Raw genomic sequence first — 109,244 nt, 5'->3', positions numbered from 1 at the left:
GCGCAGCAGGTCGGCGTGCCCGTTGTGGCGCGCGTACTCCTCGATCATGTGGGTGTACACCCAGCGCAGGCTGAACGCCTCGCCCCGGTGGTGGCTCTCGCGCCGCGACATCAGCTCCAGCGGCCGGCCCTCCGCGGCCTGCCGGGCCAGCTCGACCTCGGTCCGCCACACCCCCGCCGCCTCGGCGAAGGTGTCCCCGGCGGTGAAGTCGAAGTCGCCGTCCCGGTTCTCGCGCGTGGAGTACAGCTCGGGCAGCTCCTCGCCCAGCATGATCTCCCGGAACCAGTACCGCTCCACCTCCGCCATGTGCCGTACGAGGCCCAGCAGGCTCAGCCGGGACGGCGCGAGCGGCAGCCGGCGCAGCTCCTCCTCGCTCAGCCCCTCGCACTTCCAGGCGAGGGTCTGGCGGTGGTAGTCCAGCCAGCCCTCCAGCATCTCCCGCTCGCCGGCGGAGGTGGAGGGCTCGGTGCGATGTGATCCGGAAGTCGTCGTCATGAGCGACATCCTCGGCCAACCGGGGCCGCCCCACCAGGGATTAAGCTGCGGACGTCCCCGAGGATCAACCAGGAGGTATGCGGTGAAGGTCGGCGTCATCGGACTGGGCGACATCGCCCGGAAGGCGTACCTGCCCGTCCTGACCGCCCGTCCGGGCCTGGAGCTGCACCTGCAGACCCGCACCCCCGCCACGCTGGAGCGCATCGGGGAGATCCACCACATCCCCGCGGAGCGCCGCCACACCGGCCTCGACGGGCTGCTCGCCGAGGGCCTCGACGCGGCGTTCGTGCACGCACCGACCACCGTGCACCCCGAGATCGTCACGCGGCTGCTCGAGGCGGGCGTGCCGACCTACGTGGACAAGCCGCTCGCCTACGAGCTCGCCGACTCGCGGCGGCTGGTCGAGCTCGCCGAGGAGCGCGGCGTCCCGCTGGCCGTGGGCTTCAACCGCCGCCACGCGCCCGGCTACGTCCAGTGCGCCGACCACCCGCGCGAGCTGATCATCATGCAGAAGAACCGGGTCGGGCTGCCCGAGGACCCCCGCACCCTCGTCCTCGACGACTTCATCCACGTCGTCGACACCCTGCGCTTCCTGCTGCCCGGCGAGGCCGACCACATCGACGTCCGGGCCGTGGTGCAGGGCGGCCTGATGCACCAGGTCGTGCTCACGCTGTCCGGCGCCGGTTTCACCGCGCTGGGCATCATGAACCGGCTGTCGGGCTCCACCGAGGAGATCCTGGAGGTCGCGGGCCAGGACACCAAGCGGCAGGTCGTCAACCTCGCGGAGATCATCGACCACCGAGGCCAGCCGACCGTGCGGCGCCGCGGGGACTGGGTGCCGGTGGCCCGCCAGCGCGGCATCGAGCAGGTCGTGGACGCCTTCCTGGAAGCCGTCGACGCGGGCAGGCCGCTCAGCGCCCGGGACGCGCTGCTCACCCACGAACTGTGCGAGCGGGTGGTGCTGTCGGCTTTGGAGCAGGCTTCCTGAGCCCGAGGGAGCGGGTCCCCTCGACCGCGCAGTACGCCGCCAGCAGCACCAGGGCCAGGCCCGCGGGCCAGTTGCCGAAACGGACGTAGAGCGTCGTCCCGCCGGCGAGCGGGACCTCGTACACCTGCGCCTCGCGCGCGGAGCCGGTCAGCCACGGGCCGATCCGTCCGCCGCCCGGGGCGTGGACGGCGCTGATGCCGGTGAGGGTGGCGTGCACGACGGGGCGGCCGGTTTCCGCGGCGCGCAGGGCGGCCAGCGAGGCGTGCTGGGCCGGCGCCCAGCTGTCCTGGAAGCTGGAGGTGGCCGACTGGGCGACGAGCAGGGAGGCCCCGTCGCCGGCCAGGCGGCGGCTCATGTCGGGGAAGGCCGACTCGAAGCACACCAGCGGGCCGATCCGGACGCCGGGCCGGCCGGGGAGATCCATGAGCACGGGGGCGGCGCCGCGCCGGCGGTCCTCGCCCGCGGCCTTGCCGACGGAGGTGGCCCAGCCGAGCAGGGACCGGGCCGGTATGTACTCGCCGAACGGCACCAGGCGCATCTTGTCGTACCGGTCGCCGGTCGGTCCGCCGGGGCCGACGAGCACGGAGCTCTTGTAGATCCCGGTGCCGGTGCCGGTGCCGGTCCCGTTGCCCGTGCTGGCCGCCGCCGGACGGCGGGCGTCCACGTTGACCAGGAGCGGGGCGCCGACCTCAGCCGACAGGGCGGCCAGCCTGCGCGACAGGTCCGGGCGCGCCGCCAGGTCCGCGCCGACGCTGCTCTCGCCCCACACCACCAGATCCACCGACTGCCCGGCCAGCGCACGGGTCAGCCGCTCCTCCAGCGCGAAGCGCCGCTCCGCGCTGTCCGGCCCGTCGGCGACCGGGCCCGGCTGGACGACGGCCACCCGCAGCGAGCCCGAACCGTCCGACTGCCCCGCCTGGGGCACCCACAGCCACACCGCCCCCGTCAGCACCGCGCACCCCGTCACCCCGGCCAACGCCGGGACCCGGGCCCCGGGAGCCGCGACCAGCAGCACCACGGCGCAGTTCACCGCAACCACCAGCAGGCTCACCAGCCACACCCCGCCCACCGAGGCCACCCGCAGCGCCGGCGGCACCTGCCACTGGCTCGCCCCCAGCAGCCCCCACGGCCCGCCCAGCCCCTGCCACGACCGGGCCAGCTCCGACAGCAGCCAGGCCGCCGGTACGAGCCCCAGCGCGGCCCCGGCGCGCCCCGGCCGCGGGCTCCCCGCGAGCAGCTCGCGCACCAGGACCGCCCACGGGACCCACAGCAGGCCGAGCAGCGCCGCCAGCGGCAGCAGGAACACGTGCAGGCTGGGGAGCAGCCAGTGGTGCACGGCCACGATGAACCCGGCGCCGCCGAGCCAGCCCTCCAGCGCCGCCCGCCGCCCGGTGGGAGCCGTCCTCAGCAGCAGCATCCAGGGGACGAGGGCCACGTACGCGAACCACCACAGCGCGGGGGCGGGGAAGGCCAGGCACGGCAGCGCCCCGGCGGCGGCCGCGGCCGCCGCACGCCAGCACCGGGTCCGCCTCGTGAGCATGACGCGCCTCCGCTCTCAGTGTGGGACAGGGCAGCAGCTGCGGCCCCTCAGGAAGAGAGGTGCCGCCACTTCTCGTGCACGGTGACGCGGGTGAGCCGCCAGCCGTCGCGGGCGGTGCGGGCCAGGGCGAAGGTGTAGCGGCCGGCGGCGGTGAAGTTCGGCGTGGTGGCCTCCGCAGCGGCCCCGCCCGGGTCGAGCCGCATCGGATTGACGAAGTCCGCCCCCACCTCGGCGTGGTCGGCCGGCCAGCCGACCCGGCTCTCCAGGCGGACGAGCCGGTTGACGACGAGGTGCTGGCGCACCGGGAACAGCTTCATGGTCTCCGCGAGCCACTCGGCGACCTCGCCGGCCGGCCCCTCGATCCCGCCCGCCGAGGTGTAGTCGGCCCGCCCGCCGGGCGCGAAGAGCGCGCGGTACGCCACCCAGTCGCCGTCGTCCACGGCCCTCGCGTACCCCGTGACCACCTCGTCGATCGCCATCCGGTCCATGACCGTGGCGAGGTCCACACGCTGCGTCATCGGGTCAGTGTGGGGGCGCCGGCCCGCGAGGCCAAGGGGTGTGCGCGGACCGGCGGCCCCGGGGCGGGATCAGTGGCCTGAATGCGCCTCCCGCTGCCGGACGACGACCAGGAACGCGTCGCTGGCCAGGTCCATCACCACCTCGGCCGGCACGCCCTCGCGCAGCCGCTGCGCGGCGTACTCCTCGGCGGGCCAGCTTCCCCGCGGACTCCCGGCCGGGAATCGCTCCAACACCACGCGGCCCATGGGACACCCCCTGCTGCTTGCCATCGAGTCAATTGCGGTCTCACCGGGCACAACGACGCAAAGGCCGCCCGGGAACGTTCCCGGGCGGCCTGGCCGTTCACGCGAGCGGGTGAGGACCGGCGCGCGCTATCCGGCGGACTCGCCCGCGTGGGGGCTGAGGACGTCCGTGCCGACCAGCACGAACAGGGCGATGCCCAGGGCGATCCGGTAGATCACGAACGGCATGAAGCTCTTGCTGGAGATGAACTTCATGAACCACGCGATGACGGCGTAGCCGACGACGAAGGCGATGACCGTGGCGAAGATCGTCGGCCCCCAGACGATGTGGCCGGGGCTCTCGACCACGTCCTTCACCTCGAACGCCCCCGAGGCCAGGACGGCGGGAATGGCGAGGAGGAAGGAGTAGCGGGCCGCGGCCTCGCGGGTGAAGCCCAGCAGCAGGCCGCCGGAGATCGTGGCACCCGACCGGGAGACGCCCGGGATCAGCGCCATCGCCTGGCAGACGCCGAAGATCAGGCCGTCCTTGACGCTCAGCTCCCGCAGCGTCTTGCGCTCGCGCACCGCGCGGTGGCGTCCGCCCTCCTCGTCGCGGGCGGCGAGCCGGTCGGCGATGCCGAGGACGATGCCCATCACGACGAGGGTGGTGGCGGTGACCCGCAGATCACGGAACGGGCCTTCGATCTGGTCCTTGAGCGTCAGGCCCAGCACACCGATCGGGATCGAGCCGACGATCACCAGCCAGCCCATCTTGGCGTCCTGCTCCGACCGCAGCGAAGCGGTGTAGAGCGAGCGGAACCAGGTGGAGACGATCTTCGCGATGTCCTTGCGGAAGTAGATCAGCACGGCGGCCTCGGTGCCGATCTGCGTGATCGCGGTGAAGGCGGCGCCCGGGTCCTCCCAGCCGGCGAATGCCGCGGTCAGCCGGAGGTGGGCGCTGGAGGAGATGGGGAGGAACTCCGTAAGACCCTGGACGAGACCGAGGATTAGGGATTCGAACCAGCTCATGTCGGGGTGCGTTCGTCCTTGTGATGGTCGGACAGTTCAGGTCCGATGCTAGGGCCCGTGGGAGGCGGCTCCGACCACAGGGGGGTGCTGCGGCACGTGCCCCGCGGCCCGGGCCGGCTTCGCGGGTGCCAACCGGTGCCGCTTGCGCCAGCCGACGACCGCCGCCGCCACCGCCGAGACGGCGATGAAGCCGGCCGAGAGGAGGAACGCGGGCGAGCCCGGGGAGGAGGCGCTGGCCCCGGCGACGACGTAGGCGGCGGTGTTCGGGACCACGCCGATCGCGGTGGCCGTCAGGAAGGGCAGCCAGCCGCAGCGGGAGATCGCGGCGCAGTAGTTGGCCACCGCGAAGGGCAGGCCCGGGAAGACCCGCACGGCCAGCATCGAGCGGAAGCCGTGCCGGGCCAGCTGCTCGTCGGCCGCCAGCAGCCAGCGCCCGCGCAGCAGGGGCCGCAGGGCGTCGCGGCCCAGGGCCCGGCCGAGGCCGAAGGAGATGCCGGCGCCGAGCACCGAGCCGGCCACCGCGGCGGCCAGGCCGAGCGGGGCGCCGAACAGGGCCCCCGCGGCCAGGTTGAGCAGGGGGCGCGGGACCAGGGCCGCCGTGCCCGCCCCGTACGCGGCCGCGAAGACGAGCGCCGCGGGGCCGCTGGGCAGACCCGGGGGAAGGCCCTCCGCGAGGAGGCGCTGGGGCTCGTACAGCAGCACGCCCGCGCCGGCCGCGGCCAGCAGCACGACGAGCAGCGACAGCCGGATCCACGGCGCCAGGAGGAGGGACATCCCGGGAGGGTAACCGACGCACATGACGGGCCGCCGTAATCCAGGCCTCATGCGGAGGAACGGCGGACGGCCGGCGGGCGCCGCGTCCGGGGGCGGCCGTTCGCACCCGCCGTTCGCGGCCGGGACGCCCAAGCCCCGCGGGGCGCACGGAAATTCATTCGACCGGCCGCCGCCGGTCCGGCAGGATCGGGCCCATGTCCCGGTATGCCTTCCCCGCAGCGCCGTCCGCAGTCGCGGACGCGCCGAAGGCTGCCGTCCTGCACTTCGAGACCCGGGCACAGGCGCCGGCACTGGCACTGGCGCTCGCCGCCGTCGACGGCGCACGAAGCTGACCCTTCCCGGACAGTCCGGCGGGCCCCACAGGGGGAGGGTCGGCTCGCTCCAGGGGTCCCCTCCGGCTCCGGCCGGTCGTGAGAGCACCGAAGAACGGGAAGAGACACCATGGCCAAGACGGCCTTCGTGCGCACCAAGCCGCACCTGAACATCGGCACCATGGGTCACGTCGACCACGGCAAGACCACCCTCACCGCCGCCATCACCAAGGTCCTCGCCGAGCGCGGCGGCGCCTCCTTCGTGCCGTTCGAGCGCATCGACCGGGCCCCGGAGGAGTCCCGGCGCGGCATCACCATCAACCTCACGCACGTCGAGTACGAGACCGACACCCGGCACTACGCCCACGTGGACATGCCCGGGCACGCCGACTACGTCAAGAACATGGTCACCGGCGCCGCCCAGCTGGACGGGGCGATCCTCGTCGTCTCCGCGCTCGACGGGGTCATGCCGCAAACCGCGGAGCACGTGCTCCTCGCCCGGCAGGTCGGCGTCGACCACGTCGTCGTCGCCCTGAACAAGGCCGACGCCGCGGACCCCGAGCTCACCGACCTGGTCGAGCTGGAGGTCCGCGAGCTGCTCACCGCCCACGGCTACGGCGGCGACGGCGCGCCGGTCGTACGGGTCTCGGGCCTCGGCGCGCTCGGGGGCGACCCGCGGTGGACCGGGGCGATCGAGGCGCTGCTCGACGCCGTGGACACCTACGTCCCCGTGCCGGTGCGCTACACGCAGGCGCCGTTCCTGCTGCCGGTGGAGAACGTGCTGACCATCACCGGCCGCGGGACCGTCGTCACCGGCGCCGTCGAGCGCGGCACCGTCCGCGTCGGCGACCGCGTCGCCGTGCTCGGCGGCGACGGCGAGCCCGTCGAGACGGTGGTGACCGGCCTGGAGACCTTCGGCAAGCCGATGGAGTGCGCCGAGGCCGGGGACAACGTGGCGCTCCTCCTGCGCGGGGTGCCGCGCGACGGGGTGCGCCGCGGCCACGTGGCGGCCGCGCCCGGCAGCGTGGTGCCCAGGCGCCGCTTCACCGCGCAGGTGTACGTCCTCTCCGGCCGCGAAGGCGGGCGCACGACGCCGCTGTCCACCGGCTACAGGCCGCAGTTCTACATCCGCACCGCCGACGTGGTGGGCGACGTGGACCTGGGCGCGGCGGCGGTGGCCCGGCCGGGCGAGACGGTCACGATGACCGTGGAGCTCGGGCGGGACGTGCCGCTGGAGGCGGGGCTCGGCTTCGCGATCCGCGAGGGCGGCCGGACCGTGGGCGCGGGGACGGTGACGACCGTCCTCGGCTGAGACCGGCACGGCGGGGCGCCCGGCTGCGGCCCGGGCGCCCCGCTGCGGCCGCCGCACGCGCCCGGCCGCAGCGGTAGCGGTCCACCCCGCCCTGGAAGCCGGGCGCGCGGTGGGCGAGACTGCCGTCGACACGGATCGAGGCGGCGTCGAAGGGCGGGCGGGATGGGCGGCGGTACGGCACTGGTGCTGGGCGGCGGCGGACTGACCGGCGTCGGCTGGGAGTCCGGGATCCTGTACGGGCTCGCGCGGGCGGGCGTGGACCTGGCCGGAGCCGACCTCGTCGTCGGCACCTCGGCCGGCTCCCTGGTCGGCGCCCAGCTGGCCTCGGGGCTGCTGACGCCCCGGGAGCTGTACGAAAGGCAGCTCGGCGACGCGTCCGGCGAGCCGGTGGCCCGGTTCGGGCCGGGCCTGATCGCCCGGTACGGCGCCGCAATGCTGCGCTCGCGCAACGCGCTGGCCTACCGCAAGCGCGTCGGCGCCCTCGCCCTGGCCGCCGACACCGGCGGGGAGGAGGAGCGCCGCACGGTGCTGCGCGCCCGGCTCGGCTCGCCGGACTGGCCCGAGCGCAGGCTCGTGGTCACCGCGGTCGACGCACTGACCGGTGAGCTGACCGCTTTCGACAAGGACAGCGGGGCCTCCGTGCTCGATGCCGTCTCGGCGAGCTGCGCCGTGCCCGGCGTGTGGCCCCCGGTGACGGTCGGCGGGCGGCGCTTCATCGACGGCGGGATCCGCTCGGCGACCAACGCGGACCTGGCAGCCGGATACTCCCGCGTGGTGATCGTCGCGCCGATCACCCTCGGCTCCGCGCTCGTCCCCTCGCCGGCCGCCCAGGCGGCGAAGCTGCGGGAGGCGGGTGCCCGGGTGCTGCTGATCACGCCGTCCGCGCAGGCCCGCAAGGCCTTCGGGCGCAACGTCCTGGACCCCGCCCGGCGGGACCCGGCCGCGCGCGCCGGGCTGGCGCAGGCCGCGCAGCACGCCGCCGAGGCGGCCGCCGTCTGGGCGGGTGCGCGGGGCTGAGGGCCCCGGCGGGCGGCGGGGGCCGCTGCCGGACAATGGTGCCGTGAGCGACGAACAGATCCCGGTGATCCGGGACGTGGGCCAGGGCACCGCCAAGCTGATGCCGGACGTGGACCGGGACCGGGCCTGGCTGCTGACCGTGGACGGCGCCCCGCAGTCGTACGTGGACCTCGACGACCCGCTGCACCTGGAGTTCGAGTACGCGCGCCGCCTCGCGCACGTCCTGGACTGCGTCGCGGAGCCGGGCGCCGCGCTGGACCTGCTGCACCTGGGCGGCGGCGCACTGACACTGCCCCGGTACGCGGCTGCCACCCGGCCGGGCTCGCGCCAGGAGGTCGTCGAGTTCGACCGCGGGCTGGTGGAGCTGGTCGCCGAACACCTGCCGCTGCCGGCCGGATCCGGGATCGCGGTGCACACGGCCGAGGCCCGCGCCTGGCTGGCGGACGCCCCCTCCGGCAGCGCGGACGTGCTCGTCGCCGACGTGTTCGGCGGCTCACGGGTCCCGGCGCAGCTGACCTCCGTGGAGTACGCGCGGGAGGCGGCGCGGGTCCTGCGGCCGGGCGGGGTCTACGCGGCGAACCTGGCCGACGGGGCGCCGTTCGACTTCCTGCGGGCCCAGCTGGCGACCTTCCGGGCGGTGTTCGGGGAGCTGGCCCTGATCGCGGAGCCGGGGGTGCTGCGCGGGCGCCGGTTCGGCAACGCGGTGGTGCTCGCCTCGGACCGGGAGCTGCCGGTGGCCGCGCTGGCACGGCGGTGCGCGGCGGACGCCTTCCCCGCGCGGGTGGAGGCGGGGGCGGAGCTGGCCCGGTTCGTGCGCGGCGCCGTTGCGGTGGCCGACGCCGACGCGGTGCCCTCCCCGCAGCCCCCGCACGGGGCGTTCGGCATCGGGTGAGGGGGCTCACACGCCGGCGGCGGCTCCGGCCGGCGCGGCGGAGCCCGGTGCTTCGCCCGCTGCCGGGCCGGGGTCCGCGTCCGCCGGGCGGGAGCCCGCGTCCGCCGGGCGGGCGGGCGAGCCGGCCTTCGGGGGCGAGGGCCTGCGGGTGAGCCGCCGGACGTCCGGGACGAGCAGGACGGCGGCGGTGACGACCACGACCAGCGCGGCGCAGCCCCACAGGGCGGCGGTGCGGCCGACCGCCGACTCGACGGGGCCGGCCACGGCGGTGGCCAGCGGCAGCATCGACACGGACCCGAACCAGTCGTAGGCGGAGACCCGGGAGAACTTCTCCTCCGGGATCTCCTGGTGCATGGTCGTCATCCAGTTCACGCCGAAGACCTCGATGGCCGTCCCGCTGACGAACATCACCGCGCACAGGCCCCACACGGGCAGCGGCACGGCCAGGCCGGCCGACGGCAGCGCCAGCGGGAACACGCAGACGGTGCCCACCAGAAGCAGCCGTCGCGGCTTCCACACCATCATCAGCACCGCACCGGCGATGGTGCCGGCGCCGAAGCAGGCCAGGGCCAGGCCCCAGGGCGCCGGCCCGCCCAGCCGGTCCCGGGCGACGAGGGGCCCGTACACCGCCTCGGCGGCGCCGACGACGGCGACCACCACGGAGAACTGGAGCACGATGCTCCACAGCCAGGGCCTGGTCCGGAACTCCACCCAGCCCTCGCGCAGGTCGGCCAGCAGCCCGCCCCCGGGCGGCCGCCCGGCGGTGCGGCCGACGTCCAGGGCGGCCCGCAGCGCTCCGGCCAGGGCGAACGCGGCGGCGTCCACGGCCAGCACCCATCCGGGGCCGATCGCGGCGATCAGCGCTCCGCCGAGGGCCGCGCCGCCGATCCCCGCGCCGTTCATGGCCATCCGGAAGAGGGCGAAGGCGCGGTTGGCGTGCTCGCCCCCGACGCTGGAGAGCAGCATGCCCTCGGCGGCCGGGTTGAAGAAGGCGGTGCCGGTGCCGCAGAGCGCGGTGAGCAGCATCATCTGCCACAGCTGCGGGTCCCCGGCGAGGACGAGCACGGCGAAGGCGGCCTGCGAGACGCAGTTGAGGGCGTTGGCCGCGACCATGACGCGGTGGCGCGGCATCCGGTCGGCCAGGGCTCCGCCGATCAGCAGGAACAGCACCAGCGGCAGGGTACGGGCGGCGGCCACGAGGCCGACGTCCGCACCCGACCCGCCGGCTTCGAGGACGGCGAACGCCGAGGCGATGAGCGCTCCGTGGCTGCCGAGGTTGGTGATGACGGCGGCGCCGGTCAGCAGGCTGTAGTTGCGGCCGGCCCAGGCGGGCCGCAGGCGGCGTGCGGACGGGCGGTGCGGCGGGGCGGCGGGAGGCTTCACCCTCGGACTATCCACGCCCCGGGCCGCGAATCCAAACGGATATCGGGCCCGGGGCGCGGATCGGGACGTGCTGCGGTCAGCCCGTGCCGACGCCGTTGAGGCGGACCGAGCTGAGGATCTTGTCCATCGTCTCCTGGGGGACCTCACCCTCGACGCCGGCGGCGCTGAAGAGGATCCAGCTGGAGAAGTCGCCGTTGGCGGTCTTGAAGCTGAACGCGATGGTCTTGCCGTCGCGCGAGCACTTGTTCTCCTTGGGCACGCCGAGCGCGGTCGCGGTCGCCATGTGGCCCTTCAGACCGGAGGAGGTGGTGTACTCCTTCGGCTCGGAGACCTTCACGGTGCCCTTCGGCGCCTTCTGCGCGAACGCGGCGAAGGCCCAGTTGCCGGCCTCGTTCTTCACGGCCTCGGCGGTGTCCTTGGCGCCCTGGCCGCCCTTGGTCCCGGTGCCCGCGAGCTCCGTCTTCTCCTCGCGCCCGTCCTTGTTGGAGTCGATCTTGCACCAGTCCTCCTTGAGGAAGGCGGGTGCGGAGAAGCCGACGAGGGGCTTGCCGTCGTTCTTCACGTCGTCGGTGAAGCTGGCGATGACGCCGGGGTTGGCGACGTTCCACTCCGGCGGCACGTCGAAGGCCGTGCCGTACTTCGGGTTGACGACCACCTTCCAGCCCGGGATCACCGGCTGGACGTCGCCGCCGGCGCGCGGGTTGGCGCCCGTGGCGGAGGGCGCGGCGGTCTCGGGGGTCGAGGCCGAGGCCGAGGCGGCCGGCTGGTTGTCCGCCACGTCGTTCTTCTTGTCGTCCCGCGTCAGGACGAACGCCCCGGTGGCGGCCGCCGCGACGACGACCGCGGCCGCGGCGACGATGGCCACGGTCTTGGTGGAGAGCCCGCCGCCCCCGCCGCCTCCGTTCGGCGGGGCCGGTACGGCCTGCTGGGGCTGGGTCCACTGCTGGGCAGCGGGCTGGGGCTGCGTCGGGTAGCCCGCCTGCGGATATCCGTAGCCGGGCTGCTGCTGGTACGGGTTCGGCTGACCCGGCGGCTGCTGGTACGGGTTCTGATGCGCGTCCTGAGGGTTCTGCTGTCCCCCGGGCGGCTGCTGTTGTCCTGGCCACATGGCCGGTAACGATAGTGGGAGGGGCCTACACGGGCCACGGCCACCCCCGCAAGAGGTCTGGTCAAGGACATCTACTCGTGGGTAACATCCGGTTCCATGAGCGCAGACCAGATGAACGTGGGCGAACTGCTCGCCGCGACCGTGCCCATGGCCCGGACCCTGAACCTCGAGTTCCTGGAGACCACCCCCGAGCGCGCGGTCGTCCGGCTGCCCGACCAGCCCGACTACCACAACCACGTGGGCGGCCCGCACGCCGGCGCCATGTTCACCCTCGCCGAGTCCGCCAGCGGCGCCATCGTCCTGGCCGCCTTCGGCGACCAGCTCTCGCGCGCCGTGCCGCTCGCGGTGAGGGCCGAGATCGGCTACAAGAAGCTCGCCAAGGGCGTCGTGACCGCCACCGCCACCCTCGGCCGCCCGGCCGCCGAGGTCGTCGCCGAGCTCGACGCGGGCGGCCGCCCCGAGTTCCCGGTCACCATCGCCATCCAGCGCGAGGACGAGGCCGTGACCGGCGAGATGACCGTCGTCTGGACCCTGCGCCCGAACGCGTAGCGGCGCAGCGGGAGATGGGATGGCGGGGCCGCGCCCGACGGGCGCGGCCCCGCTGCGGTTACAGTCCCTGTGACGCCGCACGGAGGAGGCCCCATGGCCGGTCGCACCAAGGTCGACATCAGTCTGGACGCCGAGCTGGTGGTGGAGGTGATGGTCCTCGCCGGGATCGGCTCGCCGCAGGACGCGGTGGAGGCCGTCGTACGGGACTACATCGCCCGCGGACACCGCACCGAGGCGCGCGTGCAGGTGCAGGACGAACCGCGCCGCACCGCCGACACCGCCGAGCAGCCGCCGCAGGGCTGAGGGCGCCGGTACGACCGCACTGCGCCCAGGCCGTCGAGCACCGTCGGGCGCCGCTGGGCGGTGTTCGCGGGCCGCTCCGCCGCCCCCGGAGCCCGGTAAGGGGCGAGGGCCGCGGCCGGGAGCGGATAGGCTGCCCGTTCGGCGTGTCACAGGGGACGCGCCGGGACGAATCGGGAGGACGTACCGGTGCACATCCAGGAATGGCTGGAGACGATTCCGGCGGTCAGCATCTATCTCCTGGTGGGTCTGGTCATCGGGCTGGAGAGCCTCGGCATCCCGCTGCCGGGAGAGATCATCCTGGTCAGCTCCGCGCTGCTCGCCTCCCAGCACGGGCACATCGACCCCGTGGTGCTGGGCCTCTGCGCGACCGCCGGCGCGATCGTGGGCGACTCCATCGGCTACGCGATCGGGCGCCGCGGCGGCAAGCCGCTGCTCGAGCGGCTCGGCCGGCGCTTCCCCAAGCACTTCGGCCCGGACCAGGTGGCCCAGGCGGAGCGCTCCTTCGACAAGTGGGGCATGTGGGCCGTCTTCTTCGGGCGGTTCGTGGCGCTGCTGCGGATCTTCGCCGGGCCGCTCGCGGGCGTGCTGCACATGCCGTACTGGCGCTTCCTGGTCGCCAACGTCCTCGGGGGCATCCTCTGGGCCAGCGGCACGACGGCCGTCATCTACTCCATCGGGATCGTCGCGGAGCCCTGGCTCAAGGGCTTCTCCTGGGTGGCGCTCGTCGTCGCCCTGCTGATCGGGCTCACGGCGATGCTGGTGATGCGCAGCCGCATGAAGAAGGCCGCGACCGCAGCGGCGGCAGCGTCGGCCGCGGACGCCACGGCCGCCACGGCAGCGGAGCCGGAGCCGGCCGAGCACTGAGCCCCGGCCGGCCGCGGCCTGCCCGCCCGCCCCTGCGCCCCGTGGTCGGGGACCGGGCGGCGGCCGTCAGCCGCAGTGGGGACGGCTACGCGCCCGGCGCCACCGAGGCGCGGTGCTGCGCGGCCAGATCCACGTACATCGCCGCGTTGACCTTGATGCCCTCGCGCTCCTCGTCGGTCAGCTCGCGCCGCACCTTGGCCGGAACGCCCGCGACCAGCGAACCGGGCGGGACCACCATGCCCTGGGGGACCAGCGCCTGCGCGGCCACCAGCGAACCGGCGCCGATCACCGCACCGTTGAGGACGGTGGCGCCCATGCCGATGAGGCAGTCGTCCTCGACGGTGCAGCCGTGCACCACCGCGTTGTGGCCGATCGAGACGCGCTCGCCGATGGAGACCGGGAAGCCGGGGTCCACGTGGAGCGTGCAGTTGTCCTGCACGTTGCTGTCGGCGCCGAGCACGATCGGGCCGCAGTCGGCGCGGAGCACCGCCGAGTACCAGATGCTCGACCCCGCGCCCAGGGTGACGTCGCCCACGACCACGGAGGTGGGCGCGGTGAAGGCGGTGGGGTCGACCTGCGGGCTCTTGCCGGCCACCCCCGCGACGAGTGCCTGGCGTCCGTCCGCGTGTTGCGTCATGTTCTCTTCCTCAGTCCGGTGCCCGCCGCTGCCGGCGTGCCTGGTGTGCCTCGTGTGGTGCCTGACCTGTCGCGCTACCGGCACCGTAGGGCACGCGCCCGCGCCGGCGGTGATGGGGTGAAGATCACGGCGCGGGCGGGGCGCCGCGCACGCTACGGTGGCCCGGTGCCGAAGAACCAGAACACGTTCTCATCCCTGACCGCGCTGCGCCGCAAGGTGGCCAGCCGTGCGGCCCACGCCGGCTGGCGCTGGATGCAGCGGGCCGGAGCCGTCACGGCCCAGACGCCGGGTAGGCTCCGCTTCGGCGCGATCGGGCACGGCACCCGGCTCGCCTTCCCCCAGGGCACGGTCTTCGGCGAACCCTGGATCCACCTCGGCGAGCACTGCATCATCGCGGAGCAGGTCACCCTGACCGCCGGCATGATGCCCGACCTGGACCTCGGCGCGGAGCCGGTGCTCGTCATCGGCAACGGCGTGGTGCTCGGCCGGGACACGCACGTCATCGCCGACACGCGGATCACCATCGGCAACGACACCTTCTGCGGGCCCGGGGTGTACATCACCTCCACCAACCACAGCTACGACGACCCGCACGAGCCGGTCGGCCGTCAGTGGCCCCGCAGCGCGCCGGTGGAGATAGGCCCCGGCTGCTGGCTCGGGACGGGCGCGGTGATCCTCCCGGGAGCCCGGCTGGGCCGCAACGTGGTGGTGGCCGCCGGGTCCGTGGTCCGCGGCGAGGTCCCCGACCACGCCGTGGTGGCGGGGGCCCCGGCCCGGGTCGTGCGCCGGTGGCTCCCGGAGACCGGCTGGCAGCCGCCGCTGCGCACCCCGGCCCCGACCCCGATTCCCGACGGGGTCACCCCGGACCAGCTGCGCGCCCTGGCGCAACTGGCGGAGGAGGAGGCGGAACAGGCCGCGGTGGCGAGCGGGCCGGCGTCCGAGTCGCTGTCCGAGCCGGCGTCGGAGCCGGCATCCGAGCCCGCCTGAGCCGGATGCAGGCCCGGCGGCCGGCTAGCCGTCGGCTAACCGGCCGCGAGGAGGACCGTGCCGGCCAGGGCCAGGCCGGCGCCGGCGGCCTGGACCGGGCGGAGGCGTTCCTTCAGCGCGGCGAAGGCGGCGAAGGCCGTGATCACCGGGTAGAGCGAGGACAGCACGGCGGCCACGGTGACCGGGCCGCTCTGGGCGGCGACGGAGTACGTGCCGTTCGCCGCGACGTCCGCGAGGCCGACGAAGGCCAGCGCGGGCACCAGCCGCCACAGCATCCGCGGGCCCGTGCCTTCCGGCAGCGCCGGGGTGCCGCGCCGGGTGCGGGCCCACAGGACGGCGCCGCCCGCGGCCACATTGGTGACCCGCTGGACGAACAGCGCCAGGAAGAGCCCGGTGACGGTGGTGGAGGCGTGCGAGATCAGGGCCATCACCGCACCGAACCCGAAGGCGGCGGTCAGCGTCAGCACCACGGCCTGCCGCTGGACGGGCGCGCCGCGCAGCTCGGGGCCGCCCGCCAGGACGATGCCGACGACGGCGATCGCGATCCCGGTGTACTGGCCGGCGCCGGGCTGCTCGCCCAGGGCCAGTCCGACGCCGACGGGCACGACCACGCCAAGCGAGCCCAGGGGCGAGACCACGCCCATCGGCCCCAGGGCGAGCGCCTTGTAGAAGCTGAGCATCGCGACGGGCCCGACCAGGCCCGCGGCGACCGCGAACCACAGCTGCGGCCCGGCCTCCCTCCACGCGCCGGTGGCCAGGACCACCGAGCCGAGGGCGACGACGGCGAGGACCTGCGAGACGACCACCACCGTCAGCGCCGGCAGGCGGCGGGTCAGCAGTCCGCCCCCGAAGTCGGCGAGGCCCCACAGCACGGCTGTGGCCAGGGCGAACAGGGTGGTCATGCGGGGCCTCGCAGTACAGTGCAGTGAACGGTGGAGTGCAGTGTCCAGTACACCGCACGATAGTTCAGTCTATTGGACTTTTGAATCCAGGATTTTGGACGGAATGGTGTCGGACCTCGAACAGCTCACCCAGGCGCTCGCCCGCAACCTCAGGCACTGGCGCGGTGAGCGCGGCTTCACCCTGGACGCGCTGGCCGCCCGGGCGGGGGTCAGCCGCGGGATGATCATCCAGATCGAGCAGGCCCGTACGAACCCCAGCGTCGGCACGACGGTCAAGCTCGCCGACGCGCTCGGTGTGAGCATCACCACGCTCCTGGACCACGAGCGCGCCCCGCGCGTGCACGTGGTGCTGCCGGGGCAGGGCGTGCGGATGTGGTCCACCGGCGGGGGCAGCGCCGCCAGCATGCTCCTCGGCGACGACCGGCGCGGGCCGGTGGAGATGTGGAGCTACCGCCTGGAGCCGGGCGAGGGCACCGAATCCGACCCCCACCCGACCGGCACCTTCGAGATGCTGCACGTCACCGCCGGGGAGCTGACCCTGCACATCGCCGAGGAGCAGTACGCAGTGCCGGCGGGCGGGGCCGTCTCCTTCGAGGCGGACGTGCCGCACGCCTACCGCAACGAGGGCGGGGAGCCGATGGAGATGACCCTGGCGGTCTCGATCCCACCGGTGGCCCGCGCCTGACGGGCCGGGGGAGCCGTGGGGGCAGGGGCTACAGGGCGGGAATCTCGATGGCCGGGCACCGGTCCATGACCATCTCGAGCCCGGCCCCCCGGGTCCGGGCGAACGCGGCCTCGTCGACCACGCCCAACTGGAACCACACGGCCTCCGCGCCCGCGGCCACCGCTTCGTCGGCGACCTGCCCCGCGAGCGCACTGTTGACGAACACGTCGACCACGTCGACCTTGAACGGGATCTCCCCGAGCGAGGCGTACCCCTTCTCCCCGTGCACCGTCTCGGCCCTGGGATGCACCGGGACGATCCGCTTCCCGAACCGCTGCAGCACGCGCGCCACCCCGTAGGCCGCCCGGTCCTGGTTGCCGGACAGGCCGACCACGGCCCAGGTGTCGCCGAGCTCGGTGAGAATCCTGCGAATGGCTGCCGGGTCCCCGTACACGGGCGCCACCTCCTGATGCGTACCGAATGCGCCCGGTACTCCGGGCCGCCCCCGGATCAACAGAAGGGACGCATGCCCGATTCCCCTTCCCCCGTGGACACCTCAGGCGGTTGGCTCTTCAATCCGGCTGCGTTGCGCATGTGCGAGTCGAACATGGCCGGTTTTGCGGTCCTGGCTTGCGCACGGGTTCTCTGTCGCACGAGAGTGCGCCTGACGGGAGCAGGACGCTTGTGGCGCAAGGACGGGGCAGTCAGATGTGCAAGGTGGATTTGGCCGCCAAGGAGGCGGCGATCGCAAGGGTCCTCGAGCAGCACCCGCGGGCGGCTGATGCCGGTCGTGAGCATCCCGCGCTCCAGGGGTGCGAGGATGTCCGCTGGTCCGACTTCCCGGCGTGTCCCGCCGGGATCCCCGTACTGTTGCACGCTCTTCTCGACAAGGGAGCGGCATCCGAAGCCGCCCGGGTGCTCCATCACTCCCTCTTCAACGACATCGCGTCGATGAACGCGGCCATGCCGACCGCCCTGCCGTTCTTGTTGCGTCTGGCTCGTGACCCCCAGGTTTCCGTGCGGTCCGACCTGCTGGCTTTGCTGGTCGGAGTCGCTGGATACTCCGAGCCGGTCGATGCGGGGCACGAGGCCATGGTGCTCTGGTTCGGCAGTGACAGCGAGCACCCTGAGCGTGAACAGTGCCGGGCGGTGTTCGCGGAGCACGCGCGCGTGGTGCTGGCGCTGGCGGAGGAATTGGCCAACTCTGACGAGCGGGCCATACTCCGGCAGGCTGCGGGCCTCCCATGAGGCTTCCTGTTCAGGCCCCGCCTGTGGGAGACCCAAGCCCGGATGGAGCCAGATGTCGCGGCCCTGGAGTTCTCGAACGGCCCGCCCCCTCACGTTCGGCGAATCCGTCCATACGTACGGATTAGGGTGGAGCGGTGAAGTCAGACCAGTACGCGACGGTGGCCCGCGAGGGCGTGCACGAGTCGGAGATCAACCGCTCGCGCTTCCTGTGCTCGCTCGCGCCGGCCGCGACCGAGCAGGAGGCGCAGGCTTTCATCGCGCGGATCCGGCGCGAGCACCCCACCGCCACGCACAACTGCTTCGCCTACGTCATCGGTGCCGACGCGGCCGTGCAGAAAGCCAGCGACGACGGGGAGCCGGGGGGCACCGCCGGGGTGCCCATGCTGCAGATGCTGATGCGCCGCGACATCCGGTACGCCGTCGCCGTCGTCACCCGGTACTACGGTGGCGTGAAGCTCGGCGCCGGCGGGCTGATCCGGGCCTACGGAGGGGTCGTCGGCGAGGCCCTCGACGCGCTCGGCACGGTCACCCGCCACCGCTACCGGCTGGCCACCGTCACCGTCGACCACCAGCGCGCCGGCAAGACCCAGAACGACCTGCGCTCCACCGGCCGGACGGTGGTCGACCTGCGCTACGGGGCCGCCGTCGAGATCGAGGTCGCCGTCCCCGAGGCCGACCTGCCCGCCTTCGAGGCCTGGCTCGCCGACAGCACCGCCGGCACCGCCACCCTCACGCTCGGCGGGGAGACGTACGCGTCCTGAGGGTGCCGGCCGAGGCGTTAGCGTAGAGGGACTCCTCCACACCGGTGACTCCGAGGCACCGGGAAGAAGAGAAGAAGAACGAGAAGACGGCGACCAGGGGGCGGACGGGGATGTGCGGCGACACGGCCTGCGCGGCGGCCGGCGGGGCGGGCGGCGGGGCGGGCGAGTGAGGCTCCTGCACACCTCGGACTGGCACCTCGGCCGGTCCTTCCACCGCGTCAACCTGCTCGATGCCCAGGCCGTCTTCATCGACCACCTCGTCGAGACCGTCCGCACGCACGAGGTCGACGCCGTCCTCGTCGCCGGCGACGTCTACGACCGCGCCGTCCCCCCGCTGCCCGCCGTCGAGCTGTACGACCGGGCCCTGCACCGGCTCGCCGAGCTCGGCGTGCCCACCGTGATGATCTCCGGCAACCACGACTCCGCCCGCCGGCTCGGCGTCGGGGCCGGGCTCATCGGCCGGGCCGGGATCCACCTGCGCACCGATCCGGCCGGCTGCGCCGAGCCGGTCGTGCTGGCCGACGCACACGGGGACGTGGCCCTGTACGGGCTGCCGTACCTGGAGCCGGCCCTGGTCAAGGACACCCTCGGTGCGGCGAAGGTCAGCCACGAGGCCGTCCTCGGCGCGGCCATGGACCGCGTCCGCGCCGACCTCGCCGCCCGCCCGGCCGGCACCCGCTCCGTCGTCCTCGCCCACGCCTTCGTCACCGGCGGGCAGGCCAGCGACAGCGAGCGCGACATCGCCGTCGGCGGTGTCGAGGCCGTCCCCGCCGAGGTCTTCGACGGGGTCGACTACGCCGCGCTCGGCCACCTCCACGGCTGCCAGACGATCAACGAGCGGGTCCGCTACTCCGGTTCCCCGCTCGCCTACTCCTTCTCCGAGGCCGCTCACCGCAAGAGCATGTGGCTGGTCGAACTGGGCGCAGCCGGCGAGATCACCGCCGAGCGCATCGACACCCCCGTGCCGCGGCCCCTCGCCCGCCTGCGCGGACGGCTCGACGCCCTGCTCGCGGACGCCGCCCACGCCGCGCACGAGGACTCCTGGATCGAGGCCACCCTCACCGACCCGGTACGCCCCGACGACCCCATGGCCCGCCTCGCCGCCCGCTTCCCGCACGTCCTGAGCCTCGCCTTCGACCCCGAGGGCCGCGAGGAGGACGGCGCGGCCACGTACGCCCAGCGCCTCAAGGGCCGCACCGACCAGGAGATCGCCGAGGACTTCGTCGCGCACGTACGCGGCGGCGGCAGGGCCGACGAGGCCGAGCGGGCCGTGCTCCGGGCCGCCTTCGAGGACGTCCGCACGGCCGCGGCCGCCGCCGACAGCGGGCAGGAGGCCCGCCGATGAGGCTGCACCGGCTGCGGATCACCGCCTTCGGCCCCTTCGCCGAACCCCAGGAAATCGACTTCGACGCCCTCTCCGGCGCCGGGATCTTCCTCCTCCACGGACCCACCGGCGCCGGCAAGACCTCCGTCCTCGACGCCGTCTGCTACGCCCTGTACGGATCGGTGCCCGGCGCCCGCCAGGCCCCCGGCACCAGCCTGCGCAGCGACCACGCCGACCCCGGCACCCCGACCGAGGTGACCCTCGAACTCACCGCCGGCGGCCGCCGCCTGGAGCTCACCCGCCGCCCCGAACAGGACCGGCCCAAGAAGCGCGGCACCGGCACCACCAAGGACAAGGCCCAGAGCCTGCTGCGCGAGTACGACGGCGGGCAGTGGGCGGCGCTCAGCCGCTCCCACCAGGAGATCGGCGAGGAGATCGAGCAGCTCCTCGGCATGAGCCGCGAGCAGTTCTGCCAGGTCGTGCTGCTGCCGCAGGGCGAGTTCGCCCGCTTCCTGCGCGCCGACGAGACCGCCCGCGGCCGCCTCCTGGGCCGACTCTTCGACACCCGCCGCTTCGCCGCCGTCGAGACCCTCCTCGCCGAGCGCCGCCGGGCCGCCGAGGCCAAGGTCCGCGCCGGCGACGAGAAGGTCCTCGCCGTCGCCCACCGCCTGGCCCAGGCCGCCGGGGACAGCGCCGACCTGCGGGCCTGGCCGCTGCCCGGGCACCAGCCGGGCGACCCGGGCCTGGCCGAGGCCGTCCGCGCCTGGGCGGCCGTCGCCCGGTGCGCGGCCCGGGAGCGGCTGACCGTCGCCGAGTACGCCCTGGCCGCCGCCGAGGGCCGGGCGGCCGCCGCCCGCCGGGCCGCCGAGGAGGCCCGCGAGCTCGACCGGCTCCAGCGGCGGCACGCCGAGACCGTCCGCCGCGCCGCGCTCCTCGCCGAGGCCGAGCCCGAGCGGCGGCGCGTCCGCGAGCTGCTCGACCGGGCCGGCCGCGCCGCCCTCGTGGCCCCCGCCCTGGAACTGCGCGGAGCCGCCCACTCCGCCCACCTGTCCGCCGCCCGCGCCGAGGCCGTCGCCCGCGCCGAACTCCCGCCCCCGCTCGCCGACGCGGGCACCGAACAGCTCGCCGCCGTCGAGCAGCGGCTGCGCGAGGACCTCGGCGCCCTCGGCGCGGCCCGGCGAGCCGAGCAGCGCAGCGCCGAGATCGGCCGCGAGCGCGCCGGCCTGGAACGGGAGGCCCGCGACGCGGAGGAGCAGCTGCGGGAGTCCGCCGAGTGGCTGGCCCGCTGGGAGGAGACCCGCACCGCACTGGCCGAGCGGGTCGACGCCGCCCAGCAGGCCGCGACCCTGGCCGAGCAGCTCGCCGGGAAGCTGGAGCCCGCCCGCCTGCACCTCAACGCCGCCCGGCGCCGCGACGCGCTGGACGCCGACGCGCAGCGCGCCGAGGGCGAACTGCTCCGCGTACGCGAGGAGTCGGCCGCGGCCCGGGAACGCTGGCTGGAGCTGAAGGAGGCCCGGCTGCGCGGGATCGCCGCCGAGCTCGCCGCAGCCCTGGCGCCCGGGGAGCCGTGCACGGTGTGCGGCTCGGCAGAGCACCCGGACCCGGCACGCCCCGCCGCCGGGCACGTGGACCGCGCCGGCGAGGACGCCGCCCGCGCCCGGTACGAGCAGGCCGAGGACCGCCGCGCCGCCGTCGAGCGCAGGCTCGCCGCCGTCCGGGAGGCCCGCGCCGAGGCCGCGGCGGCCGCCGGCGACGCCACCACCGCCGAACTCCTCGCCCTCACCTCGGACCTGAGTTCCCGGCACGCCGCCGCCCACGCCGCGGCCGCCGGACTGCACACCGCCCGCGAGCAGCTGGCCCGCGCCGAGCGGGAGCACGCCGTCCGCGGCTCCGACCGGCTCGACGCCGAGCGCCGGGCCGCGGCCCGCGTCTCCCGGCGCGAGGCCCTGGACCGGGAGCAGGCCTCGTTGGAGGCCGAGCTCGCGCTCGTACGGGGGGACGCGCCGACCGTCGCGGCCCGCGCCCGGACCCTGGAGGACCGGGTCCGCGTGGTCACCGAGGCCTCCGCCGCACTGCGCCGGGCCGAGTCCGCCGCCGCCCGGCTCAAGGAGGCCGACGGCCAGCTCGCCGACGCCGCCTTCAAGGCCGGCTTCGACACCGTCGGCGCCGCGGCCGCCGCCGTGCTCCCGGACTACGAGCGCACCGCCCTGCAGCACCGGCTCGACGCCTGGCAGGCCGAGGAGGCGATGCTGGCCGACCGGCGCCGCGAGGAGGACACCGCCGCGGCCGCCGCCCTGCCCCCGGCCGACCCGGAAGCCGCCGAGGCCGCCGCGGCGCGCGCCGCGTCCCGGCTGCGCGAGGCGGGCTCCGCCTGCGACGCGGCCGCGGTGCGCTGCACCGAACTCGACCGGCTGTCCCGCCAGGCCGACCAGGAGCTGCGCGCCCTCGGCCCGCTGCGCGAGGCGTACGAACGGGTGGCCCGGCTCGCCGCGCTGACCGCCGGCACCTCCGCCGACAACGAGCGCAAGATGCGCCTGGAGGCGTACGTCCTGGCCGCCCGGCTGGAACAGGTGGCGGCCGCGGCGACGGTGCGCCTGCTGAAGATGTCCGGCGGCCGCTACACGCTGGTCCACTCCGATGCGAAGGCGACCGGACGCGGCCGCTCCGGTCTCGGCCTGCACGTGGTCGACGCCTGGACCGGCAACGAGCGCGACACCGCCACCCTCTCGGGCGGCGAGACCTTCTTCGCCTCCCTCGCCCTCGCCCTCGGACTGGCCGACGTGGTGACGGACGAGGCGGGCGGCGTCCGCCTGGACACCCTCTTCATCGACGAGGGCTTCGGCAGCCTCGACGAGCAGGCGCTCGACGAGGTCCTCGACGTGCTGGACTCGCTGCGGGAACGCGACCGCAGCGTGGGCATCGTGAGCCACGTCGCGGATCTGCGCTCCCGGGTGCAGGCACAGCTGGAGATCGTCAAACAGCGCGGCGGCTCGGTGGTCCGCCACCGCACCGCGGGCCTCACGGACTGAGCGGGCGGCGGGGCAGCGGCGAGGAGTAGACGATGCTCGTCGTGACCGCGCCGAGCCCGGCGATCCGGCCCGCGACCTCTTCCAGGTGCCGCATCGACCGGGCGGCGACCTTCAGCACGAAGCAGTCGTCCCCGGTGACGTGGTGGGCCTCCAGGATCTCGGGGGTGGCCTCCAACAGGTCGTGGAACGGCTTGTAGTTGCCGTGCGGATAGCGCAGCCGGACCAGCGCCAGGATCGACTTGCCCAGTTTCTCGGGATCGACCACGGCGGTGTAGCCGGTGATCACGCCGGCCTCCTCCAGCCGGCGCACCCGCTCGGTGACGGCGCTCGCGGACATGGAGACGGCGCGGGCGAGCTCGGCGAAGCTGGCCCGCCCGTCCGCCTGGAGCGCCGCCAGGATGCGCCAGTCGGTTGCGTCAGGGGAATACTCGGTCATGGGGCAGGAGTAGCAGGGGAATCCCCGGTGCATCAAGGGCAAGGCCGGGGAAAGTCCCTTCCGAAGATGATCAGCAGAACCGTAGATTCGGAGCCATGACGACCAACCGGAACCCCAGCGCCGCGACCCCCGCCCCGAAGAGCCCCGCCACCGACAACCCCGTCCTGCGGGTGCCCCCGGCCGCCCCGGCCGCGGCCGCCGCCTACTTCGCCGCGAGCCTCGCCTTCCACGCGGACGTGTCCGACGTCGCCGCCGCCTTCAAGGCCCACCGGGAGCAGGGCACCCCGCTCGGCTTCCAGCTGATCGACTCCCGCTCCACCCCCGCCTGGGACCAGGCCCACGTCCCCGGCGCGATCCACCTGCCGACGGCCCTGATCCCCGAGCAGGCCGAGCAGCTCCTCGACACGTCGCTGCCCGTGGTGACGTACTGCTGGGGCCCCGGCTGCAACGGCGGCGCCCGGTCCGCGCTGGCCCTGGCCCGGCTCGGCTTCCAGGTCAAGGAGATGCTCGGGGGCATCGAGTACTGGATCCGCGAGGGCTTCGAGGTCGAGACCTGGCAGGGCCGCGTCCAGCGCACCGAGGCCGACCCGCTGACCGCGCCGACCGACTCCGACGACTGCGGCTGCTGAGGCGGCCGACGAGCCGCGCCGCCGGGCCGCCGCTCCCCTCCAAGCCGTACGGGCCGCCCCCTCCCCGGGAGGGGGCGGCCCGCGGGCTGCGCCTGCGGCCGGGTCAGAGCGCCGACAGCTCGTCCACCAGGTCGTCCAGGCCCAGCGAGCCCTGCGACAGCGCCGCCATGTGCCACGCCTTCAGATCGAAGGAATCGCCGTGGGCGGCACGGGCGTTGTCACGGCCCAGCAGCCAGGCCCGCTCGCCCAGCTTGTAGCCGATCGCCTGGCCCGGCATCGACAGGTAGCGGGTCACCTCGCTCTCGATGAAGTCCGCCGGCCGGCTGTTGTGCAGGGAGAAGAACTCCTGCGCCAGGTCCACCGTCCAGCGCTCGCCCGGATGGAACGGCGAGTCCGCCGGGATCTCCAGGCCCAGGTGCATGCCGATGTCCACGATGACCCGCGCGGCGCGCATCATCTGGCAGTCCAGGTAGCCCAGGCGCTGCTCGGCGTCCTTGAGGTAGCCCAGTTCGTCCATCAGGCGCTCGGCGTACAGCGCCCAGCCCTCGACGTTGGCGCTGACGACGCCGACGCTCGCCTGGTAGCGCGAGAGCCGGTCGGCGACGTGCGCCCACTGCGCCAGCTGCAGGTGGTGGCCGGGGACGCCCTCGTGGTACCAGGTGGAGACCAGGTCGTAGACCGGGAAGCGGGTCTGGCCCATCGTCGGCAGCCAGGTGCGGCCCGGACGGGAGAAGTCCTCCGAGGGGTTGGTGTAGTACGGGGCGGCCGCGCCGCCCTCGGGGGCGATCATCGACTCCACCCGCTTGACGCGTTCGGCGAGTTCGAAGTGGGTGCCGTCCAGGTTCTCGATCGCTTCGTCCATCAGGCCCTGGAGCCAGGCGCGGACCTCGTCGACGCCCTCGATGTGGGTGCCGTGCGCGTCCAGGTGCCTCAGCGCCTCCCAGGGGCCCGCGCCCGGGAGGATCCTGGCGGCCTCCGTCTTCATCTCGGCGAGCAGCCGGTGGTATTCCGACCAGCCGTAGGCGTACGCCTCGTCCAGGTCCAGGTCCGTGCCGTTGTAGTAGCGCGACCAGCGGGCGTAGCGCTCGCGGCCCACCGCGTCCGGGGCCCCGGCGACGGCCGGGGCGTACACCGCGCGCATCCAGTCGCGCAGTTCGGCGACGGCCGCGGTCGCGAGGGCGGCCGCCTCGTGGAGCTCGGAGTGCAGGGACTGCGGGCCGCGGGCCGCGAAGCCTCCGAAGAAGCCGCGGGGGCTGCTGCCGTCGCCGTCGTCGCCGCCGTCCTCGCCCGCCCAGGTGGTGAGCTGGTCGATGAAGGTGGCGGTGGCGCGGGGGCCGCCGTACAGGCCGCGGTCCAGGCCGAGCCGGAGGCTTTCGCGGTAGCCGGCGAGGGCGGCGGGCACCGCCCGCATGCGGGCGGCGATCGCCGCCCAGTCCTCGTCGGTGTCGGCCGGGGTCAGCGGGAAGACCTCGCGGATGCTGTGCGCGGGGGAGTGGATGTTGCTGACCGCCCGCAGGTCCTCGTCCGCCTCGTACACGGCGAGTTCCGCGGTCAGGCGCTCGCGCAGCAGGCGGGCGCACCGGCGCTCCGCGTCGGTGTCCGCACCGGGCAGCCGCTCCGCCGCGTCGAGGCGGGCGAGGGTGGTGCGGGCCAGGTCGGCCACGGCGGCCCGGCCGGCCGGGGAGAAGTCCGGGAGCCGGCCGGAGCTCGCGGCGACACCGAGGTAGGTGCCCGTGATCGGGTCGAGGGCGATGAGGTCGTCGACGTACGCGTCGGCGACCTGGCGGGGCAGCCGGGCGGCGCTGTCGCTGCGAAGGGTGTCTGACATGCGGACATCTTCGTACGCGGAACGGCTTCGCGTCATCACCGTTCGCTGTCGGCCTGCTGACGTGCGCCGGGGCGGCCGGGGCGGCCGGGCGCCGGCGGCCGCGCGCCGGCCCCGGTGCCGGGCGGCCGCGCTACCCCTGCGGGCGGGGGGCGCGGGGGAGCTCGTACGGGAGCCGCTTCGAGACCGCAGGGGCGGCCTCCAGCCGGGCCGTGATCACCAAGGTGCCCTCCTCGATCTGGTAGTCGAGGGGCAGGCCGAGGCCGCGCATGGCCGCGACCATGCCGGTGTTGGCGGCCTGGGTGACGGCGTAGACGCTGTCGCAGCCGGCCTCGCCGGCCATCGCGACCAGGCGGCGCAGCAGCTCCGAGCCGATCCCGCGGCGCTGCCAGTCGTCCTCGATGAGCAGCGCGACCTCGGTCTCGTCCCCGTCCCACAGCAGGTGACCGAGGGCGACCAGCCTGCCGGACGCGGTGGTCGCGGCCAGCGTGCGGCCGAAGCGCGGGCTCAGCAGGTGGCCCAGGTAGCGGTCGGCGTCGGCGACGGGCCCGTGGTAGCGCAGGCCGAGGGTGCGCTCGGAGCAGCGGTCGTGCATCGCGCGGGCGGCAGCCAGGTCGGAGACGTCGGCGCGGCGCACCGTGATCTCGTTGCCCTCGGGCAGGGTGAGCACGTCCTGGCTGCGCGGGATCCGCGGGCCGAGGCGGGCGTCGAGCTCGACGAGGGCGCGGGCCCGGGCGAACTCCGTCGGGGTGAAGGGCAGATAGGGGCGCTCCACGGTGATGGCGCCGCCGGACGGGTCGCGCAGCCGCATCACGGTGGCCTCCAGGACCCCTTCGACGGGGGCGTCGGCGGCGGCGTTGGGGCGGCCGGAGAGGGTGGTGGCCGGGATGGAGTGGATGGTGCAGCGGCCCAGCAGCTGGCGCAGGGCGAGCGGCAGTTCGGCGGCGTCCAGGGCGGTGCGGGTGGCCAGGCCCAGGACGCGGGTCGGCGTGTCCACCAGGTCGTGGGCGTCGGCGCGCTCGATCCAGGTGCTGCGGCCGCCGGCCCGCGCGACGGCCCGGGTGAGCTCGGCCAGGGGCAGCCGCTGAGGGGCCCGCAGCAGGAACTCGTCCACGGTGCCCCCCTCGGGCAGCGGGTGCGTCTGGAGGGTCAGGATGTCCACGTCGGCCCGGGCGAGGGCCGTGCACAGCGCGGCCAGGCTGCCGGGCTCGTCCCGCACGGTCGTCCGCATCCGCCACAGGGCGGTCGACGCGGGGGCAGGTGCCGCAGCGGGCGCGGGCTCGGCTGCCGGCGCCTGCGGATCGGAGGGCGCCGTACTCCCGGGCGGCGGAGCATGGCTGTGGCGGCGTGCCCACCAGGTGTGGAACGCCGCCGTCACCAGGAGTGCCACGGCCGAGGCGACGAGCAGGACGGGGCCGTCCGGACCGTGCGCGACGAGGTTGGCGAGGCCGTCGGCGACCGCGACGGCGCAGAAGAGCGCGGCCAGTTCGACCAGGTCGCGGCGCCAGTGGTGGCGGTGGGGACGGTGGGAGGCGACGGCAATGCGTTCAGTCATGCATGCCACTGTGGCGCAGAGGTGTTGCGTGATCACGAACGATCTGTGACCGATGGGTTAAGTGTCCATCTGGCCGATTTCGCCCGCTTTTCCGATGGGTTTCCGCCGCCCCCGCCGCCCGCCCGGTGGGCCGGCGCCAGGTCCGGGACCGGCTACTGGCCCACCCGCCCGGGCTGGAGCGTCGTGGAGAACAGTACGCCTCCGCCCTGGCGGCGCAAGCGGACGGTGAGCTCCCCGCTCCCGCCGTCGATCTCCACCTCGCCGTAGTACGGAGGGTTCTCGGACGGGGCCATGTTGGGCAGCGGGGCCGACTGCACGAACGCCGTCCGGGGGCCGAAGGTGGCGTCGAGCTTCCCGGCCGGGAACCCTCCGGCCCCCACGGGACCGGAGACGAACTCCCAGAACGGTGCGAAGTCGCCGAACGCGGCGCGCTCGGGGGCGTAGTGGTTCGCCGCCGTGTAGTGCACGTCGGCGGTGAGCCAGAGGGTGCCCGTGATGCGCTGGTGCTTGATGTGGCGCAGCAGTTCGGCGATCTGCAGCTCGCGGCCGAGCGGCACTCCCGGATCGCCCTGCGCGACGGCCTCGAAGTTGGCGGCGCCGTCGGGGACGACGATGCCGAGCGGCATGTCGGAGGCGATGACCTTCCACGTGGCGCGCGAACGCAGCAGCTCGCGCTTGAGCCATGCCAGTTGCTCGGCGCCGAGGATGCCGACGGGGTCGTCGCTCTGGCGGCCGGGCGAGTTGGCGTTGCGGTGTGTGCGCATGTCGAGCACGAACACGTCCAGCAGCGGCCCGTACCGCATCACCCGGTACATGCGGCCTTCGGTGCGGCCGCCCCGCAGGTCGGTGACGGGGAAGTACTCGCCGAACGCCCGGCGGGCGCGCCCCGCCAGGGTGTCGACGTCCTTGACCGTGTAGCGGGGGTCTTCGAGCAGCTGGCCGGGGTACCAGTTGTTGCGCACCTCGTGGTCGTCCCACTGCGCGAGCACCGGCACCTGGGCGTTGAACGCGCGCAGGTTGTGGTCGAGCAGGTTGTAGCGGAAGTTCCCGCGGAACTCGTCGAGGGTCTCGGCGACCTTCGCCTTCTCCTCGGTGGTGACGTTGTGCCAGAGGGTGCCGTCGCGCAGCGGCACCGAGGCCTGGATCGGCCCGTCCGCGTAGACCGTGTCCCCGCTGAAGAGGAAGAAGTCGGGGTCGTGCAGCCGCATCTCCTCGAAGACGCGGTAGCCGCCCAGGCGGGGGTTGATCCCCCAGCCCTGGCCCGCCAGGTCCCCCGACCACAGGAAGCGGACGTCGCGGCGGCGCGAGACGGGCGTGGTGCGGAAGGTGCCGGCGACGGGCCGGCCTGCACGGCGCGGGTCGTCGGGGTCGGCCAGGACGACGCGGTAGTGGACCTGTCGGCCGGGCGGCAGGTCCCGCAGGGTGACGGTGCCGGTGTAGTCGGTCCCGGGGCCGAGGTACGGGCCGCCGTGGCGGCGCACGCCGTAGCGGAAGGACTCGCTTGGGGAGGTCTCCACGTACATCCGGGCCGGCCGGTCGGAGCGGGTCCAGACGGTGGCCGAGTGGGCGGTGATCTCACCGGACTGGACGCCCCACGGTGCCCCGGGGCGGCCGGAGCGCGCGAACGCCGGGGCGGCGGGTGCGGCGAGGGCCGGTGCGGCGAACGCGGGGGCGGCGATGGTGCTGGACAGCGCGAGGCCCACCGGAACGGCGATCGAGCCGCCGAGCAGGGACCGCCGGGTGTGCGGCAGGGATGCCATCGGTGTGTCTCCAGGGCAGGGCGGGAAGGGGTCGGACCAGTGTGCCGAGGCGCACCGGCCCGCCCGCGTCGCCCACGCGAACCGCGGATGAACAGCCGTCGGCAGCTCATCCCACCTGGCTGTTCGTCGCCCTCGCCGTGTCCAGAACCACCCGGGCGACCAGGGCCGGGTCGTCGTTCATGGGCACGTGGCCGCATCCGCGCAGCCGCACCAGCCGGGCCCCGGGGACGACGTGCTTGGCCCGCACGCCCTGACGGGGCAGCAGCAGCCGGTCCCGGGAGCCCCAGGCGATGGTGACCGGCAGGCCGGGGACGTCCTCGGTGAACCGTACGGAGCGGCCGGCGCTCAGGGTCTCCTCGAAGCCGGTGGCCTGGCGCAGGGCCATGGTCTCGGCGACGACGGCCTCGGGGGAGCGGCGAGCGGGGCGGGCGTAGATGGTGCCGGTCAGGGCGGTGCGCCCCGCGGCGCTGTGCGAGAGCCGCTCCAGGGTGGACAGGGGCAGGGCCAGGGCGCCGACGCGCATCGCGCGCAGGGTGGCGAAGGCGTACCGGCGCTCGGCCTCGGTCCAGAAGCCGGCCGGCGACAGCGCGGTGACGGAGCGGACCAGGCTGCTGCGGCCCATTTCGAGGGCGAGCAGGCCGCCGAGCGAGTTGCCGACCACGTGCGGGCGCTCGGCGCCGAGGGCGGAGCAGAGCCCGGCGAGGGCGGCGGCGACGGTGTGCAGGTCGTACGGGATCCCGTCGGGGAGTGGCTCCGAAAGCCCGAAGCCGGGGAGGTCCACGGCGATCACGTCGTGCTCGGCGGCCAGGATGTCGGTCACCGGGTGCCAGGCCTGGAGGTGGTGGCCGATGCCGTGGAGCAGGAGGAGCGGTGCGCCGGTGCCCTTGCGCTCGTAGGCGACGGTGGCGGTGCGGGGGCCCAGCGGCGATGCGATCGGGAAGGACACCGTGGCGGTCATGCTGCTCCTCGTCGGCCGGACGCGACCGGCCCGCCGTGGGCCGACCCGCGTGAGACAGGCTGTCAGTAATGACTATGGCCATCACTACCGCCCGGTAGTCCGCTCCACAAGTCGGCGGGGCGTGTCGCCGGACGGTCCGCCGCAGGCGCGAACATCCTGTGAACGGCTCGATACGTATGCCCGATCTGCCCGGTAAAGGGGTGAGGATTGGTCTTGACCAAGGTGGTGCGCCGCCCTATGGTCGCAGGGATAGTGCAAGAACCTTTAATAAACAAGGGCGCGGAACTGCCGCTGGAACACGGCGATTGCAGCGATGGCAGGAGGATTCAGGGTGGGGACCACGCAGCTGGAAACGGTGCCGGAGCCGAAGTACTGGCACCTCAAGACCGTCCTCAGCGAAGCGCTCGACTCGGACTTCGCCGTCGGCGAGGTCCTGCCGAACGAGCGTGAGCTCGCCGCCCGTTTCGGGGTCGCCCGCGCGACCCTGCGCCAGGCCCTGGAGCAGCTGGAGCTCGAAGGCCGCCTCCAGCGCCGCCGCGGCGTCGGCACCACCGTCGCCCCGCCGCGGGTCGGCGTCGCCGTCGGCAGTACGCGGCACAGCTGGCCCGGCGAGAGCGCCGACGGCTGGGAGGCCGTGGACGCCGCCGAGACCGTGCCGCCCGCTGCCGTACTGAAGCTCCTCGGCACCCCCGCCGGCCGGCCCGTGCACACCGTGCGCCGGACCAGGAGCACACAGGGCCAGGCGGTCGCCGCCGAGCTGCTGTACGTGCCGGCCGCCTCGGTGCCGGGCCTTGCCCTGCCGGCCCTTTCCGCCATCGACGCCCCGGCCGGCCCCGGGCGCGCCCGGGCCGTGCTGCGCGAGCTCCAGCGCCTCGACCTGGACGGCCAGGACCGCTCCGTCGAGCTGGGCTCGGCCCGCGCCGACGACGCCAAGGAGCTGGACCGCCTGCCCGGCGCCCCGGTCCTGGTGGTCACCACCCGGTACTTCACCGCGGCCGGCACGGCCGCCGTCTCGGTCGCGACGTACCGCGCCGACACCTGCCGCCTCACCTTCGGCGACTCCGGCGACGTCGCGATCGCCCACGACGCCCGCGTCGCCTCCTGACGCCGGCGCGCACCGCGCCCCCGGCCCCCGCGACGGCCCGGGCCGGGCTGCCACGGCCCTCGGGCCGGCTGGTGGCCGGGGCGGGGGCCGTATGGCTTGCGGGACCGGGGCGCAGGTCAGCGGCGCCGGGAGGTGACCGTGCGCTCCACGGCGAACAGCTCCTCCTCGACCTGGTCGAGGGCCAGCCGGAGCGCCCCGGTGGCCACCGCGGCCTCCCCCAGGAGGGACTGCGCCACCCGGGGCGGCCGCAGGCAGTAGCGCTCGAGCTCCCGGCGCAGCGGGTCCAGGACGCCGTCCAGGCCGGCCGCCCAGCCGCCGACCACGACCAGCTCCGGATCCATCGCCAGCACCAGGGCCGCCACGTCGTGCACGAGCCGCTGGATGAAGCGGTCCACCGCCGCCACGGCCCGCTCGTCGCCCCGTGAGGCCTTGGCGAAGACCTCGGCGACGGCCTGCTCGTCCAACGGGTGCAGCGGCTCGCCGGTCGTCGACAGCAGCTTCTCCGGCGTGACCTCGCGCCCCAGCAGGTGCAGCGCGCCGATCTCGCCCGCCGCCCCGCCGAACCCGCGGTGCAGCCGGCCCCCGATCAGCGAACCGGCGCCCGGGCTCAGGCCCGCCATCACGAACACCATGTCGTCGGTGTCCTGCGCGGCCCCCTTCCAGTGCTCGGCGAGCGCCGCCGCGTTGGCGTCGTTCTCCACCTGGACCGGGCAGCGGAAGGACCGGCGCAGCCGGTCGCCGAGCGGCAGGCCGGTCCAGCCGGGCAGGGCCGTGCCCAGGCGGACGGTGCCGTCCGCCTCCACGATGCCGGGGCTGCCGACGCCGACGGCCCTCAGCGAGTCCCGCGGGATCCCGGCGCGGCGCAGCAGATCGGCCACGGCCGCCCGGACCCGCTCCAGCCGCTCGTCGGCGGAGGCGGTCTCGGCCACGTCCTTGGTCCCGGCGCCGATCACCCGGCCGTCCAGCCCGGAGAGCAGCACCGCGATCCGGTGCGAGCCGATCTCGATCCCGAGCAGGTGCCCCGCCTCCGCCCGGAAGCGGTAGCGCCGGGCCGGCCGCCCCTGGCGGCGGGCACCTTCCTCGGCATCGGCCTCGACGACGAGCCCCGTGCCGATGAGTCCCTCGACGACGCCCTCGACGGTCGGACGGGACAGCCCGGTCACCCGGGTCAGGTCGGTGAGGGTCGGCGACCGGGAGGCGCGCAGTGCCCGGAGCACCACGGCCGAATTGATCCGCCGGAGCAGAGAGGGATCTCCGCCGGTCAGCTGCCCCAACGTCTGTCCTCCCAGCTGGCGAGCCTTTCTGCCGGATCGTACTGCGCTCCCGCGGCGGCGGCGAGAAGCGGCCCCCGCCCCACCGGGCCGGAGCGCTCGGACCGGACCGAGGCGCCGGGCGGGGGCGATCAGGTCGGGACGACGAAGCCCGACTCGTACGCCGCGATCACGGCCTGGGTCCGGTCCCGCGCGCCCAGCTTCGACAGCACCGCACTCACATGGGACTTCACGGTCTCCGTCCCCACGAACATCTCCGCCGCGATCTCCGCGTTGGTCAGCCCCCGCGCCATCAGCCGCAACACCGCCTCCTCCCGCTCGGTCAGCGCGGCCCGCTCCAACCGCGCCCGCGCCCCACTGCTGCCGTACTCCGCGGCCAGCGACCGCACCGCCGTCGGGAAGAGCAGCGTCTCGCCCTCCGCGACCAGCCGCACCGCGTGCACGATCTCCGACGGCCGGGCCCGCTTCAGCAGGAACCCGTCCGCCCCCGCCCGCAGCGCCCGGTACACGTACTCGTCGTTCTCGAAGGTCGTGACCACGAGGATCTTCGGCGGTTCGTCGATGCTCTTCAGCACCGCCTTGGTCGCCTCGATCCCGTCCAGCAGCGGCATCCGCACGTCCATGGCCACCACGTCCGGCCGCAGTCGGCGGACCAGCGGGATCACGGCCGCACCGTCGGCGGCCTCGCCGACCACCTCGATGTCGGGCTGGGCATCGAGCACGGCGCGCAGACCCGCGCGCACCAGGGGCTCGTCGTCGACGAGCAGTACGGTCACCGGCATCCGTTCAGCTTATGTGCTGAGCGGAAGCCGGGCGCGCACCCTCCATCTCCCCCGGTGCGGACCTGAGTCGGCCGACCCGCCGAGCAGCGCGGCCCTCTCCTGTATCCCGCGCAGCCCGCTGCCGCTTCCGCCGCCGGGGGACCCCTGGCCTTCGGGCAGCGGGTTCGACACCTCCAATGCCAGCTGCCTGTCGGTCATCGCCACGCTCACGTCGACCGGGACCGGCCCGCAGTGCCGCAACACGTTCGTGAGCGCCTCCTGCAGGATCCTGTACGCCTCCCGGGTGACGGGCCCCGGCAAGGTGTCCAGCGGGCCGCTCAGCCGGGCGTGCACCTGCGCCCCCGAGGCCCGTGTGGAGTCCAGCAGCCGGTCCGCGTCCGCGAGCGTCGGCCGCTGGGAGGGACGCGGACCCGAATCCCGCAGGACCGACAGGACCCGGTCCAGGTCCTCCAGAGCCGTCCGGCCGGTCTCCTCGATCGCGCTCAACGCCCGTTCGGTGAAGGCAGGATCCCCGGCCGCCCGCGCCGCCCCCGCCTGCACCACGGCCACCGTCAGGGCGTGCCCGATCGTGTCGTGCAGCTCGCGCGCGATGCGGGTGCGCTCCAGCAGCCGCTCCGTCCGCTCCTCCAGTACGGACAGCCGCTCGACGGAAGAAGGCCCCAACAGCCGGATGGCTATGGCCGTTATCAGCTCGCCCATCAGGAACACGGTCACGAGCAGCGGCAGCGGAGTGAGCACGGCGGCCAGCCACGGCGGCGGCACGACCGGCAGCATCACGTCCCCGTGTATCGGATAGCCCAACGCGGTGGTGAGCAGCTCGACGCTGAACGCCGGCAGCCAGACCGTGGCGAACATGGCCGCGAAGGCCACCCCCAGCCGTATCTCCAGCCACAGCACGGTCCGCCAGCGATCCGACCAGCGCTTGGAGGCCCTCGCGGATATGGCGCTCTCCTCGGCCCCGCGGTCGTACGGAGTGAGCAGGAACTGCGCCTGGAGCCCTTCCGCCGTCCGCATCCAGGGGACGAGGCCGAACGGAGCGATGATCAGGGCAGGGGCCCACGGCACCTCGTCCTCTATGAACATCCACACCGCGACAAGCAGCATGGGCACGCACAGGTGCAGCCAACGCGTGTACGTCAGCGGCCGGAACGGCGCAGTGATCAATCGGTGCATGCCCTCATCGTGACAGCGGCACGCCCCCGGCCGTCTCCCCCGTGCGGGGGAGACGATCCCCCCGCACGGGGGAGGAGGAGAGCGGAGCCGGGGGCGAATCTTGAGCCATGAACCGCATCGAGATCCGCCAACTCGTCAAGGTGTACGGCAGGACCAAGGCCGTTGACCACCTCAGCTTCGACGTCCTGCCCGGACGGGTCACCGGCTTCCTGGGCCCCAACGGCGCCGGCAAGTCGACCACTTTGCGGGTGCTGCTCGGGCTGGACCGGGCCACCTCCGGGACCGCCACCATCGGCGGCCGCAGCTTCACCGACCTCCAGCAGCCGCTGCTCCACGTCGGCGCCCTGCTGGACGCCCAGGCCGCACACGGCGGCCGCACCGGCCGGGACCACCTGCTCGCCCTGGCCGTGGGCAACAGCATTCCCGCGCGCCGGGTGGACGAGGTCCTGGAGCAGGCGGGCATCGCGGCCGCCGCGAAGCGGCGGATCAAGACCTACTCCCTCGGGATGCGGCAGCGCCTGGGGATAGCCGCCGCACTGCTCGGCGACCCCGGGGTACTGCTGCTGGACGAGCCCACCAACGGCCTGGACGCGGAGGGGATCATCTGGATCCGCGAGCTGATGCGCCGCCTCGCCCGCGAAGGGCGGACGGTCCTCGTGTCCAGCCACCTGATGTCCGAGACCGCCTCCTTCGTCGACCACCTGGTCGTCCTGGGGCGGGGCAAGCTCCTCGCCGACACCTCGATGGAGGACTTCATCGCCGCGCGGAGCACCCCCCGGGTGCGGCTGCGCACCTCCGACCCGATACGCCTGCGCGCCGCCCTCGCCCGGGACGGCCTCCAGTTGGCCGAGGCCGCCGGCGGTCGCTGGACCGTCGAGGGGATCCGGGCCGAACGGCTCGGCACCCTCGCCGCCCGCGAAGGCATCCCGATGCTCGAACTCTCCGACGAGAAGGCCTCCCTGGAGCAGGCCTACCTCGACCTCACCGCCGAACACGGCGAGTTCGTCGCCACCCGCTGACCACGACCGGAGGAATGCGCGCCATGTCCGCCACCGCCCTGCCCACCCGAGCCGCCCTGCACGCGGAATGGATCAAGATACGTTCGCTGCGCGGCACCCTCGGTTCGCTCGTGGCGACCTTCGCGGCCGTCACCGGCATCCAGATGCTCACCGCCGCCGCCATCGGGACCGCCGAGGAAGGCAGCATGGGTTCCGATCCGGTGTTCGCCGCCTTCTACGGCCTCATGTTCGGACAGACGGCGGCCATCGCCTTCGGCGCAAACGCCTTCTCGAGCGAGTTCCACGACAACGCCCTGCGGATCACGCTGACGTCGGTGCCCCACCGCACCCGCTTCTACCTCACGAAGCTGCTCGCGGTGGGCGGGCTCGCCCTCCTCGTCGGCGAGGCGACGGCCTTCGCGACCTTCTTCGGCGGCCAGGCCTTCATGGGGCCGTACGCCATCGGCCTGGGAGACGAGGGCGCACTCCGTGCCGTCGTCGGCTGCGGGCTCTACCTGTGCCTGATGTCCCTCTTCGCCGCCGGCCTCACGGCCGTGTTCCGCAGCGGGACCGCGACGCTCAGCCTGCTCATACCGTTCATCCTGGTCGTCTCCTTCGTCGTCGGCGACGTCGCGGGCGGGGCCGCGCAGTACCTGCCGGACCGTGCGGGTCAGATGGTGATGCGCGTCGAGCCCCGGGGCGAGCTGGGTCCGTGGACCGGGCTGGGAGTGACGGCCCTGTGGACGCTGGCCGCACTGATCGGCGGCTGGGTGGCGGTGCGTCGGCGCGACGCCTGACACGCATGACGGAGGGCCAGTTGTCAGTGCCCGGCGGAATACTGACGGCATGACCACGGCACAGCATCTCGAGACGATCGACCGGCTGCGGGCCAGGGAGTTCCCCGACGAGCGCGGCCGGTCGGATGTGGGAACGAGCGGACCGGGGTACCACCTCGCCGAGCTCGGGGGCAGCCGGTGGTACGGCGACGAGGACGCGGCCGACCGGGCGGCGCACGAGGACCAGGTGTCCGCCGAGTACGAAGCCCTGACCCACCGGCTGGAGGAGCGCTGGGGAAAGGCCGACACCTTCAGCCTCGGCAGTCTGCGGCTGCGGGACGGGGGAGAGGAGGTGCCGCAGCCGTGGCGGGAGATCGGTGACACCAGCGACCACCTGCACCTGTGGCGGGCGGGGGACCGGTGGATCGCCCTCTACACCGCCCACTGGGGGGCCGACCACTCGCCGCAGCTGATGGCCGCGGTCACGGTGGTCGACCCGCCCTAGAGGTCGGTTTCGGGTGCGTCCGCGTCGGCGGCCGCGCGGAGGCGGGCGAACTCCTCGGCCATGGTCTGGAGGGTCCAGTGGGCGTTGAGCCCGCTGGGGTTGGGCAGGGCCCAGATCCGGGTCGAGCCGATCGTCCGGTCCTGGGGACCGATCCTGGCGTGGCGTTCGCCGAAGGCCGTGCGGTAGGCGGTGACTCCCGCGACGGCCAGCCAGCGGGGGCGCAGCGCCTCCACCTTTGCCTCCAGGATGCGGCCGCCCTCGATCAGTTCCTCGCGGCTGAGTTCGTCGGCGCGGGCCGTGGCGCGGGCGGCGACGTTGGTGATGCCCAGGCCGTAGAGGAGCAGCTCCTGCTGCTCCCCGGGGGCCAGGCGGCGCGGGGTGAAGCCGGACAGGTGCAGGACGGGCCAGAAGCGGTTGCCGGGGCGGGCGAAGTGGTGGCCCGTGGCGGCGGAGAGGAGACCGGGGTTGATTCCGCAGAACAGCACACGCAGACCGCCCGCGACCACGTCGGGGACGAGGCGGTCGCGGGCGGCTTCGAGCTCTTCGGGGGTCAGAGGATCGACCCCGGTGCGTATCCGGCGGCCTCCGGGTACTGCTTCGCGATGGCCTCGATGCGGGAGACCACCGCCGAGACCTGGTCGCCGGCGGCGCCCGTGAAGGACAGCTTGTCGGCCATCAGGGCGTCGAGCTGGGCCCGGTCCAGCGGCATCCGCTCGTCCGCGGCCAGCTTGGCCAGCAGCTCGTTGCGCTCGGCGCCCTGTTCGCGCATGGCGAGGGCGGAGGCGACCGCGTGCTCCTTGATGACCTCGTGGGCGGCCTCGCGGCCGACGCCGGCGCGGACCGCGCCCATCAGGACCTTGGTGGTCGCGAGGAACGGCAGGTAGCGGTCCAGCTCGCGGGCCACGACGGCCGGGAAGGCGCCGAACTCGTCCAGGACGGTCAGGAAGGTCTCCAGCAGGCCGTCGAAGGCGAAGAACGCGTCGGGCAGGGCCACGCGGCGGACCACGGAGCAGGAGACGTCGCCCTCGTTCCACTGGTCGCCGGCGAGCTCGCCGGTCATCGAGGCGTAGCCGCGCAGGATGACCATCAGGCCGTTCACGCGCTCGCAGGAGCGGGTGTTCATCTTGTGCGGCATCGCGGACGAGCCGACCTGGCCGGGCTTGAAGCCCTCCGTGACCAGCTCGTGCCCGGCCATCAGGCGGATCGTCTTGGCGATCGAGGACGGGGCGGCGGCCAGCTGGACCAGCGCGGTGACCACGTCGTAGTCGAGCGAGCGGGGGTAGACCTGGCCGACGGAGGTGAAGGCCTGGGCGAAGCCGAGGTGGGCGGCGATGCGCTGCTCCAGGTCGGCGAGCTTGGCGGCGTCGCCGCCGAGCAGGTCGAGCATGTCCTGGGCGGTGCCGACCGGGCCCTTGATCCCGCGCAGGGGGTAGCGGCCGATCAGGTCCTGCAGGCGGTCGAAGGCGACCAGGAGCTCGTCGGCCGCGGTGGCGAACCGCTTGCCCAGCGTCGTCGCCTGCGCGGCCACGTTGTGGGAGCGGCCGGCCATGACCAGCTCGGCGTGCTCGCCGGCCAGCTTGCCGAGGCGGGCGAGGACGGCGACCGTGCGGTCCCGGGCCAGCTCGAGGGAGAGCCGGATCTGGAGCTGCTCGACGTTCTCGGTCAGGTCGCGGGAGGTCATGCCCTTGTGGACGTGCTCGTGGCCGGCGAGGGCGTTGAACTCCTCGATGCGGGCCTTCACGTCGTGCCGGGTGACCTTCTCGCGTTCGGCGATCGAGGCGAGGTCGACGGTTTCCAGTACGCGCTCGTAGTCGGCGAGGGCGGCGTCCGGGACGTCGATGCCGAGGTCCTTCTGGGCGCGCAGCACGGCGAGCCACAGCCGCCGCTCCAGCGTCACCTTGTACTCGGGGGACCACAGGACGGCGAGCTCCGGGGAGGCGTAGCGGCCGGCCAGGACATTGGGGATGCGGGGCTTGGCTGTCACGTGTAGGGATTCTACTTGGGCCGCAGCTGTGCGTTTACGCAGGTCGGACCGCCGCCTCGGATTGTGCTTTGCTACGAGGACAGCTCGCCCGAGGCGGCCTGGTACGGCGCCAGCTCCGGGCGCTTGGCGGGTCGGCCGTCCCCGGAGGAGCGGCCCGTCAGCCGGCGGCCGATCCAGGGCAGCAGGTGCTCGCGGGCGAAGCCGATGTCCTGCGAGCGGCGCACCGCCCAGCCCGGCCGCACGGTCGGCGGGAGGCCGGCGCGCCAGTCGTCCTCGGCCGGCAGTCCGAGAGTCTGCCAGACCGCCTCCGCCACCCGCCGGTGGCCCTCGGCCGTCAGGTGCAGCCGGTCCACGTCCCACATCCGCTGGTCGCCGAGGACCTCGGCGCCGTAGAGGTCCACGACCAGGGCGCCGTGCCGGGCGGCGAGCTCCTCGACGATGCCGAAGAGCTCCTCCATCCGGGGCCGGAAGCGCTCCATCACCGGGCCGTTGCGCCCCGGGGAGCGCATGAGCACCAGCGTCTTGCACGACGGGGCGAGCAGGCCCACGGCCTCCTCCAGGTGTCCGCGGACCCGGCCCATGTCGACCTTGGGCCGCAGCGCATCGTTCAGCCCGCCGACCAGGGTCACCACGTCGGCTCCCATCGCCGCCGCGGCGGGGACCTGCTCCTCGGCGATCTGGCCGATCAGCTTGCCGCGGACCGCCAGGTTGGCGTAGCGGAAGCCCGGCTCGCGCGCGGCCAGCCGGGCGGCGAGCAGGTCGGCCCAGCCCCGGTAGGAGCCGTCCGGCAGCAGGTCGGACATGCCCTCGGTGAAGGAGTCGCCGACTGCGACAAAGCTGGTGTAAGACGCATTGATCCCCATGGCGGAGCGATGCTACCGCGCGGTACGCCTTGCTGCCGGGCCGGGTTGGGCCCGGCAGCCCGGCAGCCCGGCAGCACGGCAGCACGGCAGCCCGGGTCCCGGCCGCGCCCGGGCGGCGGGCTAGGCGGAGGCGGGCCGGCCGAACAGCTCCCGCAGCACGTCCTCCATCGTCACCAGGCCGGTCATCGCCCCGTCCGGCCCGAGGACGGCGGCCAGGTGCGTGCGGCTGCGCCGCATCGCGGTGAGCACGTCGTCCAGCGGCGTCTCCATGCGCACCTGGGCGATCGGGCGCAGCGCGGAGACCGGGAAGGGGGCGTCGCGCTCCGCGCCGTTCGCGTCCAGGGCGTCCTTGACGTGCAGGTACCCGAGGATCCGGGCCTGCCCCTCGGTCACCGGGAAGCGGGAGTACCCCGACTCGGCGGAGAGCCGCTCCAGGCCCGCCGGAGTGATGCCCAGCCGGGCCGCGACGACGCGGTCCGAGGGCAGCACCACGTCCCGGACGGGGCGGCGCCCCAGCTCCAGGGCGTCGTGCAGGCGCTCGCTCGCCCGGTCGTCGATGAGCCCCGCCTCGCTGGAGTCCTTCACGATCCGCGCGAGCTCGTCGTCGGAGAACGTCGCGGAGACCTCGCTCTTCGCCTCCACCCGCAGCAGCCGCAGCAGCAGGTTGGCGAAGGCGTTGATCGCGAAGATCACCGGCTTCAGCGCCCGGGTGAGCGCCACCAGCGGCGGCCCCAGCAGCAGGGCCGTGCGCACCGGCTCGGCCAGGGCCACGTTCTTCGGGAGCATCTCGCCGAAGAGCATGTGCAGGTACGTGGCCAGGGCCAGGGCGATCACGAAGGAGACCGCATGGGTCACGCCGGAGGCCACCCCGACCAGTTCGAACAGCGGCGCCAGCAGGTGCGCGATGGCCGGCTCGGCCACCACGCCCAGCACCAGGGTGCACAGGGTGATGCCCAACTGGGCCGCCGCCATCAGCGCCGACACGTGCTCCAGGCCCCACAGCACCGCGCGTGCGCGCCGGTCGCCCTGCTCGGCGTACGGCTCGATCTGGCTGCGCCGGACCGAGATCAGCGCGAACTCGGCGCCGACGAAGAAGGCGTTGACGACCAGGGTCGCCAGGCCGATCAGCAGCTGCAGCACGGTCATCGCTCGCCCTCCCGGTCCGTGTCCTGTGCGGACGAGGCGGGTGCGTGCAGCAGCACCCGGGCGGCCCGGCGGCCGCGGGCGTCCACGACCTCGATCCGCCAGCCCGCCAGCTCCAGGCTGTCGCCGACGGCGGGGATCCGGCCCAGCCCGGTGGCTATGAGCCCGGCGAGGGTCTCGTACGGGCCCTCCGGCGCGTGCAGGCCGATCTGCCGGAGCCGGTCGGTGCGGGCGGCGCCGTCGGCGGAGTACAGGAGGCGCCCGGAGGCATCCGTTCCGGCCGGGGCCAGGTCGGGGGCCTCGTGCGGGTCGTGCTCGTCGCGCACCTCGCCGACGACCTCCTCGACGATGTCCTCCAGGGTGGCCACGCCGGCGGTGCCGCCGTACTCGTCGATGACGACGGCCATCGTCTGCTTGCCGGAGAGCCGGTCCAGGAGCCGGTCCACGGTCAGGGACTCCGGTACGAAGAGCGGGGCGCGCAGCAGCTGGGAGACGGGGTGGTACAGGCGCCGCTCGGCCGGCAGGGCGAGGACGTCCTTGATGTGGACGGTGCCCACGACGGTGTCGAGGCTGCCCCGGTAGACCGGGAAGCGGGACAGGCCGGTGGCGAGCGTGGCGTTGGCCACGTCCTCGGCGGTGGTCTGCACGTCGAGCGCCGTCACCTGGACGCGCGGTGTCATGACGTTCTCGGCGGTCAGGTCGGCCAGGTTCAAGGTCCGCACGAACAGCTCGGCGGTGTCCTTCTCCAGTGCGCCGGCCTTGGCCGAGTGCCGGGCCAGGGCCACCAGTTCCTGCGGGCTCCGCGCGGAGGCAAGCTCCTCGGCCGGCTCCAGGCCGAAACGCCGGACCGCGTGGTTCGCGGTGGTGTTCAGATGGCTGATGAACGGCCTGAAGGCCCGGCTGAAGACCCGCAGCATGGTCGCGACGCGCTTGGCCACGGCCAGCGGGGAGGAGATGGCCCAGTTCTTCGGCACCAGCTCGCCGATGACCATCAGGACGACCGTGGACAGCACGGTCGCGAGGATCAGGGCGGTCGAGGAGGCGGCCCCGGCCGACAGCCCGACGGCCTCGAACGGGCCCTGGAGCAGGGTGGCGATCGAGGGCTTGGCGATCATGCCGATGATCAGGCCGGTCACGGTGATGCCGAGCTGGGCGCCGGACAGCTGGAAGGTCAGGCTGCGGACGGCGGACAGCGCGCTCTCGGCGCCGCGCTCGCCGCGCTCGGCGGCCCGTTCGAGCTCACCGCGCTCGACGGTGGTCAGCGAGAACTCGGCCGCGACGAACGCTCCGCAGGCAAGGCAGAGCAGCAGCGCCACGACGAGCAGGAGCACTTCGGTCATCGGTCCGTCACCTCGCTCCCATGATCAGCCAGGAGGAGGGCCGACGCGCGGTGTCGACCGCAGCGGCGGTGTCGGATACGGCGATGTCGGGTACTGGGGGGCTCGCCCATGGGCGGAAGCTCACACCTTTCCTTGGAGTCTTCGACAGCAGGAACCGTTGCACCCCATGGTAAAGGACAGGCAAAGCACGGGCTTCGTCCTTCGGGTGGAGCGGGGCGCGGGTGTGGGGATCCGAGGTGGGGACCGTGATCGCCGGGTCAAGCCGCTGAACGGGTGAACGGATGCCGGAGCGCCCCGTCCGATGACGGGGCGCTCCGACGTGCGAGCGACGGCCGGCTGCCGGTCAGGCCGGCCAGGCGGCCAGGAAGGACTCGGCCGACCAGGTCCCCGACAGGGCCGGGGCGAGCCAGCTCGGGGCCGCGGCCCGGAAGGACTCGGGCGACAGCGCCCCCGCGCCCTCCGGCACGGCGCCCAGCAGCGGCAGCCCGGACGATTCCGGCAGGTCCGCGAGGTTGCAGCGGCAGGCCAGGTCGGGATCGGCGGGCCAGCTGCCGATGACCACCCCGCGCGCGGTCAGCCCGCGGGCCCGCAGCGCCTCGGCCGTCAGGGTCGTGGCGTTGAGGGTGCCGAGGGCGGCCGGGGCGACGACCAGGACCGGGGCGTCCAGCAGGCGCGCCGCGTCGGCCAGGGTGCGGCCCGCCTCGTCGAAGCGGACCAGCAGCCCGCCCGCCCCCTCCACCAGGACCAGGTCGTGCGAGGCGGCGAGCTTCTCGGCGGCCTCCGCGACCGCCTCCGGCGACACGGTCGCCAGCCCCGCCCGCCGGGCCGCGGTGTCCGGGGCCAGCGGTTCCGGGTAGCGGGCCAGCTCCACGGGCGTGACCGAGGGGCCCGCCAGCCGGGCCGCCTCCGCGGCGTCGCCCGGCACACCCGGCTCCAGGCCGGTCTGGGCGGGCTTGAGCACCGCCACCGCACGGCCTTCGGCCGCCGCGGCCGCAGCGATCGCGGAGGTGACCACGGTCTTGCCGATCTCCGTGCCCGTGCCGGACACGACGAGGACGCCCATCTCAGCCCTCCTTCGCGGCCGCGCACACCGCGCGGCAGATCCGGGCCACGTCGGCGTCGCCCGTGACGAACGGCGGCATCGTGTAGACCAGGTCGCGGAACGGACGCAGCCACACGCCCTCCCGGACCGCGGCCCGCGTGGCGGCCGCCATGTCCACCTCGTGCGTCAGCTGCACCACCCCGATGGCGCCGAGCACGCGCACGTCCCGGACCCCGGGGAGCTCGCGGGCCGGTGCCAGCCCCTCCAGCAGACCGGCCTCGATCCGCTTGACCTCGCGCTGCCAGTCCTGGCCGAGCAGCAGCTCCACCGAGGCCAGCGCCACGGCCGTGGCGAGCGGGTTGCCCATGAACGTCGGCCCGTGCGCCAGCACCGGCACCTCGCCCTGCGAGATGCCCGCCGCCACCCGCTCCGTGCACAGGGTCGCGGCCAGCGTCAGGTATCCGCCGGTCAGCGACTTGCCCAGGCACATCACGTCCGGGGTGATCCCCGCGTGGTCGGCGGCGAACAGGGCGCCGGTGCGGCCGAAGCCCGTCGCGATCTCGTCCAGGACCAGCAGGACGTCGTACTCGTCGCACAGCTCGCGCAGCACCCGCAGGTAGCCCGGGTTGTGGAAGCGCATGCCGCCCGCGCCCTGGACCACCGGCTCCACGATCACCGCGGCGAGCTCGTCGGCGTGCTCGGCCAGCAGGGAGCGCAGGTGCTCCACGTACGCCGGGTCCACCGGGGAGGAGAACCCGCCCGGCGGCACGTCGGCGAACACCTGGCGCGGCAGCACGCCCGACCAGAGCTCGTGCATGCCGCCCTCGGGGTCGCAGACGGCCATCGGCGTCCAGGTGTCCCCGTGGTAGCCGCCGCGCCATGTCATCAGGCGGGTCTTGCCGCGCCGCCCGATCGAGCGCCAGTACTGGAGGCACATCTTCGCCGCGACCTCGACCGCCACGGAGCCGGAGTCGGCGAGGAAGACGTGCTCCAGGCCGGCCGGGGTGATCTCGACGAGCTTCGCGGCCAGCCGGACGGCGGGCTCGTGGGTGAGCCCGCCGAACATCACGTGCGACATCCGGCCGAGCTGGCCGGCCGCGGCCTCGTTCAGCACGGGGTGGTTGTAGCCGTGGATGGCCGACCACCACGACGACATGCCGTCGACCAGCTCGTCCTGCCCGTGCGCGGGCTCGGCGAGCCGCAGCCGGACCCCCGAGGCGGAGGAGACGACCAGCGGCTCCTGCCGGCCCGGCATGGGCCCGTACGGGTGCCAGACGTGCTGCCGGTCCAGGGCGAGCAGGTCGGCGGCCGACAGCGCGCCGTCCCGCCCGGACACGCCGTCCCGTCCGGACACGCCCTCCTGCCCGGACCGGACCTGCTGCGGATCAGGCATTGGGGGCGAGGTCCGTCCCCGCGCCGCGCCGGCGCACCGCGACCAGGTCCGGGCGCACCTCGCCGGGCTCCGCCTGCGCGGGCACGGCCTCGTGCGCGTGACCCGAGCAGCCGCCGCAGGCCGAGCCGCAGCCCGCCTCGGCCGCCGCGGAGCCGCACGGCCCCTGCGACGCGCCGGCGGCAGCGGCAGCGGCCGCGCGGGCGTCGGCACGGTGGGCGGGCAGGGACGACGTACCGGCGCCCTCCACCTCGAAGCCGGCGTCGGCGATCATGTCCAGGTCGGCCTGGCCGGCCTGGCCCTCGCTGGTGAGGTAGTCGCCGAGGAAGATCGAGTTCACCACCTGCAGGGCCAGCGGCTGCATGCTGCGCAGGTGCACCTCGCGGCCGCCCGCGAGGCGGACCTCGATGTCGGGGCAGACGAACCGGACCATGGCGAGGATGCGCAGGCAGCGCTGCGGGGTGAGGTTCCACTCCTTGGCCAGCGGCGTGCCCTCGAACGGGATCAGGAAGTTGACCGGCACCGAGTCGGGGTCCAGCTCGCGCAGCGAGAAGACCACGTCGACCAGGTCCTCGTCGCTCTCGCCCATGCCCGCGATCAGACCGGAGCAGGCCGACAGGCCGGCGGCGTGCGCCTTCTGCACCGTGTCGACGCGGTCCGCGTAGGTGTGGGTCTTGGTGATCTGACCGTACGTCGCCTCGGACGTGTTCAGGTTGTGGTTGTAGGCGTCGGCGCCCGCGTCCTTCAGCCGCTCCGCCTGGCCGTCGGTGAGCAGGCCGAGGCAGGCGCAGACCTCGATGTCCTCGTTCTGCTCCTTGATCGCCTCGATCGTCCTGCCGACGCGCTCCACGTCCCGGTCCGTCGGGCCGCGCCCGCTCGCCACCAGGCACACGCGCTTGGCGCCGCCCGCGACACCGGCCGCGGCGGCCGCGGAGGCCTCCTCCGGCTTGAGCCAGGTGTACTTGAGGATGTCCGCCTTCGAGCCCAGGCGCTGGGAGCAGTACGAGCAGTCCTCCGGGCAGAGCCCGGACTTCAGGTTGACCAGGTAGTTCAGCTTGACCCGACGCCCGAACCACTGGCGGCGCACCTTGCCGGCCGCGGCCACCACGTCGAGCAGTTCGTCGTCAGAGGTCGCCAGTACGGCGAGCGCCTCTTCGCGGGTCGGCAGCTCGCGCCGCAGCCCCTTGTCCACCAGGGTGTTCAGCAGGTCCATGACGCCGATCCTGGACCACACGACCACTCCCGGCCAAGGAGAGATCGCACAACATGGCCGGAACGGAGTGTGTGTATCACCACACCTGGCACTCGAGTCCCGGCCGTTAGGGTCGGGCATCGCCTGTGGACAGCCGACAAAACGCGGAGACCCGATGCCCCAGCCCCGCCCCGAGCCCGAAGACGTGTTCGCCTGGATCGACGGGGCGGAGCAGGCCCGTGAACAGGCCGGACTCGTCCGGACGCTGCGCCCCCGCCCGGCCGACTCGCCGCTGCTGGATCTCGCGAGCAACGACTACCTGGGCCTGTCGCGGCACCCCGAGACCGTGCGCGGAGCCTGCGCTGCGGCCGAGCGGTGGGGAGCGGGGGCCACTGGATCGCGCCTGGTCACCGGCACGACCGAGCTTCACGGAGAGCTCGAGCGGGAGCTCGCGCAGTTCTGCGGGTTCGAGGCGGCGCTCGTGCTGTCCTCCGGGTACGCGGCCAACCTCGCGGCCGTCACCGCCCTCAGCGACCGGGGCACCCTCGTCGTCTCCGACGCCGGCAACCACGCCTCGATCGTCGACGGCTGCCGGCTCTCGCGCGCCGGGACCGCGGTGATCCCCCACTCGGATCCCGAGGCCGCGCGCAAGACCCTCGCCACCCACGAGGGCCGGGCGCTGCTGGTCAGCGACTCGGTGTTCTCCGTGGACGGGGACGCGGCCCCGCTCACCGCGTACGCGGCGGCCTGCCGCGAGGAGGGCGCGGCCCTGGTCGTGGACGACGCCCACGGGCTCGGGGTGCTGGGCGAGGGCGGCCGCGGAGCACTGCACGCCGTCGGGCTCGCCGGGGCGCCCGGGGTGGTCGCCACGCTGACCCTGTCGAAGTCCCTGGGCAGTCAGGGCGGGGCCGTCCTCGGCCCGGCCAAGGTGATCCGGCACCTGGTCAACACGGCCCGGACCTTCATCTTCGACACCGGCCTGGCACCCGCCGCCGCGGGTGCGGCGCTGGCGAGCCTGAGGCTGCTGCAGCGCGAACCGGAGCGTGCCGGGCGGGCCCGCGAGGTGGCCGGCCGGCTGTACGGGCGGCTCACCGCGTCCGGCCTGACCGCGGCCAGGCCGGACGCGGCCGTGGTGTCGGTACGGGCCCCCTCGGCCGCGGCGGCACTGCGCTGGGCCGCCGACTGCCGCGAGGCCGGGCTGTCCGTGGGGTGCTTCCGTCCGCCGTCCGTGCCGGACGGCGTCTCCCGGCTGCGGCTGACCGCTCGGGCCGATCTCACGGGGGACGAGATCGACCGGGCCGTCGAGACGGTCCTGCGGACCGCCCCGGCCGGAGCCGCGGACGCGCCCTGAGGGCGGCGTCCGGGCGTCGGGCGTCCGTGCGTCAGCAGGTCATGCCGGCACGTCGGCCCGTAACGAGGCGAGGAAGCCGTCCCAGGCCGGCCCGGTGAAGAGCACGGCCGGGCCGTCCGTCCGCTTGGAGTCGCGGACGGCCAGCAGGCCGCCGCCGTCGAGCACGGCCGTTTCCACGCAGTTGTTCATTCCGGTACTGCGGCTGCTGCGCCGCCACCGGGTCGCGCCGATCAGAAGTCCGCTGGTGGAGAGGGGGGTTGCGGACACGGGGGTGCCTCCTTATGCGCGTCGCCGGCCAGTGAGCCGATGAGATCCGACGAGTCCTGGGGCGGGAGGGCGTGCGCCTGGATGGTGCGGAATGCGGCGCTGTACGCCTCGAGGTCTTCCTTCCGCTCCAGATAGAGGCTACTCGTCAAATGGTCGAGTACCACCACATCCAGATCGGCAATGTTCGGAAATGAGAAAATGACGAACGGTCCGGTCAGGCCGAGATGACCCCCCACGCTGAACGGCAGCACCTGTAGCCTCACTTGGGGCAGCCGTGCCACCTCCACCAGATGGCGCAGCTGCGCCGCCATCACCTCCGGGCCCCCGATCTGCCGCCGCAGCACCGCCTCGTCCAGTACGGCGCTCAACTGGAGCGGGGGATCGGCCCGCAGAACCGACTGCCGCGCCAGCCGTACGTCGACCAGCGCGTCCACCTTCGGCTCCGGCAGCCCGCCCAGCGCGGCCCGCGTCACCGCACGCGCGTACTCCGGTGTCTGCAACAGGCCCGGAACCACCGAGAGTTCCACCGTGCGGGCTGAGCGGGCGCCCGCCTCCAGGCTGATGAAGTCCCGGTACTCCTGCGGCAGCAGACCCCGGTAGTCGTGCCACCACTGACGGCCCCGCCCGGCGTCACCGCCCGCCCCGGGGCCCGCCGCGGAGACCGCCAGGGCCTCCAACAGCGCCCGCTGCTCCGGGCGGACCACCGAGCCGTAGGCGTCGAGCAGCAGCCGGATGTCCTCCGGTTTGACGCCACTGCGGCCCGTTTCGATGCGGCTGATTTTCGACTGGTGCCAGCCGACGATCCGGGCTGCCTCACCACTGGTGAGTCCGGTACGGTCGCGCAGGGCGCGCAGTTCCTCGCCGAGCTTGCGCCGGCGCACCGCGGGACCGTGCTGCATACCCGCCTCCTTCCACCGGCACAGATCGCACCAGTTTGCCGTCCAAATACGCTCTTCCGTAGCAGAGTTCACCGCATCGAGCGACAGATATATGCGTATCTTGGGGGAACGGCGGCACCCGCGGGACGATGGTGGCACTCTGGCGTCCAGCGCAGATCCGGGGCGGTTGCGCCCCGGTGGGAAAGGGACCGTCGCCATGGCAGACCACCAGGAAGCATCCGTCACTCTGCCGAGCGATCCCGCCTCGGTCGCCGCCGCCCGCCGCTTCGTCGCCGACGTCCTCGCCGAATGGGGCCTGCCGGACGGGGCCGACACCGCGGACAGCGTCAGACTGATCGTCTCCGAGCTGGCCACCAACGCCGTGCAGCACACCTTCGGGCAGTCTCCGACCTTCACCGTCGACGTGCGGCTGGAGCGCGGGGAGTGGCTGCGCGTCGGGGTCACCGACAGCCACCCGCGCCGGCCCAGGCGGCTCCCGGCCGCCGTGCAGCAGGACAACGGCCGCGGCCTGGTCATCATCCGCTGGCTCACCGCCGAGGCGGGCGGCCGGCTCTCGGTCAGCCCCACCGAAGAGGGCGGCAAGACCGTGTGGATCGCCGTGCCGTGGCCGGTCGCGGCCACCGCCACGAGCGGCAGCAGCTGCTGACCGCGGGCCGGCCGACGGCGCTGGCGCCCGTATCCGGGCCTTCGTGTACGGAAACCCGCTGAAGTCGGCCGACGGGCCGAACCGCGCGTTTGCCCGAAACGTGGGTTAACGCGACGGAAAAACGCGGCCCCTAGCGTGGTGCCTTCGGCCGTCCGTCAACGCTCGCCCATGCGCCGGTAAAGCGGCGGTGCTCGGGACGGAAAGCCTTTTTCAGCGTTGGGCAAGACACGCTTGGCTCGGATATGCGCAGGTCAACAGAGTGTTGAAAGCCCTTAGGGTCGGTCCGGCGCGATGTTGATCTTGTCCTGGAAGCTTGGTGATACGAGTGCAACTGACACCGCACGAGCAGGAGAGACTGCTCATCCACGTGGCCGCCGACGTGGCCGAGAGGCGCAGGGCGCGCGGGGTCCTCCTCAACCACCCCGAAGCGGTGGCCCTGATCACCGCGCACATCCTCGAAGGCGCCCGCGACGGGCGGACGGTGGCCGAGCTCATGGCCTCCGGCCGCACCGTGCTCGGCCGCGCCGAGGTCATGGAGGGGATCCCCGAGATGATCCACGACGTCCAGGTCGAGGCGACCTTCCCCGACGGCACCAAGCTCGTCACCGTCCACGACCCGATCGTCTGAGGGGGGAGCAGCCGCATGATCCCCGGCGAGATCGTCCACGGGGACGGACAGGTGCGCCTCAACGAGGGCCGCCCCGTCACCCGTCTCACCGTGCTCAACGCCGCCGACCGGCCCGTCCAGGTCGGCTCGCACTACCACTTCGCCGAGGCCAACCCCGGTCTCGACTTCGACCGCGCCGCCGCCCGCGGGCTCCGGCTCCACATCGCCGCCGGCACCGCCGTCCGCTTCGAGCCGGGCATCCCGGTCGAGGTGGAGCTCGTACCGCTCGGCGGCCTGCGCACCGTACCCGGCCTGCGCGGCGAGACCGGAGGGCCCCTCGATGGCTGAGCTCGAACGCGGCGCGTACGCCGACCTCTTCGGACCGACGGCCGGTGACCGGATCCGGCTGGCCGACACCGACCTCTTCATCGAGATCGAGCAGGACCTCAGCGGCGGACCCGGACGCTCCGGAGACGAAGCCGTGTTCGGCGGCGGCAAGGTCATCCGGGAGTCCATGGGCCAGGCCCGCACCACCCGCGCCGAAGGCGCCCCCGACACGGTGATCACCGGAGTGGTGGTCCTCGACCACTGGGGCATCGTCAAGGCGGACCTCGGCATCCGCGACGGCCGGATCTGCGGCATCGGCAAGGCCGGCAACCCCGACACCATGGACGGCGTCGACCCCGCCCTCGTCATCGGCCCCGAGACCGAGATCATCGCGGGCAACGGAAAGATCGTCACCGCGGGCGCCATCGACGCCCACGTGCACTTCATCTCCCCCACGGTCATCGACGAGGCCCTCGCCTCCGGCATCACCACCCTCGTCGGCGGCGGCACCGGACCGGCGGAGGGCACCAAGGCCACCACCGTCACCCCCGGCCCCTGGCACCTGGCCCGCATGTTCGCCGCCCTGGAGGCCTACCCCGTCAACATCGGCCTTCTCGGCAAGGGCAACACCATGTCCCGCGAGGGCATGCACTCCCAGCTGCGCGGCGGCGCCCTCGGATTCAAGATCCACGAGGACTGGGGGGCCACCCCGGCCGTCATCGACGCCTGCCTGAGCGTGTGCGAGGAGACCGGGGCGCAGGTCGCGATCCACACCGACACCCTCAACGAGGCCGGTTTCGTCGGCGACACCCTCGCCGCCATCGCCGGGCGGACGATCCACTCGTACCACACCGAGGGGGCCGGCGGCGGGCACGCGCCCGACATCATCACCGTGGTCTCCGAGCCCAACGTCCTGCCCAGCTCGACCAACCCGACCCGGCCGCACACCGTCAACACGATCGAGGAGCACCTCGACATGCTGATGGTCTGCCACCACCTCAACCCGGCCGTCCCCGAGGACCTCGCCTTCGCCGAGTCCCGGATCCGGCCCTCCACCATCGCCGCCGAGGACGTCCTGCACGACATCGGGGCCATCTCGATCATCTCCTCCGACTCCCAGGCCATGGGCCGCGTCGGGGAGGTCGTCCTGCGCACCTGGCAGACCGCCCACGTGATGAAGCGGCGCCGCGGCTTCCTGCCCGGCGACGGGCCCGCCGACAACCACCGCGCCCGCCGCTACGTCGCCAAGTACACGATCAACCCCGCCGTGGCCCAGGGGCTCGCCCGTGAGATCGGCTCGGTCGAGACCGGCAAGCTCGCCGACCTCGTGCTGTGGAACCCGGCCTTCTTCGGGGTCAGGCCCGAGGCCGTCATCAAGGGCGGCCAGATCGCGTACGCGCAGATGGGCGACGGCAACGCCTCCATCCCCACCCCGCAGCCGGTGCTGCCCCGCCCCATGTACGGCGCCCACGGCAGGGCCCCCGCCCTGAACTCGGTGAACTTCACCGCGCAGGCGGCCCTCGACGACGGCCTGCCCGAACGGCTCGGGCTCGGCAAGCAGTTCACCGCCATCGAGAGCACCCGCAAGGTCGGCAAGGCGGACATGCGCAACAACGACGCCATGCCGCGGGTCGAGGTCGACGCCGACACCTTCACCGTCACCATCGACGGCGAAGCGGTGGAGCCCGCCCCGGCCGCGGAACTGCCCATGGCGCAGAGATACTTCCTCTTCTGATGGGCCGCGCCGCACTGCTCGTCCTCGCGGACGGCCGCTTCCCCGCCGGGGGCCACGCCCACTCCGGCGGGGCGGAGGCCGCCTGCAAGGCGGGCCGCATCCACGACGCCGCCTCCCTGGAGGAATTCTGCCGCGGCCGTCTGCACACGGCCGGGCTCACCGCCGCCGCCCTCGCCGCGGCCGCCGCCCTCGGGCTCGACCCGGCCGTCCTCGACGCCGCCGCCGACGCCCGCACCCCCTCGGCCGCCCTGCGCACCGCAGCCCGGCGGCTCGGCCGGCAGCTGCTGCGCGCCGCCCGGGCCACTTGGCCCGGCGCCGAACTCGAAGCCCTGGCCGCCGCGTTCCCGCGCGGGGCGCACCAGCCCGTCGTCCTCGGCCTCGCCGCCCGGGCCGCCGGGCTCGGGCCGCTCGACGCCGCGCACGTGGCGGCGTACGAGAGCGTCAGCGGGCCCGCGACCGCCACCGTGCGGCTGCTCGGCCTGGACCCCTTCGAGGCGAGCGGGGTCCTGGCCCGCCTGGCCGACGAGCTCGACGCGGTGGCCGGGCGGGCCGTGCAGTCCGCGCAGCGGGCGCGGGTGGAAGGCCCCGAAGCCCTGCCCGCGGCCTCCTCGCCGCTGCTGGAGATCGCAGCGGAGATCCATGCCGACTGGCCGGTACGGCTGTTCGCTTCCTGACGGCTCCGTCTCCGCCCAGCCCCCGCGCCTTCCCCGCCCCGGCCCCGCGCCCGCCGTTGCCGCACCGCCGGCCCCCCGGCGGGCCCCGGCCCCACCGACCCTGGAGCACCCCATGCACCTCGACCACGCCACCACCTACCCCGAGCGCCACACCCACAGCGCGGCGCCCGTCCGCGCCGACGGCTCGCGCCGCGCCCTGCGCATCGGCCTGGGCGGACCCGTCGGCTCCGGCAAGACCGCCACCGTCGCCGCCCTCTGCCGCGCCCTGCGCGCCGAACTGTCCATGGCCGTCGTCACCAACGACATCTACACCCGGGAGGACGCCGAGTTCCTGCTCCGCGAGGCCGTGCTGCCGCCCGAGCGGATCACCGCCGTGGAGACCGGGGCCTGCCCGCACACCGCGATCCGCGACGACATCTCCGCCAACCTGGAGGCGGTGGAGGAGCTGGAGGAGGCGCACCGGCAGACCGCCCCGCTCGACCTGATCCTGGTCGAGTCCGGCGGCGACAACCTCACCGCCACCTTCTCCCGCGGCCTCGTCGACGCCCAGATCTTCGTGATCGACGTGGCCGGCGGCGACGACATCCCGCGCAAGGGCGGCCCCGGCGTCACCACCGCCGACCTGCTCGTCGTCAACAAGACCGACCTCGCCCCGCACGTCGGCTCCGACCTGGACCGGATGGCCCGCGACGCCGCCGCACAGCGCGGCGCACTGCCCGTCACCTTCCAGTCCCTGCGCGGCGAGCAGGGCGTCGCCCCGGTGGCCGCGTGGGTGCGCGAGCGGCTCGCCGCCTGGACCGCACGGTGAGCGCCGCACCCTCCGCACCCGCCGCCCCGCCTGCCTCCGCCCCGCCCGCCACCGCCCCGCCCGCCGCCGCTGCACCCGCCCCTCCGGTACCGGCACCGGCACGGGCTCCGGCTCAGGCCCCCGCCCCGGCCGCGGCCGGGGTCAGGGCCACCGCCCGGATCGGGGCCGTCGCCGACGGGCGGGGCGGGACCGCCCTGCCGCTGCTCGCCGGCGAAGGGCCGCTCGCGCTGCGCCGCACCCGGGGCACCGGAGCCGAGGCCGGCGTCATGCTGGTCGGCGCGATGAGCGCCCCGCTCGGCGGGGACCACCTCACGGTGGAGGCCGCCGCGGGGCCCGGGGCCCGGCTCGCCCTGGCGTCGGCGGCGGCCACCCTGGCGCTGCCCGGCCGCGGCGGCGCCCCCGCGCGCTACGACGTGCGCCTGACCGTGGCCGAGGGCGCGGCGGTGCGGTGGCTGCCGGAGCCGCTGGTCTCCGTCCGCGGCAGCGACCTGCGCGTGCACACCCGGGCCGAACTCGCCTCCGGGGCCCGGCTGCTGTTGCGCGAGGAGCAGGTGCTGGGCCGGGCCGGCGAGGAGCCGGGCCTGCTGCGCAGCCGGCTCGCCGTCACGCTGGACGGCCGTCCGCTGCTGGACCAGGAGCTCGCCTGCGGTCCGGGCGCACCCGGCGGCTGGGACGGCCCGGCGGGCCTCGCCGGGCACCGGGCGGTCGGTCAGCTCCTGCTCGTCCACCCGGGGTTCGCCGCGGCCCCGCCCGCCCCGGCCGTGCTGGGGGAGTTCGCCGCGGCCACCCCGCTGGCCGGTCCCGCCGTCCTCGTCACGGCACTTGCGCCGGACGCGCTGCGCCTGCGCCGTCTCCTGGATGCGGCGTGTCGCACGTACGGCTGGTAGCTGCTGGGCGAACCTGGGGCGAATCAGACACCGCTCAGCGGTACACGCCTCTCCGGTTATCGGGTTGGCAAAGAACACGACCTTGGTCTGTTGTCAGGTGTAGGTCAGGCGGAAGGATCCCCCTTGCATTCGCACGACCAACCCGACCCAACCCGGCCCTGTCCGGCCGGGCCTGATGCAGGGGGAACAACCACGTGATAAGCAAAGCAGCGCTGGGGAGCGCTGCCACTCTGATCACCGGAGCGCTGGCGGCGGGTCTGCTGCTGGCACCGCCGGCCGCGGCGGCGTCCGCGTCGACGTCCGGCACCAGCTCGGTTCCGGAGGCGCTCGGCGTGCAGCTCGCCGCCGCCCGCGCCGCCCGGACCGGCATCGAGTGGAAGGACTGTCCTGCCGACTGGGGCTTCGCCGCCCCGATCCAGTGCGGCTGGGTCAAGGTCCCGCTCGACTACGCCAAGCCGTTCGGCAAGACGATCGACATCGCCGTCGACCGCGCCGTCAGCACCGGCACCAAGGAGGAGCGCCAGGGCGCGCTCCTGTACAACCCCGGCGGCCCCGGCGGTTCGGGCATGCGCTTCCCGCGCCGGTCCACCACCAAGTCCCCGCTGTGGGTGAACACCGCGAAGGCGTACGACTTCGTGGGCTTCGACCCCCGCGGCGTCGGCCACTCGGCGCCGATCTCCTGCATCGACCCGCAGGCGTTCGTCAAGGCCCCGAAGGCGGACCCGGTCCCGGACACCGAGGCCGACAAGAGCGCCCAGCGCAAGCTCGCCGCGGAGTACGCGGACGGCTGCAAGGAGCGCAGCGGCGAGATGCTCCCGTACATGACCACGCCGAACATCGCGCGTGACCTGGACGTCATCCGCGCCGCCCTCGGCGAGAAGAAGCTGAACTACCTCGGCGTCTCCTACGGCACCTACCTCGGCGGGGTCTACGCGACCCTGTTCCCGACCCACGTGCGCCGCATGATCGTCGACAGCGTGGTCAACCCGGAGCAGGACAACATCTGGTACCAGGCGAACCTCGAGCAGGACGTCGCCTTCCAGATGCGCTGGAACGACTGGCAGGACTGGGTCGCCAAGAACGACGCGACCTTCCACCTCGGCGACACCCGCGCCAAGGTCGAGGCGAAGTGGCAGCAGCTGCGCGCCCAGGCCAAGGCCAAGCCGCTCGGCGGCGTCGCCGGCCCGGCCGAGCTGATCAACTTCTTCCAGGGCGCCCCGTACTACGACTCCTCGTGGGTCCCGGTCGCGCAGGCGTTCAGCGCCTGGGCCGCCGGTGACGAGAAGCCGCTGGTCGACGCGATCGCCCCGGACATGTCCGACATCAAGGGCAACATCGCCTCGGAGAACAGCAACGCGGTCTACACCGCGGTCGAGTGCGCCGACGCCAAGTGGCCCACCAGCTGGACGAAGTGGGACCGGGACAACTCGGCGCTGCACGAGAAGTACCCGTTCCTGACCTGGTCGAACGCCTGGATGAACCTGCCTTGCGCGACCTGGAAGTCCAAGCAGAGCAAGCCGATCGCCGTCGGTGCCAAGTACGGCCTGCCGCCGGTGCTGATCGTCCAGTCCGAGCGTGACGCGGCCACCCCCTACAAGGGTGGTGTCGAGCTGCACCGCCGCCTCGCCGGCTCGCGCCTGATCACCGAGCAGAACGCCGGTTCGCACGGCGTCACCAGCCTGGTGAACCCCTGCATCAACACCCGCGTGGACGACTACCTGCTCCACGGCAAGGTCGACGCCAAGGACGTGGTGTGCGGTCCGCACGCCGCCCCGGTCGCCCCGGCCCCGGCCGCTGCGAAGGCGCTCGCCGACGCCCCGGCGTCGGCCCTGCCCGCGCAGGAGGAGCTGCCGGCCGTCCGCTGACCCCGCACCACGGGCAGCGGGCCGCAGGCCCCCGCACGGGAGAAGGCTCAGCGCGTCCTGCGCCGGGCCTTCTTCCGTGCTTCCTCCTCCTCGGCCTTGACCTCGGCCGCGTACCGGTCGACGTACTCCTGGCCGGACAGCGCGAGAATGGCGTACATGATCTCGTCGGTGACCGCGCGCAGCACGGCCCGCTCCTCCTCCATGCCGGCGTAGCGCGAGAAGTCCAGCGGCCGGCCGAAGCGGATGGTGACCGGCCGGATGTGCGGGATCTTCTGCCCGGGCGGCTGGACCTCGAAGGTCCCGACCATGGCGCACGGGACGACGGGCACTCCGGCGCCCAGCGCCATCGCGGCCACCCCGACCTTGCCCTTGTACAGCCGCCCGTCGTGCGAGCGGGTGCCCTCGGGGTAGATGCCGAGCAGCTCGCCCCGCGCCAGTACGGCCAGCCCCTCGCGGATCGCCGCCCGGCCCGCCTCCCGGCCCGAGCGGTCGACGGGGATCTGCCCGGCGCTGCGGAAGAAGAACGCCGTCAGCCGGCCCTTGAGACCGGGCCCGGTGAAGTACTCCGCCTTGGCGAGGAAGGTGATCCGCCGCTTCAGGATCGCGGGCATCAGGAAGTGGTCGGAGAAGGAGAGGTGGTTGCCCGCGACGATCGCGGCGCCCTCGGCCGGGACGTTCTCCAGCCCCTCGATGCGCGGCCGGAACAGCAGCCGCAGCAGCGGCCCGAGGAACACGTGCTTGAGCAAGTGGTAGAACACCAGGCCGCTCCCGTCGCCCGTCCCGTCGTCACCGCCATCGTACGGACAGCGGGCGCCGGGCCCGAGGGTCCGGACGCGGGGAAAACACGGGGAGACCCGGGGAAAACGCGGGGCGCCCGGAGCGCGGGAGCGCGCTCAGCTGCTGCGGGACGCCGCCATGCCGGCGGTGAGGAGGCCCAGGACCACCCAGCCGAACCACAGCCAGCCGTTGCTGCCGAGGGCCACGGAGTAGGTGGCGACGGCCACCAGGGCGGCGAAGGTCATCACCGCCATCGCCTTAACGGATCCGGTCATGCCCCATGGTGGCGCGCCGGAGCGGATCGCGCTACTGGCCACGCACGCGGAGCGAGGCGAGATACGCGTTGTAGGCCTCCAGCTCCTGGTCGCCGTCGCGCTCGGCGGCCCGGTCGGCACGCTTCGCCGCCCGCTGCTCGGAGTGGTACCACTGGTACATCAGGGCGATCAGCACCAGGACCGAGGGGATCTCGCTGAAGGCCCAGGCGATGCCGCCGCCCCACTGCTGGTCGAGCAGCGGATCGATGCCGAGCGAGGCCGGCGGGTTCTTGTACGTCCCGATCATCGGCTCGCTGGCCATCATCAGCGCGATGCCGAAGAAGGCGTGGAAGGGCATGCCGGCGAAGAGCTCCAGCATCCGCATCACATAGCCGGGGCGGTGCGGGCCGGGGTCGACGCCCATGATCGGCCAGAAGAAGACCAGGCCGACGGCCAGGAAGTGCACCATCATGCCGGTGTGCCCGGCCTTGCTCTCCATGAGGAAGTCGAAGAGCGGGGTGAAGTACAGGGCGTACAGGCTGGCGATGAACATGGGGATGGTGAACGCCGGGTGGGTGACCACCTTCATGTAGCGGCTGTGCAGCAGCATCAGCAGCAGCTCGCGCGGTCCCTTGCGGCCGCGCCCGGCGGGCGGCAGTGCGCGCAGCGCCAGCGTGACCGGGGCGCCCAGCAGCAGCAGGATCGGCGACAGCATGCTGATGACCATGTGCTGGACCATGTGCACGCTGAACATCACCATGCCGTAGTCGTTCAGCTTGGTGCACATCACCAGGGCCACGCTCAGCACGCCGGTGGCGAAGGCGACGGTCCGGCCGACGGGCCAGGCGTCCCCGCGCCGGCGCAGCCGCGCCACGCCCCACAGGTACAGCCCCAGGCCCAGGAGCGAGCCGATCAGGAAGAAGGCGTCGAAGGAGAACTCCAGACCGCGCCCGAGGGTGAACGGCGGCAGGTCCATGTCCATGTCCATGTGCATGTCCATGCCGTGCCCGCTGTGATCCATCTGTTCTCCCTTGACCGTGGTGCCCCACCACAGTAGTGCCGCCCCCGGTCGCAGCTGCGACCGGGGGCGGCGACAGAAAGGGGAAAAGGGCTACAGAACGGTCTCCGCCTCGGCGTAGCGGGCATCCGGGACCGTCTTGAGCGTCGAGGTGGCCTCCGCCAGCGGCACCATCTCGATTTCGGTGCCGCGCAGCGCGGTCAGCATTCCGAACTCGCCGCGGTGCGCCGCCTCCACCGCGTGCCAGCCGAAGCGGGTGGCCAGGACGCGGTCGTACGCGGTCGGGGTGCCGCCGCGCTGGACGTGCCCCAGGATGACCGGGCGGGCCTCCTTGCCCAGGCGCCGCTCCAGCTCGACGGCGAGGATGTTGCCGATGCCGGCGAAGCGCTCGTGGCCGTACTGGTCCGTGCCGCCCTGCTGGTACTCCATCGAGCCGGGGCGCGGCTTGGCGCCCTCCGCGACGACGACGATCGCGAACCGCTTGCCGGCGGAGAAGCGCTCGCCGACGATCGCCGTCAGCTCCTCGATGTCGAAGGGGCGCTCCGGCACGACGATGGCGTGTGCGCCGGCGGCCATGCCCGAGTGCAGGGCGATCCAGCCGGTGTGGCGGCCCATGACCTCGACGACCATCACGCGCTGGTGGGACTCGGCGGTGGTCTTCAGCCGGTCCAGGGCCTCGGTGGCGACCCCGACCGCGGTGTCGAAGCCGAAGGTGACGTCGGTCGAGGCGATGTCGTTGTCGATGGTCTTCGGCACGCCGACGATCGGCAGGCCGGCCTGGGCGAGCAGGTTGGCGGCCTTCAGGGTGCCCTCGCCGCCGATCGGGATGATGGCGTCCAGGCCGAGGTCCGCGACGTGCCCGCGGGCCCGCTCCACGCCGTCGCGCAGGTGCGCGGGCTGGACCCGGGAGGAGCCGAGGATGGTGCCGCCGCGGGCGAGGATGCCGGCCACCGCGTCGAGGTCGAGCTTGCGGTAGTCCGCCTCCAGCAGGCCGCGCCAGCCGTCGTGGAAGCCGATGACCTCGTCGCCGTGGTCGACGACGGCGCGGTGCACGACGGAGCGGATGACGGCGTTGAGACCGGGGCAGTCGCCACCGGAGGTGAGCACACCAATGCGCATGGCACAGAGAACCTTTGCAACGTGGGCCGACGACCGGACCACGTCGTCCGGTTGGAACTACCCGTCACCCTACAAGCGGATCGGCACCGGACTGAACCATCCTCCACGGACCGGTCGGGATCCTTGTGCGAACGCACGGCGGGCGAGCGCCGCGGGCACGCCGGAACGCACGACGGCCCGGACCCCGCAAGCGGAATCCGGGCCGGACGGCAGGTGGCGCGGGGGTTACGCGGGCTGCGTCGCCGCCGCGATGCGCTCGGCGCGCAGCGCCTCGTACCAGCGGTCGTCGACCGGCGGCAGCGCGTTCACGTCGAGGGCCAGCTTCAGCAGCAGGTCCGCGATCTGCGGGTTGCGGGCCATGACGGGGCCGTGCATGTAGGTGCCGAACACCGTGTCGTTGTACGCGCCCTCGGTGCCGTCGCCGGTGCCGTTGCCGCGGCCGATGCGGGTGCGGGCGAACGGCTTGGCGCTCGGGCCGAGGTGCGTGACGCCCTGGTGGTTCTCGAAGCCCGTCAGCTGCGGCAGGCCCAGCTGCGGGTCGATGTCGGCGAGGACGTCGCCGACGCACCGCTCGCCCTCGCCGCGCACGGTGACCACGTCCAGCAGGCCCAGGCCCGGCTGCCGCTCGCCCATGTCGTTGACGAACTCGTTGCCGAGGATCTGGTAGCCGGCGCAGACGGAGAAGACGATCGCCCCGTTCGAGACGGCCCGCTCCAGGCCGCCGTCGCGCAGCAGGCGCTCGGCGGCCAGCCGCTGCGGCCGGTCCTCGCCGCCGCCGATGAGGTAGATGTCACCGGAGGTGGGGATGGGCTGGTCGCTGCGCACGTCCACGCGCTGCACGTCCAGGCCGCGCTGGCGGGCCCGGCGCTCGACGACGAGGGCGTTGCCCTGGTCTCCGTACGTGCTGAGCAGGTCCGGGTAGACCCACACCAGACGCAGGCTGTTGTCGCTCATGCTCTTGTCCTCTATGGGTACTAGTTGCCGACGCGGCGGCGGACGTCCTGGAAGGCGGTGTAGTTGGCGATCAGCTCGATCTGGCCGGGCGGCGCCAGCTGCACGGCCTCGTCGAGGGTCTCGCAGACGCGGAAGTCCAGGCCCGCGACCTCCAGGCGGACCGCGAGGTCCAGCTTGCGGTCGCCGATCACGAAGATCGGGTGGCCGGCGAGGCGCGGGTAGTCCACGTCCCACAGCCAGGAGGTGTCGGTGCCGTCGGCGCCGCGCGCGTTCACCGAGAGGATCACCGGGGCCGGGGGCTGGTCGATCAGCGAAAACGTTTCGAGCCAGCCGGCCGGGTTCTTCGCGAGCAGCAGGCGCAGCTCGCGGCCCTGGAAGTTCACCACGTCGTAGCGGCCGGCGACCGCCTGCACCTGGTACATCCGCTCCAGCGCGACCTGCGGCGGGACGCCGAAGACGGCGGCGACGGCGGCCGAGGTGGCGGCGTTGGCCTTGTTGGCTCGGCCGGGCAGCTGGAGGCTGATCGGCCAGGCGGAGCCGTGGGGGTCCAGCACGTGGTCGCCGGAGAGCACCCAGCTCGGGGTCGGGCGGCGGAAGCCGCACTCGCCGCAGAACCAGTCGTCGCCGGGGCGCTGCATCACACCGCCGCAGGAGGGGCACGACCAGGCGTCGTCCTTCCACTCCTGGCCGGCGGCGACCCACACCACGTTCTGCGAGGACGAGGCCGACCACACGATCAGCGGGTCGTCGCAGTTGGCGACGATCACGGCCTTGGAGCCCTGCAGCCCCTCGCGCCACTTCTCGGCGAGCATGCGGGTCTCGGCCGCGCGGTCCAGCTGGTCGCGGCTGAGGTTCAGCAGGGCGATCACCTTGGGGGTGACGTCCCTGGCCACGCCCGCGAGGTACTTCTCGTCCACCTCGATGACGCCGTACTTGGCGTCCGAGCCGCCCGCGAGGGCGGAGGTGATGCCGGCCGGCATGTTCGCGCCGAGCGCGTTGGAGACCACGGGGCCGCTGGCCCGCAGGGCCTCGGCGATCAGTCGCGTGGTCGTGGTCTTGCCGTTCGTCGCGGAGACGAGGACGACGTCGAGATGCTGCGCCAGCGCTCCGAGGAGATCGGGGTCGAGTTTGAGTGCGACCTTGCCGCCGATCACCGATCCGCTTCCGCGTCCCGCGGCCCGCGACACCGCCGCCGCGGCCCTGCCCGCCGTCACGGCCAGCTTGGCCCGCGGCGAAAGCGGCTCCGTGTTGCCTGCCATCGTCCCTTGTCCTCCTTGCGTCGGTCGGCCCCAGCCTATCCAGTACCGGCCGGGGCCTTGACCGCGGCGCCCCAGGTCGCCGCGGATCTCCTCATATATTCGCCCGTCGTACGCTTACGGCCATGCGACAGCGCGTCATTCCCGGCACCACCGGCATCGTCCGCACCATGAGCCTCCTGGGCGACCCGGTGCTCCACTCGGCCTGCGCGGAGGTCACCGCGTTCGGCCCGGACCTCGACCGGCTGATCGAGGACATGTTCGCGACGATGTACGCGGCCGAGGGCGTCGGCCTCGCCGCCAACCAGATCGGTGTGGGGCAGCGGGTGTTCGTCTACGACTGCCCCGACGACGATGACGTCCGCCACGTCGGGCACATCGTCAACCCGCGCCTGGTCGAGGCCGACGGCGACGAGTACGTGGGTCCCGAGGGCTGCCTGTCGCTGCCCGGCCTGGAGGCCGGCACGGCCCGCTTCGACCGCGCCGTCGTCGAGGGCGTCACCTCGGACGGCGCGCCGCTGCGGATCACGGGCACCGGGTTCTTCGCCCGCTGCCTCCAGCACGAGTGCGACCACCTCGACGGCACCGTCTACGCGGAGCGCGTCACGGGGCTGCGGGCCCGCCGGCTGTACCGCGCGATCCGCCGGACGCCCTGGGGCGCGCGCGGCGCGCACGCCCTCCAGAGCTGAGCCGGGCCTGCGGCCGGCGGCCTAGAAGCCCGGGCCGTCCGCGCGGTCGCCCGCGGTGGCCAGGCGCCCCCACAGCAGATCGGTCAGTCCGGCCACCAACTCCGCGCGCCCGCAGGGCCGGTCGGCCAGCCACCAGTCGCCCGCGGCGTGCATCATCCCGACGATGCCGTGGCCCCAGATCCGGGCGAGCTGCTCGCCGCCGGGACCGAGGTCCACGCGCTCGCCGATCACCTCGGCGAGCTCCTCGCCGAGCCGGCGCAGCAGCGGTGCCGAGTGCCTGCCGACGTCGAAGCCCCGTTCGGCGGCGTGCGAGTCCTCGGTCGGGTGCATCAGGAACCGGTACACCTGCGGGCGGGCCTCGATCGCCGCGAGGTAGGTGTCCAGGGTGTGCTCCACCCGGCTGCGGCGCTCCGCCGGGGCGTCGAGCGCGGCCCGCAGCGAGTCGAGCAGGCCGTCGGTGTGCCGGACGGCCAGGGCCTGGTACAGGCCCGCCTTGTCGCCGAAGTGCCGGTAGAGGATCGGCTTGGTGATGCCGGCCTCCGCCGCGATGGCGTTCATGGAGGCCTTGGGGCCGTCCCTGAGCACGACCCGGTCGGCCGCTTCGAGCAGCTCCCGCCGGCGGCGCTCGGCCGTTCCCGGTTCGCCGGCCTGCTGCGTGGTCTCCATGACGTGATCTCTCCCCGCCCTTGCGATGGTGCGTGACGCCCACGCAACGTAACACCCCGCACACCTCGGCGAACGAACCGGCCGCGCGGCAGGGCCCCGCCCGTCGAGCTTGACAGTGGCTACTCGCCGGTAACAGACTGTGGCCACCGATGAGGTTACCGCCAGTAACGTACCTGGTGGACGCACAGTGGGAGGGGACGTTGGCGGAGTTCACGATGGAGCTGAGCGACGAGCAGAAGCAGGTCCGGGACTGGATCCACGGCTTCGCCGCCGATGTCATCCGGCCCGCGGCCGCCGAGTGGGACGAGCGCGAGGAGACCCCCTGGCCGGTCATCCAGGAGGCCGCCAAGGTCGGCATCTACTCGCTGGACTTCTACGCCCAGCAGTTCTTCGACCCGACCGGCCTCGGCATCCCGATGGCCATGGAGGAGCTGTTCTGGGGCGACGCGGGCATTGCCCTGTCGATCGTCGGCACCGGCCTCGCCGCCATCGGCGTCCTCGCCAACGGCACCGAGGAGCAGATCGGCACCTGGATCCCGCAGATGTACGGCACGCCCGACGACGTGAAGGTCGCGGCCTTCTGCTCCTCCGAGCCGGACGCCGGATCCGACGTGGGCGCCATGCGCACGCGGGCGGTCTACGACGAGGCCAAGGACGAGTGGGTGCTGAACGGCACCAAGACCTGGGCCACCAACGGCGGCATCGCCAACGTCCACATCGTCGTCGCCGTCGTCGATCCCGGGCTCGGCACCAAGGGGCACGCCTCCTTCATCGTGCCGCCGAACACCCCGGGCCTGTCCCAGGGCCAGAAGTTCAAGAAGCACGGCATCCGCGCCTCCCACACCGCCGAGGTGGTCCTCGAGGACGTGCGCGTCCCCGGCTCCTGCCTGCTCGGCGGCAAGGACAAGCTGGACGAGCGCCTGGCGCGGGCCCGTGAGAAGGCGAAGGCCGGCGGTGGCGAGCGCGTGAAGAACGCCGCCATGGCCACCTTCGAGGCCTCCCGCCCGGCCGTCGGTGCGATGGCCGTCGGCACCGCCCGCGCCGCCTACGAGGTCGCCCTCGACTACGCCCGCACCCGCACCCAGTTCGGCCGGCCGATCATCGACAACCAGGGCGTCGCCTTCCAGCTCGCGGACATGCGCACCCAGATCGACGCCGCCCGGCTGCTGGTGTGGCGCGCCTCCTGGATGGCGGTCGCCGGGAAGCCGTTCACCTCGGCCGAAGGCTCGATGTCGAAGCTGTTCGCCAGCGAGGTGGCCAAGAAGGTCACCGCCCAGGCCGTGCAGATCCTCGGCGGCAACGGCTTCACCCGGGAGTACCCGGTGGAGCGCATGCACCGCGACGCGGCGATCTACACGATCTTCGAAGGGACCAGCGAGATCCAGCGGCTGGTCATCGCCCGCACCCTCTCCGGCATGCCGATCCGCTAGCACCGGCCGGCCGGCGCGCCTGCGACACCCCCGGACGCCCGGCGTCCGGGGGCTTCGGCATGCCGGCGCCACCGGTGCCCGGGCCGAAGCGCCGGTGCAGCGGCGTCGGACCTTGCGGGCGCGATCCGCGGCTCAGGCCTTCTTGACCACGCTCGACTTGAGCTGCATGGCTCCGAAACCCTCGATGCGGCAGTCGATGTCGTGGCCGTCGACGCCGTCGATCAAGCGGATGTTACGGACCTTGGTGCCCGCCTTGATGCCCGAGGGGCTGCCCTTGACCTTCAGTGCTTTGACGACGGTCACGCTGTCGCCGTCGCACAGCACGTTGCCGACGGCGTCCTTGACCACCCGCTCCGCGGTCGCACCGGCGTCGCCTTCGGCACCCTCGGCGGGTACCCATTCGTGGCCGCACTCCGGGCAGACCATCAGGGCGTTCATTTCGTAGGTGTACTCGCTGGAGCACTTCGGGCACGGCGGCAGGTTGTCGCTCATTCACGCAGTTTCTGGACGTCGGGACGCGAGGGCACTGGAGTGCGACCGGTCGGTCGACCCACGGGCATCCACGCAGCGAAGGGGCCATGATATGCGAATTGCAAAAGTCTGCAATTTCATAGATGCTGCGTGTGCTGTGTCCGTAGGTAGCCGCGGGCACAGCACCAGGCGTTTGCCCCGTTCGGGGTGAGAAGGGTGCGAGACCGTGCCGGTTCCGCTGTATCAGGCCAAGGCCGAGTTCTTCCGGATGCACGGGCACCCGGTGCGCATAAGGGTCCTGGAACTGCTGCAGGACGGGCCGATGCCGGTGCGGGACTTGCTGGCCGCGATCGAGGTCGAGCCTTCCGCCCTGTCCCAGCAGCTGGCGGTCCTGCGCCGGTCGGGGATCGTCACCTCGACCCGTAACGGCGGGACGGTTGTCTACGAGCTGGCGGGCGGGGACGTGGCGCAGCTGATGCCGGCGGCGCGGCGGATCCTGACCGAGGTCCTGACGGGGCAGAGCGTGCTGCTGGAGGAACTGCGCGAGTCCGAGGTCGCGGCCTCGTGAGCGTGAACACCGCCCTTGCGGCCGTGCTCGGCCGTATCCGCTCCGTCCTGCCCGCCCGGGCCGACTACGCGGTCATGGCCCGCAGCCCCCGACGGGACCTCCTGGCCGGCCTCACGGTGGCGATCGTTGCCCTTCCCCTCGCCCTCGGGTTCGGGGTCTCCTCCGGTCTGGGCGCGGAGGCGGGGCTGGCCACCGCCGTGGTCGCCGGCGCTCTCGCCGCCTTGTTCGGTGGCTCGAACCTCCAGGTGTCCGGCCCGACCGGTGCGATGACCGTGGTCCTGGTGCCGATCGTCGCCCGGTACGGGCCCGGCGGCGTCCTCACCGTCGGCCTGATGGCCGGCATCCTCCTGATCGCCCTCGCCCTGCTGCGGGCCGGGCAGTACATGCGGTACGTGCCGGCCCCGGTGGTGGAGGGCTTCACCCTGGGGATCGCGTGCGTGATCGGCCTCCAACAGATACCCAACGCCCTCGGCGTCGAGAAGCCGGAGGGGGAGAAGGTCCTGCTCGTGGCGTGGCGGGCGCTCGTGGAGTTCGTGGCCTTCCCGAACTGGACGGCCATCGGCCTCTCCGTCGGCGTCGCGGCGGTGATGCTTGCCGGTGCCCGGTGGAAGCCTGCGGTCCCGTTCTCGATCGTCGCCGTGCTCGCCGCGACCGCGGTCACGCAGCTCTTCCGCCTGGACGCTGCGGCCCCGATCGGCGACCTGCCTTCCGGGCTCGCCGCGCCCTCCCTCGCCTTCCTCGACGCCTCCGCGTGGGGCTCCTTGCTGGCCCCGGCGGTCGCGGTCGCGGCGCTCGCCGCGCTGGAGTCCTTGCTGTCGGCGACCGTGGCGGACGGGATGACGGTGGGGCAGCAGCACGACCCGGACAAGGAACTGTTCGGGCAGGGCGTCGCCAACCTCGCGGCCCCGCTGTTCGGCGGCGTGCCGGCCACCGCCGCCATCGCCCGCACGGCGGTCAACGTCCGCACCGGTGCCTCCTCCCGGCTGGCCGCGCTCACCCACGCCGCCGTGCTCGCGGTGATCGTCTTCGCCGCCGCCCCCCTTGTCTCGAAGATCCCCCTCGCCGCGCTGGCCGGCGTGCTGCTGGCGACGGCGATCCGCATGGTCGAGGTCGGCTCGCTGCGCGCGATGGCGAAGGCGACCCGCTCCGACGCCGCCGTCCTCGTCCTGACCGCCGCCGCCACCCTGCTCCTCGACCTCGTGCACGCCGTGATCATCGGCCTCGTCGTCGCCGGCGCCCTCGCCTTGAAGGCGGTGGCGAGCCAGGCCCGGATGGAACAGGTCGACTTCCGCCCCGACCTGCCCGGCGAGCACAGCGACGAGGAACACGCCCTGCTCGCCGAGCACATCGTCGCCTACCGCATCGACGGCCCCCTCTTCTTCGCCGGCGCACACCGCTTCCTCCTCGAACTCTCCGAGGTCGCCGACGTGAAGGTGGTCATCCTCCGGATGGCGCGGGTGACCACCCTCGACGCCACCGGTGCCCTCGTCCTCAAAGACGCCGTGGAGAAACTGAACCGGCGCGGCATCGCCGTCATGACCTCCGGCATCCGGCCCGGCCAGCGCCGGGCCCTGGACGCCGTCGGCGCACTGGAGCTGCTGCGCCTGGAGGGCCGCGAGTACGCCACCACCCCGGAGGCGATCGCCGGCGCCCGCAAACACCTGGAGCAGGCGGGACTGCTGCCCCGTCCGCATCACCGACCGCACCGCATCCGGAAGGCCGCACGATGACCGTCCCAGCCGACCTCCGCATGATCGAGGTCTCCGGCGCCGAGGCCCTGTGGCTCCTGGAAGGCTGCGCTCAGGGCCGCCTCGTCTCCGTCCAGCGGGAGGTGGCCGTGGTACGGCCGGCCGCGAACGACACCCTGCTGCGCCTGCATCCGCAGTCCGTGTCCGGGTTCCGTCTCGCCCGTACGGCCTCGGGGGCCGGCCGGTGAGTGTCCAGGTCGAGGCGATGCCCTACCGGCACGTGCTGGACGTGCCGGCCATGGGCTCCGCCGTGCGCATCGCCCGGGAGACCACCGAGCTGGTCCTCGTGGAATGCGGGGTGGGCCTTCGCCATCCGAGCGTGGGACCGGCCCTGCTGATCGTGGCCGAGCTGGTCACCAACGCCGTCCGGCACGCCGCGGCGGCCTCACCGATGATCACCGTGACCTACGCCCACGGACCCGGCGCCTTTGCGTTCGCCGTCCACGACCGCCACCCCTACCGGCCCGCTCTGTTCGGTGCGCTCGGCACCGCGCCGGGCAGCGGCCTGGCCATGGTGGGGGAGATCACGATGGAGCTCGGCGGCACCGCTGTCGTGCGGGCGGATGCGGACGGGCGGGGCAAGGCCATCTGGATCACCCTTCCCTTGTGAAGTCGAGGAGCTGACGATGACGATTGAATGGCGCTACACCACCTTTCAGGACCTGGGCGTGTTGTCCTTGGCCGGGTATCTCGGCGCGGAGGCCACCGACCGGTTCACCGGAGCGGTCGGCTGGGCGCTCGCCCGGGGCACCGGCCCGGTCATCCTCGATCTGACCGGCCTGCTGGGCTGGTCGTCCGGCGGACAGATCGCGGTCGCCCAGGCCGCCCGCCGTCTTGGCGAGAGCGGACGACGGCTCGAGCTTGCCGCCATCCCCGCCGACGGCTCGCTCGTCCCCGATGCGACCTGCCCGCACGTGCCCGTCCACTGCGATCTCGCCGCCGCTCTGGCCGCCCACGGAGCTCGCGGGACGGTCAAGCAGTGGACCACCGCCGACTGGCCCACCGGGCAGTCGCCCGAGGCGCACGCCCTCATCTGAGACCAGCACCACCGTCCGGAGGCCTGGTCCTGAAGACCGGTTTCCTCAAGAAGACCTGACCGGCGAAGGCCCCGCGCCGGGGAGTCGAAGGTCACGAAGGCACCCCGCCAGGACCCGCGAGTTGCAGGGATCTGCAATTGTGGAGGTCGCAAGGTGTGAAGAGGGCCGAACGTGTGCCCTACGCAGGAACGGTTCCAGGTGGATGAGATGGGCAGTCAGGGGAGAGGTACACAGGTGACCACGCCGCTGTACCAGCTGAAGGCAGAGTTCTTCAAAACGTTGGGGCACCCGGTGCGCATCCGCGTCCTGGAGCTCCTGTCCGAACGCGAGCACGCGGTCGCCGAGATGCTGCCCGAGGTCGGGGTGGAGGCCGCGAGCCTCTCCCAGCAGCTCGCCGTCCTGCGCAAGGCCAACCTGGTGGTCACCCGCCGCGAGGGCTCGAACGTCCACTACAGCCTGACCCATCCCCAGATCGCCGAGCTCCTGCGGGTCGCCCGCGGCATCCTCTCCGGAGTCCTGGAAGGCCAGGCCGAACTCCTGGCCGACCTCAAGGCCGGCCGCCACACCTGAACTGCGCCCCACGGTGCCGGCCCTATGGGGCCCGCACCCCCCATGCGGCGGCCGTCTTCCGTCCGTGCGGGTTCAACGCGCTTCTGACACCGGAGGACGGCCGCTCTCTCGCACGCGAACGCGCACCCCGGGCGCGCCCGGGGTGCCACGCCGGTTTCGCTCTCACTTCGGGGCGTGCTGCCCCAGGTAGAAGAGCAACCAGATGAACCCGGCGAACACGTGCGTGCCGAAGATGTAGAAGAAGGTCCGCATCGCGACGCCCTTCTCCTTCCACTTCTCGTGCTCCGCAGCCGTGTCGTTCTCGGGCAGGTCGTCCGTCATGATGCGTCTTCCTTCCTGGTTCCCGGCTCCTCGACCGGGCGGCGGCACGGACGGACGAGAACCTGCATGCCGAGCTCGCCCGCGTGCTCGATGGCCGCCGCGACCTCGCCGGCCTCGACCGTGCGGACCTCCGGCTCGGGGCCGGCGCCAAGGCAAGTGATCTCGTACAACCGGGCGGCCTCTCCGCTGCTGCTGGTCACGGCGTGCCTTCCGGAAGGATGAAGCGGACGACAACCGTCTTGCCGCACCCACCGGAGAAGGGCTCGACACGGACGTCACCGCCGAACGTCCGTGCCAGGTCGGCCACCGTGCGCAGCCCCTGCCCGGCGGCCCGGCCGGCGTCGGCCAGCGTGAGCGGGCGCGGGTCCAGGTCCCCGACGGAGGCCACAAGCAGGTGCTCGGTCACGTGGAGGGTGACCTCTGCGTCCGGGGAGTGCTGAGCGTGCCGGACGGCGTTGGTCACGAGCTCGCTGACCACCAAGAGCACGGCTCCGAAGAGCGCCGAGGAGCTCTCCAGCCCGAAGAGGACCAGAGAGCGTTCGCTGCGCTCGCGCGCGGCCCGCACGGAACCCGGCACCAGCGGCACCGTCCACACGTGCTTGCGCACCTCGACAGCCGTCTGCCCGCTGGGCCGCCTGACCATCACCGAGGCCCCGGACCCGCCAGGGGCACCCCGAGGTTCATCGGGTGTCCCCCGCCCCGGTGGCCACGCCGTGATCGTGGGCCACGCGCAGCGCGTCCTCCACCTCCTCCGCGGCCTGCGCCTCATCGAAGGCATCGTCCGCCTCCTGCGCAGCCCGGAGGCGAGCCCGCGCCACACGGACCCGTTCCAGCGCCGCTTCCTCGAACCCGGCCACAGCACAACCCCCGTCCGACGTATCCAGAACTAGTAAATTGCATAATTCTGCAAGTCTAGCTGGTGCGGGTCCGCTCGGAAGTTTCCGCGGCCACGGCTGACCAGTGGCCACGGGATTCTCCTCGCTCTCGCACTGACCCGCGGGGCGCGGTGATCCACGGAACCCCGGCCTCCGTGGATCACCGCCCGAACCCCGTTCTCCGTCCGGGGCGTCGGACGTGATCCTGGCCACTCGCGCGAGCGCCGCGCCGCCCGCTGCGGTGTCCGCCGCCGGATGCGCAGCGTGACCTCCGAGGGCGCCGGGCCCCGCGGCCCGTTGGGGTGACCGGGGACGGGGCCCCGCCCGCGGCGGAGCCCGCTTTACGCGCTCGGTGAACGGTCCGCATACCGGGCATGAGCAGATGGTGAGCGGGCATACACACCCTGAACTGGACCGCGAATATGGGTTCCGTACGGGGGCGGCGATCAGTAATACTCGCCGCCACCGTGGATCGCGGAATCGACCGGGTGACCGCCGGCCTTCCCGCCCCACACAGCGAGGAGGTGCGCCATGTGCTCCCACCAGCCCCCCTGCCCGTCCGCCGACAGCGCCGACCACGACGCCGCCCGCACCGTGGCCTTCCATCCCGAACAGGGCTGGAGCCTGCTGTGCAACGGCCTGGTGGTCTTCGACGACACCGGTGAGCTGCTCCCCGACGGCCGCGTGGTGGAACCCCGCCGCCCGGCCCTGGTCTGAGCGAGGAGGCCGCATGCGCCAACAGCTGATCCGCAAGCCCGTCCCCAAGCCCGCTCCCCGAGACCTGGACCTGCGTACGCCGTCGGGCAGAACCCTCCCGTACTGACGGGAGCCCGGTACCGCAGCGGTTCAGGACGTCCGCGGCCCGCCGGCTGCCGGTCAGCCGGTGGGCGCAGCCGCGCCGCCCAGGAAGGCGCTCTCGAAGGCCGCGTCGCCGATCGCCGCGCGCGCCTGACGCTCGCCCTGCTCCCGGAGGGCCGTCAGCGAGGGTGAGCCCAGCTGCGGCCGGCCCACCGTGCGCCACCACGCGTGCCCCGTGCCCAGCAGCCGGGCCGCCAACTCCCCGTCGCCCAGCGCCGCCACCGCCGCGGCCAGCAGGTCCAGGCCGAGCGCGATGCCGACGCGGTCGCCGAGCAGCCGCTTGCCCGACAGCATGGCCCGTACGTGCCGGGCCGCCTCCTCCGCGTGGCCGAGCCCGAACGCGGCCACGGCCAGGACGTAGTCCGCGTAGGACCGCAGCCACCGCTCGTCGAGGTCCGCGCACGTCTCGCGCAGCCACCGCGCCTCCTCGGCGGCCTGCTCGAACCGCTGCAGGTCGCACAGGGCGTAGGCGGTCGCCAGCCGGCACAGGAGCCGCCCGGGGCCGTCGGCCGGCCCGGCGTGGCGCGAGAGCGCCTGCGGCCCTGCCAGCTCCAGGGCCCGCGCCGGATCCCCGGGCATCAGGACGGACAACGCCCGCAGGTGGACCGCCCGGACCTCCGCCTCGGGGTCGGCCAGCCCCGCCGCGGCAGCGGCGCACCGCTCGCCGACCTCCTGCGCCGCGTCCATCTCCCCCTGCAGGACCATGGTCAGCCCGAGCGCCCACAGCCCCTGCGCGTACACCGCGCCCGTCCGCGGGGCCCGGCGCATGGCCCGCTCCAGGAAGCCCCGGCCCTCGTGGGGGTGCCCGCACGAGAACCAGAAGAACCACAGGGCCCCGGCCATCTCCAGCGCCGCCGCCGGATCGGTGCCGAGGAGGTGCTCCAGAGCGGTGCGCAGCTGCGGATGCTCCGCGGCCATCCTGCGGTACCAGTCGACCTGGCGCGGGCCCATCCAGCCCCGGTCCGCGGCCCGGGAGAGCGCCGCGTACCAGTGGGCGTGCCGGTCGGCGACGGTGCCGACCTCGCCGAGCTCGGCCAGCCAGTCGTGGCCGTACTCGCGGATCGTGTCCAGCATCCGGTAGCGGGCGCCCGCGCCGCGCTCCTGCGTCCGGCGCACCACCGACTTGGCCACCAGGCCGCCGAGCACCCGCTCCACCCGGGCCGCCGACAGGGGGCCGCCCGAGCACACCGCGCGGGCCGCGGCCATGTCGAAGTCGCCGGTGAACACCGACAGCCGGGCCCACAGCAGCCGCTCCACCGGCTCGCACAGCTCGTGGCTCCAGCCGATGGCGGTGCGCATCGTACGGTGGCGGGGCAGCAGCGAGGCACGGCCGTCGGTGAGCACGTCGAAGCGGGCGCCGAGGCGCTCCGCCACCTGCTCCAGGCTCCAGCGCCGCAGCCGGGCGCCGGCCAGCTCCAGGGCGAGCGGGATCCCGTCGAGGCGCCGGCACACCTGCGCGGCCAGGGCGGCCCCTTCGGGGTCGTCGAAGGCGGGCGCGGCGTGCGGGGCCACCGCCAGGGCACGGGCGCGCAGCAGGGCGAGGGCGTCGCTGTCGGGGCCCTCGCAGGGCAGCGGGCAGAGCTCGACCACGCTCTCGCAGGGGCTGTCCAGCGGCTCCCGGGAGGTGATCAGGACCGTCAGGCCGGGCGCGGACTGCAGGAGTTCGCCGACCAGGTGGCGGCAGTCGGACACCATGTGCTCGCAGGTGTCGAGGACGAGCAGGAGCTCCTTGTCCGCCATCCACGCGCACAGCTCCTCGTCGAGCGGGCCCGCGGAGTGGTCGGCGAGCCCGACGGCGTGCGCCACCGTCATGGTCAGCAGCGCGGGGTCGCGCAAGGGGGAGAGGTCCACCCACCACACCCCGTCGGGGCGGGCCTGTTCGGGGTCGGAGACGGTGCGCAGGGCGAGGCGGGACTTGCCGACGCCGCCCATGCCCGTGAGGGTGATCAGCCGGTGGGTCCGCAACAGGCAGTGCAGTTCGGCCAGTTCGCTCTCCCGGCCGACGAAGCCGGGGGACTCGCGCGGCAGGTTGCCCGGTGCCGCCGCGCCGGCCGCGGGCTCGGACTCGGAGTCGGCCTCGGGCTCGCCGTCCGCGGAATCCGCCTGTCTGTTGTTGAACGAGTACTCTCCGAACACGGATGTATTGTGCGTGATCTTCCTTACCCGCGGTGCCGTTCGGTCCGGATCGCTGTCACCTCGTGACCCCGCGGCGCGCGGCCCTCACGGGGCCAGGACGACGCGCTGCCGCTCCGAGAAGGCGCCCCAGGTGCCGTCCGGCAGGCGGGCGCGCAGCCGGAGCTCCCACACGGTGCCGGCCGGCTCGGTGACGGTGAGCCGGTGCTCCACCCGTCCGGCGGGCACCGCACCGGCACCGAATTGGATGACGGTGACGGGCCGTCCGTTGACGTGGAGCTCGTACTCGGAGGTCGGGCGGCCGGTGTCCGGGGCCGTCCAGGCCAGGGTGACGGCGCCCGGCGAGGCGGTGGCCGTGAAGCCGCCGGGCGCGGTGTCCGGGCGCTGCTCGGAGGAGGGCGGGGTGGTCACGTCCGCCGTGGGCCCGTCGGGGGAGGAGTTGTCGGCGCCGTCGCGGGCCCGCACGGTGAAGCCGTAGGCGGTGTCGGGCCGGAGGCCGGCCAGGGTGGTGGAGGTCTCGCCGGGGCCGGCGGTGTGGATGCGGATGCCGCCCTGGTAGACGTCGTACGCCGTCACGCCCGTGTCGTCGGTGGCGGGGGACCAGGACAGCGTGACCGTACGGGGGCCGTCGGCGCGGGCCGCGGTGCGGGCGGGCGCGGTGGGGGCCTGCCGGTCCTCGGCGCGGGCGGCCGGGGTGGTGGCGCTCGCGGCGGCGCTGGGGGCGGAGGTGTTGCCGGCGGCGTCGCGGGCCCGGACGGTGAAGGTGTAGGAGGTCTGCGGGGTGAGGCCGGTGACGTCCACCATGGTCCTGTCGGCGGGGAGTTCGCGGACCAGTCGCCCGGACTGGAAGACCTGGTAGTTGGTCACGCCGTCGGCCGCGGCGGCCGCCCGCCACATCACGTGCACCGACGTGGCGCTGCCGGCCTGGGCGGTGAGCCCGGCGGGGGCGGCCGGGGGCGTGGTGTCGGCGGCGGCGCACGCCGCGAGGCCGGCGGCGGCGAGGACGGTGCCCAGGCAGGGGGCGAGCAGAGCGGCGGTGCGTCGCACGGGCCCTCCTCGGCTGCCGCTTCCTCCTAAAGGTCTAGACATATATGGCACGGCGGCGGGCGGCCCGGCAAGACCCGTGCGGGGGGCCGCCGGAACGGTTCGTCAAGCACGGATCACCGGTCACGCACGGTCAACACCCGTTCGGCGCACACCGGTTTCGCCCGAAGGCACCCCCTCCTGCGCCACGATGGCGCCCCGTCGAAGGAGGAAACGATGGTGATCTCGCTCTCCGCGGTCGTCCTGCTGCTCTTTCTCGCGGTGATCTTCATGCGCAACGGCGGCCTGAAGTTCTCGCACTTCCTGATCTGCGTCCTGCTCGGCTTCTGCCTCGCGAGCAGCAGCATGGCGTCGACCATCCACGACGGCCTGTCCGCCACCGCCCAGGTCGTCTCGGGCCTCGACCCCTAGAGCCCGGGCCGGTCGCGACGGGCGGACCGCCCCGCGGTGTGCCACGGTGGCCGGTTCCTGCCTCCGGGGCGCCGGTCAACGGCTGTACGTCAACTTGGGTTGACAAGCCCCGGTCAGTCAACCTAGGTTGACATGCATGAGTGAGGCTACCGATCTGGCCAGTCGCGCCGGCGACCGGGATCCCCGTGTGGGGTTGCGGGCCGTGGCCGCGTTGCGGCGGTTGTTGGAGCAATTGGAGTCCGTGCAGGTGCGCAGCGCGCGGGCGCAGGGGTGGTCGTGGCAGGAGATCGCCGCCGAGTTGGGGGTCAGCCGGCAGGCCGTGCACAAGAAGTACGGGAGGTCGTGAATGTTCGAGAGGTTCACAGCGGCGGCGCGGTCGGCGGTGGTCGGGGCGCAGGCGCAGGCCGCGCAGGCGGAGTCCGCGGTGGTGGCGGAGGAGCACCTGCTGCTGGCCCTGCTGGAGCAGGGTGCGCTCGATGCGCTGGAGGTGGACCGGGCCGCCGTGCGGGCGGGGCTGGTCGAGGCGCGGCGGCGGGGCGGGTTGTCGAGGGCGGACGAGGAGGCGCTGGCCGGGCTCGGCATCGACCTCTCCGAGGTGGTGGCGCGGATCGAGGAAACCCACGGCGAGGGCGCATTGAGCGGCCCCGCGCCGCGAAGGCGCGGACGCGCCGCGGGACTGTTCGGGCGGCGCGAGCCGGGACCGCGCACCCACCGCCCGTTCACGGCGGAGGCCCGGCAGGTACTGGAGAAGTCCCTGCGGATCGCGCTCGGGCGCAAGGACGGGGAGATCGGGTCCCGGCACCTGGTCCTCGCCCTGATCGCCCGCCCCGGTCCGGTGTCGGAGGTCCTGGCGGACCACGGCGTCACCTACGAGCGGGCGGAAGGCCGGCTGGCCGGTTAGCCGGTCCCGGCCGGCGCCGGTGCGGCCCGGTGTTGCGCCTTCGTGAACCATCCGGCACGTCCATGGACTCCTGGGGTGCCGCGGCCTAGCGTCTGGCCGCGGCGCGATGTCAGACGCAGTGTCGACAACCCCAGAGAACGGAGACGTCCGGATGATGCGAAGAGCGCTGAACTGCGCCGCCGTGCCGGCCCTCATCCTCATGACGGCGCTGTACGGCGCCGCTCCGGCCCAGGCCGAGGAGATACCCAAGGCCCCCGGCCACCGTTTGGTCGGCCACTACGAGGGCGGCCCCGCCGCGCCCGCCCCGCTCACCGGGCAGGCCCCGCCGCAGCACCCGTACCTGGCGCCCAACGGCCGCAGCGGCATGCACTCCGACGCGGGCGGCAGCGCCACCTCGCCGTGGTCCGGACCGCTCGGCAGGAACCCGCAGGTCACCAGTGAGAGGATCGCCGCCCTCGGCGGCGAGTGCGCCACCGCCACCTTCGACACGGGCGGCCGGCTGGTCACCGTGTGCGGCACCTTCTCCGGCTTCGTGGTCAAGCTCCTGGAGCCCCGTACGCTCGCCACCCTCGCCGAGTACCGGCTCCCGCAGCGCTCCTCGACGGTCGAGGCGATCACCTCGCTCGACTTCTCCAAGATCTTCAAGGACACCTCGGGCGGCGCCTACTTCTACCTCGACGACCAGGACCGCGCGGTGCTGGCCGACTCCCGCCAGCACATCCTGCGCCTGGCGCACCACCAGGGCGCCGACGGTCGCTGGACGTTCACGGTCGAGGACGCATGGGACCTCACCCCCCACGTCCCGCACGACTGCGTCAGCTGGACCAACCTGTGGCCCAGCGGCACCTGCGACCCCGTGACCTCCGTGATGCCCGACTGGAGCGGCCGCATCTGGTGGGTCACCCGCCAGGGCCGCGTGGGCACCGTCGACCCGGCCGGCGGCGTGATCCGCTCCGTCCGGCTCGACGGCGAGGAGATCCAGAACTCCTTCTCGGTCGCCGAGGACGGCGTGTCCATCGTCAGCGACCACGCGCTCTACAGCTTCCGCGCGGCCGCCGACGGCACTCCCGAGGTGCAGTGGCGCCAGACGTACGACCGCGGCACCGGGACCAAGCCCGGCTCGGTCAACCAGGGTTCGGGCACCACCCCGGACCTCTTCGGCGACGGCTACGTCGCCATCACCGACAACGCCGACGACCGGATGAACGTCCTGGTCTACCGGCGCGGCGCGGACGTGCCCGCCGACCGCCGCCTGGTCTGCAAGGTCCCGGTCTTCGGCAGCGGCGCCTCCACCACCGACAACTCCCTGATCACCTGGGGCAACAGCATCGTCGTCGAGAACAACTACGGCTACGAGAACCCGACCGGCCTGCTGTTCGGCAAGTCCGTCGTCGGCGGGGCCACCCGCATCGACGTCCGCGCCGACGGCAGCGGCTGCGACACCGTCTGGCAGAGCGCGGTCCGCTCGCCCTCCGTCGTGCCCAAGCTCTCCACCGGCAACGGGCTGCTCTACTTCTACGAGAAGGAGCCCAACGCCTGGGGCATCGACGCCTGGTACGTCACCGCCGTGGACTTCCGCACGGGCGAGCGGCGCTGGCGGCAGCTGACCGGCACCGGTCCGCTCTACGACAACAACTGGGCCCCGATCACCCTCGGTCCCGACGGCACCGCGTACGTCGGCGTCTTCAACGGCATCGTCGCGGTCCGCGACGCGGGCTGAGCCCCGGCTCAGGCCTGCCAGAAGAAGACGGCCGTCATCCGCTTCTCCTCCAGGGTGCGGCCCCAGTACCCGGTGGCGCTGTGGATCAGGTTCGCGGAGTACAGCAGCAGCCGGTTGGCGCGGTGGGGGACCCGTACGTCCTCGACGAAGGAGTCCGGCGAGACGAAGCGGGTGCCCAGCGCGTCGACCAGGCTGTTGTGCGGGGCGATGACCTGGTTGCCGCCGAGGGAGCCGCCCGGCAGGCTCTGGCGGTAGAAGCTGGTCCCGCAGTCCTTGGGCACCCCGGGGTTGAGGTAGAGCACCGCGGCGTAGCGGCACAGCGTGCGCGAGTCGGTGTGCGGGCGGGCCTCGCACTCGCCCTCGCCGACGACCTGGACGCAGTTGTGGTTGAACGTTCCGCCGCCGGCGGGCCGTTCGGCCCAGATCCGCGCCGCACCCGTCGACTTGCGCACCAGCCGCTCCACCAGCGCCAGCTCGTCGGGCTCCAGGCCGGGCATCGCCCGCAGCCCCGGCCAGCTCTCCGGCTTGTGCGGGTAGCCCTCGGCCCAGTCGTCCTTGGCCAGGCAGCGTTCCCGTACGGCCCCGGGGTCGGGCAGCACGTCGTCCAGGACCCAGTAGTCGCGCCCGCGGGTCGGCTTGCGGTAGGGGAGGACGGGAAGGGAGGGGGGAGGCAGAGGCATGGCAGGGACCGTAGCGACCGTGCCCGGCGGCGCTCGCTCCCGGCGGGGTCAACGTTGCGTCAAGTGTTCGCCATGAACTGCGTCCCGGTGCCCGCGACGGCGTGCCCGCCCCCCGACACGGCGCCCGCTGCTCCCGGCCGGTCCCGCCGGATGGTTGACTGGCCGCCATGCCCCTGGAGAACTACGGAGTCCTCGCCGGCACCCTGCACCGCCACTTCCGCGACCGGCCCGACGACCAGGGCCGCTGGTTCCACGTGCACCTGGAGGTCGACACGCCCGCCGGCCGCCACGCGTGCGCCGTCGACGTCGACAGCAAGAAGTCCGCGGTCGGCGTGCAGTGGAAGGTCTTCACCCTGTACCCCTCGGTGCTGGAGCCGGTGGACGCGCCGGAGGCCGGCTACCACGACCTCGCCCGCACCTCCGGCTCCGGGGCGATCGACTACCTGCGCCACCCGGCGCTCGCGGACCGCCGGGGGTGCCTCTTCGTCCGCCGGCCGCCGCAGTGGCTCCGGCAGGTCCTCGACCGGTTCGACCCGCCGCGCCCCTGGACCGAGGGCAGCTACCTGGAGGCCTCGGCGGCGCTGGAGCCGATCCTCGTGCCCGGCCGGCAGGTCCTGGTCTTCGGCGAGCCCTTCGACGAGGGGCTCGGCATGCACAACATCCACCAGAACCAGGGCGATCCGTACGGCAGCCAGTGGTGGGAGGAGAACGGCACCTGGCAGGACGGGGCCACCATGACGCGCCGCCCGGACAGCCTCTACGACGTGTTCCTCTCCCGCTTCTCCACGCAGCGCGTCCCCACCGACGAGGACGGCCACCCGCTCCAGGACGGCTCCTGACGCTGCCCCGGCCGGCGCAGCGCCACCGCCGCGCAGGCCGCCGCGAGCGGCAGCTCCGCGCACACCGCCAGGACGAGCGCCGTCGCCTGGCCGGTGCCCGGCGCGGACAGCGTCACGTCGAACCAGGCATCGACCAGCAGCAGGGCACCCGTGGCGGCCGCCAGGGGCGCGGCCCGCGGATCGCGCCGGCGCAGCAGCACCCCCGTACCGCCCAGGCCCGCCGCCAGCAGGACGTCCAGCCCGATCCAGGCCACCGACCAGTGCGCGACGTGCGCACTCTGCGGCAGCGTCAGCGCCAGCACCGCCATCCACGGCAGCAGCGCCAGCGCCGCGCCGGTGAGCAGCGTGGGCAGGGCCGGCAGGGCGGGCAGCAGGGGCGTGCGGCGGTCGCGGCATCGGGGGGCGACGAGCGTCATCGTCAGGGCTCCTTCCGGCCCGGCGGTCCGTCCCCCGGGGATGTCCACCACTCTGGTCGCGCGGGGCGGCCGAATCAGTAGCGGCACTGTCCGAACCGGGGGTGGCACTGGCTACACCCCCGGGCTGGCACCAGGGTGATGGAACGCCGCTGACCAGTGCGATTACCGTACGGGGCATGGCACTTCACGGTGCGCTGCTGCGTACCTCCCACTGGATCGCCCACCGCACGCCGTGGTCGGCCTGGGCGTGGCGCAACACGGCCTTCACCGTCGCCGCCGTCCCGGTGGCCCTGCCCGCCCTGGCCGCGCTCACGTACGGCTTCGTCGCACCCGGCCGGGCGGTCGCCGCCCTGCTCGCGGTGCTCCTCCTCGGGCCGCTGCTCACCCTGCTCCAGCGCAGCAGGTTCCGGGCCCTGCTGGAGCTGGACGTACCGGCCGTGGCCTACACCCACCGCCCGTACGGTCCGCGGGGCCTGCTCGAACGGGCCCGCTCCGAGGCGACCTGGCGCAGCTACGGCTACCACCTGCTGGTCAGCCCGCTGGCGGCCGCCGGCGGAGCCCTGGTCGTCCTCGCCTGGGCCGGCGCGGCGGTCTGCACCACCGTGTACGGCTGGACGGCGCTGGTCCCGGTCCAGGACCACACCATGGGCTGGACGCAGGAGTACGACCTGCTCACGGGCCTCGGCGTGCTGCTGCTCCTGGGCACGCCCTGGCTCGCCGCCGCCCTCGCCCGGCTGGACGCCTTCGCCGCCGCCACCCTCCTCGGGCCCAACCGGGCCAAGGAGCTGGAGCGCCGCGTCGAGGACCTCGCCGAGAGCCGGGCCGGGGTCCTCGACGCCGCCGACCTCGAACGCCGCCGCATCGAGCGGGACCTGCACGACGGCGCCCAGCAGCGCCTGGTCGCCCTCGCCATGAACCTCGGCATCGCCCGCGCCACGCTCACCGACCTGCCGCCCGAGGCCAAGGCCGTGATCGACGAGGCGCACCGCGAGGCCAAGGAGGCCATCGAGGAGCTCAGCAGCCTCGTGCGCGGCCTGCACCCGGCCGTCCTGGAGGACCGCGGCCTGGACGCGGCCCTGTCCGGCATCGCGGCCCGCGCGCCGCTGCCCGTCGAACTCGACGTGGACCTGCCCGAGCGGCCGGGGCCCACCGTGGAGGCGGTCGCCTACTTCGTCGTCTCCGAGGCCCTCGCCAACGTGTCCAAGCACGCCCGCGCCTCCCGCTGCCGCGTCGAGGCCCGCCGGGACGGGAACCTGCTGCGCCTCACCGTCACCGACGACGGGGTCGGCGGCGCGGATCCGGCCGCGGGCACCGGCCTGACCGGGCTGCGCAAGCGCGTAGGGTCGGTCGACGGAACCATCAAGATCCACAGCCCTCTCGGGGGCCCGACCGTTGTGAGTGTGGAGCTGCCGTGCGGGCTGTGATCGCAGAGGATTCGGTACTGCTGCGCATAGGACTGGTCAAGGTCCTGGAAATGGCCGGCTTCGAGGTCGCCGCCGAGACCGGAGACGCCGATGCGCTGCTCGCCGCCGTCGCCGAGCACGAGCCGGCGCTGGCCCTGGTCGACGTCCGCATGCCGCCCGGCTTCACCGACGAGGGCGTGCGGGCCGCCCTGATGATCCGCCGGCAGTGGCCGGGCACGTCGGTCCTGCTGCTCTCGCAGTACGTCGAGGAGCGCTACGCCGCCGATCTGCTGGCCAGTCAGACCGGCGGCATCGGCTACCTGCTCAAGCAGCGCGTGGCCGACGTGGAGGAGTTCATCGACGCCCTCAGGCGGGTCGCCTCCGGCGGCACCGCGCTCGACCCGCAGGTCGTGGCCCAGCTGCTGCTGCGCCGCGGCGGGGGGATCGACCCGCTGGAGCGGCTCACCCCGCGCGAGCGCGAGGTGCTCGGCCTGATGGCGGAGGGCCGCTCCAACGCGGGCATCGCCGAAGGGCTGGTCGTCAGCGAGAGCGCGGTCGCCAAGCACATCAACAACATCTTCGCCAAGCTCGACCTCCCCGTCGCCGACGGGGACCACCGGCGGGTGCTCGCCGTCCTGCGGTTCCTGGACGGCACCTCGTGAGCGGCGCGCCCGCGTCCGGCACCGGCCGGCCGCCGCACCGGACCGCGTGGATCATGGCCGCCGCGCTCAGCGCCGTGTTCATCGTCGCCCCGGCCGCCTGGCAGGTGTGGGCGTACGGCTCCACCCGGGACGGGACGCTCAGCGGCGGCAGCGGCGGCCGCGCCGTGACCGCCCTGGAAATCGACGCGGGCAGCGCCGACGTGCGGATCAGCCCGCGCGCCGACCGGCAGGTCGCCTACCGGGCACAGGTGAGCTGGTCGCTGGCCGCGCCGGTGATCGAGGAGAGCTGGCTCGGCGACACACTGAAGCTGACCCCGCACTGCCCGGGCCCGGAGGGGCTGCGGGACACCGGCCTCGGCTGCTCGGTCGACCTGGGCGTGACCGTGCCGGCCGGCATCCCGGTGAAGGTGACCGGCGGCTCCGGAACCGTGGAGGTCAGCGGTCTGGGCGGCGCCGTGGACGCGGAGGTCGGGGCCGGGCAGCTGAGGCTGACCGCGCTGCGCGGGCCGCTGCGGGCGAAGGTCGGCGCGGGCTCGCTGGAGGCCTCCGGGCTCACCTCGCCGCAGGCGGACATCCGGGCCGGGGCCGGCGCCGCCGTCGCCCGGTTCGCCGCCCCGCCGGAACGGATCACCGCGCGGGCCGGGTCCGGGCACCTGGAGCTGCGGGTCCCCGAGGCCTCCCTCTTCCGGGTCACCTCCCGCGTCGGAGCCGGCCGCTGCGAGGTCGCGCCGGGTCTGAACGATCCGGCCGCGCCCGGACAGCTGGACATCGCCGCCGACGCCGGGCGCGCCGAGGCGGGCTACTGAGGGCCCCGCACGGGCGGCGGCCGCGGCACCGGGCCGGGGCCGCCGCCCGCCGCGTCAGCCGCGGGGCGGTACGTGCGACGGGCGTCCCCGGCCGCGGGTGAGCGAGTACCCGAAGATCCCGGCGAGGGCCCCGAGCACGCCGCCGGCCGCGGTCCAGACCCAGCGGTCGGACCACCGGCCGCCGGACCAGCCGCCGTCGGGCTCGCCGACCGCGGCCGGCTGCCCCTTCCCCGGCTTCCCGGCAGCGGCCTGCGCCGTGATGCCGGGCACCAGCGGCTTCGCGAGGGCGCCGTCCGAGGCGAAAGCGCCGCCCGTGTCGCGCAGGTCGGCCTGCACCTCGGCCCGTACCCGCAGGCCGAGGTCCTCCTGTGCGAGGTTCACCGCGGTCAGGCGGACGTAGTAGCTGCCGGGCAGCGGGTCGTTCGCCCACGGCTCCGCCCCGGGGCGGACCGTCCGCAGGGTGCAGGACAGCTCGACCGCGGCGGCCTCCTTGCCCGCGGCCGCGGTCTGGACGCCGTACGTGCAGGCCTGCCGGCGGCGCAGGCCGTCGTACACGTCGAGCTGCCAGGTCGAGGCGGCGTGCCGGCTCGCCGCCTCGGGCAGCGTCACCGTCGCCTTGACGGTGGCCCGCTGGCCCGAGTCCAGCGGGAGCACCCAGTACAGGTAGTCACCGGTGGCCGCCTCGGCCGTGGCCCGCTGGCCCGGCTTGAACGGCATCGCGGTACGGAAGGCCGTACCCGCCTCGGTCGGGCCGGACGGCTTGCCGCCCGGGCTCGCGCTCGCGGTCGGCGAGGGGGTGTCCGCCGCCGCCGGGCCGGCCGTGGCGAGCACGCCGCCGCAGGTCAGGGCCGCGGCCGCCAGTATGCGTACGGTACGCATCAGTTCGTCCTCCAGACCGAGATACGCCAGCGGGAGATCCAGCCCCAGACCAGGCCCGCGAGGAGGCCCGCGAGCACCAGCACGCCGAGCAGCCACCAGCCGCGCCCGAGGCCGAACGAGGCCACGTCGGCCGAGCCGTCGGGACCGTCGACGACGTCGATGGTCAGCTCGACGGGCAGGCCCGGGGTGGTCTTGACGGAGGCCGGGGCCGAGAAGGAGTTGCTGACCTGGAGGCAGACGGTCTCCGTCTTCGGCTTGCCGTCCGCGCCCGTGTCCTCGTCGTCGGCCTCGGCCTTCGGGTAGCGCAGACCCGCCGAGATCATGTCGGTGCGCCCGTTGCCCGCCTCCGAGCCTCGGACGATCTCCCGCCCGTGCACGGTCACGGCCCGCAGCAGGACCCCGTAGTCGTTGTTGACGGCGCGGTCGGCGGCGATGCTCACCGAGGCGCGCAGCTCCTGGCCGGGCTTGACGTCCACCTGGTACCAGCGGTGCTCGCCGAAGGACTCCCGGTCGGTGTACAGGCCCGCGCCCAGCTTCGGGGCGCCCTGGCACTGCTTGGCGCCCTCGGTCGCCACCGGGGTGACGACGGGCGCCGCCGCCCGGTCGACCAGCTGCTTCACGCGGCCGGAGAGTTCGGCCGTGTGCTGGACCGAGGTGTAGGTGCCGCCGGTGGCCTCGGCGATGCAGACCAGCTGGTCGCGCGTCTTGGCGTCGGGGACCAGGCCGAGGGTGTCGATGACCAGGTGGATGCCCTGGGCCGCGATGTCGCGCGCCACCTCGCACGGGTCGAGCGGGGCACACGTGTCCTCGCCGTCCGTGATCAGGACGATCCGCCGGGTGGCGTCGCCGCCCTTGAGGTCCTCGGCCGCTCCCAGCAGCGCGGGCCCGATGGGGGTCCAGCCGGTGGGGGCCAGGGTGGCCACCGCGGTCTTCGCCTCGGTCCGGTTGAGCTTGCCGACCGGGTACAGCTGCTTGGTGTCCTTGCAGCCCTGCTGGCGGTCGTCACCCGGATAGGTGGCCCCCAGCGTCCGTATCCCGAGCTGCACCTCGTCCGGCGTCGCGTCCAGCACCTCGTTGAAGGCCTGCTTCGCCGCCGCCATGCGGGACTTGCCGTCGATGTCGGTCGCCCTCATCGAGCCGCTGACGTCCAGCACCAGCTCGACCTTGGGCGAGTCCTTCGCCACCGGTTCGCCGGCGGCCGCGCTCGCCGGGAACAGCCCGACCGCCAGCGTGGCCAACAGGCCGCACGCCCCGGCCGCCACCCATTTTGTTGTGATCATCGCCGGATCGTATTGAGGATCGTGCGGCAATCCAAAACGTTCTTTACGCTGGAGTGCAGGAGGGACGGTGCTGCTGCGCCCGGCCGGAGGCGACCCCATGAGACGACGCCATCACTTCCACATCGACCACGCGGGGCACTCGGTCACTGCGACCGTCGAGACGGGCCGCCACGTCGAAGTCGAGATCATGATCGACGGCAAGGAGACCGGCCACGGCACCACGCAGGGCGACCGTCCGGTCAGCGTGCAGGTGCAGCTGCCGACCGATCCGCCGATCCCGGTCTGCGTCCGCACGACCCCCGGCCCCGGCGTCCCGCGCTGCGTCCTGGAGATCCCGGACGCAGACCCGCACGTCATGTCGCCGCGGCACTACTGAGCCGGCGCGCGCGGGCAGCGGCCGCCTACGAGCAGGCCGAGCGGCACGCCCCCGGCCGCTGGGGCCGGGGGCGTGCCGCTCGTGTGGGACGGGTGGTCGGACGGGCGTCAGCTCACCTGGAGGGTGACGTCGTCCACGACGAAGGACGTCTGCAGGGAGGCGTCCTCCACGCCCTTGAACGTCAGGGTGACGGTCTGGCCGGCGAAGCGGGACACGTCGTAGGTCTTGAGGACGTAGCCCTGGTTCGCGTCGAGGTTGGAGAGGGTCTCCAGCGTCTGGCCGCCCACGGAGACGGTGAACCGGTCGTAGACCACGCTCTCGTTCTCGTCGGTGTCGATGTGGAGGGAGAAGGAGAGCCGGCCGGTGGTGCAGCCGGAGGGGAGGGTCAGGGACTGCGAGGCGCTGTCGGTGTGCGTGCTGCCGTAGCCGTTCAGCCAGGCCATGTACGAGCCGCCGTGCGGGACCTGTCCGGCCTGGTTGGTGATGACCCCGGCGGTGGCGGTCCAGGGGCTGCTGCCGTTCTCGAAGCCGCCGTTGACGACGGCGTCGCGCGGGGTGCAGCCGCCCGTGCCGCCGACGGTCAGCGTGTAGGTGGTGCCGTGGGTCGCCGTACCGGTGCCGGTGACGGTCAGGGTGTAGGTGCCCGCCGCCGTGCCCGCGCCGACCTGGACCGTGAGGGTCGAGGAGCTGCCCGACTGCACGGAGGCCGGGTTGAGCGTCGCGGTCACCCCGGCCGGCGCGCCGGACACGGAGAGGGCGATGTTCTGCGGGCTGCCGCTCACGGTGGCGGTGTTCACCGTCGCGGTGGTGCTGCCGCCCGGGTTGGCGGAGCCGGCGGCCGGCGAGGTGCTGATCGAGAAGTCCTGCGCCGGGGTGCCGCCGCCCACCGCCTGCTTCCAGATCGCGTAGGCCACACCGTCGGCGCTGCGGTCCAGGACGGTGGCGTTGATGTTGTTCGCGGTGTCGCAGGCGCTGTGGTAGCAGGAGTCGTACGCGGCGTTCGCGGTGCCGCCCCACTTCGCCGCCTGCGCGGAGGTCTTGCGGGCGCTGGCACCGGCCGCGTAGCCGGAGGTGGGGATGCCGCCCTGCTGGAAGGAGTAGTCGTCACTGCGGCCCTGGCCCTCGGTGTTCTCCTCGGGGGCGAGGTTCAGCGAGGTCCAGTACGCCTTGAGCGGCGCCGCGGTGGTGGAGTTGAGGTTGTTGATGAAGTAGCCGCCGTTGGGCGAGCCGACCATGTCGAAGTTGTAGTAGCCCTTGATCGTGGCCTTCTCGGTGCTGCTGAGCCGGCCCACGTAGAACTCCGAGCCGTTCAGGCCCTGCTCCTCGTCGGTCCACCAGGCGAAGCGGACGTGCTTGGTGAGCGCGGGGTTCTTCTGCGCGAGGACGAGGGCGTTCTCCAGCAGGGTCGCCGAGCCCGAGCCGTTGTCGTTGATGCCGGGGCCGGCGGAGACGCTGTCGAGGTGGGCGCCGAACATGACGACCTGGTCGGCGGGGCCGCCCGGCCAGTCGGCGATCAGGTTGTTGGACGGGTAGGTGCAGGAGGTGCAGTTCTGCTCGGTGACGGTGTAGCCGGCCGCCTGGAGCTTGCCCTTGATGTACGCCAGGGACTGGGTGTACCCGGCGCTGCCGGCGCGGCGGTTGCCGCCGTTCTGCGAGGCGATCGTGTTCAGCTGGGCGAGGTGTGCCTGCACGGCGGCCACGTCGATGTTCGGCGGGTCGGTTCCCGGCTGGGTGCTGCCGACGTTCAGCGCGTAGTCGACCGTGTGCGCCAGGCCCGTTCCCTGGCCCTTGACGGTGACGGTGGAGGCCCCCGGAGCCGTGGTGGAGGAGGCGGACAGGGTCAGCGTCGAGGACTGGCCGGACTGCACGGTGGCCGGGTTGAACGTCGCGGTGACGCCGGCCGGCAGGCCGGAGGCGGTCAGGGTGACCTGCTGCGCCTGGCCGGAGGTGGTGTTGGTGGTCACCGTGGTGGTGATCGAGCCGCCCTGCTGGACGGTGCCCGACGCGGGGTTCAGGGCCATCGAGAAGTCGTCGTTCTGGCCGCTGGGGGTGCAGGTCGGGTCGGCGGACTGGGCGGGCACGCTGATCGCGTCCCAGGCGGCCTTGGTCTTGTTGAACAGGTTGCAGGTGCTGGGATCGAGGGACTTGGCGGAGCTGAGGGTGGCCGTCCGGTACTTCTTGTAGGACATGCTGCTGGTCTTGAGCAGCATGCCGCCGTAGAAGATCTTGCCGGCGTTCTGGACGCCCACGCCGGTCACCGTGGACTGGTTGCAGGTGGCGCTGCTCGGCTTGCCGCCGCCGGGGTTGCTGCCCTCGGCCAGCAGGTAGAACCAGTGGTTCAGCGGGCCCGCCGCCGCGTGCACCTCGGTCCCGGGTATCGCGGAGCTGTAGCAGGACGGGTCGTTGTTGATCGCCGAGGGGTTGTACATGTTCCGGATCGGACCGCGGCCCTGGAGGTTGATCATCTCGCCGACGGTGTAGTCCGGGGTGTCGTACGGGGCCTGCTCGTTGGCGTAGGCCTCGGTCAGCGCGCCGAAGATGTCGCCGGTGCCCTCGCCGAGCCCGGCCTCCTGCCCGCTGGTCCCGCCGGGGGTGTTGGAGTCGATGGCGTGCCCGTACTCGTGGCCCACCACGTCGATCCCGGCGATCCACTCGTTGGCGCTGTTGTGGCCGATGGTGACCGAGCTGCCGTCCCAGTACGCGTTGAGGTCGCCGAGGCCCACCTTGCCGGGGAAGCTGCGGCCGTTGCCGCTGACGCCGTTGCGGCCGAGCCACTGGGCGAGCATGTCCCACTGCTTCTGGGCCGCGAACATCAGGTCGGTGCAGCCGGTCTCCTTGGAGGTGGGGTTGCCCGTGCCCCAGGAGTCGGTGGACTTGGTGAAGACGGTGCCGCTGCTGTAGTCGGCGCAGCTCAGGCCCGGGCGGTTCGGGTCGCGCAGCGAGTACGAGCCGCCGGAGGCGGTGGTGTCGATGGTGAGGGGGTTCGGGCCGTTCCACTTGCTGCTGCCCGTGCCGGCGACGACCTCGTCGTGGCGGTCGATCACCTTGCCGGTGCGGGCGTCCACGAAGACGTGCAGCTTGCTGGGCGCCGTCTTCGTGGCCCCGGAGAGCACGGTCTCCCAGGCCAGGTACGGCTTGTCGTCCTTGAGCCGGACGACGAGGCGGCTGTCGAGGACCTTGTCGACCGTGGCCAGCTCGGCGCGCGAGGTGGTCTCCGCCGCCTTCCTGTCGACGGACGGGGTGGTCGCCACGTCGATCGCGGTCGAGGACGCGGACTGCACGGCGCGCACCCGGCCTTGGCCGTCCGCCAGGACGACGGCGTCGCCGCCGACGACCGGCAGGCCGCGGTAGCTGCGCTCGTAGGCGACCGAGTACAGGTCCTGCACCCAGGGGGTGACCAGGCGCCGGTCGTACTGCTGCTGGGCCGAGTTGACCAGGGTGTCCAGGCCGCTGCGGACGGCCGCGTCGGCGGCGGCGACCGCCCGGTCGGCGGACGTGGCCCGGGGAGCGGGCGGTGGCCCGCTGCGCTGCGCGGCGTGCGCGGTGCCGGCGAGGGTGCCGGCGAGGCTCGCGGCCAGCGCCATGGCTGCCACGGAAGCCATCCATCTGGTGGGCTGCAAGAGTCCACTCCGATCGTGTGTGGGGGGTAGGACCGGCTTTCGCGCCGAGTATGAGCGTGTACATGGCGAGATTGGGACATCCCTGCACCCATAAGGTCTGCGTTATGGTGTCGTCGCGTGACGCTGCGTAAGCTGCCCGGATGCAGCTGGAGTTGAGGCATCTGCAAGCCGTCTGCCAGATCGCGGAGGCCGGCAGCCTGGGGGGAGCGGCGCGGCGGCTCGGGGTCTCCCAGCCCGCACTGTCGGCCCAGTTGCGCAGGATCGAGCGGGTCACCGGCGGCGAGTTGTTCGTCCGCGGCCGCTCCGGCGTCGAGCCCACCCCGCTGGGCCAGTTCGTGCTCGCCAAGGCGCGCCGCGTGCTCACCGAGATGGAGACGCTCGGCGCCGAGACGCGCGCCATGGCCACCGACACCCCGCTGCGGCTGGGCTGCATCCTGCTCGTGCTGATCGACGGGCTGCTCGCGCGGACCGACCTGACCCTGTCGGGCCGCGAGCTCACCGTGGACGTGGAGCACTCGGTCACCGCGCTCGTCCGGATGCTCGGCGCGGGCCGGTACGACGTCATCGTGTACGGCGAGGTCAACGACCACGAGGTCGCCCTGCCGCCCGGGGTCCTGGCCAAGACCCTGGTGCCCAAGGAGCCGTTCTGCATCCGCATGTCCACCCGGCACCCGCTGGCGGGGCGGGAGGTCCTCGACCTCGCGGACCTGGCCGAGGAGCAGTGGATGACCCTGGTCGAGGACGACGACGGCGGTCCCGAGGCCCTGGTCGCGGCCTGCGCCAAGGCCGGCTTCGTCCCCTCGCTGCGCTACCGGATCACCGACCGGCAGATGCGCCACGACCTGGTCGCCGCGGGCCGCGCCATCTCCCTCACCCAGCCCACGGCCCCGGCCGTGGCGGGCACCGTGATGCGCCCGCTGCTCGGCACGCCGGTCACGGGCCGGATCCGGATCGCGTGGAACCGCTCGGCGGTCTCCGCCCGGCAGGCCGAGCTGCTCTACCGCGCCGCGGCGGGCGCGTACCTGGCCAACGTGGACAACAACCCCTTCCACAGGACGTGGTGGGACGCCCACCCCGAGGCCCACCCGGCGCTCGACTGACCCCGCCGCGGCCGCGGGCGCGGCACGACCGGCCGGGTGAAGTCCGGGCGGGAGGGGCGGCCGGTGCGGGCACCGTCCGGGCGGGGTGCCGTACGGTCCCCGGTGTGACCGACGCGACCGCAGCCCCCGCTCCCGCCACAGCCGCCACCGAAGTCACCGCCGCCACCGCGGCGAGCGCGGAGACCGAGGCGCGGCCCGGTGCGGCCGCGGCCGAGGGCCCCGGCGCCCTGCGCGTCCTCGTCCTGGCGGGCTCCTCCCGCGAGGGCTCCGTCAACGCCCGCCTGGCCGCACTCGTCGCGGCGCAGGTCGAGCGGTCGGGGGCCGTCGCGGACCTGGCCCGGATCCGCGAGTTCGAGATGCCGACCTACGACGGGGACGCCGAGGCCGACCAGGGGCCGCCGCCGGGCGCGGCCCTGCTGCGCGAGCGGCTGCTGGCGGCACAGGCGCTGGTCATCGCCTCGCCCGAGTACAACGCCTCCGTCCCCGGGGTGCTGAAGAACGCCGTCGACTGGGTCTCCCGCTTCCGGCCGCAGCCGTTCAAGGACAAGCAGACGCTGCTGGTGTCGGCCTCGCCGTCCATGGTCGGCGGGAACCGCGGTCTGTGGGCGCTGCGCGTCCCGCTCGAACACCTCGGGGCGCGCGTCTACCCGGACATGTTCAGCCTCGCCATGGCGCACGCCGCCTTCCGCGAGGACGGCGCGCTGGCGGACGAGGGGCTCGGCGAGCGGCTCGCGGCCACCGTGGACTCCTTCCTGGCGCTGGCCGAGGCGGACACCCGGTACCTGTGCCTCCAGCGCCGCTGGTACGAGTTCCTGGGCGACGAGAGCAGCGCCCCCGTCACCCAGCGCGCCGAGGACTGAGCCGGCCGCCGCCTTCCCCCCTCGGCCGGCCCGCTCAGGCGTCCGCCGCCCCGGCGTGGACGAGTCCGGCGACGTGGTCGGTGACCATGTCCAGGATCTCCTTCGCGGCGCTGTCGTCGCCCAGGACCAGGAAGTTCAGGGTCAGCCCGTCCGTCATCGCGGCCAGGTAGCGCGCCAGGACCGGGACCGGGACGCTGAGCTCGAAGTCCGCCTCGCCGCGGACCTGCTCGACGAGCTCGGCGTACGTGGCGCAGTACAGCTCGTGCTGGCGCCGGGCCAGGTGCTCGAACCCGGGCTGGCGCAGGGCGTACTGGGTCAGCTCGTACGTGAGCATGTGCTCGGCCGGGTGCGCGCGGACGTGGTCCCAGTACGCCTGGAAGCCCGCCCGCACCGTCTCGCGCAGGCTGGTCCGCGGCAGGATCGCCTCCTTCACCACCCGCAGGTAGTGCTCGGTGATCGTCTCGATGACGGCTTCCAGCAGCGCCTGCTTGGAGTCGAAGCAGTAGTGGAAGACGCTCAGCGACACGCCCGCCTCGGCGGCGATCGAGCGGGTCGTGGTCCGCGGGACGCCGTCGCGGGCCATCGCCCGGATCGCCGCCTCGGTCAGCTGGCGGCGCCGCTCGGCCGCCGGCATCCGTGGCATGGGGTGCTGGGTTCCTCTCGCTCGTACGCCCGGGGCCGGCCGGATCGGGAGTGCCGATCCGGCCGGCCCCGGCCCGTGGTGTTCCGTGCCGCGTCCGTGCGCGGCGGTCAGCTGCTGTAGACGCCGACCTCGTGCAGGGAGTAGCCCCACTGCGTGCCGCGGCCCGTGCCGTGGATGCGGACGTAGCGGGCGGGTACGCCGGCGAACAGCGCGGTGTCCAGCCCGCCGTCACCGGTGGTGGTGGACCAGGCGGTCTGCCAGTTCGAGCCGTCGGTGGACACCTCGATGCGGTAGGCCCTGCCGTAGGCGGCCTCCCAGTCGAGCGTGACCCGCTTGACGAGGGCGGGGGAGCCCAGGTCGAGCCGGAGCCACTGGTCGTCGCTCCACTCGCTGGCCCAGCGGGTGCCCCGGTCGCCGTCCACGGCCCGGCCGGGCGCGTAGCTGACGAACGGGTTCCACCACTCCGTGGTGGAGGCGGCGGCGGGGGCGCCGGCGGCCAGGTTGACCCCGGCCTTGTGCTTCTCGGAGGCGCCCCAGGTGCCGAGGTAGGACTCGGCGCCCTTCATCAGGTCGTCGACCACGTCCTGGCCCCCGGTGACCCGGATGTCCTCGATCCAGTCCGGCACCAGGCCGTACTGCGCGCCGCCGTCGGTGTTGTAGTCCCAGGTGCGCTGCCCGGTGACCTGCCGGTCGAGCACCGAGCCGCCGTCCGCGCTGCGGAAGGGGTAGCGGACCGGGTTCGCGGTGTCCGCGCCGCGCGGGGCCGGCCAGCCGCCGACGCCGTTCATGTCGGTGCCGACGCCGTACCCGACGTGGTACTTGTCGCGCAGGGCCTTGGTGCGGCGGGCCTCGGCGGTGAAGCCCTCCGAGCCGTTCATGTACTGGCCGATGAAGCCGCCGAGCTTGTAGAGCCGCTCGGTCCAGGCCATGTCCATCCAGCTGTGCGAGGAGATGACGCCCGGGTAGTCCTCCGACTCCAGGATGTCGAGGGAGCGGCTCGCGGCCTTCACGCTCATGTGGTCGAGCTCGAGCATCATCTTGCGCTTCATCATCCCGCGCAGGGCGTACTCGCCGAGGTCGGTCAGCCCGCGGGAGTTGCACTGCGCGTCCGCGGCGTACCCGGGCAGCGAGACGCCCTCGGGCAGCTTCTTCACCGCCTCCGGCGCGGCGGCGGCGTTCAGGCCGATGGGGTTGTCGTGCTGGGGACCGGTGCACTGCTCGGTCTTCCAGAAGGTGCCGGTGGACAGGAACTGGCCGACGTTGATGGCCACTCCGAGGGCTCCGGAGTCGAAGCGCACGCCGCAGAGGGCGTTGTCGAACTTGTGGCACAGGAACATGCTGCGTACGCCCAGCCCGTACAGCTCGTCCAGGCCGCGGTCGATGTCGGCCTTGCTGCACTGCGCGACGTCGAGGACCTGCTTGCAGCCGAAGGGCTCGGACGTCTCGACGCCGAGGACGACGGCGAGCTTGCCCTGCTTGATGACCTCGCGGGCCTGGGCGGAGTCGGTGACGATGCGGAACCAGCCCTTCCCCGGGCCTCCGTACATCCTGTCGATGTAGTCCTGCATCTCGTACGTCTTGCGCGCCTCCAGGCGGATGGCGGTCATCTCGTCGCAGCTGCGGTCCTTGAAGAAGTAGACCGAGCAGATGACGCCGTTGGTGACGAGGTCGTTGACCAGCACGCGCTGGCCGCCGCGCCACGCCCGCTCGACCCAGGCGTAGTACGTCTGGGTGTGGGTCAGCGAGTCATGGGCGGGCCAGTCCTTGAAGGTGGGCCAGCCGACGGGGTCGTGCTTGCCGTCGCCGCCCTTGGCGATGAAGTCGAAGACGGCGAGGGAGCCGTCGGGGTAGTGCTCGGGGCAGTCCTTCAGGGCGTCGGCGATGCCGTCCTGGGAGAACGGTCTGCCGCAGATCAGGCGGCCGCCGAAGCCCTCGTTGGACATCAGGTGCACGTGGTCGTCGACGAAGCCGCGCACCTTGCCGTCCGCGTCGGTGCCCTTGAAGGGCTCTCCCGTGACGTTGACCTGGGAGTCGGGCGCGGGCCGGGCGGTGGGGACCCACCAGCCGGCCTCTGCGCCGGCCGTGCCGCCGGCCGTGGCGTCGGCGTCGGCCGAGGCGCCGGAGGCCGGGCCGAGGGCCATGGCCACCACGGTGGTGAGCAGTAACGCAAGGATCGAGAGGGGTCTGCGCCGACTGGGCTGGCGTCGGGTCATGGGTCACACTCACGTCATCGGGAGTCGGAGGCGCGGTCGAGGACGACGCAGCCGGCCGTCCGTCCGAACAGCCGATGAATTGTCATGTCCCGCGCGAATGTGCGACGAGAATCGCGACTGGCGCCAGGAGAGTCAAGAGTCCGGGACACCTGACCTGATGAAGAATCAGGTCCTACGGGCAACCGCCCCGCCCGCGGCGACCCCCGCCACCCGCCCCCACCCCGTGCCGGCCCCCCGGGACCGGGACGGTAAGGTTCAGCACGGACTGTGCCGGTTTCCACCCCCTCACGGCACGGGCCGGCCCGCGGGATCGAGGCCGTTGTCGACCACAGACCGCCGATCACGGGCCGTGCCGCCTGCAGCGCCGGCCCCGCCGCCGCACCTGCCGACCGACCTTCCCGCCCCGCCCGCCAGGAACGCACCACCATGACCACGCCCTCCCCGCTGCGCGCGCCGGCGCGCCCCACCCCGGCCGCCGCAGCCCACAGCATCAGCGGGGCCACCGTGGTCCTGCTCGTGCTGGTGGGGATCGGAGCGGTGATCCACGAACCGGTCCTCATACCGTCGCTGGCCGCCAGCGCCGCCCTCGTGCACAGCGCGCCCACCCTGCCGCTCGCCCAGCCCCGCAGCGTGGTCGTCGGGCACCTGATGGGCGCGGCCGTCGGCTACGCCGTGCTCGCCGCCGCCGGCAGCACCCCCTGGGCCGCGGCCGTCGCCGCCGGGCTCACCCTGGCCGCGAACACCGCCGCGCGCACCCCGCACTCGCCCGGCTGCGCCAGCGCCGTCATCGTCGTGCTGCAGACCCCGGCGCCCGGGCGCTTCGTGCCGCTGCTCCTCGGCGCGACCGTCCTGCTCGTCCTCACCGGGTACGCGGCCTCGCGCATGCGGCCCAAGGCGCCCCGCTACCCCGCCTACTGGTGGTGAGCCGGCGCCGGCTGCACGCCGTGTGACCCGGGCCGGCCGGCGTCCTCGGCGAGGACCGCGGATATCCCCTGCGCCAGGCACGCGATGCGCTCCGCCGGCAGGCCTGCGATGTTGATCCGGCCCGCGGTCGTGCCGTATATCGCGAACCCGCTGCGCAGTCGCAGCATCTGGCGCGGCGACAGCGGCAGCATCGAGAACATCCCCTTCTGCCGCGCCAGGGACTCCGCCTGGCCCGCCCAGCCCAGCGCGCGCAGCTGCTGCGCCAGGCCGCTGCGGTTCGCCTCGATCCGGGCGCGCATGGCGTCCAGCTCGGCGCGCCACATGGCCCGCAGGCCGTCGTCCTCCAGGACGGTGGCCACCACCGCGGCGCCGTGCTCGGGCGGCATGGAGTACAGGGTCCGCGCCGCGTTCTGCAGCGCCGTCTCCACGTGCTGCAGCGAGCGGCGCGAGGAGCCGAGCACCACGGCGCAGCCGGTGCGGTCGCTGTAGAGCCCGAAGTTCTTCGAGCAGCTGATCGCGATCAGCATCTCGGGCACCCGCTCCGCCAGCATCCGCGTGGCCGCCAGGTCGGCCTCCAGGCCGTCGCCCAGCCCGTGGTACGCCAGGTCCACGAACGGCACCCAGCCCGCCGACGCGGCGAGCCCGGCCAGCGCCTCCCAGGTCTGCGCCGACGGGTCGACCCCGGTCGGGTTGTGGCAGCAGCCCTGCAGCAGCACCACGTCGTCGCGGCGCGCCCCGGCGAGGTCGCGCAGCATTCCCGCCTCGTCGGCACGGCCCTCGGCGTCGAGCCAGCCGTACGTGCGCACCGTCAGCCCCGCGGCCTCCAGGATCGGCCGGTGGTTGACGTACGCCGGGTCGCTGATCCACACCGTCGTGCCCGGGCGGGTCCGGCAGATCAGGTCGGCCAGCAGCCGCAGCGCCCCGCTGCCCGCGACGGTCTGGACGGCGACGGCCCGCTCGGCCGCGCCGCCGGCGCCCAGGACCATCGACAGCATCGCCCGGTTGAAGGCGGTGTTGCCGGAGAGCCCGCGGTACTCCTTGGACGCCGAGCGCTCCGCCAGGCGCAGCTCGGCCTCGCGCACCGCCGCCATGACGGGGGTGCCGCCCGACTGGTCGCGGTAGACGCCGAGGACCAGGTTCAGCCGCTCGGGCCGGGCATCGGCGCCGTACGCCTCGGTCAGGTCCCACAGCGGGTCGACGGGCGGCGGGAGGAGGAGCTCAAGCATCTGCGGGAACCTCGGACGGGGAAGGGGGACGGTGGGAGGGAAGGGTCCGGGCGCGAACGGTCCGGGCGGTCAGGAGGGGGTGCCGGCCACCGGCCGGGGCCGCCGGTTGGCCAGGAAGACACCCGTGGTGATCAGCGGCACCCCGACGAGCACGGCGGCCGTCGGCGACTCGCCGAGCAGCGGCACGGCCAGCAGGACGACCAGGACCGGGCTGAGGCTGCCGTAGGCGGAGCTGCGCTCGGCGCCGAGCCGGCGGATGGCGAAGGCGTACAGCAGCCCCGCGCACAGCCCGACCCCGAGCCCCTGCACGACCAGGAACAGCGCGATGTCGGAGCCGGCCGCGGACGCCAGGCCGCTGGGCAGCACCCCGGCCAGGACCAGGAGCGCCATCACCGCGAAGGAGGGCAGGCACAGCAGCCCGATCGAGCCGACGGGATCGAGCTCGACCTCCTTCAGCCCGACGGTGTACAGGGCCCACAGGCCGCTCGCCGCGAGCAGGATCCCGGCCCCGGCGAGCACCGAGGCGTCGAGCGGGAAGACGTGGCGCCATACGAGGGCGACGACACCGGCCGCGATCAGCGCGAGCCCGGCCGCCTGGGTGCCGCGGGGCGCGCCGCGGCCGCCTGCGACGACGAGCGCGGCGACGAACAGCGGGACCATCCCGGGGACGATCGAGCCGACGAACGCCGCCGAGGTCAGGGAGCCGCCGTACATCGCGGCCAGGAAGAAGGGCACCCCCGCCCCGCAGGCGATCTTGAGCGCCGCGGCCGGGCGTACGGCGGCCAGGGCCCGGCGGCGCCGCCACAGCGCGGGCGCCAGGACGACGAGCGGGACGCCGAAGCGCAGCAGCGCCGCATCGGCGGGGCGCAGGGAGGAGGCGCTCAGGGCGCGGGCGCTGAGCGCGAAGGCGGCCCAGATCAGCACGGTCACCGCGAGTGCGAGCAGGCCCTGCGTCTGCGGGTTGAGCCCGCGGCCGCCCGCGGGGCGCACCCGTGCGGGCGCCTGCGCGGGCGCGGTCTTCGTGGCGGCCACGGTGGTTTCCTCCAGCTCACTGGCGGCCGGATTCGGCCACAGGGCAACGCTAGAGCTTTTGCCGGGGCAGCCGATTGCCAGTTCTGCCCCCCAGACGTACGTTGGGGGCAGAATCTGCCAAGGAGAGGCCATGGACGCAGTCGATCTGCAGATCATCCGCGAGTTGCAGGCCGACGGGCGCCTGTCCAACCAGGAACTCGCCGACCGGGTCCGGCTCTCGCCTTCGCCCTGCCTGCGCCGGGTGCGGCGGCTGGAGGAGGCCGGCCTGATCCGCGGTTACACGGCCACGGTCGACCAGGTCGCCTACGGCCTGCCGATCACCGTGTTCGTCCGGATACGGCTGGAACGCCACACCGCGGAGGCGGTCCGGGTCTTCGAGGAGCACGTCGCCGTCATCGAGCACATCCAGGACTGCTACCTGATGGCGGGCAGCAGCGACTACCTGCTCCGGGTCGTCATCGAGAGCCTGGAGGCGTACGAGGCCCTGGTGCGCCACCGCATCCACGCCATCCCCGGCATCGCCTCGATCGAATCGAGCTTCGCCTTCGGGAGCGTCAAGCAGTCGAGGGTTTATCCCGTCCCCACGTGACCGGCGGGGCGGGCGGGGGAGCCGGGGCCGGCGGGTGGTCCGGACGGGGCGGGGCGTCCGGGGGCGGCAGCAGGGGGACCGGGGCGCGCAGGCGCATCGTCGCGGGCAGGTCCAGCCGGCCCTCCCGGGTGGCGACGGTGACCCCGCGGACGACGAGCTTCGCCTCCATCTCGCAGGCTCCGGCGCGCACACCGGTCAGCAGGGCGTCCCGGACGACCGCCACCAGGGCGCGGACGTGGAAGACGACGGTGAGTTCCACCTCCACGGTCGCGGCCGGGGCGCCGTCCACGAGCAGGTCCACGTGGGGGTGGTGGGTCGAGGTGACGGTGTGGGTGGCCAGCGCGACCACCTCCTCGCTGCCCGGGAGCCGGCGGGTCCGGTGGGCGGCCTCGCGGAGCGCGGAGTGCTTGGACCAGCCGTGGGCGAGCAGGGAGATGAGGTCGAGGTCGAGGAAGCCGTCGACGACGTGGGCCAGCTCGGCCTCCACGGCCCGGTCCGCCGCGTCGGTGAGGCCCCGGCCGCGGGGCAGGACGCCGGCGGCGGCGTCGTGCTCGTGCATCCGGTCGGCGAGCGCGGCGGCGGAGCGGTCGAGCTCCGGCCCGAGCAGGAAGGCCCGGACCGTGAGCGGTTCGAGGACGGGGGCGCGGGCAGGGGCGGGCGTGGTCATGGGCGGTCCTCCTCGGTCACGGTCCGCTCACCGGGATCCGCGTGGGGCTCCAGGCGTACGGTGCGGGTCCCCGAGCCGCGGTCCTCGCGGGTGTCGGTCACGGCGGTAGCGGCCGGCAGGGGCCGCAGTCGGGCGCTGACGTGCCCGCGCACCCAGCGCGGGCCCCGGGGGCGCCGGCCCAGCAGTGCGAGCCCTGCGGCGGCCAGCAGGCCCGCCCCGAGGAGGCTCGACCCCACGACCAGTCCGACGGGCACCGTGTCGTCCGGGTCCGGGTCCGGCTCGGGCGTCGGGACGGGCGTCGTCGTGCCGTCCGGGGTCGGATTCGGGGTCGGATTCGGGCCGGGGGCCGTCACGGTGAACCCCGCCTCGGCGCCGGCGGCCGCGTCGTCCGTGCACTGGGCCCGCACGGTGTGCCGGTCCTCCGCCCCGTCCGCCGGAACGGCGAACTCGGCGGTGAACGTGCCGTCGTCGTCCACGCCGACGGTTTCCATGGACCCGCCGTCCCACAAGACGTCCACCTCCCGACAGTCGAACCCGGAACCGGACATCCGGACCGGCGAGGTACCGGCAGGCCCCTCGGCGGGGTCGAGCGCCACGTCGGGCGTGGACGGGGGCGAGGGCCCCCGGCCGGGCTCGACGGTGAACGGCGCCTCGGCGCGGATGGTGTCGTCATCGCCGCACTGCGCCGTCACCGTGTAGCCGCCGGCGGCAGTGTCGGCGGGCACGTCGAACTCGGCGGTGAACCCGCCCTGCTCGATGCCCGCCGGGTCCGGGTCCACCTCCAGTGCGGGGATGCCGTCCCACGACAGCGTCGCCGTACCGCCGGTGCAGGCGTCGAATCCCGAACCGGTCGCCCGGACCGTCGTGTTCCCGGGAGCGCTCCCCGGTTCGAGCAGCAGGGCGGGTTCGGCAGGCGGGGTCACGGTGAACTGCGCGGTCGCCCGGATTCCCGAGCCCTTGGCCGTGCACACGGCCTTCACCTCGTACGCGCCGGGCGCGGCGTCGGACGGAACCCCGAGGTCGGTCTCGAACTCGCCTGAGTCGGGGTCGGCCACGGCCGCGACGGGGCTGCCGTCGGCGAAGGTGACGTCGATCTGGGCCGGGTACCGCTGCCCGCCGCCCGTGGCGCTCTGCCGGCGGGTCAGGCAGTCCTCGAAGCCGTAGCCGTGCACGTGCACCGACGTGCCGGGCGGACCCTGCTCGGGCGTGAGCGCGAGGGAGGCGTCGGCCCCGGCCGGCGGGGCCAGGGCCACACCGCCCCAGGCGAGCGCGGTGCTCAGCAGTACCGCGGTCAGCGAACGGATGGCCCATCGGGCGGCGCTGGACATGACCCTCCGTCGGTCCATTCTCCTCCGTCCCCCGGCTGCGCGCCCGTCGCAGGGCCGCCCGGAGGCGCGGTCGGTGAGATGGGCCACACCGTCCCGCCGACTGCCGCCCGAGTCCCCGTGTACGCGCGCAGCGAATCGGGAGGAGTGGGGGAGGAGCGGGTGGTTTACGGATGAACCGACGGGTGGTTTGTCTGGTTTGGGGCCGCGGTGGCCCGTGGGGTCGGAGTCATGTAGGGGTGCCCCTTGAGGGATCAAAGGATGAGCGGGTTAGCATATGAGCGCCGCCTAGCTCGAAAGATACGCCTGTGACTGTCAACGAGGACTCGTTCACTAACTGGAAGAACCGCGAGGAGATCGCGGAGTCGATGATCCCGATCATCGGGAAGCTGCAGCGCGAGCGGGATGTCACGATCCTGCTGCACAGCCGCTCCCTGGTGAACAAGTCGGTGGTCAGCATCCTGAAGACCCACCGGTTCGCCCGGCAGATCGACGGCGAGGAGCTGTCGGTCACCGAGACGATGCCGTTCCTGCAGGCCCTGACCGCCCTGGACCTCGGCCCCTCCCAGATCGACATCGGCATGCTCGCCGCCACCTACAAGACCGATGACCGCGGTCTGTCGGTGGAGGAGTTCACCGCCGAGGCCGTCGCCGGCGCGACCGGTGCCGACAAGATCGAGCGCGGCGCGGGCCGTGACGTCGTCCTCTACGGCTTCGGCCGTATCGGCCGCCTCGTCGCCCGCCTGCTGATCGAGAAGGCCGGCTCCGGCAACGGGCTGCGCCTGCGCGCCATCGTCGTCCGCGGTGGCGGCGACCAGGACCTCGTCAAGCGCGCCTCGCTGCTGCGGCGCGACTCCATCCACGGCCAGTTCAACGGCACCATCACCGTGGACGAGGCGACCAGCACGATCGTCGCCAACGGCAACGCGATCAAGGTGATCTACGCCAACGACCCCTCCGAGGTCGACTACACGGCGCACGGCATCAAGGACGCCATCCTCATCGACAACACCGGCAAGTGGCGCGACCGCGAGGGCCTCTCCAAGCACCTGCGCCCCGGTATCGACAAGGTCGTCCTGACCGCTCCGGGCAAGGGCGACGTCCCGAACATCGTCCACGGCGTCAACCACGACACCATCAAGCCGGACGAGCAGATCCTGTCCTGCGCCTCCTGCACCACCAACGCGATCGTCCCGCCGCTGAAGGCGATGGACGACCAGTTCGGCGTCCTGCGCGGTCACGTGGAGACCGTCCACTCGTTCACCAACGACCAGAACCTGCTGGACAACTACCACAAGGCCGACCGCCGCGGCCGCTCCGCGCCGCTCAACATGGTCATCACCGAGACCGGTGCCGCCTCCGCCGTCGCCAAGGCGCTGCCGGACCTCAAGGCCCCCATCACCGGCAGCTCGATCCGCGTCCCCGTCCCGGACGTCTCGATCGCCATCCTCAGCCTGCGCCTGGGCCGTGAGACCACCCGCGACGAGGTGCTCGACTACCTCCGCGACGTCTCGCTGAACTCCCCGCTGAAGCGCCAGATCGACTTCACCACCGCGCCCGACGCCGTCTCCATGGACTTCGTCGGCTCGCGCCACGCCTCGATCGTCGACGCCGGCGCCACCAAGGTCGACGGCGACAACGCCATCCTCTACCTCTGGTACGACAACGAGTTCGGCTACTCCTGCCAGGTCATCCGCGTCGTCCAGCACGTCTCGGGCGTCGAGTACCCGACCTACCCGGCTCCGCGGGTCTGATCCCGCACCACTGCACCGCGTACGGGGCGTTCGGCCCGGGCAACAGCCCGGACCGGGCGCCCCGTTCCCGTTCGCGCCGCTCCCGATCTTTCCTATAGTGGCGCGACGTGACCACTCAGCCCCGGCCCGCCGGCCGCATATTCGACGCCCTGAACTCCGCCGCCCTGCAGGACGCGGCCCAGCTGCGCGCCCTGTACGAGCAGCCCAGCGACATGGTCCGCCACAAGGAGGTGGACCGGATCCACGACGTGGCCCGCGCGTTCATCGCAAGCTCCTCGCTCGTCTTCATCGCCACCGCCGGCGCCGACGGCCGCTGCGATGTGACCCCGCGCGGCGGACCGGCCGGATTCGTCGCCGTCCTCGACGAGTTCACCCTCGCCGTCCCCGACGCCACCGGCAACCGGCGGCTCGACAGCGCGCACAACATCGTGGAGACCGGCCGCGCCGGCCTGATCTTCCTCGTACCCGGGCGCGGCGCCACCCTCCGGGTGAACGGCAGGGCCTGCGTCTCCGCCGACCCGCGGCTGCTGGAGCAGCTCACCGCCGTCGGCAAGCCCCCGCGCAGCGCGATCGTCGTCGAGGTGGAGGAGGCGTACCAGCACTGCCCCAAGGCCTTCCTGCGCAGCGGCGCCTGGAAGCCCGAGGAGTGGCTCGCCGAGGACGCGGTCCCCAGCTCGGCCGAGATCACCCTCTCCCACCTCGGCATCCCCGGCCTGACGCTGGAGCGGATCCGGCAGGAGGAGCGCGAATCCCTCCTCCACCGCTACGAGTAGCCCCGCCGCCGCAGCGCGAAGGGGCGGGCGCCGCGCCGGCACCCGCCCCTCGTCACCCCGGCCCGGCCCGTCAGGCGGCAGCCGGCGCCGGGCGGGCCGCGGGGGCGGGCCGGGCGAGGCGGCCCGTGCGGTGCAGCCACAGGAGCGCGCCGGCGCACAGCAGCCCCAGGGCCAGCAGGCAGAGCCACGGCAGCGCCGACATGCCCGCCGCCCGGGCCGCGTCGAGCGCCGCGCCGGTGAGGAGGTTGCCCAGGGTGATCCCGACTCCGCAGACGGTGTTGTACAGCCCGTAGTGCGTGGCCACGAGCCGGTCCCCGGAGAGCCGGACGATGGTGTCCATCTCGAAGGGGTAGGCGATCATCGTGCCGAGGGCCAGCAGCAGCGCCGCCAGCGTCGGCGGCACCACGGTCGCCGCCCACCGCCACGCCCCGCCCTGCGGCAGCGGCGCCACCGCCGCGAGCAGCAGCGGCACGAAGGCCGCGCCCATGGTGAGCAGCCCCAGGGACAGGGCCCGGCCGGGGGTCGTCCGGGCCTTGCACCAGGCGGTGACCCGGGTCTGCAACAGGATGGTGCTCAGCCCCGAGGCGGCGAACAGCCCGGCCGTCGCGGCCGTGGTGAGGGTCCCTCCGCCGCCCAGGCGCCGGACCTCCAGCGGAAGCGCCAGGTAGACCTGGAACGACAGGACGTACGAGCCGATCATCGCGGTGGAGAACAGCAGGAACGGCCGGTTGGCGAAGATCCCGCGCCACTGGGCCAGCACCTTCTGACGCGCCCCGCCCTGCGCCGGCCCGGCCCCGTCGGCCCGGCGGACGGGCAGGCTGCGGATCTGTACGGCGCTCAGCACCGCGAAGACCCCGGCCGCCACGAGGCAGGTGAGGCGGAAGTCGACTCCGGTGAGCAGCATGCCGGCCAGGGGGCCGAGCAGGATGCCCGCCTGGTAGAAGACGTTGAACAGGGCGAACGCCTCCACCCGCCGCTCTCCCGCGTCCACGGCCAGGTAGGCGCGCACGGCCGGGTTGAACAGCGCCCCCGCCAGGCCCGTGGCGGCGGACGCGGCGAGCAGCGCCGGCAGCGAGTCGACCAGGCCCAGGGTGGCGAAGCCGGCGGTCCGCAGCAGGCAGCCCGCCACGATCAGCGGCTTGTAGCCGAGCCGGTCGGCGAGGGTGCCGCCGACCAGGAACATGCCCTGCTGGCTGAAGTTGCGTACGCCGAGGACCAGTCCGACGGTCCAGCCGGCCAGGCCCAGCGACCCGGAGAGGTGAGCGGCGAGGTAGGGCATCAGCATGTAGAAGCCGAGGTTGATGGTGAACTGGTTCACCATCAGCAGCTGCACGCTCTTCTCGTACGAGCGGACCTGCGCGAGCGTGCCCTTCACCGGTCGGCATCCTTCCCGGCCCCGGCCCCGGCCCCGGCCCCGGCGTCCCGGAGCGTGAGCGGGTCGACCACGTCCGTGCACCGGGTCCAGCGCGTGACCTCCTTCTCGTCGGGACGGCCCACGAGCTCCGGCTCGGCCGCCGCGGGCCCGTCGAGGAGCCCGTGGGCGGCGCAGTAGTCGTCGTCGTACACCGTCCCGAGGTACCGCTGGGGCCCGTCCGGGAAGACCGCCGCGATCCGGGTGTCCGCCGGCCGGGTACGGGCCAGCCAGCCCGCGACCAGGGCCACCGCGCCGACGCTCCACCCGCCGGTGGCGTAGTGGGACGAGGCGAGCTGCCGGCAGGCCCACACCGCCTCCGAGGCGGCCACCCAGTGCACTTCTGCGAAGCTGCCGTACGCCACGTTGCGCGGGTAGATGCTCGAGCCGAGGCCGCGCATGAGCCGCGGGCGGGCCGGCTGGCCGAAGATCGTCGAGCCGACGGTGTCGACCCCGACGAGCTCCAGCTGCGGGTACAGCTGGCGCAGCACCCGCGAGACGCCCGCCGAGTGCCCGCCGGTTCCCACGCTGCACACGAGGACGTCGATGTGCCCGAGCTCGGCGGCGAGTTCCAGCGCGAGCGGGGTGTAGGCGCTGGTGTTGTCCGGGTTGTTGTACTGGTCGGGGCACCAGGACCCGGGGTGCCGGGCCATCAGCCGCCGTACGCGCTCGCGGCGCGCCTCCTGCCAGCCGCCCGTCGGATGCGGCTCGGAGACGACGTTGACCTGCGCCCCGTAGGCGGTCAGGAGTTTGGTCATGGACGCCTCCAGCCCCGGGTCGGTCACCAGGGTCACGGGATGCCCGTACACCATGCCGGCCAGGGCGAGGCCGAGGCCGAGCGTGCCGCTGGTGGACTCGATGATCCTGGCGCCGGGCTTCAACTCGCCCCGGGCGCGGGCGCGCTCGACCATGTGCAGGCCGGGGCGGTCCTTGATGCCGCCGGGGTTGAAGCCCTCCAGCTTGGCCCAGAAGCCGTGCCCCGCAGGGGCGAAGGGCTCGGAGACCCGCAGGAGCGGGGTGTTGCCGACGAGCCCGGACAGGGCCGTGCGGAGGGGCTGGGTGATCTGCGTGGACGGAGAGGACATTTCCTCGGCTCTCGTTCGTGGATGGCTGTTTCCGTGCACATCGCGCCTGTCGGCCGGCCCTGCGCGGGAGCGGGACGGGCTCCGCGGGCGGGCGACAGGCGGCGGCCTCCGGACGGGGCCGCGCGAACGAGTCCTAGATGCGCCAGCAGCAGACGGTGGTCCGTGTGGTGCGGCCCTCGCGGGCCCTTGCGGGATACGGAGAACCGCGCCGTCGTCCGCGCAGGGGAACGCGCGCACCGAACAGGCCCGGCACCACCGCGAACAGCACGGGAACGGAGGCGGGGCGCGGCGCCGGGGATTCCTGGACCGTCCGGGACGGGTCATGCGGAAGGCAGGAATCGTCGTGCTCCGGAGCGCCCCCGTCGTCCTCCGTGACCACGTGGTGGTGCGGGTACGGGTGCGGAGGGTGGCCGTGCGCGACGGAGCCGTGAGCGGACGCCCACGCGGACGCCGACGCGGGTGACGCGGGCGCGGCCTCGACGTGGTGCAGGCAGCCGATCAGGGCCGCCGTGAAGGCGAGCAGGGTCAGGGCGGCCAGGACGAGCCACCGGCCGCGGGCCTGCGCGCTGCGGGGCCGGAGACCGGGCAGGGGCCGAGGAGGGACGGGGGGACGGGAAGGGGGAGGGAACGGCACGGTGCCTCCGTGGAGCCGCTTCGGCTCGGACAGCGGTGGCCGCCGGGGGACGGCCCGGCGTACACCCGGCAAGGGTGAACCGGAGGGGCCGGATCGGCCCGCGGGCCGCCTAGATGCGCAGCACTCCCGGGGTGCGGCAGCCCGGCCCGCCGTACGTCTGCGGCGCACCCCGCGGAGCCGGCACCGCGCCGACGGGCGGGCGTCCGGCGCTGCGCTGTCCGTCGGCGCACGGGCAGTCGGAGGTCACGGCATCGAGATCCGGCCGCCCCGGTACGCAGTGCTCCGCGGGATGCGGGGAACCGTCCTCCCGGGGAGCGGACACGGCCGAGGCGGTGCTTGTCCCGCCCGGGGAAGCGGCGGCCGCAACCCGCACTGCGTGCGCGGGGGACGGGTGCGCCGTACCCGCGGCGGCGACTGCGCCGTGCGCGTACAGGAAACCGAAGAACAGCAGCACCGGCCAGAACGCCGCGACCGGATTCCGAAAGCCCCGGATCCGCGGCGCGCCGAAGGATGACCGGGCCGTGATCATGCCGGGATCCTAACGGCGTCCCGGTGCACGAGGGCAAACCCGTCGGCGGTATAGGCCGAAAGTGTTCCCCGATCGCTCCTTGCGGAGCCGAATTCCGCCGCTCGGGCCGTCGGACTTCATGCCGAACCGCCCCGCCCCGCCGCTCCCTCCTGGCGCCGGATCAGCCGAGGGCGACCCCCTCGCCGCGGGCGTGGGCGGTGAGCCCGTCGGGCCCCACCGTGACCTCCGACGCGTGCAGCCCGAGCGGGAGGGCGGGCAGTTCCCAGCGCCGCTCGGCGAGGGCCTGGGCGATGGCCGGGGTGGCCGGGTCGACGGGGTGGCCGGCCAGGGTGGCGGCGGAGGCCCGGAGCGTGACCGTGTTGTTCTCCAGGTGCGGTCGGGCCGTGACGACGACCGGTATGCCGAAGGCGCGGCGTTCGATGCGCAGCAGGCCGTCTCCGCCGTCGGAGAACCGCAGCGCGCGGTCGGTCCGCGCGCCGAGCGAGTCGAAGGGGACGGTGAAGCGGGCGTCGACCTCCGACGCGGCGTAGCCGCCGGGGCGTTCGGTGACCTGCCGCAGTTCCACGTCCGCCCGGACGGGATGCCCGTCGGCGGTGACGGCGTCGGCGGAGACGCGGACCTCGGGGTGGGCACCGCGGGCGGCGTCGAGGAGGAAGGGACAGCCCCCGATGCGGACCTGCGGCGCCGACCGCAGGCCGGGGTGGCGGGCGGCGATCCGGTCCGCGAGCCGGCTCTCGCCGTGGTGGCGGGCCAGGGCGTCGGCCGCGGGCAGGGCGGCCGTGAGCACGGCGGCAGCGGCGATGACGGCACGGGCGCGGCGGCGCGGGCGGCGCGGAGCGGCGGGCATGCGGTTCCTCACGGGGCGGGTGCGGGTGCGGGTGCGGGTGCGGGCGCGGGCGCGGCGTCGGTGGGGGTGGCGGGGCCGGCTGCGGCCGCCGCCACCGTCTCGCCCTCGATGTCGATGCGGGGCAGCAGCCGGTCGAGCCGGGCGGGCAGCCACCAGTTCCGGGAGCCGAGCAGCACCATGCTCGTCGGCACCAGGAGCCCGCGTACGACGGTGGCGTCCAGAGCCACCGCGGTCGCCAGGCCGGTGCCGAACATCTTGACCACGGGATCGTCGGACAGCAGGTAGCTCAGGAACACACAGACCATGATCATGGCTGCGGAGGTGATGATCCGACCGGTGCCCGCCAGCCCCGTGACCACGGCGCGCCGGTTGTCCCCGTGCCGCAGGTACTCCTCGCGCACGGAGGCCAGCAGGAACACCTCGTAGTCCATGGACAGCCCGAACAGCACGGCGAACATCAGCAGCGGGACGTATCCGGGGATCGGCACCGGGCCGTCGAGGCCGAGGAGGCGCGCCCCCCAGCCCCACTGGAACACCGCCGTGAGCACCCCGTACGCGGCGCCGACCGAGAGCAGGTTCATCACGGCGGCCTTGGCCGCGACGACGGGAGAGCGGAAGGCGAGCAGGAGCAGCAGCGCGGCGACGGCGACGACGGCGGAGATGACCAAGGGCATGCGTCCGGCGAGCCGGTCGTTGAGGTCGGCCTGGGCGGCGGCGGCCCCGCCCACGTGGGTGACCGCGCCCGTGCCGGCGGTGGCCCCGGGCAGGGCGGAATCCCGGAGGCGGGCGACGAGTTCGGCGGTGCGCGGATCGGCGGGCCCGGTGGCGGGCGTGACCTGCCAGCGGACGGTGCGGGCGTCCGGGGCGAGTTGGGGCGGGCTGACCGCGGCCACTCCCGGCGTCCGCCCGAGGGCGGTGGTGACCGCCCCGACGCGGCCGTCGGCCGGCCCCGGCGCGGGGGTGGGCAGGGAGGCGGTCACCTGGAGCGGGCCGGTGGCGCCCGGGCCGAAGGCCTCCGCCAGCCGGTCGTGGGCGAGACGGCTGTCCGTGCCGCGGGCCTTGTCGCCGGCGTCGAGCTGACCGAAGGTCAAGGCGGCGGAGGGAAGGGCCAGTACGGCCATCAGGGCCAGACCGCAGAGCAGGTAGCGCCAGGGCCGGCCGGCGACGTGCACGGCCAGCCGGTGCCAGCGGGCTCCGGCGTCCTCCCCGTCGGCGTCGCGGTCCGGGGCGGTGGAGGACGTGCGCGGGGCCAGCCGCCGCCCGAGCAGACGGAGCAGGGCCGGCAGCAGCGTGAGGGCGGCCAGGACGGCCACGAGCACCGCGATCCCCGGGGCCAGCGCGAGCGCGTACAGCAGCGGCAGCCCGCCGAGCGCGAGCCCTGCCAGCGCGGCGGCGACGGCGCAGCCCGCGAACGCCGCGGCCTTGCCGGCGGTGGCCGTGGTGCGCGCGGCGGCCTCCTCCACCGGCACGCCCGCCGCCAGGAGCGTACGGAATCGGGTCAGGCAGAACAGGGTGTAGTCGATGCCCACGCCGAGGCCGATCATGGCGGCGATGGTCGCGCCCGAGGACGGCATGTCGACGAGGTGGCCGACCAGGCCGATCAGGGACAGCGAGACCACCAGGCCCACGATCCCGACCGCGAGCGGCAGGCCCGCCGCGGTGGCGCTGCGCAGACCGAGGAACAGGACGACGGCGGCCGCGGCCAGGCCGATCAGCTCGCTGTGCCCGGAGGACCCCTTCTCCGCGGCCGCGGCGAGGTCGCCGCCCGGGGTCACCTCGATCCCGGCCCGGCGCGCCGGACCGGCGGCGGCGCTCACGGCGCGGGTGACCTCGGGCGTGATGTCGCGGCCTGTGACGTCGAGGCCGAGGGAGAGGTACGCGGTGTGCCCGTCGGCGCTCATCGCCGCCCGGCCGGCGGGGGAGTAGGGCGTGGTGACGGAGACGACGTGGTCGACGCGGGCCATGTCCGCAGCGGCGGCCTCGACCGCCGTCCGCAGGGCCTCGGCGGTGAGCGGGGGGCCGCCGGCCGCCGTGTGCAGCACCACGGGCTGGCTGCCGGAGGCCGGCCCGGAGAAGGCCGCGGCCGCGTCCCGGGCGGCCTGGCTGTCACTGCCGGGGATGGTGACCGCCTCGCTCGTGGCCCGGCCGTACACCAGGACCGCGGCGGCCAGCGCGAGCAGGAGCACCAGCCAGGCGGACAGGACCCGGCCGGGTCTGCGGGCACAGCTGCGCCCCAGGGCAAGAAACATCGTGCGGCCTCTCGTGTTCGGTCCGAACCGACAACGTCCAACAACTTGCACTCTGAGTGCAGGTTCACGCTTGCACTTGAAGTGCAACAATGTCAATCGGAGAAGGGAGGCCGAGGTGGCCGCAGTGGACGGACGGACCGAGCGGGGGCGGCAGACGCGCGAGAGGATCGCCGACGCCCTGCTGGCCCTGCTCGACGAGGGCGCCACCGAGTTCCCCGCGGAGAAGGTGGCGGCACACGCGGGGGTCTCGCGGCGCTCCGTCTTCCACCACTTCGCCGACATGGCCCAGCTCGTGGACACCGCGATCACCCGGCGGCTGGAGCAACTGGCCGAGCAGATCAGGCCGTTGCCGACCACGGGCCCGCGGGCCGTGCGGGTCGCCGCGCTCGTGGAGCAGCGCGCCCGGATCCTGGAGTGGATGACTCCGACGCGGCTGGCGGTGCTGCGGCTCGACCACCCGTCGCCCCGGATCAGTCAGGCCTGGGACGAGGCCTTCGCCGAGGGCCGCCGGCGGTTGGAGGCGGTGCTGGGGCAGGAGCTCGACTCCCTGACGGGCTCGCCCCGCACGGATCTCCTCAACGGGCTGGACGCGGTGACCACATGGGGGGCCTGGCACCACTGGCGCACCACCGGTCTCAGCCCCGAGGAAGCCCGCAGGGCCATGGAGGCCACGGTCCTGACCCTGCTCGCCTCGGTCGACTGACCTGTCCACCGCGGCGCACTCGCCGCCTCGGCTTCGACATGCCGGCGGGATCGCCGGTCAGGGCCTCCGGCATGATCGATGACCCGGCCCGAACGGGCGGATGGGTCCGCGCGTACAAGGGCGTCGGACGAGCACGAGTACGAGTACGAAGGTGTGTCCCCGTGTCCGACATCCAGGTCCGCGCCGCCCGCGCGGAGGACTTCCCGCAGTGGCGCGCGCTCTACCGCGGCTACGCCGACTTCTACCGGGTCGAGCAGACCGACGAGGCCGCGGATCGGGTCTGGTCCTGGGTGCGGGATCCGGAGCACGAGGTGGACGCCCTCGTCGCCGAGGACACCGAGGGGCGGCTCGTCGGGCTGGCCCACTACCGGCCGTTCGCGCGGCCGCTGTCGGCGACGGTCGGCTGCTTCCTGGACGACCTCTTCGTCGCGCCGGAGAGCCGGGGGTCCGGCGCGGCGGACCTGCTGCTGGCCGGGCTGCGGGAGATCGCCGCCGAGCGGGGGTGGAGCGTGGTGCGGTGGATCACCGCGGACGACAACCACCGGGCGCGCGCGAAGTACGACCAGGTGGCCGCCCGCACCATGTGGATCACGTACGACATGACCCCCACGGTCTGACCGCCCCGCCACCGCCGTGCCCCGCGCCCGGCCCCGCGCCTCGATCGCCGGCGGGCCGGTTCAGCCGGGCTCTCGTCTCCGGCGTGGACGTGTTGCCCGGCGTCGAAGCGGGGGTGGGCAGTTTCAGCCTCACCGGCGTTCGGGGCGCGGGGTCCGGGGCGGAGCCCCGGGGATCCGGGTTCGCCGGGCTACCAGCCGAAGCGGCGGTCCGCGACTGCTGCGAATTCCTCGAAGGTCAGGACGCGGTCGCCGTTCTGGTCGGCCGCGTCGAAGAGGGCCGAGGAGTCGTCCTCGTCGCCGACGCCCCAGAAGGGGATCGCGCCCTGCGCGGCCAGGGTCGGGCCCTTGGCCCGGAGGGCCTCGATGACCTCGGCACGCGTCAGCGTGCCGTCGTGGTCGAGGTCCAGCGCGTCGAAGAGTATGCGGGCCTTGTCGCTCATGGGAAGTCCTGCTTTCGTGGGCGGCGCACGTCACGCGTCCTGCCGAGAAGGACGCAGGGGCCGGTTGCGGGGTTGCCCCGCGCCACGCCGACGGGGGCGCACCGGCCGCATCGCGGTCGGTACGCCCCCGTCGGTCAGGGCAGGGCAACTCAGGGGCACGCGGGTCAGCGGCCCGCGGGCTCCAGGTCCGCC

The 109,244-nt window shown here is 73.7% G+C and carries 114 protein-coding genes (2 of these 114 running past the window's edge); 55 read left to right on the top strand and 59 right to left on the bottom strand.

Annotated features, from left to right (window positions below):
* Nucleotides 1-495 carry the 5' portion of a DinB family protein gene (locus tag AB0953_RS12845; RefSeq protein WP_366859457.1) on the bottom strand. 30 nt of this gene lie to the left of the window's left edge, so the window shows 495 of its 525 coding nt (coding positions 1-495); its start codon is at nucleotides 493-495; its stop codon lies beyond the left edge, outside the window.
* 82 nt (nucleotides 496-577) lie between these two features.
* Between AB0953_RS12845 and AB0953_RS12840 the strand changes: the two genes are divergently transcribed.
* Complete coding sequence (locus AB0953_RS12840; protein WP_366859456.1) at nucleotides 578-1,483, top strand: Gfo/Idh/MocA family oxidoreductase; 906 nt, start codon at nucleotides 578-580, stop codon at nucleotides 1,481-1,483.
* Here the strand turns inward: AB0953_RS12840 and lnt are convergent.
* The 5 genes from lnt to AB0953_RS12815 all read right to left on the bottom strand — a co-directional run bounded on the left by lnt (nucleotide 1,428) and on the right by AB0953_RS12815 (nucleotide 5,566).
* On the bottom strand, nucleotides 1,428-3,023 hold the full coding sequence (gene lnt, locus AB0953_RS12835) for an apolipoprotein N-acyltransferase (protein ID WP_366859455.1): 1,596 nt from the start codon (nucleotides 3,021-3,023) through the stop codon (nucleotides 1,428-1,430). The two genes, AB0953_RS12840 and lnt, sit on opposite strands and share 56 nt — an antisense overlap.
* A gap of 47 nt (nucleotides 3,024-3,070) precedes the next feature.
* Entirely contained in the window at nucleotides 3,071-3,541 is a 471-nt protein-coding gene (locus AB0953_RS12830) for a nuclear transport factor 2 family protein (protein ID WP_366859454.1), read from the bottom strand.
* Between the two features lie 69 nt (nucleotides 3,542-3,610).
* Nucleotides 3,611-3,778: a hypothetical protein gene (locus AB0953_RS12825; RefSeq protein WP_366859507.1), complete on the bottom strand. Its 168-nt coding sequence runs from the start codon at nucleotides 3,776-3,778 to the stop codon at nucleotides 3,611-3,613.
* A gap of 135 nt (nucleotides 3,779-3,913) precedes the next feature.
* Complete coding sequence (locus tag AB0953_RS12820) at nucleotides 3,914-4,792, bottom strand: undecaprenyl-diphosphate phosphatase (protein ID WP_366859453.1); 879 nt, start codon at nucleotides 4,790-4,792, stop codon at nucleotides 3,914-3,916.
* Between the two features lie 48 nt (nucleotides 4,793-4,840).
* The gene (locus AB0953_RS12815; protein ID WP_366859452.1) at nucleotides 4,841-5,566 is read right to left on the bottom strand and encodes a VTT domain-containing protein; all 726 of its coding nucleotides are present in this window, start codon (nucleotides 5,564-5,566) and stop codon (nucleotides 4,841-4,843) included.
* A 194-nt stretch (nucleotides 5,567-5,760) separates the two neighbouring features.
* On the opposite strand from AB0953_RS12815, the gene AB0953_RS12810 reads away from it, so the two are divergent.
* From AB0953_RS12810 to AB0953_RS12795, 4 genes are all read left to right on the top strand, one after another.
* A complete protein-coding gene (locus tag AB0953_RS12810) occupies nucleotides 5,761-5,898 on the top strand; it encodes a hypothetical protein (protein ID WP_366859451.1) in 138 nt (45 codons plus the stop codon).
* A gap of 109 nt (nucleotides 5,899-6,007) precedes the next feature.
* Nucleotides 6,008-7,189 (top strand): elongation factor Tu, encoded by a 1,182-nt coding sequence (gene tuf, locus AB0953_RS12805; RefSeq protein WP_366859450.1) that lies wholly within the window; start codon nucleotides 6,008-6,010, stop codon nucleotides 7,187-7,189.
* Nucleotides 7,190-7,351: 162 nt separating this feature from the next.
* Nucleotides 7,352-8,206, top strand: coding sequence for a patatin-like phospholipase family protein (locus tag AB0953_RS12800; protein ID WP_366859449.1), 855 nt, complete (start codon nucleotides 7,352-7,354; stop codon nucleotides 8,204-8,206).
* Nucleotides 8,207-8,306: 100 nt separating this feature from the next.
* On the top strand, nucleotides 8,307-9,098 hold the full coding sequence (locus AB0953_RS12795) for a fused MFS/spermidine synthase (protein WP_366859505.1): 792 nt from the start codon (nucleotides 8,307-8,309) through the stop codon (nucleotides 9,096-9,098).
* A gap of 6 nt (nucleotides 9,099-9,104) precedes the next feature.
* On the opposite strand, the gene AB0953_RS12790 is transcribed toward AB0953_RS12795, so the two are convergent.
* Complete coding sequence (locus tag AB0953_RS12790; protein ID WP_366859448.1) at nucleotides 9,105-10,481, bottom strand: MFS transporter; 1,377 nt, start codon at nucleotides 10,479-10,481, stop codon at nucleotides 9,105-9,107.
* Between the two features lie 76 nt (nucleotides 10,482-10,557).
* A complete protein-coding gene (locus AB0953_RS12785; protein ID WP_366859447.1) occupies nucleotides 10,558-11,589 on the bottom strand; it encodes a hypothetical protein in 1,032 nt (343 codons plus the stop codon).
* Nucleotides 11,590-11,685: 96 nt separating this feature from the next.
* Between AB0953_RS12785 and AB0953_RS12780 the strand changes: the two genes are divergently transcribed.
* From AB0953_RS12780 to AB0953_RS12770, 3 genes are all read left to right on the top strand, one after another.
* The gene (locus AB0953_RS12780) at nucleotides 11,686-12,138 is read left to right on the top strand and encodes a DUF4442 domain-containing protein (RefSeq protein WP_366859446.1); all 453 of its coding nucleotides are present in this window, start codon (nucleotides 11,686-11,688) and stop codon (nucleotides 12,136-12,138) included.
* Between the two features lie 93 nt (nucleotides 12,139-12,231).
* Nucleotides 12,232-12,441: a DUF2191 domain-containing protein gene (locus tag AB0953_RS12775; RefSeq protein ID WP_366859445.1), complete on the top strand. Its 210-nt coding sequence runs from the start codon at nucleotides 12,232-12,234 to the stop codon at nucleotides 12,439-12,441.
* A gap of 186 nt (nucleotides 12,442-12,627) precedes the next feature.
* Nucleotides 12,628-13,305 (top strand): DedA family protein, encoded by a 678-nt coding sequence (locus tag AB0953_RS12770; protein WP_366859444.1) that lies wholly within the window; start codon nucleotides 12,628-12,630, stop codon nucleotides 13,303-13,305.
* 85 nt (nucleotides 13,306-13,390) lie between these two features.
* Here AB0953_RS12770 and AB0953_RS12765 read toward each other — a convergent pair whose 3' ends face one another.
* Nucleotides 13,391-13,942, bottom strand: coding sequence for a gamma carbonic anhydrase family protein (locus tag AB0953_RS12765; protein WP_366859443.1), 552 nt, complete (start codon nucleotides 13,940-13,942; stop codon nucleotides 13,391-13,393).
* Between the two features lie 165 nt (nucleotides 13,943-14,107).
* Here AB0953_RS12765 and AB0953_RS12760 point away from each other — a divergent pair, with 165 nt between their 5' ends.
* Complete coding sequence (locus AB0953_RS12760) at nucleotides 14,108-14,929, top strand: acyltransferase (RefSeq protein ID WP_366859442.1); 822 nt, start codon at nucleotides 14,108-14,110, stop codon at nucleotides 14,927-14,929.
* Nucleotides 14,930-14,964: 35 nt separating this feature from the next.
* Here the strand turns inward: AB0953_RS12760 and AB0953_RS12755 are convergent, their stop codons facing one another.
* On the bottom strand, nucleotides 14,965-15,831 hold the full coding sequence (locus AB0953_RS12755; RefSeq protein ID WP_366859441.1) for an EamA family transporter: 867 nt from the start codon (nucleotides 15,829-15,831) through the stop codon (nucleotides 14,965-14,967).
* Nucleotides 15,832-15,937: 106 nt separating this feature from the next.
* Here AB0953_RS12755 and AB0953_RS12750 point away from each other — a divergent pair, with 106 nt between their 5' ends.
* A complete protein-coding gene (locus AB0953_RS12750; protein WP_366859504.1) occupies nucleotides 15,938-16,516 on the top strand; it encodes an XRE family transcriptional regulator in 579 nt (192 codons plus the stop codon).
* Between the two features lie 28 nt (nucleotides 16,517-16,544).
* Here the strand turns inward: AB0953_RS12750 and AB0953_RS12745 are convergent, their stop codons facing one another.
* Nucleotides 16,545-16,949, bottom strand: a complete 405-nt coding sequence (locus AB0953_RS12745) for a CoA-binding protein (RefSeq protein WP_366859440.1) — start codon at nucleotides 16,947-16,949, stop codon at nucleotides 16,545-16,547.
* Between the two features lie 254 nt (nucleotides 16,950-17,203).
* Here AB0953_RS12745 and AB0953_RS12740 point away from each other — a divergent pair, with 254 nt between their 5' ends.
* From AB0953_RS12740 to AB0953_RS12725, 4 genes are all read left to right on the top strand, one after another.
* On the top strand, nucleotides 17,204-17,743 hold the full coding sequence (locus tag AB0953_RS12740) for a hypothetical protein (RefSeq protein WP_366859439.1): 540 nt from the start codon (nucleotides 17,204-17,206) through the stop codon (nucleotides 17,741-17,743).
* 134 nt (nucleotides 17,744-17,877) lie between these two features.
* Nucleotides 17,878-18,504 carry a YigZ family protein gene (locus tag AB0953_RS12735; protein ID WP_366859438.1) on the top strand — a complete coding sequence of 209 codons (627 nt, stop codon included), beginning with the start codon at nucleotides 17,878-17,880 and terminating at the stop codon, nucleotides 18,502-18,504.
* A 166-nt stretch (nucleotides 18,505-18,670) separates the two neighbouring features.
* On the top strand, nucleotides 18,671-19,849 hold the full coding sequence (locus tag AB0953_RS12730) for an exonuclease SbcCD subunit D (RefSeq protein WP_366859437.1): 1,179 nt from the start codon (nucleotides 18,671-18,673) through the stop codon (nucleotides 19,847-19,849).
* On the top strand, nucleotides 19,846-22,857 hold the full coding sequence (locus AB0953_RS12725) for an SMC family ATPase (protein ID WP_366859436.1): 3,012 nt from the start codon (nucleotides 19,846-19,848) through the stop codon (nucleotides 22,855-22,857). The genes AB0953_RS12730 and AB0953_RS12725 overlap by 4 nt, the downstream gene beginning before the upstream one ends.
* Here AB0953_RS12725 and AB0953_RS12720 read toward each other — a convergent pair.
* Entirely contained in the window at nucleotides 22,847-23,293 is a 447-nt protein-coding gene (locus AB0953_RS12720) for an Lrp/AsnC family transcriptional regulator (protein ID WP_361907246.1), read from the bottom strand. The two genes, AB0953_RS12725 and AB0953_RS12720, sit on opposite strands and share 11 nt — an antisense overlap.
* Nucleotides 23,294-23,388: 95 nt before the next feature.
* On the opposite strand from AB0953_RS12720, the gene AB0953_RS12715 reads away from it, so the two are divergent.
* Nucleotides 23,389-23,922 (top strand): rhodanese-like domain-containing protein, encoded by a 534-nt coding sequence (locus tag AB0953_RS12715; protein ID WP_366859435.1) that lies wholly within the window; start codon nucleotides 23,389-23,391, stop codon nucleotides 23,920-23,922.
* Nucleotides 23,923-24,025: 103 nt separating this feature from the next.
* Here the strand turns inward: AB0953_RS12715 and AB0953_RS12710 are convergent, their stop codons facing one another.
* The 4 genes from AB0953_RS12710 to AB0953_RS12695 form a co-directional block, all read right to left on the bottom strand.
* On the bottom strand, nucleotides 24,026-25,750 hold the full coding sequence (locus AB0953_RS12710) for a DUF885 domain-containing protein (RefSeq protein WP_366859434.1): 1,725 nt from the start codon (nucleotides 25,748-25,750) through the stop codon (nucleotides 24,026-24,028).
* Nucleotides 25,751-25,880: 130 nt separating this feature from the next.
* Nucleotides 25,881-27,302, bottom strand: coding sequence for a GNAT family N-acetyltransferase (locus tag AB0953_RS12705; RefSeq protein ID WP_366859433.1), 1,422 nt, complete (start codon nucleotides 27,300-27,302; stop codon nucleotides 25,881-25,883).
* A gap of 152 nt (nucleotides 27,303-27,454) precedes the next feature.
* Nucleotides 27,455-29,062, bottom strand: coding sequence for an alkaline phosphatase D family protein (locus AB0953_RS12700; RefSeq protein ID WP_366859432.1), 1,608 nt, complete (start codon nucleotides 29,060-29,062; stop codon nucleotides 27,455-27,457).
* A 106-nt stretch (nucleotides 29,063-29,168) separates the two neighbouring features.
* Nucleotides 29,169-30,020, bottom strand: coding sequence for an alpha/beta fold hydrolase (locus tag AB0953_RS12695; RefSeq protein WP_366859431.1), 852 nt, complete (start codon nucleotides 30,018-30,020; stop codon nucleotides 29,169-29,171).
* Between the two features lie 331 nt (nucleotides 30,021-30,351).
* Here AB0953_RS12695 and AB0953_RS12690 point away from each other — a divergent pair, with 331 nt between their 5' ends.
* On the top strand, nucleotides 30,352-31,125 hold the full coding sequence (locus AB0953_RS12690; RefSeq protein ID WP_366859430.1) for a GntR family transcriptional regulator: 774 nt from the start codon (nucleotides 30,352-30,354) through the stop codon (nucleotides 31,123-31,125).
* 116 nt (nucleotides 31,126-31,241) lie between these two features.
* On the opposite strand, the gene AB0953_RS12685 is transcribed toward AB0953_RS12690, so the two are convergent.
* From AB0953_RS12685 to AB0953_RS12675, 3 genes are all read right to left on the bottom strand, one after another.
* Nucleotides 31,242-32,399 carry an ROK family transcriptional regulator gene (locus AB0953_RS12685; protein WP_366859429.1) on the bottom strand — a complete coding sequence of 386 codons (1,158 nt, stop codon included), beginning with the start codon at nucleotides 32,397-32,399 and terminating at the stop codon, nucleotides 31,242-31,244.
* A 128-nt stretch (nucleotides 32,400-32,527) separates the two neighbouring features.
* The gene (locus AB0953_RS12680; RefSeq protein WP_366859428.1) at nucleotides 32,528-33,178 is read right to left on the bottom strand and encodes a response regulator transcription factor; all 651 of its coding nucleotides are present in this window, start codon (nucleotides 33,176-33,178) and stop codon (nucleotides 32,528-32,530) included.
* 9 nt (nucleotides 33,179-33,187) lie between these two features.
* On the bottom strand, nucleotides 33,188-34,351 hold the full coding sequence (locus AB0953_RS12675; protein ID WP_366859427.1) for a histidine kinase: 1,164 nt from the start codon (nucleotides 34,349-34,351) through the stop codon (nucleotides 33,188-33,190).
* A 107-nt stretch (nucleotides 34,352-34,458) separates the two neighbouring features.
* Between AB0953_RS12675 and AB0953_RS12670 the strand changes: the two genes are divergently transcribed.
* From AB0953_RS12670 to AB0953_RS12660, 3 genes are read left to right on the top strand one after another with little or no spacing between them, the layout of a single operon-like run.
* On the top strand, nucleotides 34,459-35,370 hold the full coding sequence (locus tag AB0953_RS12670) for an ATP-binding cassette domain-containing protein (RefSeq protein WP_366859426.1): 912 nt from the start codon (nucleotides 34,459-34,461) through the stop codon (nucleotides 35,368-35,370).
* Nucleotides 35,371-35,393: 23 nt separating this feature from the next.
* Nucleotides 35,394-36,146 carry an ABC transporter permease gene (locus AB0953_RS12665; protein WP_366859425.1) on the top strand — a complete coding sequence of 251 codons (753 nt, stop codon included), beginning with the start codon at nucleotides 35,394-35,396 and terminating at the stop codon, nucleotides 36,144-36,146.
* A 49-nt stretch (nucleotides 36,147-36,195) separates the two neighbouring features.
* Nucleotides 36,196-36,630 carry a hypothetical protein gene (locus AB0953_RS12660; RefSeq protein WP_366859424.1) on the top strand — a complete coding sequence of 145 codons (435 nt, stop codon included), beginning with the start codon at nucleotides 36,196-36,198 and terminating at the stop codon, nucleotides 36,628-36,630.
* Here AB0953_RS12660 and mug read toward each other — a convergent pair.
* The 8 genes from mug to bioB all read right to left on the bottom strand — a co-directional run bounded on the left by mug (nucleotide 36,627) and on the right by bioB (nucleotide 45,605).
* On the bottom strand, nucleotides 36,627-37,184 hold the full coding sequence (gene mug, locus AB0953_RS12655; protein ID WP_366859503.1) for a G/U mismatch-specific DNA glycosylase: 558 nt from the start codon (nucleotides 37,182-37,184) through the stop codon (nucleotides 36,627-36,629). The two genes, AB0953_RS12660 and mug, sit on opposite strands and share 4 nt — an antisense overlap.
* Entirely contained in the window at nucleotides 37,181-38,614 is a 1,434-nt protein-coding gene (purB, locus tag AB0953_RS12650; protein WP_366859423.1) for an adenylosuccinate lyase, read from the bottom strand. The genes mug and purB overlap by 4 nt, the downstream gene beginning before the upstream one ends.
* Nucleotides 38,615-38,685: 71 nt before the next feature.
* Nucleotides 38,686-39,477: an SGNH/GDSL hydrolase family protein gene (locus tag AB0953_RS12645; RefSeq protein ID WP_366859422.1), complete on the bottom strand. Its 792-nt coding sequence runs from the start codon at nucleotides 39,475-39,477 to the stop codon at nucleotides 38,686-38,688.
* Between the two features lie 120 nt (nucleotides 39,478-39,597).
* Entirely contained in the window at nucleotides 39,598-40,623 is a 1,026-nt protein-coding gene (locus AB0953_RS12640; RefSeq protein ID WP_366859421.1) for a hemolysin family protein, read from the bottom strand.
* The gene (locus AB0953_RS12635) at nucleotides 40,620-41,960 is read right to left on the bottom strand and encodes a hemolysin family protein (RefSeq protein WP_366859420.1); all 1,341 of its coding nucleotides are present in this window, start codon (nucleotides 41,958-41,960) and stop codon (nucleotides 40,620-40,622) included. The genes AB0953_RS12640 and AB0953_RS12635 overlap by 4 nt, the downstream gene beginning before the upstream one ends.
* 343 nt (nucleotides 41,961-42,303) lie before the next feature.
* The gene (gene bioD / locus AB0953_RS12630; RefSeq protein ID WP_366859419.1) at nucleotides 42,304-43,023 is read right to left on the bottom strand and encodes a dethiobiotin synthase; all 720 of its coding nucleotides are present in this window, start codon (nucleotides 43,021-43,023) and stop codon (nucleotides 42,304-42,306) included.
* A gap of 1 nt (nucleotide 43,024) precedes the next feature.
* Nucleotides 43,025-44,257 (bottom strand): adenosylmethionine--8-amino-7-oxononanoate transaminase, encoded by a 1,233-nt coding sequence (locus AB0953_RS12625; protein WP_366859502.1) that lies wholly within the window; start codon nucleotides 44,255-44,257, stop codon nucleotides 43,025-43,027.
* Nucleotides 44,258-44,387: 130 nt separating this feature from the next.
* A complete protein-coding gene (gene bioB, locus AB0953_RS12620; protein WP_366859418.1) occupies nucleotides 44,388-45,605 on the bottom strand; it encodes a biotin synthase BioB in 1,218 nt (405 codons plus the stop codon).
* A gap of 154 nt (nucleotides 45,606-45,759) precedes the next feature.
* Between bioB and AB0953_RS12615 the strand changes: the two genes are divergently transcribed.
* Nucleotides 45,760-46,935 carry an 8-amino-7-oxononanoate synthase gene (locus tag AB0953_RS12615; RefSeq protein WP_366859417.1) on the top strand — a complete coding sequence of 392 codons (1,176 nt, stop codon included), beginning with the start codon at nucleotides 45,760-45,762 and terminating at the stop codon, nucleotides 46,933-46,935.
* A 39-nt stretch (nucleotides 46,936-46,974) separates the two neighbouring features.
* Here AB0953_RS12615 and AB0953_RS12610 read toward each other — a convergent pair whose 3' ends face one another.
* Nucleotides 46,975-47,202: a DUF397 domain-containing protein gene (locus AB0953_RS12610; protein WP_366859416.1), complete on the bottom strand. Its 228-nt coding sequence runs from the start codon at nucleotides 47,200-47,202 to the stop codon at nucleotides 46,975-46,977.
* On the bottom strand, nucleotides 47,166-48,101 hold the full coding sequence (locus tag AB0953_RS12605) for a helix-turn-helix transcriptional regulator (protein WP_366859415.1): 936 nt from the start codon (nucleotides 48,099-48,101) through the stop codon (nucleotides 47,166-47,168). The genes AB0953_RS12610 and AB0953_RS12605 overlap by 37 nt, the downstream gene beginning before the upstream one ends.
* A gap of 196 nt (nucleotides 48,102-48,297) precedes the next feature.
* Between AB0953_RS12605 and AB0953_RS12600 the strand changes: the two genes are divergently transcribed.
* The 8 genes from AB0953_RS12600 to AB0953_RS12565 all read left to right on the top strand — a co-directional run bounded on the left by AB0953_RS12600 (nucleotide 48,298) and on the right by AB0953_RS12565 (nucleotide 55,650).
* Nucleotides 48,298-48,747, top strand: coding sequence for an ATP-binding protein (locus AB0953_RS12600; protein ID WP_366859414.1), 450 nt, complete (start codon nucleotides 48,298-48,300; stop codon nucleotides 48,745-48,747).
* A gap of 325 nt (nucleotides 48,748-49,072) precedes the next feature.
* Entirely contained in the window at nucleotides 49,073-49,375 is a 303-nt protein-coding gene (locus AB0953_RS12595; RefSeq protein ID WP_366859413.1) for an urease subunit gamma, read from the top strand.
* A 15-nt stretch (nucleotides 49,376-49,390) separates the two neighbouring features.
* Complete coding sequence (locus tag AB0953_RS12590; RefSeq protein WP_366859412.1) at nucleotides 49,391-49,702, top strand: urease subunit beta; 312 nt, start codon at nucleotides 49,391-49,393, stop codon at nucleotides 49,700-49,702.
* Complete coding sequence (locus AB0953_RS12585; protein ID WP_366859411.1) at nucleotides 49,695-51,416, top strand: urease subunit alpha; 1,722 nt, start codon at nucleotides 49,695-49,697, stop codon at nucleotides 51,414-51,416. Before AB0953_RS12590 ends, AB0953_RS12585 begins: the two co-directional genes overlap by 8 nt.
* A complete protein-coding gene (locus tag AB0953_RS12580; RefSeq protein WP_366859410.1) occupies nucleotides 51,416-52,090 on the top strand; it encodes an urease accessory UreF family protein in 675 nt (224 codons plus the stop codon). Before AB0953_RS12585 ends, AB0953_RS12580 begins: the two co-directional genes overlap by 1 nt.
* A gap of 112 nt (nucleotides 52,091-52,202) precedes the next feature.
* Nucleotides 52,203-52,898 carry an urease accessory protein UreG gene (gene ureG, locus AB0953_RS12575; protein ID WP_366859409.1) on the top strand — a complete coding sequence of 232 codons (696 nt, stop codon included), beginning with the start codon at nucleotides 52,203-52,205 and terminating at the stop codon, nucleotides 52,896-52,898.
* A 158-nt stretch (nucleotides 52,899-53,056) separates the two neighbouring features.
* On the top strand, nucleotides 53,057-53,785 hold the full coding sequence (locus tag AB0953_RS12570) for an urease accessory protein UreD (RefSeq protein WP_366859501.1): 729 nt from the start codon (nucleotides 53,057-53,059) through the stop codon (nucleotides 53,783-53,785).
* A 194-nt stretch (nucleotides 53,786-53,979) separates the two neighbouring features.
* Complete coding sequence (locus tag AB0953_RS12565; protein ID WP_366859408.1) at nucleotides 53,980-55,650, top strand: alpha/beta hydrolase; 1,671 nt, start codon at nucleotides 53,980-53,982, stop codon at nucleotides 55,648-55,650.
* A gap of 47 nt (nucleotides 55,651-55,697) precedes the next feature.
* Here AB0953_RS12565 and AB0953_RS12560 read toward each other — a convergent pair whose 3' ends face one another.
* From AB0953_RS12560 to AB0953_RS12535, 6 genes are all read right to left on the bottom strand, one after another.
* Nucleotides 55,698-56,408, bottom strand: a complete 711-nt coding sequence (locus AB0953_RS12560; RefSeq protein WP_366859407.1) for a lysophospholipid acyltransferase family protein — start codon at nucleotides 56,406-56,408, stop codon at nucleotides 55,698-55,700.
* Nucleotides 56,409-56,543: 135 nt separating this feature from the next.
* Nucleotides 56,544-56,702: a hypothetical protein gene (locus AB0953_RS12555; RefSeq protein ID WP_362172795.1), complete on the bottom strand. Its 159-nt coding sequence runs from the start codon at nucleotides 56,700-56,702 to the stop codon at nucleotides 56,544-56,546.
* Between the two features lie 31 nt (nucleotides 56,703-56,733).
* Nucleotides 56,734-57,702, bottom strand: coding sequence for a cytochrome c oxidase assembly protein (locus AB0953_RS12550; RefSeq protein ID WP_366859406.1), 969 nt, complete (start codon nucleotides 57,700-57,702; stop codon nucleotides 56,734-56,736).
* A 90-nt stretch (nucleotides 57,703-57,792) separates the two neighbouring features.
* On the bottom strand, nucleotides 57,793-58,818 hold the full coding sequence (locus AB0953_RS12545) for a 6-phosphofructokinase (RefSeq protein ID WP_366859405.1): 1,026 nt from the start codon (nucleotides 58,816-58,818) through the stop codon (nucleotides 57,793-57,795).
* 225 nt (nucleotides 58,819-59,043) lie between these two features.
* A complete protein-coding gene (locus AB0953_RS12540) occupies nucleotides 59,044-59,772 on the bottom strand; it encodes a glutamine amidotransferase (RefSeq protein ID WP_361907180.1) in 729 nt (242 codons plus the stop codon).
* Between the two features lie 20 nt (nucleotides 59,773-59,792).
* Nucleotides 59,793-61,031 (bottom strand): MurT ligase domain-containing protein, encoded by a 1,239-nt coding sequence (locus tag AB0953_RS12535; protein ID WP_362172805.1) that lies wholly within the window; start codon nucleotides 61,029-61,031, stop codon nucleotides 59,793-59,795.
* A 122-nt stretch (nucleotides 61,032-61,153) separates the two neighbouring features.
* Between AB0953_RS12535 and def the strand changes: the two genes are divergently transcribed.
* A complete protein-coding gene (def, locus tag AB0953_RS12530; protein WP_366859404.1) occupies nucleotides 61,154-61,717 on the top strand; it encodes a peptide deformylase in 564 nt (187 codons plus the stop codon).
* A 21-nt stretch (nucleotides 61,718-61,738) separates the two neighbouring features.
* Here def and AB0953_RS12525 read toward each other — a convergent pair whose 3' ends face one another.
* Nucleotides 61,739-62,383, bottom strand: coding sequence for a TetR family transcriptional regulator (locus AB0953_RS12525; RefSeq protein ID WP_366859403.1), 645 nt, complete (start codon nucleotides 62,381-62,383; stop codon nucleotides 61,739-61,741).
* 200 nt (nucleotides 62,384-62,583) lie between these two features.
* On the opposite strand from AB0953_RS12525, the gene AB0953_RS12520 reads away from it, so the two are divergent.
* Nucleotides 62,584-63,813 carry an acyl-CoA dehydrogenase family protein gene (locus tag AB0953_RS12520; protein ID WP_366859500.1) on the top strand — a complete coding sequence of 410 codons (1,230 nt, stop codon included), beginning with the start codon at nucleotides 62,584-62,586 and terminating at the stop codon, nucleotides 63,811-63,813.
* Nucleotides 63,814-63,945: 132 nt separating this feature from the next.
* Here AB0953_RS12520 and AB0953_RS12515 read toward each other — a convergent pair whose 3' ends face one another.
* Nucleotides 63,946-64,305, bottom strand: a complete 360-nt coding sequence (locus tag AB0953_RS12515; RefSeq protein WP_366859402.1) for a zinc ribbon domain-containing protein YjdM — start codon at nucleotides 64,303-64,305, stop codon at nucleotides 63,946-63,948.
* A gap of 205 nt (nucleotides 64,306-64,510) precedes the next feature.
* On the opposite strand from AB0953_RS12515, the gene AB0953_RS12510 reads away from it, so the two are divergent.
* The 6 genes from AB0953_RS12510 to AB0953_RS12485 all read left to right on the top strand — a co-directional run bounded on the left by AB0953_RS12510 (nucleotide 64,511) and on the right by AB0953_RS12485 (nucleotide 68,207).
* Nucleotides 64,511-64,852 carry a metalloregulator ArsR/SmtB family transcription factor gene (locus AB0953_RS12510; protein ID WP_366859401.1) on the top strand — a complete coding sequence of 114 codons (342 nt, stop codon included), beginning with the start codon at nucleotides 64,511-64,513 and terminating at the stop codon, nucleotides 64,850-64,852.
* Nucleotides 64,853-64,926: 74 nt separating this feature from the next.
* Nucleotides 64,927-66,582, top strand: a complete 1,656-nt coding sequence (locus AB0953_RS12505; protein ID WP_366859499.1) for a SulP family inorganic anion transporter — start codon at nucleotides 64,927-64,929, stop codon at nucleotides 66,580-66,582.
* Complete coding sequence (locus AB0953_RS12500; RefSeq protein ID WP_366859400.1) at nucleotides 66,579-66,788, top strand: hypothetical protein; 210 nt, start codon at nucleotides 66,579-66,581, stop codon at nucleotides 66,786-66,788. The genes AB0953_RS12505 and AB0953_RS12500 overlap by 4 nt, the downstream gene beginning before the upstream one ends.
* A 17-nt stretch (nucleotides 66,789-66,805) precedes the next feature.
* Nucleotides 66,806-67,210, top strand: coding sequence for an ATP-binding protein (locus AB0953_RS12495; protein WP_366859498.1), 405 nt, complete (start codon nucleotides 66,806-66,808; stop codon nucleotides 67,208-67,210).
* Between the two features lie 16 nt (nucleotides 67,211-67,226).
* Nucleotides 67,227-67,637, top strand: coding sequence for an STAS domain-containing protein (locus tag AB0953_RS12490; RefSeq protein ID WP_366859399.1), 411 nt, complete (start codon nucleotides 67,227-67,229; stop codon nucleotides 67,635-67,637).
* Nucleotides 67,638-67,871: 234 nt separating this feature from the next.
* The gene (locus AB0953_RS12485; RefSeq protein ID WP_042809813.1) at nucleotides 67,872-68,207 is read left to right on the top strand and encodes a metalloregulator ArsR/SmtB family transcription factor; all 336 of its coding nucleotides are present in this window, start codon (nucleotides 67,872-67,874) and stop codon (nucleotides 68,205-68,207) included.
* A gap of 162 nt (nucleotides 68,208-68,369) precedes the next feature.
* Here the strand turns inward: AB0953_RS12485 and AB0953_RS12480 are convergent, their stop codons facing one another.
* The 3 genes from AB0953_RS12480 to AB0953_RS12470 are packed head-to-tail and all read right to left on the bottom strand — an operon-like array spanning nucleotide 68,370 to nucleotide 69,135.
* Nucleotides 68,370-68,528, bottom strand: coding sequence for a DUF6126 family protein (locus AB0953_RS12480; protein WP_366859398.1), 159 nt, complete (start codon nucleotides 68,526-68,528; stop codon nucleotides 68,370-68,372).
* Complete coding sequence (locus AB0953_RS12475) at nucleotides 68,525-68,728, bottom strand: hypothetical protein (RefSeq protein WP_366859397.1); 204 nt, start codon at nucleotides 68,726-68,728, stop codon at nucleotides 68,525-68,527. Before AB0953_RS12475 ends, AB0953_RS12480 begins: the two co-directional genes overlap by 4 nt.
* The gene (locus AB0953_RS12470) at nucleotides 68,725-69,135 is read right to left on the bottom strand and encodes an ATP-binding protein (RefSeq protein ID WP_366859396.1); all 411 of its coding nucleotides are present in this window, start codon (nucleotides 69,133-69,135) and stop codon (nucleotides 68,725-68,727) included. Before AB0953_RS12470 ends, AB0953_RS12475 begins: the two co-directional genes overlap by 4 nt.
* 106 nt (nucleotides 69,136-69,241) lie before the next feature.
* On the opposite strand from AB0953_RS12470, the gene AB0953_RS12465 reads away from it, so the two are divergent.
* Nucleotides 69,242-69,418, top strand: coding sequence for a hypothetical protein (locus tag AB0953_RS12465; RefSeq protein WP_366859395.1), 177 nt, complete (start codon nucleotides 69,242-69,244; stop codon nucleotides 69,416-69,418).
* A 516-nt stretch (nucleotides 69,419-69,934) separates the two neighbouring features.
* Nucleotides 69,935-70,120, top strand: coding sequence for a DUF5999 family protein (locus AB0953_RS12460; RefSeq protein WP_366859394.1), 186 nt, complete (start codon nucleotides 69,935-69,937; stop codon nucleotides 70,118-70,120).
* Nucleotides 70,121-70,279: 159 nt separating this feature from the next.
* Here the strand turns inward: AB0953_RS12460 and AB0953_RS12455 are convergent, their stop codons facing one another.
* Both AB0953_RS12455 and AB0953_RS12450 read right to left on the bottom strand, forming a co-directional pair.
* Complete coding sequence (locus AB0953_RS12455; protein ID WP_366859393.1) at nucleotides 70,280-72,397, bottom strand: NB-ARC domain-containing protein; 2,118 nt, start codon at nucleotides 72,395-72,397, stop codon at nucleotides 70,280-70,282.
* 84 nt (nucleotides 72,398-72,481) lie between these two features.
* A complete protein-coding gene (locus tag AB0953_RS12450; RefSeq protein WP_366859392.1) occupies nucleotides 72,482-73,441 on the bottom strand; it encodes a fibronectin type III domain-containing protein in 960 nt (319 codons plus the stop codon).
* A 213-nt stretch (nucleotides 73,442-73,654) separates the two neighbouring features.
* Between AB0953_RS12450 and AB0953_RS12445 the strand changes: the two genes are divergently transcribed.
* The 4 genes from AB0953_RS12445 (at nucleotide 73,655) to AB0953_RS12430 (ending at nucleotide 76,470) form a co-directional block, all read left to right on the top strand.
* Nucleotides 73,655-73,849 (top strand): hypothetical protein, encoded by a 195-nt coding sequence (locus tag AB0953_RS12445; RefSeq protein WP_366859391.1) that lies wholly within the window; start codon nucleotides 73,655-73,657, stop codon nucleotides 73,847-73,849.
* 136 nt (nucleotides 73,850-73,985) lie between these two features.
* Nucleotides 73,986-74,195: a helix-turn-helix domain-containing protein gene (locus tag AB0953_RS12440; RefSeq protein WP_265865807.1), complete on the top strand. Its 210-nt coding sequence runs from the start codon at nucleotides 73,986-73,988 to the stop codon at nucleotides 74,193-74,195.
* Nucleotides 74,196-74,750: a Clp protease N-terminal domain-containing protein gene (locus AB0953_RS12435; RefSeq protein WP_366859390.1), complete on the top strand. Its 555-nt coding sequence runs from the start codon at nucleotides 74,196-74,198 to the stop codon at nucleotides 74,748-74,750.
* Between the two features lie 199 nt (nucleotides 74,751-74,949).
* The gene (locus tag AB0953_RS12430; RefSeq protein WP_366859497.1) at nucleotides 74,950-76,470 is read left to right on the top strand and encodes a hypothetical protein; all 1,521 of its coding nucleotides are present in this window, start codon (nucleotides 74,950-74,952) and stop codon (nucleotides 76,468-76,470) included.
* 8 nt (nucleotides 76,471-76,478) lie between these two features.
* Here AB0953_RS12430 and AB0953_RS12425 read toward each other — a convergent pair whose 3' ends face one another.
* Complete coding sequence (locus tag AB0953_RS12425; protein WP_366859389.1) at nucleotides 76,479-77,150, bottom strand: DUF6445 family protein; 672 nt, start codon at nucleotides 77,148-77,150, stop codon at nucleotides 76,479-76,481.
* Nucleotides 77,151-77,317: 167 nt separating this feature from the next.
* Between AB0953_RS12425 and AB0953_RS12420 the strand changes: the two genes are divergently transcribed.
* Nucleotides 77,318-77,989, top strand: a complete 672-nt coding sequence (locus AB0953_RS12420) for a DUF2278 family protein (protein WP_366859388.1) — start codon at nucleotides 77,318-77,320, stop codon at nucleotides 77,987-77,989.
* On the opposite strand, the gene AB0953_RS12415 is transcribed toward AB0953_RS12420, so the two are convergent.
* Complete coding sequence (locus AB0953_RS12415) at nucleotides 77,908-78,405, bottom strand: hypothetical protein (RefSeq protein WP_366859387.1); 498 nt, start codon at nucleotides 78,403-78,405, stop codon at nucleotides 77,908-77,910. The genes AB0953_RS12420 and AB0953_RS12415 overlap by 82 nt on opposite strands.
* Before the next feature lie 176 nt (nucleotides 78,406-78,581).
* On the opposite strand from AB0953_RS12415, the gene AB0953_RS12410 reads away from it, so the two are divergent.
* Genes AB0953_RS12410 through AB0953_RS12400 form a run of 3 tightly spaced genes read left to right on the top strand, consistent with a single transcriptional unit; the run spans nucleotide 78,582 to nucleotide 81,276 of the window.
* Nucleotides 78,582-79,829 carry a sensor histidine kinase gene (locus AB0953_RS12410; RefSeq protein ID WP_366859386.1) on the top strand — a complete coding sequence of 416 codons (1,248 nt, stop codon included), beginning with the start codon at nucleotides 78,582-78,584 and terminating at the stop codon, nucleotides 79,827-79,829.
* The gene (locus AB0953_RS12405) at nucleotides 79,817-80,470 is read left to right on the top strand and encodes a response regulator transcription factor (RefSeq protein ID WP_366859385.1); all 654 of its coding nucleotides are present in this window, start codon (nucleotides 79,817-79,819) and stop codon (nucleotides 80,468-80,470) included. The genes AB0953_RS12410 and AB0953_RS12405 overlap by 13 nt, the downstream gene beginning before the upstream one ends.
* Entirely contained in the window at nucleotides 80,467-81,276 is an 810-nt protein-coding gene (locus tag AB0953_RS12400; RefSeq protein ID WP_366859384.1) for a hypothetical protein, read from the top strand. Before AB0953_RS12405 ends, AB0953_RS12400 begins: the two co-directional genes overlap by 4 nt.
* A gap of 54 nt (nucleotides 81,277-81,330) precedes the next feature.
* On the opposite strand, the gene AB0953_RS12395 is transcribed toward AB0953_RS12400, so the two are convergent.
* Together AB0953_RS12395 and AB0953_RS12390 are read right to left on the bottom strand one after the other, a co-directional pair.
* Nucleotides 81,331-82,155, bottom strand: coding sequence for a hypothetical protein (locus AB0953_RS12395; RefSeq protein ID WP_366859383.1), 825 nt, complete (start codon nucleotides 82,153-82,155; stop codon nucleotides 81,331-81,333).
* Entirely contained in the window at nucleotides 82,155-83,435 is a 1,281-nt protein-coding gene (locus tag AB0953_RS12390; RefSeq protein ID WP_366859382.1) for a VWA domain-containing protein, read from the bottom strand. The genes AB0953_RS12395 and AB0953_RS12390 overlap by 1 nt, the downstream gene beginning before the upstream one ends.
* A gap of 97 nt (nucleotides 83,436-83,532) precedes the next feature.
* Between AB0953_RS12390 and AB0953_RS12385 the strand changes: the two genes are divergently transcribed.
* A complete protein-coding gene (locus AB0953_RS12385) occupies nucleotides 83,533-83,811 on the top strand; it encodes a hypothetical protein (RefSeq protein WP_366859381.1) in 279 nt (92 codons plus the stop codon).
* A 107-nt stretch (nucleotides 83,812-83,918) separates the two neighbouring features.
* Here AB0953_RS12385 and AB0953_RS12380 read toward each other — a convergent pair whose 3' ends face one another.
* A complete protein-coding gene (locus AB0953_RS12380; protein ID WP_366859380.1) occupies nucleotides 83,919-87,413 on the bottom strand; it encodes a M28 family peptidase in 3,495 nt (1,164 codons plus the stop codon).
* 158 nt (nucleotides 87,414-87,571) lie between these two features.
* On the opposite strand from AB0953_RS12380, the gene AB0953_RS12375 reads away from it, so the two are divergent.
* Nucleotides 87,572-88,531, top strand: a complete 960-nt coding sequence (locus AB0953_RS12375) for a LysR family transcriptional regulator (RefSeq protein ID WP_366859379.1) — start codon at nucleotides 87,572-87,574, stop codon at nucleotides 88,529-88,531.
* A gap of 227 nt (nucleotides 88,532-88,758) precedes the next feature.
* On the top strand, nucleotides 88,759-89,391 hold the full coding sequence (locus tag AB0953_RS12370; protein WP_366859496.1) for an NAD(P)H-dependent oxidoreductase: 633 nt from the start codon (nucleotides 88,759-88,761) through the stop codon (nucleotides 89,389-89,391).
* A 34-nt stretch (nucleotides 89,392-89,425) separates the two neighbouring features.
* Here AB0953_RS12370 and AB0953_RS12365 read toward each other — a convergent pair whose 3' ends face one another.
* On the bottom strand, nucleotides 89,426-90,034 hold the full coding sequence (locus AB0953_RS12365; RefSeq protein WP_366859378.1) for a TetR/AcrR family transcriptional regulator: 609 nt from the start codon (nucleotides 90,032-90,034) through the stop codon (nucleotides 89,426-89,428).
* A gap of 107 nt (nucleotides 90,035-90,141) precedes the next feature.
* Entirely contained in the window at nucleotides 90,142-92,247 is a 2,106-nt protein-coding gene (locus AB0953_RS12360; protein WP_366859377.1) for a discoidin domain-containing protein, read from the bottom strand.
* 426 nt (nucleotides 92,248-92,673) lie between these two features.
* On the opposite strand from AB0953_RS12360, the gene AB0953_RS12355 reads away from it, so the two are divergent.
* Nucleotides 92,674-93,171 carry an HPP family protein gene (locus AB0953_RS12355; protein WP_366859376.1) on the top strand — a complete coding sequence of 166 codons (498 nt, stop codon included), beginning with the start codon at nucleotides 92,674-92,676 and terminating at the stop codon, nucleotides 93,169-93,171.
* On the opposite strand, the gene AB0953_RS12350 is transcribed toward AB0953_RS12355, so the two are convergent.
* Nucleotides 93,159-94,397 carry an aromatic amino acid transaminase gene (locus tag AB0953_RS12350; protein ID WP_366859375.1) on the bottom strand — a complete coding sequence of 413 codons (1,239 nt, stop codon included), beginning with the start codon at nucleotides 94,395-94,397 and terminating at the stop codon, nucleotides 93,159-93,161. The two genes, AB0953_RS12355 and AB0953_RS12350, sit on opposite strands and share 13 nt — an antisense overlap.
* A 69-nt stretch (nucleotides 94,398-94,466) precedes the next feature.
* Entirely contained in the window at nucleotides 94,467-95,429 is a 963-nt protein-coding gene (locus AB0953_RS12345) for a DMT family transporter (RefSeq protein ID WP_366859374.1), read from the bottom strand.
* A gap of 130 nt (nucleotides 95,430-95,559) precedes the next feature.
* On the opposite strand from AB0953_RS12345, the gene AB0953_RS12340 reads away from it, so the two are divergent.
* Complete coding sequence (locus tag AB0953_RS12340; protein WP_366859373.1) at nucleotides 95,560-96,018, top strand: Lrp/AsnC family transcriptional regulator; 459 nt, start codon at nucleotides 95,560-95,562, stop codon at nucleotides 96,016-96,018.
* Here the strand turns inward: AB0953_RS12340 and AB0953_RS12335 are convergent.
* The gene (locus AB0953_RS12335; protein WP_366859372.1) at nucleotides 95,984-96,685 is read right to left on the bottom strand and encodes a hypothetical protein; all 702 of its coding nucleotides are present in this window, start codon (nucleotides 96,683-96,685) and stop codon (nucleotides 95,984-95,986) included. The two genes, AB0953_RS12340 and AB0953_RS12335, sit on opposite strands and share 35 nt — an antisense overlap.
* A complete protein-coding gene (locus tag AB0953_RS12330) occupies nucleotides 96,682-98,013 on the bottom strand; it encodes a hypothetical protein (protein ID WP_366859371.1) in 1,332 nt (443 codons plus the stop codon). Before AB0953_RS12330 ends, AB0953_RS12335 begins: the two co-directional genes overlap by 4 nt.
* Nucleotides 98,014-98,318: 305 nt before the next feature.
* On the opposite strand from AB0953_RS12330, the gene AB0953_RS12325 reads away from it, so the two are divergent.
* Together AB0953_RS12325 and AB0953_RS12320 are read left to right on the top strand one after the other, a co-directional pair.
* On the top strand, nucleotides 98,319-99,764 hold the full coding sequence (locus tag AB0953_RS12325; protein ID WP_366859370.1) for a glyceraldehyde-3-phosphate dehydrogenase: 1,446 nt from the start codon (nucleotides 98,319-98,321) through the stop codon (nucleotides 99,762-99,764).
* 107 nt (nucleotides 99,765-99,871) lie between these two features.
* Nucleotides 99,872-100,537 carry an MSMEG_1061 family FMN-dependent PPOX-type flavoprotein gene (locus AB0953_RS12320; RefSeq protein WP_366859369.1) on the top strand — a complete coding sequence of 222 codons (666 nt, stop codon included), beginning with the start codon at nucleotides 99,872-99,874 and terminating at the stop codon, nucleotides 100,535-100,537.
* Nucleotides 100,538-100,607: 70 nt separating this feature from the next.
* On the opposite strand, the gene AB0953_RS12315 is transcribed toward AB0953_RS12320, so the two are convergent.
* From AB0953_RS12315 to AB0953_RS12300, 4 genes are all read right to left on the bottom strand, one after another.
* On the bottom strand, nucleotides 100,608-101,912 hold the full coding sequence (locus AB0953_RS12315) for an MFS transporter (RefSeq protein WP_366859368.1): 1,305 nt from the start codon (nucleotides 101,910-101,912) through the stop codon (nucleotides 100,608-100,610).
* Nucleotides 101,909-103,033 carry a PLP-dependent cysteine synthase family protein gene (locus tag AB0953_RS12310; protein WP_366859367.1) on the bottom strand — a complete coding sequence of 375 codons (1,125 nt, stop codon included), beginning with the start codon at nucleotides 103,031-103,033 and terminating at the stop codon, nucleotides 101,909-101,911. The genes AB0953_RS12315 and AB0953_RS12310 overlap by 4 nt, the downstream gene beginning before the upstream one ends.
* A 1,323-nt stretch (nucleotides 103,034-104,356) precedes the next feature.
* Nucleotides 104,357-105,043, bottom strand: a complete 687-nt coding sequence (locus tag AB0953_RS12305) for a DUF2993 domain-containing protein (RefSeq protein WP_366859366.1) — start codon at nucleotides 105,041-105,043, stop codon at nucleotides 104,357-104,359.
* 8 nt (nucleotides 105,044-105,051) lie between these two features.
* Nucleotides 105,052-107,292 (bottom strand): MMPL family transporter, encoded by a 2,241-nt coding sequence (locus AB0953_RS12300; RefSeq protein ID WP_366859365.1) that lies wholly within the window; start codon nucleotides 107,290-107,292, stop codon nucleotides 105,052-105,054.
* Between the two features lie 115 nt (nucleotides 107,293-107,407).
* Between AB0953_RS12300 and AB0953_RS12295 the strand changes: the two genes are divergently transcribed.
* Together AB0953_RS12295 and AB0953_RS12290 are read left to right on the top strand one after the other, a co-directional pair.
* Entirely contained in the window at nucleotides 107,408-107,995 is a 588-nt protein-coding gene (locus tag AB0953_RS12295; RefSeq protein ID WP_366859364.1) for a TetR/AcrR family transcriptional regulator, read from the top strand.
* Between the two features lie 161 nt (nucleotides 107,996-108,156).
* Entirely contained in the window at nucleotides 108,157-108,612 is a 456-nt protein-coding gene (locus AB0953_RS12290) for a GNAT family N-acetyltransferase (RefSeq protein ID WP_366859363.1), read from the top strand.
* A 188-nt stretch (nucleotides 108,613-108,800) separates the two neighbouring features.
* Here the strand turns inward: AB0953_RS12290 and AB0953_RS12285 are convergent, their stop codons facing one another.
* Both AB0953_RS12285 and AB0953_RS12280 read right to left on the bottom strand, forming a co-directional pair.
* Nucleotides 108,801-109,052, bottom strand: coding sequence for an EF-hand domain-containing protein (locus AB0953_RS12285; RefSeq protein WP_366859362.1), 252 nt, complete (start codon nucleotides 109,050-109,052; stop codon nucleotides 108,801-108,803).
* Nucleotides 109,053-109,216: 164 nt separating this feature from the next.
* A protein-coding gene (locus tag AB0953_RS12280) for an amino acid permease (protein WP_366859361.1) crosses the window boundary here: on the bottom strand, nucleotides 109,217-109,244 show its 3' end. The gene runs 1,442 nt beyond the window's last position; 28 of the gene's 1,470 nt are visible here — the last part of the coding sequence; its start codon lies beyond the right edge, outside the window; its stop codon occupies nucleotides 109,217-109,219.

Origin of the sequence: Streptomyces sp. NPDC046866 (assembly GCF_040704625.1) — a bacterium.
Lineage (GTDB): Bacteria > Actinomycetota > Actinomycetes > Streptomycetales > Streptomycetaceae > Streptomyces.
The sequence above is the reverse complement of the archived record's forward strand: the minus strand, read 5'-3'. Positions and strand labels throughout refer to the sequence as shown.

Excerpts from the sequence above, each read along its gene's own strand:
- lnt (WP_366859455.1), bottom strand. The coding sequence starts at position 3,023 with ATGCTCACGAGGCGGACCCGGTGCTGGCGTGCGGCGGCCGCGGCCGCC.
- AB0953_RS12830 (WP_366859454.1), bottom strand. The coding sequence starts at position 3,541 with ATGACGCAGCGTGTGGACCTCGCCACGGTCATGGACCGGATGGCGATC.
- AB0953_RS12820 (WP_366859453.1), bottom strand. The coding sequence starts at position 4,792 with ATGAGCTGGTTCGAATCCCTAATCCTCGGTCTCGTCCAGGGTCTTACG.
- AB0953_RS12815 (WP_366859452.1), bottom strand. The coding sequence starts at position 5,566 with ATGTCCCTCCTCCTGGCGCCGTGGATCCGGCTGTCGCTGCTCGTCGTG.
- AB0953_RS12810 (WP_366859451.1), top strand. The coding sequence starts at position 5,761 with ATGTCCCGGTATGCCTTCCCCGCAGCGCCGTCCGCAGTCGCGGACGCG.
- tuf (WP_366859450.1), top strand. The coding sequence starts at position 6,008 with ATGGCCAAGACGGCCTTCGTGCGCACCAAGCCGCACCTGAACATCGGC.
- AB0953_RS12800 (WP_366859449.1), top strand. The coding sequence starts at position 7,352 with ATGGGCGGCGGTACGGCACTGGTGCTGGGCGGCGGCGGACTGACCGGC.
- AB0953_RS12795 (WP_366859505.1), top strand. The coding sequence starts at position 8,307 with ATGCCGGACGTGGACCGGGACCGGGCCTGGCTGCTGACCGTGGACGGC.
- AB0953_RS12785 (WP_366859447.1), bottom strand. The coding sequence starts at position 11,589 with ATGTGGCCAGGACAACAGCAGCCGCCCGGGGGACAGCAGAACCCTCAG.
- AB0953_RS12780 (WP_366859446.1), top strand. The coding sequence starts at position 11,686 with ATGAGCGCAGACCAGATGAACGTGGGCGAACTGCTCGCCGCGACCGTG.
- AB0953_RS12775 (WP_366859445.1), top strand. The coding sequence starts at position 12,232 with ATGGCCGGTCGCACCAAGGTCGACATCAGTCTGGACGCCGAGCTGGTG.
- AB0953_RS12765 (WP_366859443.1), bottom strand. The coding sequence starts at position 13,942 with ATGACGCAACACGCGGACGGACGCCAGGCACTCGTCGCGGGGGTGGCC.
- AB0953_RS12755 (WP_366859441.1), bottom strand. The coding sequence starts at position 15,831 with ATGACCACCCTGTTCGCCCTGGCCACAGCCGTGCTGTGGGGCCTCGCC.
- AB0953_RS12740 (WP_366859439.1), top strand. The coding sequence starts at position 17,204 with ATGTGCAAGGTGGATTTGGCCGCCAAGGAGGCGGCGATCGCAAGGGTC.
- AB0953_RS12725 (WP_366859436.1), top strand. The coding sequence starts at position 19,846 with ATGAGGCTGCACCGGCTGCGGATCACCGCCTTCGGCCCCTTCGCCGAA.
- AB0953_RS12720 (WP_361907246.1), bottom strand. The coding sequence starts at position 23,293 with ATGACCGAGTATTCCCCTGACGCAACCGACTGGCGCATCCTGGCGGCG.
- AB0953_RS12715 (WP_366859435.1), top strand. The coding sequence starts at position 23,389 with ATGACGACCAACCGGAACCCCAGCGCCGCGACCCCCGCCCCGAAGAGC.
- AB0953_RS12710 (WP_366859434.1), bottom strand. The coding sequence starts at position 25,750 with ATGTCAGACACCCTTCGCAGCGACAGCGCCGCCCGGCTGCCCCGCCAG.
- AB0953_RS12705 (WP_366859433.1), bottom strand. The coding sequence starts at position 27,302 with ATGACTGAACGCATTGCCGTCGCCTCCCACCGTCCCCACCGCCACCAC.
- AB0953_RS12700 (WP_366859432.1), bottom strand. The coding sequence starts at position 29,062 with ATGGCATCCCTGCCGCACACCCGGCGGTCCCTGCTCGGCGGCTCGATC.
- AB0953_RS12695 (WP_366859431.1), bottom strand. The coding sequence starts at position 30,020 with ATGACCGCCACGGTGTCCTTCCCGATCGCATCGCCGCTGGGCCCCCGC.
- AB0953_RS12680 (WP_366859428.1), bottom strand. The coding sequence starts at position 33,178 with ATGCCGGTGACCGTACTGCTCGTCGACGACGAGCCCCTGGTGCGCGCG.
- AB0953_RS12675 (WP_366859427.1), bottom strand. The coding sequence starts at position 34,351 with ATGCACCGATTGATCACTGCGCCGTTCCGGCCGCTGACGTACACGCGT.
- AB0953_RS12670 (WP_366859426.1), top strand. The coding sequence starts at position 34,459 with ATGAACCGCATCGAGATCCGCCAACTCGTCAAGGTGTACGGCAGGACC.
- AB0953_RS12665 (WP_366859425.1), top strand. The coding sequence starts at position 35,394 with ATGTCCGCCACCGCCCTGCCCACCCGAGCCGCCCTGCACGCGGAATGG.
- AB0953_RS12660 (WP_366859424.1), top strand. The coding sequence starts at position 36,196 with ATGACCACGGCACAGCATCTCGAGACGATCGACCGGCTGCGGGCCAGG.
- AB0953_RS12645 (WP_366859422.1), bottom strand. The coding sequence starts at position 39,477 with ATGGGGATCAATGCGTCTTACACCAGCTTTGTCGCAGTCGGCGACTCC.
- AB0953_RS12640 (WP_366859421.1), bottom strand. The coding sequence starts at position 40,623 with ATGACCGTGCTGCAGCTGCTGATCGGCCTGGCGACCCTGGTCGTCAAC.
- AB0953_RS12635 (WP_366859420.1), bottom strand. The coding sequence starts at position 41,960 with ATGACCGAAGTGCTCCTGCTCGTCGTGGCGCTGCTGCTCTGCCTTGCC.
- bioD (WP_366859419.1), bottom strand. The coding sequence starts at position 43,023 with ATGGGCGTCCTCGTCGTGTCCGGCACGGGCACGGAGATCGGCAAGACC.
- AB0953_RS12625 (WP_366859502.1), bottom strand. The coding sequence starts at position 44,257 with ATGCCGGGCCGGCAGGAGCCGCTGGTCGTCTCCTCCGCCTCGGGGGTC.
- bioB (WP_366859418.1), bottom strand. The coding sequence starts at position 45,605 with ATGGACCTGCTGAACACCCTGGTGGACAAGGGGCTGCGGCGCGAGCTG.
- AB0953_RS12615 (WP_366859417.1), top strand. The coding sequence starts at position 45,760 with ATGCCCCAGCCCCGCCCCGAGCCCGAAGACGTGTTCGCCTGGATCGAC.
- AB0953_RS12605 (WP_366859415.1), bottom strand. The coding sequence starts at position 48,101 with ATGCAGCACGGTCCCGCGGTGCGCCGGCGCAAGCTCGGCGAGGAACTG.
- AB0953_RS12600 (WP_366859414.1), top strand. The coding sequence starts at position 48,298 with ATGGCAGACCACCAGGAAGCATCCGTCACTCTGCCGAGCGATCCCGCC.
- AB0953_RS12590 (WP_366859412.1), top strand. The coding sequence starts at position 49,391 with ATGATCCCCGGCGAGATCGTCCACGGGGACGGACAGGTGCGCCTCAAC.
- AB0953_RS12585 (WP_366859411.1), top strand. The coding sequence starts at position 49,695 with ATGGCTGAGCTCGAACGCGGCGCGTACGCCGACCTCTTCGGACCGACG.
- AB0953_RS12580 (WP_366859410.1), top strand. The coding sequence starts at position 51,416 with ATGGGCCGCGCCGCACTGCTCGTCCTCGCGGACGGCCGCTTCCCCGCC.
- ureG (WP_366859409.1), top strand. The coding sequence starts at position 52,203 with ATGCACCTCGACCACGCCACCACCTACCCCGAGCGCCACACCCACAGC.
- AB0953_RS12555 (WP_362172795.1), bottom strand. The coding sequence starts at position 56,702 with ATGACCGGATCCGTTAAGGCGATGGCGGTGATGACCTTCGCCGCCCTG.
- AB0953_RS12550 (WP_366859406.1), bottom strand. The coding sequence starts at position 57,702 with ATGGATCACAGCGGGCACGGCATGGACATGCACATGGACATGGACATG.
- AB0953_RS12545 (WP_366859405.1), bottom strand. The coding sequence starts at position 58,818 with ATGCGCATTGGTGTGCTCACCTCCGGTGGCGACTGCCCCGGTCTCAAC.
- AB0953_RS12540 (WP_361907180.1), bottom strand. The coding sequence starts at position 59,772 with ATGAGCGACAACAGCCTGCGTCTGGTGTGGGTCTACCCGGACCTGCTC.
- AB0953_RS12535 (WP_362172805.1), bottom strand. The coding sequence starts at position 61,031 with ATGGCAGGCAACACGGAGCCGCTTTCGCCGCGGGCCAAGCTGGCCGTG.
- def (WP_366859404.1), top strand. The coding sequence starts at position 61,154 with ATGCGACAGCGCGTCATTCCCGGCACCACCGGCATCGTCCGCACCATG.
- AB0953_RS12525 (WP_366859403.1), bottom strand. The coding sequence starts at position 62,383 with ATGGAGACCACGCAGCAGGCCGGCGAACCGGGAACGGCCGAGCGCCGC.
- AB0953_RS12515 (WP_366859402.1), bottom strand. The coding sequence starts at position 64,305 with ATGAGCGACAACCTGCCGCCGTGCCCGAAGTGCTCCAGCGAGTACACC.
- AB0953_RS12505 (WP_366859499.1), top strand. The coding sequence starts at position 64,927 with ATGGCCCGCAGCCCCCGACGGGACCTCCTGGCCGGCCTCACGGTGGCG.
- AB0953_RS12500 (WP_366859400.1), top strand. The coding sequence starts at position 66,579 with ATGACCGTCCCAGCCGACCTCCGCATGATCGAGGTCTCCGGCGCCGAG.
- AB0953_RS12495 (WP_366859498.1), top strand. The coding sequence starts at position 66,806 with ATGCCCTACCGGCACGTGCTGGACGTGCCGGCCATGGGCTCCGCCGTG.
- AB0953_RS12490 (WP_366859399.1), top strand. The coding sequence starts at position 67,227 with ATGACGATTGAATGGCGCTACACCACCTTTCAGGACCTGGGCGTGTTG.
- AB0953_RS12480 (WP_366859398.1), bottom strand. The coding sequence starts at position 68,528 with ATGACGGACGACCTGCCCGAGAACGACACGGCTGCGGAGCACGAGAAG.
- AB0953_RS12460 (WP_366859394.1), top strand. The coding sequence starts at position 69,935 with ATGTGCTCCCACCAGCCCCCCTGCCCGTCCGCCGACAGCGCCGACCAC.
- AB0953_RS12445 (WP_366859391.1), top strand. The coding sequence starts at position 73,655 with ATGGTGATCTCGCTCTCCGCGGTCGTCCTGCTGCTCTTTCTCGCGGTG.
- AB0953_RS12440 (WP_265865807.1), top strand. The coding sequence starts at position 73,986 with ATGAGTGAGGCTACCGATCTGGCCAGTCGCGCCGGCGACCGGGATCCC.
- AB0953_RS12435 (WP_366859390.1), top strand. The coding sequence starts at position 74,196 with ATGTTCGAGAGGTTCACAGCGGCGGCGCGGTCGGCGGTGGTCGGGGCG.
- AB0953_RS12430 (WP_366859497.1), top strand. The coding sequence starts at position 74,950 with ATGACGGCGCTGTACGGCGCCGCTCCGGCCCAGGCCGAGGAGATACCC.
- AB0953_RS12425 (WP_366859389.1), bottom strand. The coding sequence starts at position 77,150 with ATGCCTCTGCCTCCCCCCTCCCTTCCCGTCCTCCCCTACCGCAAGCCG.
- AB0953_RS12420 (WP_366859388.1), top strand. The coding sequence starts at position 77,318 with ATGCCCCTGGAGAACTACGGAGTCCTCGCCGGCACCCTGCACCGCCAC.
- AB0953_RS12415 (WP_366859387.1), bottom strand. The coding sequence starts at position 78,405 with ATGACGCTCGTCGCCCCCCGATGCCGCGACCGCCGCACGCCCCTGCTG.
- AB0953_RS12410 (WP_366859386.1), top strand. The coding sequence starts at position 78,582 with ATGGCACTTCACGGTGCGCTGCTGCGTACCTCCCACTGGATCGCCCAC.
- AB0953_RS12395 (WP_366859383.1), bottom strand. The coding sequence starts at position 82,155 with ATGCGTACCGTACGCATACTGGCGGCCGCGGCCCTGACCTGCGGCGGC.
- AB0953_RS12390 (WP_366859382.1), bottom strand. The coding sequence starts at position 83,435 with ATGATCACAACAAAATGGGTGGCGGCCGGGGCGTGCGGCCTGTTGGCC.
- AB0953_RS12385 (WP_366859381.1), top strand. The coding sequence starts at position 83,533 with ATGAGACGACGCCATCACTTCCACATCGACCACGCGGGGCACTCGGTC.
- AB0953_RS12380 (WP_366859380.1), bottom strand. The coding sequence starts at position 87,413 with ATGGCTTCCGTGGCAGCCATGGCGCTGGCCGCGAGCCTCGCCGGCACC.
- AB0953_RS12375 (WP_366859379.1), top strand. The coding sequence starts at position 87,572 with ATGCAGCTGGAGTTGAGGCATCTGCAAGCCGTCTGCCAGATCGCGGAG.
- AB0953_RS12365 (WP_366859378.1), bottom strand. The coding sequence starts at position 90,034 with ATGCCACGGATGCCGGCGGCCGAGCGGCGCCGCCAGCTGACCGAGGCG.
- AB0953_RS12360 (WP_366859377.1), bottom strand. The coding sequence starts at position 92,247 with ATGACCCGACGCCAGCCCAGTCGGCGCAGACCCCTCTCGATCCTTGCG.
- AB0953_RS12355 (WP_366859376.1), top strand. The coding sequence starts at position 92,674 with ATGACCACGCCCTCCCCGCTGCGCGCGCCGGCGCGCCCCACCCCGGCC.
- AB0953_RS12350 (WP_366859375.1), bottom strand. The coding sequence starts at position 94,397 with ATGCTTGAGCTCCTCCTCCCGCCGCCCGTCGACCCGCTGTGGGACCTG.
- AB0953_RS12340 (WP_366859373.1), top strand. The coding sequence starts at position 95,560 with ATGGACGCAGTCGATCTGCAGATCATCCGCGAGTTGCAGGCCGACGGG.
- AB0953_RS12335 (WP_366859372.1), bottom strand. The coding sequence starts at position 96,685 with ATGACCACGCCCGCCCCTGCCCGCGCCCCCGTCCTCGAACCGCTCACG.
- AB0953_RS12330 (WP_366859371.1), bottom strand. The coding sequence starts at position 98,013 with ATGTCCAGCGCCGCCCGATGGGCCATCCGTTCGCTGACCGCGGTACTG.
- AB0953_RS12310 (WP_366859367.1), bottom strand. The coding sequence starts at position 103,033 with ATGTCCTCTCCGTCCACGCAGATCACCCAGCCCCTCCGCACGGCCCTG.
- AB0953_RS12305 (WP_366859366.1), bottom strand. The coding sequence starts at position 105,043 with ATGCCCGCCGCTCCGCGCCGCCCGCGCCGCCGCGCCCGTGCCGTCATC.
- AB0953_RS12300 (WP_366859365.1), bottom strand. The coding sequence starts at position 107,292 with ATGTTTCTTGCCCTGGGGCGCAGCTGTGCCCGCAGACCCGGCCGGGTC.
- AB0953_RS12285 (WP_366859362.1), bottom strand. The coding sequence starts at position 109,052 with ATGAGCGACAAGGCCCGCATACTCTTCGACGCGCTGGACCTCGACCAC.